Below are 100,968 nucleotides of genomic sequence, written 5' to 3' on the forward strand. Positions count from 1 at the left end.
GTGAATCGGGCGTCCTTCCCCAAGGAGGCCCGTAGGAGACCTTCCTGCTCCGAACCCGTCAGCTAACCCGGTAGGCGAGAGGGAAGGAAAGGACCAGCCCCTTCATGGCGTTCACCCGTGCCACCGGGAAGCACCGTCGTCCCAGCCGGATCACGCGTACCACCAAGAGTGCGGCAGGCGTGGCGGCTCTCACCACCACCGGTGTCATCGGAACCCTGGCCGCCCCCGCGTTCGCCGCGGACGCCGCCTCCGTCCAGCAGACCGGGCTGACCCAGGCCGTCACCATCGGCGACACGGTCGCCGAGCAGGTCGACGCGCAGGCCGCCGCCCAGCGGCACGCCGCCGACGAGGCCGCGGCGCTGAAGAAGGCCGAGGAGGCCGCGAAGCGGCGGGTCATGGCTGAGGCCAAGAAGGAGCGCGAGGTCAAGGCCCGTGCCGCCCGCGCCGCCGAGCGCAAGCTTCTCAACACCTTCGTCGCCCCGGTCGCCGGCTCCTACGTCTCCACCGGCTACAAGACCGGCGGCAGCCTCTGGTCCTCCGGCAGCCACACCGGCGTCGACTTCCACGCCGCGTCGGGCACCGTCGTCCAGGCCGTCGGCGCCGGCACCGTCGTCACGACCGGCTGGGCCGGCGCCTACGGCAACCAGGTCGTGATCAAGATGCACGACGGGACGTACACCATGTACGGCCACCTGGCGTCCGTCAACGTCTCCGAGGGACAGACCGTCACCCCGGGCCAGCCGATAGCCCTCTCCGGCTCGACCGGCAACTCTACGGGACCGCATCTCCACTTCGAGGCCCGTACGACGGCCGAGTACGGCTCGGACATCGACCCCGTCTCCTACCTCCGCTCGCACGGCGTCAGCCTCTGACACCCGGCGACTTCCGAAGGCCCCGGCTCGACGAGCCGGGGCCTTCGGCGTTTCGGACGCGCGTCCGTCCAAAAAATGCATATGGATTCCGGTCCGCCATCGGAAATTCCGTCCCGCTGCAATAGAGTCGCTGAACGAGCGTCAATCGACGGCGTTTCGCGAGGATTGAGGCGGAGGTCCGCTCATGCGCATTCCGGCGCACTCGGTATGCACGGCGATCCGTGACGACATCGTCGCGGGTGTCTACGAGCGCGGCAGCCGGCTCACCGAGGAACTGCTCGCCCGCCGCTACGGGGTCTCGCGCGTCCCCGTGCGCGAGGCGCTGCGCACGCTGGAGGCCGAGGGGTTCGTCGTCATCCGGCGGCACGCGGGCGCGTGCGTGGCGGAACCCACCGAACAGGAGGCGGCGGACCTCCTGGAGATGCGGATGCTGCTGGAGCCCCTGGGCGCGGCGCGGGCCGCCCAGCGCCGCACCGAGGCCCACCTCAAGGTTCTGCGGGGCCTGGTCAGGCTCGGGCAGGAGCGGGCCAGGAGAGGCCACAGCGAGGATCTGCGGTCCCTGGGGGCCTGGTTCCACGAGACGCTCGCCCAGGCGTCCGGGAGCCCCGCGCTGACCTCGACACTCGCCCAGCTGCGGCACAAGATCGCCTGGATGTACGCGGTGGAGGCGCCGGCCGACGCCGCGGAGGCCTGGGCGGAGCACGGCGGCATCGTGGACGCCGTCGCGCGCGGGGACAGTGAGCGGGCGCGCGCGATCACCGCGCTGCACGCCGAGCGCGCCGCCTCCGCGCACCGTTTCCGCTCCGCGCGGCGCGCCCGACCCGCGGACCGCGTGAGGACTTCGCAACCTCCCGTAAACATCTCCGGCCCACGGCATTAACAGAAGCACCGTATACAAAGAGGGATATTCGGAAGGCGGCTGTTTCCGCTGCCCTCTTTCCGTGCGCCGGGAATTCCCGTCGCGCCTTTTCGGGTGCCTGTCGCATTGTCCGGACGGCGTGCTGATATCGACCGGCCGCCGACCGGAGCCGAGCGACGGGATCCGGAAAGGCGCGAGAACGGCGAAGCCGCGTCGACCGGTCGGGCCGACGCGGCTTCGCCGCACAAGAGAGTGTCCGAGGAGTCAGACGGTCTCGGGAAGCTCGTCGAGGCCCTCGGAGACCAGCTTGGCCAGGCGGTCGAGGGCCGTGTCCGCGCCCTCCGCGTCGGAGGCGAGGACGACCTCCTCGCCGCCCTGGGCGCCGAGGCCGAGGACCGCGAGCATCGACGCGGCGTTGACGGGGTTGCCGTCCGCCTTGGCGATCGTCACGGGGACGCCGGAGGCCGTGGCCGCCCGGACGAAGATGGAGGCGGGGCGGGCGTGGAGGCCCTCGGCCCAGCCGACGTTGACGCGGCGCTCAGCCATGTGATGCTGCCCTTCCGGTGTTCCAAGGTTGTCTAGACCAGTGTCCCATACGGTGAAGCGTGCCCGGGCGGACCGCGGGCCCACCCCGGCGGGAGCCTCCGGGACGAGCCCCGGAGGAGTCACCCGGCACGCCCCCGGAGGCGGTGGCGGACCCCCAAGCCTGCCTCGCGACGTCGCCGGACGCGAGCCGTACGCTGGGGCCCATGCAGACCCCGTCGGACCGGCACGAGTACCCCGCCCACTGGGAAGCCGACGTGGTGCTGCGCGACGGCGGCACGGCGCGCGTCCGCCCCATCACCGTCGACGACGCCGAGCGCCTGGTCAGCTTCTACGAGCAGGTTTCGGACGAGTCGAAGTACTACCGCTTCTTCGCGCCCTACCCGCGGCTGTCCGCCAAGGACGTCCGCCGCTTCACGCACCACGACTTCGTGGACCGGGTGGGACTCGCGGCCACGATCGGCGGCGAGTTCATCGCGACCGTACGGTACGACCGCATCACCCCCGACGGCCTGCCCGCCTCCTCCCACCCCGCGCCCGGCGCGGCAGAGGGCGCACCCGTCTCCGACGAGGCCGAGGTGGCCTTCCTCGTGCAGGACGCCCACCAGGGACGCGGTGTCGCCTCTGCCCTGCTGGAGCACATCGCGGCGGTGGCCCGGGAGCGCGGCATCCGCCGCTTCGCCGCCGAGGTGCTGCCGGCCAACAGCAAGATGATCAAGGTGTTCACGGACGCGGGCTTCCGGCAGAAGCGCAGCTTCGAGGACGGGGTGGTCCGGCTCGAGTTCGGACTGGAGCCGACGGACCGCTCGCGTGCCGTCCAGTGGGCGCGGGAGCAGCGGGCCGAGGCACGGTCCGTGCAGCGGCTGCTCGCGCCCGGCTCGGTGGCCGTGATCGGCGCGGGCCGCTCGCCCGGCGGAGTGGGCCGCAGCGTCCTCGACAACCTCCGCGAGGCCGGCTTCACCGGCCGCCTGTACGCCGTGAACAGGGCGTTCGAGGAGAAGGAGCTGGAGGGCGTCCCGGCCCACCGCTCCGTCCGGGAGATCGCCGAGCCCGTCGACCTCGCGGTCGTCGCCGTCCCCGCGGAGCACGTGCCGGACACCGTCGCGGAGTGCGGGGAGCACGGCGTGCAGGGGCTCGTCGTGGTCTCCGCCGGATATGCCGAGAGCGGGCCCGAGGGCCGCGAGCGCCAGCGCGAGCTGGTCCGCCAGGCCCGCACGTACGGCATGCGGATCATCGGGCCCAACGCCTTCGGGGTCATCAACACCTCGCCCGGGGTGCGGCTCAACGCCTCGCTCGCCCCGGAGATGCCCCGCGCCGGGCGGATCGGCCTGTTCGCCCAGTCCGGCGCCATCGGCATCGCGCTGCTGTCCCGGCTGCACCGGCGCGGCGGCGGTGTCACGGGCGTGACCGGCGTGTCGACCTTCGTCTCCTCGGGCAACCGCGCGGACGTCTCCGGCAACGACGTGCTCCAGTACTGGTACGACGACCCGGACACCGACGTCGCCCTGATGTACCTCGAATCCATCGGCAACCCGCGCAAGTTCACCCGGCTCGCCCGGCGGACCGCGGCGGCCAAGCCCCTGGTCGTCGTCCAGGGCGCCCGGCACGGCGGAGCCGCCCCCCAGGGCCACGCCGTCCGGGCCACCCGGCTGCCGCACGCGACCGTCTCCGCGCTGCTGCGGCAGGCCGGCGTCATCCGCGTCGACACCATCACCGAGCTCGTCGACGCGGGTCTCCTGCTCGCGCGCCAGCCGCTCCCGCCCGGGCCCCGGGTGGCGATCCTCGGCAACTCGGAGTCGCTCGGGCTCCTCACCTACGACGCGTGCCTCGCCCAGGGGCTGCGGCCGCTGCCGCCGCTGGACCTGACGACGGCGGCCTCGGCGGACGACTTCCACGACGCGCTGGCCCACGCGCTGGCCGACGACACGTGCGACGCGGTGGTGGTGACCGCCATCCCGGCGGTGGGGGAGACGCCCGCGGCCGACGAGGCCCTCGCCGGGGCGCTGCGCTCCGCCGCCGCGGCGGCCCCCGCCAAGCCGGTGCTCGTCGTCCACGTCGAGCTGGGCGGGCTCGCCGAGGCGCTGTCCGCCGCCGCGAGCACCGCCCCCCAGCCGGCCGCCCCCGGTTCCCGGCCCCCGGCCGCCTCTGCCGCGCCCGGGCGGAGCGAGTCCCCTCGCCGGGCCGGGGCCACGGCCGCCGACGATCCCGCCGCGAGCCCCCGGCTCATCCCGGCCTACCCCGCCGCCGAGCGCGCCGTCCGGGCCCTGGCCGAAGCAGTGAAGTACGCCCAGTGGCGCCGCGACGCCGCCGAGCCCGGCAGGGTCCCCGAGTACGACGACATCGACGAGAAGGGCGCCGCCGAGCTGATCGACGGCCTGCTCGCGCGGAACGAGGGGCTCACGCTGGGCGCGGACGAGACGTGCGAGCTGCTCGGGCGCTACGGGATCGCGGTCCGCCGGGCACTGCCCGCGCCCACGCCCGAGGCCGCGGCACAGGCCGCCCGCACCCTCGGCTACCCCGTCGCCCTCAAGACCACCGCCCCGCACCTGCGTCACCGCGCCGACCTGGGCGGCGTCCGGCTCGACCTGGCGGACGAGGAGCAACTGCGCCGGGCGTACGCCGAGTTGACCGAGCTGTTCGGCGGCCCGGAGGAGCTGCGGCCGGTGGTGCAGGCGATGGCGCCGCGCGGGGTCGACACGGTCGTGCGGGCCGTCATCGACCCGGCGGCCGGCGCCGTCCTCTCCTTCGGTCTCGCCGGGGCCGCGTCCCAGCTGCTCGGCGACACGGCCCACCGGCTGATCCCGGTCACCGACCGGGAGGCGACCTCGCTGGTGCGGTCGATCCGGACGGCGCCGCTCCTGTTCGGCTGGCGCGGTTCGGCGCCGGTCGACACGGCGGCGCTCGAAGAGCTGATGCTGCGCCTGTCGCGGCTGGTCGACGACCACCCGGAGGTCGTCGCGGTCTCCCTGGAGCCGGTGGTCGTCGCTCCGCGCGGCCTGAGCGTCCTGGGGGCCACCGTGCGGCTCGCCCGCCCGCCCGCCCGCGACGACCTCGGCCCGCGCACACTGCCCGTCATCTGAGCGCCCGCGCCGTCGGCAGGCGCCCCGTCCCGCACGGACACCCGCGAGCGGTGCCGTGCAGTCGGCGCACCCCCGTAGGATGGACGTCATGGCCAAGACCAGTACGACGACCCAGGGGCTGCGAGCGGCGATCGAGCGCAGCGGCTACTACCCGGCTCTCGTGGCCGAGGCGGTGGAGGCCGCCGTCGGCGGTGATGCCGTCAAGTCGTTCCTGGTCCACCAGGAGACGACGTTCGACGCGAACGAGGTCCGCAGGCACGTCACGGTGCTGGTCCTCACCGCCAACCGTTTCGTCGTGAGCCACACCGACGAGCAGGCGGCGGACACCACCTCGCCGACGCCGTACGCCACGACGTCCACGGAGTCCGTCAAGCTCAGCCGGATCTCGTCGGTCGTGCTCAGCCGCGTGGTCGCCAACCCCGAGTCGTACGTCCCGGGCACGCTGCCGCGCGAGGTCGTCCTGACCATCGGCTGGGGCGCCGTCTCCCGCATCGACCTGGAGCCGGCGGCCTGCGGCGATCCCAACTGCGAGGCGGACCACGGCTACACGGGCAGCTCCACGGCGGACGACCTGAGCCTGCGCGTCAGCGAGGCAGGGGACGGCCCCGAGACGGTCCGCCAGGCCCTCGCCTTCGCGCAGTCCCTCTCCGAGGCGACCGCGGACATCGCGAGCTGATGGCTCTGCCCGCCTGGGACGACCCGGAACCTCTCGCCGTCGACTCCGCACCCGTCCCCGAGTACGGCACGGGTTCGCTGGCCGACCTGCTGCCCACGCTCGCCGCGGGCATGGGCGTACCGGGTGCGACCGCCGCCATCGCGGAACTGGCCGCGGCCGACCGCAACTGCGTCTTCCTGATCGACGGCCTCGGCTGGGAGCAGCTGAGGGCGCATCCGGACGAGGCCCCCTTCATGACGTCCCTGCTGGCGTCCTCCCGCGGCGGCACGGGCCGCCCGATCACCGCCGGCTACCCGGCGACCACCGCGACCTCCCTCGCCTCGGTCGGCACCGGTCTGCCGCCCGGCGCGCACGGCCTGCCGGGCTACACCGTCCGCAATCCGGACACGGACGCGCTCATGAACCAGCTGCGCTGGAATCCGTGGACGGAGCCGCGCGTCTGGCAGCCGTACCCGACCGTCTTCCAGCTGGCGGACGCGGCCGGCGTGCACACCGCCCAGGTCTCCTCGCCCGGCTTCCAGAACACGCCGCTGACGAAGGTCGCGCTGAGCGGCGGCACGTTCCACGGCCGGCTCACCGGCGAGGAGCGCATGGACTTCGCGGCCGAGCAACTGGCCGCGGGCGACCGCTCGTTGGTCTACACGTACTACGCCGAGGTGGACGGCAAGGGCCACCGCTTCGGTGTCGACTCCGACCCGTGGCGCGGCCAGCTCATGTACGTCGACCGCCTGGTCCAGCGGCTCGCGGAACAGCTCCCGCCGCGCACGGCCCTGTACGTCACCGCCGACCACGGCATGATCGACATCCCGTTCGACGAACAGCACCGCATCGACTTCGACGAGGACTGGGAGCTGCGCGCCGGGGTCGCCCTGCTCGGCGGCGAGGGCCGCGCGCGCCACGTCTACGCCGTGCGGGGCGCCGAGGCGGACGTCCTGACCTGCTGGCGCGAAGTGCTCGGCGAGCAGTTCTGGGTGGCGTCGCGCGACGAGGCGATCGACGCGGGCTGGTTCGGGCCGCGGATCGACGAGCGGGTGTACGGGCGGATCGGCGACGTGGTCGCGGCGGCCCGGGACGACGTCCTGCTCATCGCCTCCGAGCGCGAGCCGAAGGAGTCGGCCATGGTCGGCAACCACGGCTCGATGACCCCCGTTGAGCAGCTGGTCCCGCTCCTCCAAGTACGCTCCTGAGTCGTCCGCACAGATGCGCACGCCTTCGAATCCCAGCCGACCTCCCGCCGAAAGGTGCTCAACCCGCCATGCCCGAGCTGGTGTTCTTCTCCGGAACCATGGACTGCGGGAAGTCGACACTGGCTCTCCAGATCGAGCACAACCGCTCCGCGCGGGGGCTGCAGGGCCTGATCTTCACGCGTGACGACCGTGCGGGGGAGGGCAAGCTCTCCTCCCGGCTCGGCCTGGTCACGGACGCCGTGGAGGTGGCGGCCGGCCAGGACGTGTACGCGTACGTGGTCGACCACCTCTCGCAGGGCGGCCGCGCGGACTACGTCATCGCGGACGAGGCCCAGTTCCTCGCGGAGGACCAGATCGACCAGCTGGCCCGCATCGTGGACGACCTCGGCATCGACGTCTTCGCCTTCGGCATCACCACGGACTTCCGCTCCAAGCTCTTCCCCGGCTCGCAGCGACTGGTGGAACTGGCCGACCGGGTCGAGGTCCTCCAGGTCGAGGCCCTGTGCTGGTGCGGCGCCCGGGCCACGCACAACGCCCGCACCATAGGGGGCGAGATGGTCGTGGAAGGCGCCCAGGTGGTGGTCGGCGACGTCAACCAGTCGGACGCCGTCGGATACGAGGTGCTGTGCCGTCGCCACCACCGGCGCCGGATGACGGCCGCCACCGCCCGGGCGGGCGCCCTGTCCCCGGACGTCCTGCCCGTCGCCTCCGCCTGACGCCTGAGCCTGACGCCCGGGCCGCCCCGCCGCGGGTCCGGGCGGTTCAGCGCGCCGTGTGGAGCACCGAGAACACCGCGCCCTCCAGGTCCGCCACCGTGGCCATGCGCCCGTGCGCCGAGTCGTGCGGCGGCTTCAGGACCCGGCCGCCCAGCTCCACGACGCGGGTGACGGCGTCCTCGGCGTCGGCGACCTCGAAGTACGTCAGCCAGTGCGCACCCCGGTCCCGGGGCAGGGCGCGGCCCACGCCGTGAATGCCGGCCACCGGGTGGCCGCCGAGCAGGAGCGTGACGTAGTCCAGGTCGGCGGAGTCGACCGGTTCCAGCTCGAAGCCGAAGACGCCCTGGTAGAACTTGGCGACGCTCGCCGAGTCGCGGGTCAGCAGTTCGTTCCAGGCCGGTGTGCCGGGCACTCCGCTGATGCCCGTGCCCAGATGGGCCGCCGCCTGCCAGACGCCGAAGACGGCTCCCGTCGGGTCGGACGCGATGGCGAGCCGGCCGGCGTCGGCCGCGTCCAGCGGACCCACCCCGACGGTCCCGCCGGAGTGCCGCAGGGTCTCGGCCGTCACGTTCACGTCGTCCGAGGCGAAGTAGGGAGTCCAGGCGACGGGCAGCTGCCGGTCGGGCGGCAGGTGACCGATGCCGGCCACCTCGCGGCCGTCGAGGAGCGCCCTCGCGTACGGGCCGAGCTGCTCGGGACCCGGCTCGAACTCCCAGCCGAACAGCGCTCCGTAGAACTCCTGGGTCGCGGCCGTCCCGTGCACCATCAGGCTCACCCAACAGGGCGTGCCGGGTGTGCGCCGGGCGTGTGTGGTGCCGTTCAGGCCGGCCGACCCCCGTGCCTCGGTCATCGTCACTCTCTTCTCGGCCCTCGTGGGGGCCGGTTGACTTCCGCCTGTGCGTGGGCGTGCATCCGCCCCGGGCACGCACGCCCCGCGCCGATGCCGGCACCGCCGGTCGCTCCGCCGGGCGCCGTACTACCGCGAGAGGATGCCCGTTATGCGGGCACTCATCCGTTTCCGCGACATTGTCGACCGGTGGCCATCAGCTGTACAGCACGTGCCCGATCGCACACTCCTCGTGATCGGGGCTGTCCGGCGGAGCAGAGTAGCCGGACCTGGACGACGCGGCCACCCCGTGCGCGAGGATGGTGGCCATGAACGCCATCATCTCCGCCTCCGAACTCGCCGACGCTCTGGCAGGGCCGAACCCGCCGGTGCTTCTCGACGTCCGTTATCAGTTGGGCAGTCCGAACCTGCGGCCCGAGTACGAGAAAGCGCATCTGCCGGGGGCTGTTTTCGTCGATCTGGACTCCGAGCTCGCAGGTCCGCCCGGTGCCGGGGGCCGGCATCCGCTGCCGGACCTGGAGGTGTTCGGAGCCGCGATGCGGACCGCCGGGGTCCGGGCCGGCCGGGACGTCGTGGTGTACGACGGCGGCCTCGGCTGGGCCGCCGCACGCGCCTGGTGGCTGTTGCGCTGGACGGGGCATCCGGCGGTGCGTGTGCTTGACGGCGGCCTGGCCGTCTGGAGCGGGCCGTTGACGTCGGAGGTGCCGGATCCGGTCCCCGGGGACTTCGTGCCCGCGCCGGGTGGGCTGCCGCTGCTGGACGCGGACGGCGCCGCCGCGCTGGCCCGCACCGGGCTGCTCCTCGACGCGCGGGCCGGCGAGCGCTATCGCGGCGAGGTCGAGCCGATCGACCGGGTCGCCGGGCACATCCCGGGAGCGGTCTCGGCGCCGACCACGGAAAATCTGGCCGAAAGCGGATGCCTCCTGCCCGCCGAGGAGCTCGCCGAGCGCTTCAAGTCCCTCGGTGCGACGGGCGGGACGGAGGTCGGCGTGTACTGCGGTTCCGGGGTCTCGGCCGCCCAGCAGGTCCTCGCGCTCGCGGTCGCGGGCATCCCGGCGGCGCTCTACGTGGGTTCCTGGTCGGAATGGTCCCGGGACGCGGGCCGTCCGGTCGCCGTGGGCCCCGACCCCCAGTAGCGGGGCGCCCGTCGGCCCGCGGACACGGGAGAGGGGGGGGGCGGCCCGCCCGGGGGGGGGGCCCCCCCCCCCCCCGCCGCCGCGGCCGCGGCGGGGCGGGGAGGCGGGGGGAGGGCTGTGCGGCGCCGGAGAGGGCGGGGGTGGGGCGGGGGGGCGGGGGGGGCGGGGGCCCCCCCCCCCCCGGGGGGGGGGCCCCCGGGCCCCCGGGCCCGGGGGGGGGGGGGGGCGCCCCCGGGCGGCCCCCCCCCCCCCTCTCCCGTACGACGTGCCTCTCGTGCGCCGGTACACATGCCGGTACCTGACGTACGAGCGGCTACTCCTGCTTCTTCCGGCGGGTGCCGAAGACGATCTCGTCCCAGCTCGGCACCGCCGCGCGGCGGCCCGGCCGGACTCCGTCGGCCTCGGCCTGGCGGTCGGTGGAACCGACGAGACGGTCGCGGTGGCTGCCGACCGACCGCGGCATGAGGACGTCCGCGTAGGCCGAACCGGCACCTGCCGAGGCTGCGGGAGCCGGCGGCTCCTCCACCTCGGGCTCGGACTCCGGCGGTTCCTCCGCGGCGGGGAACTCCGTGCCGGCAGTGCGCTCGGGCACGACCATGTCGCCGCGGAAGCTGGGCACCGCCTCCAGCAGGCTGGTGAGCGAATCCCGCTCGCTCGCGGGTTCCTCGGCCGGTTCGGGCGACGCCGCAGGCAGGCTGGGCCGCTCCATCTGCCGGTCCAGGGCACGGTCCAGCGGGCGGTCCCGCGGCAGCCGGGCGATCCGCGGCACGAACGGGAAGCTGGGCTCGGGCGCCGCGAGGTCCTCGGACTCGCCGATCAGCGAGCGCGCCTCCTCGTCGACGGCCTGGACGAGCCGCCGGGGCGGGTCGTACGTCCAGCTCGCCGAGTGCGGTTCACCCGCGACCATGTAGACGAGCAGCACTTCCCAGGTGCCGTCGTCGCGCCGCCACGAGTCCCACTGGACGCTGTCCTTCTCGGCCCCGCGGATCAGCAGCCGCTCCTGCACGGCCTCGCCGAGCTGGGGGCCGGCGTTCTCACCGGGACGGCGGACCGGAGTCTTCCGGGCCCGCTCGGCCATGAAGGCACGCTCGGCGAGCACGGGACCCTCGAAGCGACGCACGCGGTCGACGGGGATGCCGGCGAACTGCGCGACCTCCTCGGCGGAGGCGCCGGCGCGTATACGCGCCTGAATGTCCCGGGGGCGGAGATGGCTCTCCACCTCGATCTCGATCTGGCCGAGGCGGGGACGGTCGCCGCGCACGGCGGCGCGGAGACGTTCGTCGATAGGAAGCGTGTACTCCGTGCTGTCCGCAGCCTTCAGCACCAGCCGTGTGCCGTCATTGGAGACGGCCACGACACGCAGTTCGGGCATGGGGACCTCCCGGGTGGTGCCTGCCGACGTCACGTGCGTCGCTGCTTCCGCTAGTCGAGTGTGGCCTGCCCGGGTGCAGCCTGCCACAACCTTGCCGAGTTGCCCGGCGTGTCGGGCACGGGCCCGTGATCGCCGTTATGGCACGGTTACCTGTTCGCAACGCTGGGTGACGACCTTCATCACCCTGTGCAACGATCCCCCTTCGGCGGTCCTGCAAGGCCCCGGACACCCTGGCGGGAGTCCGGACTCCAGGGCTCGCAACAGTACTCCATTCGGGCCACCTGCGTGGATCGGCACGCCGCGCGACTTCGCGTGGCGGCCCTGAGTCAACTGCCCGATGTGCGCCCTTCGCACCCCCGATCGTGGCGCACTTCACGAAACAACCAGAAACGGAACTATTGGTTTCGCCCATACGTCCCCATCTCGTGCAGTCAGTCGGCCAAGTACGGGAAAGGCAGGCAAGGTTCGGGAATGGGTGAAACGTCGGACACCTCACAGGAGCCGAAGAGGAAGCGGGTGGACCTGAGTGTCCCGCAGGTGGCGGGCAGCGCGGTGGCCGCGGTGGTGGCGGCCAGACTCGCCTCGTACTTCGGGGTGTACGGGACGATCCTCGGCGCCGGGGTGGTGAGCGCGATCGCGACGTGCGGGGGCACGGTCTTCCAGCACTTCTTCAGCCGCACCGGCGAGCAGATACGCGAGGTGAAGGTCCAGGGGCGGCCGAAGCGGGCGACGGGGTCCCGGCCGAGGAGGCCGGAGCCCGCGGAACCGACCGCTCCCGCGCACGAGTTCGGGGCGGGAACCGTCCATCGCGCGCGGGTCACCGGCTGGAAGCGGCCGCTGGTCGCCGCCGCGCTCGTCTTCGGCGTCACCATGGCGGGCATCACCACGTACGAGCTGGTGTCCGGTGACAACTTCAGCGGGAGCGCCGGCACCACGGTCGGTGACGCCCTGTCCGGCCACCACGGGAAGCCCTCGCCGGACCGCACTCCGTCGCCGGATCCCTCGCGGTCGCCGTCCCCGGCCGACAGCGGCACACCGGACGACGGCGTGCCCTCACCGGGCGGCGACGGTGACACGGGGTGGAGTCCCACGCCGACCCCCGCTCCCACGCGGAGCCCGGACCCCGGTGACGCCGCCACCGATGACGGCTCCGGCGCCGGCACCCCGGCCCCGGCTCCCTCGTCCGGCGCGACTACGGCCCCAGCACCCGGCGCAAGTAGTCGTTCCCGAACCGTCGTTCCGGGTCCAGACGGTCTCTCAGAGCGGTGAACTCGCCGAAGCGCGGGTAGACCCCGGCGAAGTAGCCGGCGTCACGGGTGTGCACCTTGCCCCAGTGCGGCCGCCCGTCGTGCGCCGTGAAAATCCGCTCGGCCGCCGTGAAGTACGCCTGATAGGGCGTCCCCTTGAACATGTGGACGGCGATGTACGCGCTCTCCCGGCCCGACGCAGTGGACAGCGTGATGTCGTCGGCGGGGGCGGTGCGGACCTCGACCGGGAAGCTCACCCGCAGTGGCGAGCGGTCGACCATGCTCTTCAGCTCCCGCAGCGTCTCGACGAGAGCCTCGCGCGGGACGGCGTACTCCATCTCCATGAAGCGCACCCGTCGGGGCGAGGTGAAGACCTTGTACGGGATGTCGGTGTACGTCCGGGCGGACAGGGCGCGGCTGGAGACCTTCGCGATGGCCGGGATGGTGGCGGGCACGGCGCGGCCGAGCAGATTGGCCGTTTGGAAGACGCCGTTGGAGAGGAACTCGTCCTCGATCCAGCCGCCGACCCGGCCGAGCGGCCTCTCGGGGCCCGCGCTGCGGTTGTTGCGCTTGGTGTTGCAGTTGCCGGTGTGCGGGAACCAGTAGAACTCGAAGTGCTCGTTCTCCGCGACGAGCGCGTCGAAGTCGGAGGTCACCCGGTCGAAACTCATCGGCTCCTCACGGGCGGTGAGCAGGAAGACGGGCTCCACGGCGAACGTGATCGCGGTGACGATGCCCAGCGCGCCGATCCCGATGCGGGCGGCGGCGAAGACCTCGGGGTTCTCCTTCTCGGAGCAGGTGAGGACCGAGCCGTCCGCCAGGACCAGTTCGAGGGCCTTGATCTGGGCGGCGATCGAGGCGGAGTCGCGGCCGGTGCCGTGGGTGCCGGTACTGGTCGCGCCCGAGACCGTCTGCTCCATGATGTCGCCCATGTTCGTGAGCGACAGTCCCTCGCGGGCGAGCGCCACGTTCAGACGCTTGAGCGGGGTGCCCGCCTCGACGGTGACGGTGCCGGCCGCACGGTCGATCCCGCGGATGCCCGTCAACAGGTGCGGGCGGACCAGTACCCCGTCGGTCGAGGCGACCGCCGTGAACGAGTGGCCGCTACCGACCGCCTTGACCCGCAGCCCGTCCTCGGCGGCTTTGCGCACGGCCGCGGACAGCTCCCCCACGGACGCCGGAGCGACCTCCCGGACGGGGCGGGCCGTGACGTTCCCGGCCCAGTTACGCCACGTTCCGCTCTTCCCGCTCGCTGTGCTGCTCATGGGTCCCTCCCCGCTGCGGAACCGGCCTGTTCAGCCGGCGGTAACCGAGAAGACCCACCGCGACCGCGACGGCCCCGGACACCGCCGGAACCCCGTACCCGGCCTTCGCGCCGGCGGCGTCGATCACCCAGCCGGACACGGAGGAGCCGAGCGCGACCCCGACCGCGAGCCCGGTGCTCACCCAGGTCATGCCCTCGGTCAGTTTCGCGCGTGGAACGTGCTGCTCGATGAGGGACATCGTCGTGATCATCGTCGGTGCGATGGACAGGCCCGCCAGGAACAGCGCCACGGCCAGAAACGGCAGGTTCCCGACCAGTAGGAGGGGGATCATACTCACGGCCATCGCACAGATGCCCAGCAGCCACCGGCGCTCCGGCGGGCCCGCGAACCGCAGCAGCCCGAAGACGGCCCCCGCCACACAGGAGCCGGCGGCGTACAGCGCGAGGACGACGCTCGCGGCACCCTTGTGGCCCCGCTCCTCCGCGAAGGCAACGGTGACCACGTCGACCGCCCCGAAGATGGCCCCCGTCGCCACGAAGGTGGCCACCAGGACCTGGAGTCCGGCCGAGCGCAGTGCCGAGCCGCGGGAGTGGTGCTCGCGCGGATGGGGCACCGGCTCGGTGGCGCGCTGGGCCGTCAGCCAGAAGACGCCGGCACCCAGGAAGCACGCGGCGAGCAGCGGACCCGCCTCGGGAAACCAGACCGTCGAGAGACCGATGGAGATGATCGGTCCGAAGATGAAGCAGATCTCGTCGACCACGGACTCGAAGGAGTACGCGGTGTGCAGGTGCGGGGTGTCCCGGTAGACGGCCGCCCAGCGCGCCCGGATCATCGCGCCGACGCTCGGGACGCAGCCGATGCCCGCCGAGCACAGGAACAGCACCCAGTCGGGCCACTCGTAGTGCGCCGCGCACAGCAGCCCGGCGGCCGCGGCCAGGGCGAACAGGGTCACCGGGCGCAGCACCCGGCGCTGCCCGTGGCGGTCCACCAGACGCGAGACCTGGGGTCCCATCACGGCGGCGGCCAGCGCCATGGTGGCCGACAGGGCGCCCGCGAGGCCGTACCGGCCGGTGAGCTGGGAGATCATCGTGACCACGCCGATGCCCATCATGGACAGGGGCATCCTGCCGAGGAAGCCCGCGGCGGAGAAGCCCTTGGAGCCTGGGGCGGCGAACAGGGCGACGTAGGGGCTGGGCACGGGGGACTCCGGGGGTCCGGGTAAGGCGTGAAGATGGCTGATACAGCTTACGGGTCCGGGCGGCCCTCACGCATGCGGGTTCCGCGGGCCGGGATCCCGGTTGTCGGTGGCGGGTGGCAGGATCGAGACATGCCAGACGCGCTCGATGCCACCCCCTACGACGCCCTGCTCCTGCTCTCGTTCGGCGGCCCCGAGGGCCCGGACGACGTGGTCCCGTTCCTGGAGAACGTGACGCGCGGACGGGGCATCCCCAAGGAACGGCTCAAGGAAGTGGGGCAGCACTACTTCCTGTTCGGCGGGGTCAGTCCGATCAACGAACAGAACCGCGCCCTGCTGGAGGCGCTCCGCGAGGACTTCGCCGAGCACGGCCTCGACCTGCCGGTGTACTGGGGCAACCGCAACTGGGCGCCCTACCTGACGGACACCCTGCGCGAGATGGTCACCGACGGCCACCGGCGCATCCTCGTCCTCGCCACCAGCGCGTACGCCTCGTACTCGGGCTGCCGGCAGTACCGCGAGAACCTGGCGGACGCCCTGGCCGCCCTGGAGGCCGAGGGGCTCGAACCGCCGCGGATCGACAAGCTGCGGCACTACTTCAACCACCCCGGCTTCGTGCGCCCCATGGTCGACGGCGTCCTGAAGTCCCTGGCCGAGCTGCCCGAGGACGTGCGCGGCGGCGCGCACCTCGCCTTCACCACCCACTCCATCCCGGACGCGGCCGCCGACACCTCGGGCCCCGTCGAGGGACACGGCGACGGCGGTGCCTACGTCCGGCAGCACCTGGACGTCGCGCGGCTGATCACCGACGCCGTGCGCGAGGAGACCGGCATCGAGCACCCCTGGCGGCTGGTCTACCAGTCGCGCTCCGGAGCCCCGCACATCCCGTGGCTCGAGCCGGACATCTGCGACCACCTGGAGGAGCTGCACGGCGCCGGGGTCCCGGCGGTCGTGATGGCGCCCATCGGGTTCGTCTCGGACCACATGGAGGTCCTCTACGACCTCGACACGGAGGCCATGGCCAAGGCCGGGGAGCTGGGTCTGCCGGTGCGCCGCTCGGCCGCCGTGGGCGCGGACCCCCGCTTCGCCGCGGCCGTCCGCGACCTCGTCCTGGAGCGCGCCGCCGCCGAGAACGGCCGGCAGGTGGCTCCCTGCGCCCTCGGCGCCCTCGGCGCGAGCCACGACCTGTGCCCGGTCGGCTGCTGCCCCGCCCGCGCCCCCCGCCCCGCCGCCGCGGGCGCCGACAGCCCCTACGCGTGAGGAACACCGTGACCGACACCGCACACGACCGCCTCAGGGCCGAGCTGCTGGAGCTCGCGCTGGAAGCCGCCCACCGGGCGGGTGACTTCCTGTGCCACGGCCGCCCCGACGACCTCGGGGTGGCGGCGACCAAGTCCAGCGCCGTCGACGTCGTCACCGAGATGGACATCGCGTCCGAGAAGCTGATCACCGCCCTGATCGCCGAGCGCAGGCCGGACGACGGAGTGCTGGGCGAGGAGGGCGCGAGCGTCGAGGGCACCAGTGGCGTCCAGTGGGTGATCGACCCGATCGACGGCACAGTCAACTACCTGTACGGCCTGCCCAGTTGGGCCGTCTCCATCGCGGCCCGCAAGGACGGCGAGACCCTCGTGGGCGTGGTCCACGCGCCGGTGCGGGGCGAGACCTGCCGCGCGGTGCTCGGCCGGGGCGCGTTCGTGAACGACCGGCCCGCGCGCGTGCGGCCGGCGCCGTCCTTCGGGCTGGCCCTGGTCGGCACCGGCTTCGGCTACCTCGCCGAGCGCCGGGCCAGGCAGGCGGAGGTCCTGCGGGAGCTGGTCCCCGAGGTGCGGGACATCCGCCGGGGCGGCTCGGCCGCGATCGACCTGTGCGACGTGGCGACGGGCCGCCTGGACGCGTACTACGAGCGCGGGCTGAACCCCTGGGACTACGCGGCGGGCGACCTGATCGCCCGCGAGGCGGGCGCGCTGACCGGCGGGCGCCCCGGGGAGCCCCTCTCGACCGAGCTGACCGTCGCGGCCCCGCCCGGCCTCTTCGAGACCCTCCAGACCCGCCTGGAGGACCTCGGCGCCTGGCACGACTAGCGGCGGAGCGCGGGAGGCGCTCGAGGCGCCTGTGGCGCCTGTGGCGCCTGAGGCATACGACGCGCAGGACCGCGTACGGCGCGAAGCGGGGCCCCGGCACTGGATCGATGCCGGGGCCCCGCTCCTCGTGCGATCCGGTCAGACGTGCGCGACGCCGACCTGCACGCCGTGCTCGGCCGCCAGGCGGCGCAGGTCGTCCAGCTCTCCCTGCTCGACCTCCACGAGGAAGTCGTCGCCTGTCTCGCGAGCCCGCGTCAGGTCGGACTCGGTCGCCTTTATGCGCTGCAGAAGCCCTGCGGTGAATGCGTCCATGCTGCGCCCCCTCGTCCTGGGTCGTGGGTCGGTGGCACGGGGGTGTGCCATTCGGAAGGGGCGATCACGTCTCCATACGGGTGCCCAGCGCTGCCCAGCCGGGCGGCGACGGTGCCGGACACCCACGCCCGCTCTGCGGAAGCGGTTGGACAACCACGAGACGGCGTGCCACAAGCAGAGCGTGATCGCGGGGTGTAAAGCCGTCCTCCCCGCGCTCTCTTCCGCGGAAACCTCAACCGCGGGAGAAAATCCCGCGCTCCCGGGCCCCACCCGCCTTACAGCCGACTTATGGCCGAAAAGGGCAGGATGGATGCCTCAGCCCCCGATCTCGGCTGCGCCCGGGCGGGGGACCCCCGTCAGACCCTGCCCTCGGGCGCCTGTACGGCGCTGCGCGGGCGGACAGAGGAAGGACAAGCGACGTGCGCGTACTCGTCGTCGAGGACGAGCAGCTGCTCGCCGATGCGGTGGCCACCGGACTGCGCCGGGAGGCCATGGCCGTCGACGTCGTGTACGACGGCGCGGCCGCCCTGGAGCGCATCGGCGTCAACGACTACGACGTGGTGGTCCTGGACCGCGACCTCCCGCTCGTGCACGGCGACGACGTCTGCCGCAAGATCGTCGAGCTCGGCATGCCCACGCGCGTGCTGATGCTCACCGCGTCCGGCGACGTCAGCGACCGGGTCGAGGGCCTGGAGATCGGCGCCGACGACTACCTCCCGAAGCCCTTCGCCTTCAGCGAGCTCACCGCGCGCGTGCGGGCCCTCGGACGGCGTACGAGCATGCCGCTGCCGCCCGTCCTGGAGCGCGCCGGCATCAAGCTGGACCCCAACCGCCGTGAGGTCTTCCGCGACGGCAAGGAGGTCCAGCTCGCGCCCAAGGAGTTCGCCGTCCTGGAGGTCCTGCTGCGCAGCGAGGGCGCCGTCGTCTCCGCCGAGCAGCTCCTGGAGAAGGCCTGGGACGAGAACACGGACCCGTTCACCAATGTCGTCCGGGTGACCGTGATGACGCTGCGGCGCAAGCTCGGCGAGCCCGCGGTGATCGTCACGGTCCCCGGCTCGGGCTACCGGATCTGATCCGCGTGAGCGCACCCGCGCCGCCGACGGCGCCACCCAAGCCCACCTGGGACCCCAGGAAGCCGCAGGCACCGTTCCCGTGGCTGCGGCCCACCATCCGCATACGGCTCACGCTGCTGTACGGCGGGATGTTCCTGATCGCCGGCATCCTGCTGCTGTCGATCATCTACCTCCTCGCGGCGCAGGCGCTGCACGAGGGCAGTGGCATGGACTTCAAGGTGTCCGGCACCAACCTCGAACTCGCCAGCGGCAACTGTCCGCAGCTGAGCGGTGCCGGCAGCATCGACGAGCTGAACGCGATGCTCAAGGAGTGCACCGCCGTCCGACGCCAGCACGCGCTCGACGGACTGCTCAGCCGCTCGCTGCTCGCCCTGCTCGGTCTCGCCGTGATCGCCTTCGCCTTCGGCTACGCCATGGCCGGGCGGGTCCTGTCGCCGCTCGGCCGGATCACCCGCACCGCGCGCGCGGTGGCGGGCTCGGACCTGTCCAGGCGCATCGAGCTGGACGGTCCGGACGACGAGCTGAAGGAGCTGGCCGACACCTTCGACGACATGCTGGAGCGGTTGCAGCGCGCCTTCACGGCCCAGCAGCGGTTCGTCGGCAACGCCTCGCACGAGCTGCGCACCCCTCTCGCGATCAACCGCACGCTCCTGGAGGTGCACCTGTCCGACCCGGGCGCGCCCGTGGAGCTGCAACAGCTGGGCAAGACCCTGCTCGCCACCAACGAACGCAGTGAGCTGCTCGTGGAGGGCCTGCTGCTGCTCGCCCGCAGCGACAACCAGATCGTCGAGCGCAAGCCGGTGAACCTGGCGGAGGTCGCCTCGCAGGCCACCGACCAGGTGCGGGGTGAGGCCGAGGCGAAGGGCGTGGAGATCCGGGGGGAGCGCGCCCCGGCGGTCGTCCAGGGCAACGGCGTACTGCTGGAGCGGATCGCCCTGAACCTCATCCAGAACGCCGTGCGGTACAACGTGCCCGAGGGCGGCTGGGTGGAGGTCACCACCGAGGTGCAGCACGGCCGGGCGGTCCTCGTCGTGACGAACACGGGGCCCGTGGTCCCCGCGTACGAGGTCGACAACCTCTTCGAGCCCTTCCGGCGGCTGCGCATGGAGCGCACCGGCAGCGACAAGGGCGTCGGCCTCGGTCTGTCCATCGCGCGTTCCGTGGCCCGCGCGCACGGCGGGCACATCTACGCCGAGCCCCGGGAGGGAGGTGGGCTCGTGATGCGGGTCACCCTGCCGATCTGAGACCATGTCGCCGACACACGACGTTGTTCGCTCTGCGCGGAATTCCCGGGCCGGCCGTCCGGGAGCGCCGTGTGTGATCGATCACAAGAGCGATTTTCTGGCCATATACTCTCCGTGATCGCGGAGACCGTCGGAAAGCCGGGATAATCCGGGTTTTCGGAGGTCGCGATCACGGGAAGTACACGGTGAGACCGCTTTGAAGTGCGCCATTCGGACCGTGTACGGTCCCCATCGCCATCCAAGCCGATCACTCCTGAGGAGTCCGGTTGGGTGTCGATTGAGTAACAGACCTTGATGTGAGGCAAAATCTCCGCCTCGGGTCGGGCACAAGTCCGGCCTCTCACGCGTTACGTGCGCTGGAGACACCGCAGACACCCAGAGGGGGAGAGCGACATGGCAACGGATTACGACACCCCACGCAAGACCGACGACGACGTCGACTCGGACAGTCTTGAAGAACTGAAGGCCAGGAGGAACGACAAGTCGACGTCCGCCGTGGACGTCGACGAGTTCGAGGCCGCCGAAGGCCTGGAGCTGCCCGGCGCGGACCTCTCGAACGAAGAGCTGGCCGTCCGGGTTCTGCCCAAGCAGCAGGACGAGTTCACTTGCATGAGCTGCTTCCTGGTGCACCACCGCAGTCAGCTGGCCCGCGAGAAGAACGGCCAGCCGATCTGCCGCGACTGCGACTGAGGCAGGGTCGGCCGTGACTGGCTCGACCCCACCTTGGAAGCGCCGCTTCCGCAGGACGGAAGCGGACGACGGGCCGTCCAGCGGCTCTGAGAGCGTGCGTGACGACGGGCGGGGCTCATCCGAAGCAGGATCAGCCTCGCTCGAACCGGCGCCCGCCCCAGGCGGACTGCCGACCCCCGTGGAGACCCCTGCGCCCGCCGCCAGGCGACGCGCCGCGGTCGTCCGGGACGGAGTGAGGGACGGCGTCCGCAAGGGCGGCAGCCGGGCCAGGGCGGGCCTGGCGTTCCTCGCCGACCGCATCATCGACATCGCCCCGCGAATCCCCGTACGGGACCTCGCGACCCTCCGCAGACAGTTCCTGGGCCTCGGGCCCGAGCAGCTCGCCGACAAGATCGTCGCGGGCGCCGCCGCCGCGACCTCCACCGTCGGGGCCGGCATCGGCGCGGCCGCCATGATGCCCGTACCCCCCGCGATGCCCACCGAACTGGCCGCCGAGATCACCGGCGTCGCCGCCATCGAGCTGAAGATGATCGCGGAACTGCACGAGGTCTACGGCCTGCGCCCGCCGGGGAACCTGAAGGAGCGCAGCACCGCGTACCTGAGCTCGTGGTCCGGGGAGCGCGGCATCGACGTGACCAAGCCGCTGACCGTCCAGACCGCCCTGGGCGGCCAGATGAAGCGCGAGCTGCGCCAGCAGATCATGAAGCGCATGGTCCGCGACCTGCCGAACCTGCTGCCCTTCATGGTGGGAGCCGCGGTCGGAGCGGCCATGAACCGCCGGGACACCAAGCGCGTCGCGGAGCGCATCCGCAAGGACCTGCGCAAGGCCCAGGTGCCGTGGGACGCCCTGCCGGAACTTCCACCGCTGGAACAGCCGGCGGAACCCCTGCTCCCGGGCGAGCTCCCCACGGAGCCGGGCCACTGAGAGCCCCGCGGACACGCGACGGGGCTCTGGGACGGGCGGCCGGGGCCGCGGGACCTACCGGGCCGTCGCCCGGGCCGCCTCCAGCGCCGCCTTGAGCCGTTCGGGCTCCCGCGTCGACAGGTACAGGTACGGGGTCGGGTCCTGCGGATCGGTCACCACCACCCGCAGCGCCCGCGGGATGTACGCCCGCAGGAGCATGAAGGCGCGGGTGTCCGCCTTGTGGGTGCGCCAGGCCCGGGTCTCCTCCGGGTCCAGCACCTCGGCCTCGCCGAGCGCCGCCACCGGGATCTTCGCCTCGCCCGCGATGAGGGAGTCGCCCACCACCCGGATGCGGACCGAGCCGTACGAGCTCGCCACGACCGCCGAGACCGCGGTGCCGCCGACCAGTCCGCCGAGCAGCGGCAGGGTGCCGAACGGAAGCAGGATCAGGGCCATCGCGACGCCGACCATCAGGCAGATCAGCCACCAGCTGCGGGGAGCGGTGAGGCGTTCTTCGTACGGCGGGGCGGAAGGCTGCATGAAACCAAGCTTGGCACGGTGTCGGCCGTGGCCCGACGCGCGGGTAAGGTCTGCGCCTGTGAGTGGTACTTCCGCAGCTCTGAGGCCCCCCGCCGACGCCGTCGCACCGGTGCGGCACCCCGACGCGCCCGCCCCCGGCGAGCTCCTCGGCGCGCACTACGGACACTGTTTCGGATGCGGTGAGAAGCAGGCCCACGGGCTGCATCTCGAAGCACGCGCGGGGGAGGGGGTGCGGATCACGGCGGAGTTCACCGTGCGCCCGGCCCACCAGGGCGCCCCGGGCCTCGCGCACGGCGGCGTACTGGCCACCGCGCTCGACGAGACGCTCGGTTCGCTGAACTGGCTGCTGCGCACCATCGCGGTCACGGGCCGGCTGGAGACCGACTTCGTGCGGCCCGTGCCCGTGGACACCGTCCTGCACCTGGAGGCCGAGGTCGTCGCCGTCGCGGGCCGCAAGATCTACTCGACCGCCACCGGACGGATCGGCGGGCCCGAGGGGCCGGTCGCCGTCCGTGCGGACGCCCTCTTCATCGAGGTGAAGGTCGACCACTTCATCGACCACGGCAGGCCCGAGGAGATCCGGGCGGCCATGGACGATCCCGACCAGGTCCGGCGCACCCGCGCCTTCGAGGTGAACCCGTGAACCGTGCACCCCGTCCAGAACTGGACGTGCTCATCCGGCGCGTCGACCCGGACGTACCGCTGCCCGCGTACGCGCAGCCCGGTGACGCGGGAGCGGATCTGCGGACCACCGAGAGTTGTGAGCTGAAGCCGGGGGAACGGGCCGTTCTGCCCACCGGGGTGTCTGTCGCGCTCCCGGAGGGGTACGCGGCCTTCGTGCACCCGCGTTCCGGCCTCGCCGCCCGCTGCGGTGTCGCCCTCGTGAATGCCCCGGGGACGGTTGATGCCGGGTACCGTGGGGAGATCAAGGTGATCGTGGTGAATCTCGACCCGTACGAGTCCGTGCGGTTCGAGCGCTTCGACCGGATTGCCCAACTGGTCGTCCAGCAGGTCGAGAAGGTCCGCTTCCGGGAGGTCGCGGAGCTTCCCGACTCGGAGCGGGCCGCAGGGGGCTTCGGGTCCACCGGCGGTCATGCCGCCGTGGGCGGCGGGGCGGGTGGGAATCGATACGCTTCGGTCGTATCCGACCGGGAAGGACAGTGACGTGTTCGGACGTCGCAAGAAGGGCAGTGCCGCCGAGGACGCGGCGGGCGAGGCCGAGCAGGTCGTCGACGCTGTCGACACTGAGGCGGACGAGGCGGAGCGGGAGCGCGTGAGGCTGGAGCCGGAACCGCGTCCCGACGGCCCGTGGGACGACTCCGAGGTGCGGGACCCGGCCGAGGGCCGGGTGGACCTGGGCGGTCTCTTTGTACCCGGGGTCGACGGCATGGAGCTGCGCGTCGAGGTCGCGGGCGACGCGATCGTCGCGGCCACCGTCGTCCTCAAGGACAGCGCGATCCAGCTGCAGGCCTTCGCCGCTCCCAAGCGGGAGGGCATCTGGGGCGAGGTCCGCGAGGAGATCGCCTCGGGCATCACGCAGCAGGGCGGTGTCATCGACGAGGTCGAGGGGCCGCTGGGCTGGGAGCTGCGGGCTCAGGTGCCGGTGCAGCTGCCCGACGGCACGGGCGGTTTCCAGGTCGTCCGGTTCGTCGGTGTGGACGGCCCCCGCTGGTTCCTGCGCGGAGTGATCTCCGGGCAGGGCGCGGTGCAGCCGCAGGCCGCGGGCCTGCTCGAGCAGATCTTCCGGGACACGGTGGTCGTCCGCGGTGAGGGCCCGATGGCTCCGCGCGACCCCATCGTCCTGAAGCTGCCGAACGACGCGCAGATGGTCCCCGAGGGTGTTCAGCAGGAGGACCAGGCAGGATCCCGCTTCTCGGGTGGCATGGGCCAGCTGCAGCGCGGACCGGAGATCACCGAGGTGCGCTGACCGCGCCGCGCACGCGTCCGGACGAGGATCGGGCCGTATCCCTGACGGGATGCGGCCCTTTCCCGTGTCCGGCTCCTTGCTCTCGTGTCCCCCTTGCTCTCGTGTCCGGCGGCTCCTTGTTCTCGGGTCGGGCGGCCCCTTGCTTTCGTGTCCGGTGTTCTCATGTCCGGCCTCTTGACGGGCAGTTGGTCCATACCTAGGGTCCCGGCCATCGGTTGCGTTCAATGACGCGCCCATCGTTCACATACAAGAACGGATGGCCCCCCACATGCCCGACACCCCCACCCCGCACCACCGCAGACGGCGTCCCGCCCTGCTCGCCACCGTCGCCGCCGTGACCACCGCCCTGGCCGGCGGCTTCCTCGCATGGCCGGCCGCGCGGACCGCCGAGGCCGCCCCGGCGGCCTTCGCGCACCCCGGAGTCACCGTCTCCCGCAGCCAGCTGGACTTCGCCCGCACCCAGGTCAACGCGGGTGCCCAGCCCTGGAAGAGCGCCTACGGCCAGATGATGGCGAGCAAGTACGCCTCGCTGACCCGCACCGCCAAGCCTCGCGCGACCGTCGAGTGCGGCTCCTACTCGAACCCCAACTACGGCTGCACCGACGAGCGCGAGGACGCGACAGCCGCTTACACGGACGCCCTCGCCTGGTACATCACCCGCGACGAGCGGTACGCGAAGAAGTCCATCGAGCTGATGGACGCCTGGTCGGCCACGATCAAGGACCACACCAACAGCAACGCGCCCCTGCAGACCGGCTGGGCGGGCTCCTCGTGGCCCAGGGCCGCCGAGATCATCAAGTACACGTACACCGGGACGTGGGCGAACTCCGGGCGCTTCGCGACGATGCTGCGCGACGTCTACCTGCCCGAGGTCATCAACGGCTCCAACTCCAACGGCAACTGGGAACTGTCGATGATGGAGGCCGCGGTCGGCATCTCCGTCTTCCTGGAGGACAGGACGTCCTACGACAAGGCCATGGCGAAGTTCCGGACCCGCACCGCCGCCTACGTCTACCTGGCCTCCGACGGTTCCGTGCCGAAGACCGTCCCCAGCCAGAACCTCGACACCACCGCCAAGATCGTCAATTACTGGCAGGGGCAGTCCACCTTCGTCACCGGCCTCACCCAGGAGACCTGCCGCGATTTCACGCACACCGGGTACGGCATCTCCGCCATCGCGCACATCGCCGAGACCAGCCGCATCCAGGGCGCCGACCTCTACTCCACCGACGTCGGCGAACGGCTGCGGCAGGCCCTCGGCTTCCAGTCCAGGTACCAGCTGGGCGAGGCGGCACCGAGCTGGCTGTGCGGCGGCTCCCTCACCCTCGGGCTCGGACCGGTCACCGAGGTCGGGTACAACGCCCTGCACAACCGGCTCGGCATCGCGATGACCAACACCCAGCGGCTGACCGAGCAGAACCGGCCGGCCGGCAGCAACAACCTCTTCGTGGCATGGGAGACGCTCACCCACGGGAACAACCCGAACTGACCCTCCCCCCGCCGGGCGTGCGGCGACCGCCGTACGCCCGGCCGTCAGGGTTGCGTCAACTCGTCCCGCACGGCGCCCACCACCCCGTTCGCCGGGCCCCGCGGCCGTGAGGTCGACGGGTACGTCCTGCCGACGCCCGGTGCCGCACCGAGGTGGATCACGTCCCCGGCTCGCACAACGTCAAGCGCCGGCAGGACGTCACCGGGTCTCGGCGATCTGGGGCTCGCGCGAGCGGATCGTGGCCGGGCTGACCGGCGGACCCGCGGGCCGGACGCTGATCCGCCGGGCGGCCCGCCTCGCGGAGAAGGGCGCGGGCGGCGAGGTGCTGGCCGTCCACATCGCCCGCAGCGACGGCCTGACCTCCGCCTCCCCGAAGGAGCTGGCGGCAGTACATCTTCGGACCCGACGAGAGCGACGTGATCGTCGAGACGGACGCCCTCACCGTCGACCTCGCGGTTGAGAAGGTGCGCCGCGCCGGCCGCGACGTACGCCTGACCCCCACCGAGTGGCACCTGCTGGAGGTCCTGGTGCGTCACCCCGGCCACCTGGTCGGGCAGAAACAGCTGCTCCAGGAGGTGTGGGGGCCGTCCTACGGCACCGAGACGAACTACCTGCGGGTCTACATGGCCCAGCTGCGGCGCAAGCTGGAGCCGGCCCCGCGCACCCGCGGCACTTCGTCACGGAACCGGGCATGGGCTACCGGTTCGAACGCTGACCCGTGCGGGTACGTGGCTCCCGGCGCCCCCCGGTACGCTTTCGGTATGAGTGCTGTTCCCCGTTCCGACAAGCCGGTGGGCCGGTTCCGGCGCATGCTCGACCGGCTCTCCTCCTCCCAGGAGGACCTGGAGTCCGAGGAGCTGCGGGAGGACACCGACACCACCGGATGTACGCGCATCGGCGACTGCCAGGACCGGCAGATCGTCACGGTTACTGGTACCTTGCGCACGGTCACGCTGCGGCCGCGGGCGGGCGTCCCGGCCCTGGAGGCCGAGCTGTTCGACGGCTCGGCCGCGCTGGACGTGGTGTGGCTCGGCCGGCGCTCCATCGTGGGCATAGAGCCGGGACGCAAACTCATCGCTTCGGGCCGGATCTCCCTGAGCCGGGGCCGTAGGGTGCTGTTCAACCCGAAGTACGAACTCAGACCGCTCGGACGGGAGTAGCCGGTGACGTCGCTCGACAAGCCGACCGAAGACGCCCAGCAGGATTCCAGGGCGGTGACCGAGGCCGCGCTCTTCGAGGCGTTCGGCGGCGTGCGTGGCATGGTCGAGACGGTCCTGCCCGGCCTGCTCTTCGTCACCATCTTCACGCTCACCAAGGACCTGCACTGGTCGGCGATCGCCGCCCTCGCGGTGTCCCTGCTGCTCGTCGTGGTCCGCCTGGTCACCAAGGACACGGTCAAGCACGCCTTCAGCGGCGTCTTCGGTGTCGCGTTCGGCGTGGTCTTCGCGATGATGACGGGCAACGCCAAGGACTTCTACCTGCCGGGCATGATCTACACGCTCGGCCTGGCGCTGGCGTACATCATCACGACCCTGTGCGGCGTCCCGCTGATCGGACTGATCCTCGGCCCGGTCTTCAAGGAGAACCTCTCCTGGCGCAAGCGCAACCCCGGCCGCAAGAAGGCGTACGCGAAGGCCAGCTGGGCGTGGGGTCTGATCCTGCTCGCCAAGTGCGCCGTGCTCTTCCCGCTGTACTGGTGGGCCGACACCACCCAGCTCGGCTGGGTCCTGGTCGCCCTGAAGATCCCGCCCTTCCTCCTCGCCGTCTGGCTCACCTGGGTCTTCCTGGCCAAGGCGCCCGCGCCGATCGACGTGTTCGCGGAGATGGAGGCGGAGGAGCAGGCGGAACGCGCCAGGGCCGCCGCCCGCTCTGCCGAGTAGGATCCCCAATCTGCCGAGCAGGACTCCTCGGCTCTCCCGAGCGGACCCCCGGCGAGGACGGTCCGCTCACCGCAACGGCCTGCGGCCCACTCCTCCCACGCCGGACGGACTGAAGGACTGGCACACGAAGGGGGCGCCCGGAATTCTCCGGGCGCCCCCTTCGTCGTGTCCCCGCTGACCGCGTCCTCGTCCGCCAAGGCCGGACGGACTGGAAGACCTCAGCTCGTCGCGTCCTCGCGGCGTACCGACAGCAGGTCCTCCAGCTGTTCCTCGCGGGCCTGGGCGGCCACGAACAGCAGCTCGTCGCCCGCCTCCAGGGAGTCCTCCCGGGACGGGGTCAGGACGCGGGTGCCCCGGATGATCGTGACCAGCGAGGTGTCCTCGGGCCACTCGACGTCACCGACCTGCGTACCGGCCAGGGCGGACTCCGGCGGCAGCGTCAGCTCCACGAGGTTGGCGTCGCCGTGGCTGAAGCGCAGCAGACGGACCAGGTCGCCGACGCTGACGGCCTCCTCGACGAGGGCCGACATCAGACGCGGGGTGGAGACGGCGACGTCCACGCCCCACGACTCGTTGAACAGCCACTCGTTCTTCGGGTTGTTGACGCGGGCCACGACCCGCGGGACGCCGTACTCGGTCTTCGCGAGGAGGGAGACGACCAGGTTGACCTTGTCGTCACCCGTGGCCGCGATGACCACGTTGCAGCGCTGGAGCGCGGCCTCGTCCAGGGAGGTGATCTCGCAGGCGTCGGCCAGCAGCCACTCCGCCTGCGGGACGCGCTCGACCGAGATGGCGGTCGGCGCCTTGTCGATCAGCAGGATCTCGTGACCGTTCTCCAGCAGCTCGCCCGCGATCGAGCGGCCCACGGCGCCGGCACCGGCGATGGCGACCCTCATCAGTGACCGCCCTCCTCTTCAGGGCCCTCGGCGAACGCCGCCTCGACCTTCTCGACGTCGTCCGTACGCATCATCACGTGCACCAGGTCGCCCTCCTGCAACACCGTCTGCGAGGACGGCAGCATCGCCTCGCCGAGCCGGGTGAGGAACGCGACGCGGACGCCGGTCTCGTCCTGGAGCCGACTGATCTTGTGGCCCACCCAGGCGGCGGAGGCGTGCACCTCGGCGAGCTGCACCCCGCCGGTGGGGTCGCGCCACAGCGGCTCCGCGCCCGAGGGCAGGAGCCGGCGCAGCATCTGGTCGGCCGTCCAGCGGACGGTCGCGACGGTCGGAATGCCGAGGCGCTGGTAGACCTCGGCGCGGCGGGGGTCGTAGATACGGGCCGCGACGTTCTCGATGCCGAACATCTCGCGGGCCACCCGGGCGGCGATGATGTTCGAGTTGTCACCGCTGGAGACGGCGGCGAAGGCGCCGGCCTCCTCGATGCCCGCTTCGCGCAGCGTGTCCTGATCGAAGCCGACCCCGGTGACCCGGCGTCCGCCGAACCCGGAGCCCAGTCGTCGGAAGGCGGTGGGGTCCTGGTCGATCACGGCGACCGTGTGCCCCTGTTGCTCCAGGGTCTGGGCAAGAGCGGATCCCACTCTTCCGCAGCCCATGATGACGATGTGCACGACCGTCCTTCCGAAGTCAATGGTCACGGCTCAGGTGGAAAGGGTCTCAGACCGCCGCCCAAGCTACACACGCGCGGTGCGCGGAAGGCAAGCCTGTGCACGTCGTCCGCGGTTTCACCGCTCAGCGGCGGCCGATGCTGCGCACGCTGACAACTGTGAGGATTCCGAGGCCGACCAGTCCGGCGGCGGCGCCGATGAGCTCCGCGGTCGTGTGCATGGAACCTCCAGAAGCAGACAGGGACGGGGTTTTGTCATATAGGCATGCGGATCTTGTGGACTGCGGAATCCGCAGCGGAAAACGTCCGCGATTTCACTCGTAGAGCAGATGCCGGGTGGCGGGTGGGCGGCCGCCCGTTCGAACGCTTACGATCCTCTGCGTGTCCAAACTGACCGACGTGCCCAAACGGATCTTGATCGGGCGCGCACTGCGCAGTGACCGGCTCGGAGAGACTCTCCTGCCGAAGCGCATCGCACTCCCCGTCTTCGCCTCCGACCCGCTCTCCTCCGTGGCGTACGCACCCGGAGAAGTCCTCCTGGTCCTGTCCATCGCGGGTGTGTCGGCCTACCACTTCAGCCCGTGGATCGCGGTCGCCGTCGTGGTGCTCATGTTCACGGTCGTGGCGTCCTACCGCCAGAACGTGCACGCCTATCCCAGCGGCGGCGGCGACTACGAGGTGGCCAACACCAACCTCGGTCCCCGGGCGGGCCTCACCGTCGCCAGCGCCCTCCTCGTCGACTACGTCCTCACCGTCGCCGTCTCCATCTCCTCCGGCATCGAGAACCTCGGCTCCGCCGTCCCCTTCGTGGTCGAGCACAAGGTGTTCTGCGCGGTCGCCGTCATCGTGCTGCTGACGCTGATGAACCTGCGCGGGGTGAAGGAGTCAGGCAAGCTCTTCGCGATCCCGACGTACGTCTTCGTGGCAGGCGTCTTCATCATGGTCGCGTGGGGCGCGTTCCGCGGGCTCGTCCTGGACGACACCATGCGCGCGCCCACCGCCGCCTTCCACATCAAGGCAGAGCACCAGGGCATCGCCGGCTTCGCCCTCGTCTTCCTGCTGCTGCGGGCCTTCTCCTCCGGCTGTGCCGCGCTCACCGGAGTCGAGGCGATCTCCAACGGCGTCCCGGCCTTCCGCAAGCCCAAGTCGAAGAACGCGGCGAGCACCCTCGCGGCGATGGGTCTGCTCGCCGTCACCATGTTCTGCGGGATCATCGCCCTGGCCATGGTCACCAAGGTCCGGATGGCCGAGAACCCGGCCGTCGACCTGCTGGACAACGGCGTCGCGGTCGGCTCCGACTATGTGCAGAACCCGGTGATCTCGCAGGTCGCCGAGGCCGTCTTCGGCAAGGGCAGCTTCCTGTTCATCGTGCTCGCGGCGGCCACCGCGCTGGTCCTCTTCCTCGCCGCCAACACCGCGTACAACGGCTTCCCGCTGCTCGGCTCGATCCTCGCGCAGGACCGCTACCTGCCCCGCCAGCTGCACACCCGCGGCGACCGCCTCGCCTTCTCGAACGGCATCGTGCTCCTCGCCGGCGCGGCCATGCTCCTCGTCGTCATCTACGGAGCCGACTCGACCCGGCTGATCCAGCTCTACATCGTCGGCGTCTTCGTCTCCTTCACGCTCAGCCAGACCGGCATGGTGCGGCACTGGAACAGGCACCTCGCCGCGGAGCGCGACCAGAACAAGCGCCGCCGCATGGTCAGGTCCCGGGCGATCAACGCCTTCGGTGCCTTCTTCACCGGGCTCGTGCTGGTGGTCGTCCTCGTCACCAAGTTCACGCACGGCGCCTGGGTCGCCCTGCTCGGCATGGTGATCTTCTACGCGACGATGAGCGCGATCCGGAAGCACTACGACCGGGTCGCCGAGGAGATCGCCGCTCCCGAGGGCCCCTCCGACGACAGCGTCCGCCCCTCCCGCGTCCACTCCGTCGTCCTGATCTCGAAGATCCACCGTCCGACCCTGCGCGCCCTGGCCTACGCCAAGCTGATGCGGTCCGACACCCTCGAGGCGCTCAGCGTCAACGTCGACCCCGCGGAGACGAAGACCCTGCGCGCGGAGTGGGAACGCCGCGGCATCACCGTCCCGCTGAAGATCCTCGACTCGCCCTACCGCGAGATCACGCGCCCCGTCATCGAGTACGTGAAGGGGCTGCGCCGCGAGTCCCCGCGTGACGCGGTCTCCGTGATCATCCCCGAGTACGTGGTCGGCCACTGGTACGAGCACCTGCTGCACAACCAGAGCGCCCTGCGCCTGAAGGGCCGGCTGCTGTTCACGCCGGGCGTCATGGTCACCTCCGTGCCCTACCAGCTGGAGTCCTCCGAGGCCGCGAAGAAGCGGGCCCGCAGGCGCCAGGACTGGAACGCGCCGGGCGCGGTGCGCCGTGGTCCCGCCGAGCAGCGGACGAAGGAACCCACCAAGCCGAAGGGCTGACGGGCCGGCGGGCCGGCGGGCCTGTCCGGGGGACCGGCGGGCTGCCTGGCCGACCTGTCAGGGAGGCCGGCGGGCCGGCGGGCTCCCGGGCTCGGAGGGCCGGCGGGCTCGTGGTGAGCGGCCGGGCGACGTCCACGTAGACTGGTGGGCTGTTGTCCGGCCGTTCCCCCTTTTCGCATCTGGAGTCACCCCGCCATGCAGGCAGAACCGAAGAAGTCACTGGTGGGGGAGGAGTACGAGGTCGAGATCGGCCCCGTCGCCCACGGCGGGCACTGCATCGCCCGTACCGCCGAGGGCCAGGTCCTCTTCGTCCGGCACACGCTGCCCGGCGAGCGGGTCCGTGCCCGGGTGACCGAGGGCGAGGAGGGCGCCCGCTTCCTGCGTGCCGACGCCGTCGAGATCCTCGAGGCGTCCAAGGACCGCGTCGAGGCGCCCTGCCCGTACGCGGGCCCCGGCCGCTGCGGCGGTTGCGACTGGCAGCACGCGAAGCCGGGCGCCCAGCGGCGGCTCAAGGGTGAGGTCGTCGCCGAGCAGGTGCAGCGGCTCGCGGGCCTCACGCCCGAGGAGGCCGGCTGGGACGGCACGGTGATGCCCGCCGAGGGCGACAAGCTGCCGCCCGGCGAGGTGCCCTCGTGGCGCACGCGCGTGCAGTACGCGGTGGACCCGGACGGTAACGCCGGGCTGCGCCGCCACCGCTCGCACGAGGTCGAGCCGATCGAGCACTGCATGATCGCCGCGGACGGCGTGAGCGAGCTGGGGATCGAACAGCGCGACTGGTCCGGCATGGAGTCCGTCGAGGCCATCGCCGCGACGGGGTCGCAGGACCGCATGGTGATCCTGGAGCCCCGGCCCGGCGCCCGGCTGCCCCTCGTGGAGCTCGACCGGCCCGTCTCGGTGATGCGGGTCGAGGAGCACGACGGCGGCATCCACCGGGTGCACGGCCGCGCCTTCGTGCGCGAGCGCGCGGATGACCGGACCTACCGGGTCGGCAGCGGCGGTTTCTGGCAGGTCCACCCGAAGGCCGCGGACACCCTCGTCAAGGCCGTCATGCAGGGCCTGCTGCCGCGCAAGGGCGACATGGCGCTCGACCTGTACTGCGGCGTCGGCCTCTTCGCGGGCGCGCTCGCCGACCGCCTCGGCGACAAGGGCGCGGTCCTCGGCATCGAGTCCGGCAAGCGCGCGGTGGAGGACGCCCGGCACAACCTCGCCGGCTTCGAACGGGTCCGCATCGAGCAGGGGAAGGTCGAATCGGTCCTCCCGCGTACGGGCATCACCGAGGTCGACCTGATCGTCCTCGACCCGCCCCGCGCGGGCGCGGGCAAGAAGACGGTGGAGCACCTGGCGTCCCTGGGCGCCCGCAAGATCGCGTACGTGGCCTGCGACCCGGCGGCACTGGCCCGGGACCTGGCGTACTTCCGCGACGGCGGCTACCGGGTGCGGACACTGCGGGCGTTCGATCTGTTTCCGATGACGCATCATGTGGAGTGCGTTGCCATCCTCGAACCGGTGGCGAAGGGCTCCTGACCTGCAGTTTTGTGTGTGCGCATTATGTGCAGTGTGGGCGTTACGGGCGATATCTTGACGCTGAAATGACGCTCGTGACGCTCATTTGACGCTCGTTCTGATGGAGCGTCAGGCAACTTGTCGGGCAGGTCAGAACCCCGCCAAGGTGGCGAGCATCGATGGGCCGCCGAAGGCAGGCGACGCAGAGCGCGGACCTACTGAGTCCTGCTGGTCAGATGTTCCGGAAGAGACCAGGCGGTCCCGTGACCTGTCGCAATGGGTAGCTGCGCCTTGCTGACCTGTGAAGATAGTCTTTCGGCTGCTTCACGGTCATGCCCGTTGATGCGGCCGGAAGTCCCAGAGGACTCCCACCTGTGATCGCCACTCTTGCAGCTCTATGCAGAGCGAGGGGGCGGGCGCAGCACGCCGCCATCGTCCATCACCGCGCGCTGGCACGATCGACCCGTGCCTGGCCGGAGTCGCCCGGCGACCTGCCGCAAACCCTCCGCCCGAGCGCGTAGAAGAGGACACGTGACAGCGGCCGGGCCCTCCGCCTGGTAGACGGCGGGCCCGATCGCTAGCTACTTCCTGCGATTCCAGAAGTTCTCCCACCACTTCACGCGATCCGACGAACTGCGCGGCATCACAGCACGGACCAGCCCAATCAGAAGGGCGAGCGTCAGCAGACCGACAACGGCCTGCCATGGAGTGTCGGGTGGCAGGAAGCCGACCACAGACATTTTGGATCTCCAAGGTACTCCCGAACCTGAACAGCGACTGCACTACTCGAAGCCCCTCCCCAGGGGCGTACACGGGCGGTTCAGGCAGCCAATGTGACAAGGGGAGTGCCCAGCGGTTGCGGTGCCCGCGGGACCGAGGTTGCAGCGAGTCGAAGCACCCCACAGGGGGCCGATTCGGTGACCGGCATCTCGCAGCTGATGCCATCGCCGCCGACATCACACAGCTCATCAAGACGTGCAGCCACGAGGAGCTGGAGAGCTGCGACCCGCGCCTCCTCGGCGGCGATCTCCTCCGTCGAGGGCAGTGCGTCGAAGCGTGCCCAGAGGGCGACGAGCCCAGCCGGCGCCCCGGCTGGGGCACCCCACACGATCTCGTCATTTGCGCGCGGAGCAGTGATCGAGGGTAGACGCGTCTCCTCCTCGACTGAGGCAAGTAGACGCCGAGTCAGCTCGGCGGAGTCGTAGTTCTCCCGCGCTTCCCTGACGAACTCAAGGGCCCGATCCAGGCGCAGAGCCTGATGGATCAGCCAGGCCATGGTCATCGATTTGCCTGAGCCGGTTGTATGCCAGACGATGCCCTGCGACTCCGGCCTCCTCCGCGCGGCCACGGGGGAACTCGTCTCAGGCATGTCGGAGCGCCAGTACCGCTTGAGCTCGACCATCAAGAGACGATCGTGGTCCCGCACGATGTAGTCCGGTACGAAATGGTCCGGTTCAGCGGGTGCACGGGTTGGCCGCGCCCGTCCGAAGGCATCGCTGCGAACCGCGCTACCTTCTGCTGCTTGATCGAACACGCTGACACTTTACTGGCTGGGTAGTCCGAATGGACGCGGGTCGCCAACAGAGATCGGTGGGATCATGAAGGGGGCGCGGGGTGCGCCCGACGGAGGACGTCCGTGGCCCGCCCCCCCATGGCGCAGCGCGCTGTCATCGCCAAGCGTCTGGCCCGAGTTGACGGGCTGACCTCGGCCGTGAGGTTCTCCGACATACAGGGGCACGGCCGCGTCAGGGCGGCAGCGTGGGGAGGCGGGGCGTATCCGCTTTGCGGAGGGTGCCAGTGACAGAACGGGGGAGGGGCCGGGCGCTCGATCCAGCTGCAGGTCGGCCCCAACCTCTCCAGGTTCGCGCCTCGGGGTCGGTCCGCGCCGCCGGTGCCAGCGCCCATAAGTGCTTTTCAGGGGCATCGGGTCATCTGTGTGTGCGATGGCGATCTGGGAAGAAGCCGGGCCGCCCCTGGCCGCGGGTGCCGAAGAAGACGACGTGGGCCTGCTCGATGACGTCGTCGGGTGGGACGGAGTTTTCCACGATGATCCGCTGCACGGGGAAGCGGAGGAAGTACCGATAGAAGTAGTCCTTGACATATAGAGGCACCCGTTCGTCGCCGGGCTCCAGCTGGCCGAAGGTGACCAGAGGGGAGTCCAGGACCAGGAAGCCCATGTGGGGCATGCGGTGTTCGCTGCAGTACTGGGCCAGGGCGGTGGAGAAAGCTGCGTGGAGGAGGGCGCGCAAGCCGCGTCCACGGGAGGAACGGTCGCTGCCGCCTGCCCTGACTTCCCCGCTGTAGGGGTCCCAAGTGGCGGCGTCGACGCCGGGGACGTGCCAATCGTCGAGGATGGCCTGCAGGTTGGCGTTAAACGTGTCCTGGATGTTGGCGGGGATGTAGGAGGGGGCGCGGCGGGCGGGGGCTGCCTCGCCGGCGAGTGCGACGCGGCGCTCGTCCAGCTCCTCGATGCGGGCCAGGAGTTCGAGGTCGCGCTGGACGACAGCGCGCTGCTCCAGGAGGCGCTCCAGGACTTCGTTAAGTGGTTCCAGGCGCCGGGCGATATCGGCGATGGTTGCCTCCATCGACGTGTCCTGGGCACGGATCTCGGCGATTTCACCCGCGAGTTCGGCGCGTTGCCCGTCCAGGTCTGTGATGGTCAGCCTCAGGTCGGCGAGGAGGGCGCGAGTCTTGTGGTCCTCGGCTTGGACGGCCTGTTGGAGCGGGGTGGTCTCGGTCAGACCGTGGTGGGGGTTTGGTGTCCTGGCTCTGCGCCACAGAAGACGCAGCGGCCGGTCTGGAAGTACCCCAGCAGGTTGCCGGCTTCGCTGACCATAGCCAGGCGGGCCAGGTCGGACTCGTACTGTTGCTGCAGAAGGTCGAAGCGGCCCAACAGGTCGCTGATCTCGCTGAGGCGTGCGGTCAGCCGGGCCGTGTCCTCGTTGAGGCGGGTGCGGGCCGCGATGGCTGCTGCCTGACGTTCGCTTTCCGCGTGGTGGGATCTGGTGGCCTCGCGGACGGACGTGTCCAGCGTCGTCAGGAGTCGCCGCAACGCTTCGGCGTTTCCCTGGGTGGTGATTTTGCTCGTCAGGTCGACGACGAGTTGGTCGATGAGGGTGATCTTGCCGCGCTGAACCCGGCGCTGGGCGGCATTGGACAGGTTCGCGGGCGGCTCGTCGTCCCCGGTCAGGCTCAGCCGCATTACCGAGCGTCCCGCAGTGCGCGAGGACTGCCCCCGTCCGCGTTGGCACGGTGGGGTTTCATCGTCGATCCGGCCGTCGGTGACCACAGCTAGGTGGGAGATGTCCGGCAGTTGCAGGGGGGTCGTGCTGCCCTGCTCGTTGGTGCGGATGTAGGTCGCGTCCAGGCCCAGCACCTCCAGCAGGTACTTGGAGATGTCGCGCTTGGCCCGCCGTGCGGAAACCACGGCATCCGGTATGGCGTGGGTCAGGTCCCGCAGGTCCGCTCGATGAACATGGATTTGGTTGGAACCGGGCTTGCGGACCAGGGTCAGGGGACTGTCATCGGGCAGCTTCATGCCGAGCAGAATCTGGCTGTAGCCGGCGGCGTGGGTGATTGAGGGAGTGCTGCGGCGGCCTGCGAGCATGTAGTCGATGAAGTTGACGATGAAGGTCTTGCCGGTGTCGGAGTTGCCGCAGATGATGGTCAGCTCGGGTCCGAAGGTGACCTGAGCGGTGGGCAGTCCGGAGCCGGCCCAGGTCAAATGGGTCAGGCCAAGGTCAGCCACTGGCCGCACCTCCCTCCCGCGGGTCTGCTAGGAAATCCACGTTCCAAGAGGTCACGAAGCTGCGCATGGCCTGACGGGCGTCGGTGCGGGGGGCGTACTCCCGAACCGCCCCAAGCGCCCGGTCCTGCAGCTGAGCGACGTAGGGAGCCTCCAGGATGCCGACAAAGCCGGATCCACGGCTGGTGGCTCGGTAGACCAAGCCCTGGTCGGTGCCCTCGACCTCGGCCAGTCCGGACCGGGTAAGCACAGCGAGCCCCTCGTGGAGGAGGCGCCGCCGCAGTCCCAGCTCTCCGGGCTGCGCGGGCAGGTGCGGGTGAAGGCTGGGGGGCCCGTGGAACTGGCCGCTGTGCAGCATTGCGTGGTCCAAGACGGTGAGCATCGACAGGTCGATCGGCTCGGGGTAAGAATTGGCAAGGATTACCAGGGCGCGCACGGCGACCTCGACGGGGCCGTTGAGGGGGTTCACTGTGCAGCTTCTTCCCGGCACCAGTTCAACTCGTCATCGTTGGCGAACTGGTGGCACATGCCGATGCGTTCGAGGTTCCTGAAGTATGGGTGGAGCATCGGGGAGTGGATCTGGACCAGTCCGGCTCGCTCCAGGACGCCTTGGAGGCGGTCGAAGCCGGTGGGGAACCGCCGCATCGCGACTTCGACGAGCATGACCAAGACGTCCGCCTGCAGTTCCTGGTAGACCTTGCCGGGGACACTGTCGCGTGCGAACATTCGCAGCGCTTCGGCTGCGTAGAATGCCTCACGCTGTCGGCCGAGATGGGGGCCTGTGTCAAGGTGGGCGAAGGCGTCGGCCAGCGTATGGATGCGGTCGTCGAAGTATTCCTGATAGACCTGCAGCAACTGTTCGAGGAACCGCGTCTCAAGCGCGGTGTCGGGCTGCTCCGGGGGCACCAGTTTGTCAGGCTTGCCCGTGGGCGGCAGGTTAAAGCGGGCGGGGAACATTGGCGTCTGGGCATACAGCTCTAGCATCGTGGCCAGGTTGACGGTCCAGAACATCGTGAAGTCTGTCGCCTCGGCCAGCTCCCGTGCCCTGGCCAGGGTGCCGGGCTTCAGTTCCCGCACGTGCTGCGGCCGCCTGTCCAGGTGGTCCAGGAAGCGCTGCATGAGGTCCATGGGCGTCAACGCGGCGTCCACCAGCCGCGGGGCGATCCTGGGGGCCACGAAGAAATACCGGGTGGGCAGAGTGCGGGAAGTTTCGACCGCGGCGACGAACGGCTTGAGCATCTCCGGAAGCGCCTGCGCCAGCTCCCGTTCGTACCGCTTGCACTGGTAGCAGTGCCAGGGGCCATTGAGCTTCTGTTCGGTCTGGAACGCGACAACGTCCGCACCGCGGTCGTTACTGCCGCCGATGATCTCAACGCCGAGGTATCCCCCCTCCTTCGCCCGTAGCCTGACCCACTCGCAGGTGAACTCCTCCCACTGGGTGGGACTCCAGAAGAACACCTGCTGTAGCGGAGTGCGGGTGTCGAACAGGTTTGGTGCCACGGCCTGGGCCGGGATGGTGTACGGCGAGACCATACCGGCAGAGGGAACCAACTGCTGTTCAGGCCATGGCAGTTCGGTCATTCGCCAACCCCCGTGTTGCGGCGCCCAGGCGGACACAAGGACGTTCTACCACCAGGATTCGATCACGAAAAGACCACATTTGGTGGGCGCGTACGGTTCCGGTCAGGCGGGTGGTCCACGTGGTCGGGGCGACGACTCGAAGAGCAGTACGGGTGCAATGATGTGAAATTGCGTCAATAGGGACCAGTCTGGAAGTCAGGGCCTCCGGTGCTTGGTCGCGCAGATCGATCAGGTGCTTAGAAGACGCCTGCTCTGTTCAGGCCGTTTCGCATGTTTAGAGGGCGCTCGTGAGGTGGTCCTCGGAGACTCCGGGGCATTGTGATGATTCGCCGACGGCAGACATATTGAGCCCAGAAGGGACTGGAATAGCGCGGCGAAGCAAGTGAACCTAGAGCAGCCCTCGGAAGATCGTCTGGGCGGCCCGCGGAACATAGCACGAGATCGCCGGTTACCGAAACCGGCGATTCTTCGGAGCATTGATGTTGCCCGGGGATGCCCACGCATCCCGACGCGCGTTGCTAGGAGTGGAATCTTGTCGCAGTACGCAATACCTGAGTCGTCCCTGCTTTCCGTGGAGCAGGTCCGTTCGCTGCTGGAATGGGTGCGCAATGATGCCGGCGAACAAGGCGCCGTGTACCCCTTCTTTGTCTCCATGGCCGCAGCGGCCCTCCTCCCCGGCGAGGCGATCCAGCTCCGGATGGACGGCGTGGCGCTGCCGGAGGACGGATGTGGCGAGTTCCTGGCCGATGGCGGTGGGTCACGCCGGGTGCCTGTCACCCCTGAGCTGGTCGGCGTGTTGCGGGAATGGATCAGTAGTGGCGGCCTGAAGCCGGGCGATCTGCTGTTCCCTGGTGAGGGTGGCGGGCCGTTGCCGTCGGCGGTGTACCGGCGGGTGTGGAAGCAGGCGCGAAAGGCCGTCCTCCGCCCTGACGAGGTGGAGGCGGGCTTCGCAGAGCACGTCACCAGCCTGCGTGATTCCACCCTGGAGAAGTGGCTCAAGGCCGGCGTTTCCGCTTGGGACGTTACCGAATGGGCTGGCGTGACCGCGAGTTGGCTGGCCATGCGCTACCCGCACTGCTTCCGCCTGGAGGATGTCGAGCTCGACTGGGCTCATCTGGCCAAGTTGATGGCCCTGCCGGAGGCGCTCAAGTCGTAGCTCTCCTCCCGCGCGCTGGTCGGCTATCAGTGCGCGGGCAGCACCACCCGCCTCTGAACATCGGCCGTCCCATTCCTCGAAAACGCCTTCACCTCATGACCCGTTCCCCTGTGGAGCCTCTCGGTGATGCGGTCCCACTGTCCCGACATGGCTGGTTGACCTCGTTCTGGAAATGGCCTGGCTCTCATCTCCGCCGGCCCCTCACCACCAAGGATCCGCCCATGCCTGCCCGCTTGCTCTCCATTCCCTCTGTCGCGGCCGCTTTGGACGTCGACCGCCGCACGGTCTACCGCTTCATCGCTGCCGGCGACCTGCCTGTCGTCGACCTCCGTACCGGATCAGGCCGGTCCCGTGTACGGGTCCCCGCGGTCGGCCTCGACGAGTTCATCAGTCGCCGCGCCGTCGTACCGCCGGCAGCCCGCCGCTGACCCTGGCCCATCCCGGCCCCCGTCACCGTTTAACAAGGAGTAGAGCCTCGTACCTTCGTAAGCTGAAGTCCGGCAAGTGGCAGGCGACCGTACGCAACCGGACAGGAGACCGGTTCAGCGAGTCGTTCCCCCTCAAGGCGCAGGCGCGCGCCTGGGGCATCGAGATGGAGACGCAGTTCGCCCGCGGAGGCATGCGCGACCCGCGGGCCGGTGAGATGTCGTTCCGCGAGTGGCACGACCGGTGGTGGAACGCCCGAATCGTTGAGCCCCACACGCTTCGCGGCGACGCATCCAACATCAAGAACCACGTCATGCCCTACTGGGCGGACTGGGAGATGCGGGCCATCACCCGCATGGACGTCCAGAGCTGGATCCGGACCCTGGTCGAGAAGGGGCGGGGGCCGCTGCGATCAAACGGGCTTACAACCTGACCTCCTCCATGATGCGCGCTGCCGTCGACGACGATGTCCTGGCGGTGACCCCGTGCCGCAACATCGACTTGCCTCAGATCGCGGTCAAGCCGCCGCAGTGGTTCACGCTTGACCAGGCGCAGAGCATCCTGGACGAACTCCCCGCTGCGTGGCGGACGATGTGCTTGCTCGGGTTCTACACCGGACTGCGCTGGGGAGAACTCTCTGGCCTGCATCGCCACCGCATCGACCAGCGCCGCTCGCGACTGTTTGTGGTGGAGGTCAACAGCAAGAGCGGCATCAAGGAGTACCCCAAGAGCTCCAAGAGCCGTAGAGAGGTCCCGCTCCCGCCTCACGTCCTGGAGGCCGTCGAACGCCACATCCACCGGCTCGACCGGGACGCGTTGGTGTTCACCACCATCACCAAGGGCCGTGCCGGACGGCTCCTCGCCGACAGCAACTGGCGCCGGCAGACCTGGTGGCCCACCGTCGAGGCCGCCTACTACTTCGACACCGACGGCGAGCAGCAACTCGTCCCGCACTACCCGCCGCACTCCATGCGCCACACTTGTGCCTCGTGGCTGGTCCAGAAGGGAGTCTCGCTCTACGAGGTCCAGCATCTCCTCGGCCACGAAAGCTTCCAGACCACCCAGCGCTACGCTCACCTTCAACCGGACGCGCACAAGGCCGTTCTTGGTGCCTGGGAGCGCTTGGACGTTTCCGCTCACCATCGCCGCATGAACGATCCTCCGCCCTGTCCCTTCACGGACAGGGCGGAGGCGCTTGCCTAATCAGGGGGGCCGTGCGACCTCCTCATCGGGTGGCGCCCAGCGCCCCGTGCTGTCGAACGGCCAGGGATGGGTGTAGAGATCGCTCTGAAGGAGTTCGCGCAGAGCCTCACGGCTGGCCGGGGGATCCGGCGGAGTCACCAGCGGCGCGCACAGTGGATCAATCCGGTCTGCGTACGCCTCAGCCCACTGCAGCCACTCCAGTTCCTCCGCCGCAGCGGACACGCCGTCGGCTCTCGTGCGGGCTGCGCGGCAGAAGGCGCGGATCTCGTCGGCCCGACGCCGTGCCCTCACCTGCTCGACCAGGACATTCGCTGGATGTCGCTCGACTTGCCGATCCCGTGCCTGCGCAACAGCCGCGTACCAGCGGCGTCGCTGCTCGGCCTTGCGGAGTTCCTCTTCCCGCAGCTGTCGTTCGGCCGCCTCGGCACGTTGTTCGAGATCGTGCAGAAGGTGCCCCAGGCGGGACTCCAGTGTCCACCGTGCGCTGTCCCTGTGGGTGTACGAATGCTGGTACCAGCTTTTGGCGGGCGCCCCGAATTCGAGGCGTCCGTTGAACTCGTGGTCGTACTTGGGGATACGAGTCCAGGGATTGCGTTGCTGTTGGCGGATCTCCTGAGCGGTCGGCTCGTGTGGCACCTTGGTCGTCTGCTCTGTGATCGCGAGCGGGAGCGCGTGTCCGCGGATGACGATAACCATCTGGTGTTCGGCCTGGCCGCGATGGAGATCGGTCCGGGTCTCCACCTGGTAGCCCCGGCTTTCCGCCTCGGTCAGGAGCGCGTGCATGATCCGCAGGGCACGGTCGGCCTGCTCCCGTGACACGTGCAGAGGGATGACCTTGGGCGTCCCGCGGTTGTCGACTACGGTCTTGGACCTGCCGAGGGCCTTGCGCGTGGCACGGACGAGCTGATGAGGACGGCCCAGCACGTCGGGGACGTCGATGGTCGGCACCGGCGGCGGTTGCGCAGCCTTCTCGGCTTCCTCGTCGACCAACGTGAAGACGCAGTCACCACGCTGCCGTCCGGTCCAGCGCAGCTTGAGCTCTCCTGGTACGTGATCGTGATGGAGCGCGTCGTAGAAGGCCGCCCGCCACCGCCCCCGGGTCTGCGGGCCCGGATCAGGGACGGTGAGCTTCCAGGTAGTCGCGGACTGCAGCCGAGCGATCAGCTCGGCTCCGTCGGCAGGAGCGCGCTCGGCCTGTTCGGCATCACCGGCCAAGCGCTCCTTCTCGGCTTGGACCTCCTTGGGATGCTTGCCGTGTTTGAGGAAGTAGCGGCCGTCCGACGTCACTACTGCGACGTGCCCGCTACCGCGCCAGCTCCGCTTGATCAGCCCACGCTGCTCAAGGGCCCAAGCCGTGTTCGAACTCTTGGGAGCGATGGGCACGGCACTGGACGCTGCAGCGATCTGGCGGAGCATGGCAGCCTGCTGTTCAGTCAGCGTGTACTTCACGAGCTTCGGCTCCACCTCGACGAGCTGCGGGCAGACCACCAAGGTAGGGCCGATGAATAGCCTCGGAGCGCTTCCTGTCGCCCGTTCGGGTTCCACCACCCGAACCTGGTCGTGTTGAGGTCAGTCAATGGTGTAGGTGGCTTGCCGGGCTCAACCCGTCGAACAGCGTGCCGGGGCTGCTCTTTGGGCTCGGATCGTACGGCGGCAGATCCTTGCGTTGGCATGCGCTGATTGCGCTGGGCTCATTACCCTGTGTCGTGGGGGAGCGCCGAGGTAAGCGGGGACAGGGATGAGCACGGGGGAAGCGGTGCGTCGAACGGCCGCGGAGGAGCGGGGAATTGCGTCCGCCGATGCGCTCTTCTCCATGGAGGGCATCCCAGAAGGAGCCGTCGTACCGGAGCCGGAGGGTGAGGCGGCGACTGAGGCGGCGGTCGAGCGACTCGGTAGCCGGTTCGCCGGACTGGACGGTCAAGTACAGCACGCGCTGAGACGTACCCGAGATCACGCAGGCAATCTGTCGAGCGACCGTCTCCAGGGACTCTCGGAGATCGTGCAGAACGCCGAGGACCTCGGCGCCACGGACGTACGCATTCTGACGAGGGGACGGGAACTCCTCGTCGCCCACAACGGCAGCCCCGTACGGTTGCCGGACGTTCTGGCCCTGGCGATGCCCTGGCTGACAAGCAAGGCGGACCAGGCGGAATCCACCGGCAGGTTCGGGATTGGTCTGATGACCCTCCAGTCCCTGTCCCCGCATCTGGAAGTTCACTGCGGGCATTACCGGTTCCGTGTCGGGGATCCGGACATCTCCGTGGCCAGGCCGTTCCCGTTGCCTGACTGGTTCGCGGGCGACACCTGGACGGTTCTACGGGTTCCTCTGGAGCCGGGCGTGCTCGGTGCGGACGAGGTGGACGTGTGGCTTGCCGAGTGGGGGGACAGCGCGCTGCTCTTCCTCGGCAGTGTCGGCAGTGTTACGCACCTGGACGAGCAAGGTCGTGTCCGGCACCGGCTGGCGCTCGACCGTGAGACCGGCGAGCCGTTCGAGGCCGTGGTGGGCGGGCGGAGCGCCGACGTGGAGACCGGCGAGGCGCGCGCCGGCGACGGGTCCCGATGGCTGGTCTGCCGTACGACCGTTCCCAGCCCCTCCGGGATCACCCGGTCTCACAAGGCGGTGGGGTCCACCACCGCAATCGCTGTGGCTCTTCCTCTCGGACGCGATGACGCCGGGCGGATCTACGCCGGTCTTCCGGTCGCGGACACTGCTCTGTCCCTCTGTATCAGCGCCCAATTCGATCCGATCGCCAGCCGTCAGGCGCTCGACGACACCCTGTGGAACCGCGCACTGAATGAACTGGTGGGCGACCTGTGGACGGCCGCCGCCCTGTGGCAGTTCCGGCGGAATCCGGCACGGGCCTGGCGCGCCGTGCCGCTCCCCGACGACATGCGCGACTCCCGCGACCCGGTCGCCGCGCTGGAGCGACTACTCCTCGACCGTGCCAGGGCGGGCGTGTCCCACGGTCTCGTCCTGGACGTCCCGGGGCAGGGGCTGCTCGGCTTGGATGATCTCGCGGTGGAGGACGAGACGCTGGTGGGCGTGGTCACCGAAGAAGAGATCTCCCGCGTCGCCGAGCGGACCGCCGTGCTGCCCAAGGTGGCGCGGGACGAGGACGGCCGATGGCGCGAGGTGCTGGCGGACTGGGAGAACCACGACAGTGCGGTTCCCGTGACGGTGGACCTCTACGACGCGCTACGCCTCCTCGACGACGAAACCCGGTCGCCGCAGGCGAACATCCGCCTCGCCGCGGCGGGAATTGCCTCAAATATCTACTCCTCCTTGCTGTCGAGCCGCTGGCTCGTGGACAGCTCAGGGGGCCGCCACCGCGTGCCCCGGCCCGCGGAACCAGCGGTGTTCACCGACGCCCCGCGGGGCCTCGGCGCCAGTCTCGGATTCTCCCGGGAAATCCATCCGGCATTCCTCGCCGACACCGACGAGGCGCGGTCGGTGAGGACATGGCTCCGTGAGCGGGAGGCGCTGCTGACCGACGTGGACGCGGTGGCCGTGATCCGGCGCCTCGCGGCCATCGGCGCGGCGGGGAGCGGCGGCCCGAATGTACTGCGGCTGACAGATGACCAGCTCATTGAACTACGCGACGGGTTCGCACGCGTGCCGGACCCCAAACGTGAGACCTTGGGGCGCGACGTGGGCCACGCAATCCGGCTGCAGGGGCATCGCTACGACCGGGCCGGAAAACGTGAAGACATCGACGTCGCTCCCGCCCGGGCGTACCTACCCGCCCGACTGGACAGTTCGGAACGCGAGGAGAGCTTCGCCTTCGCCGCCGGTCGCACGGCCGGGCTGGTGTGGCTACGGCCCCGGTACACCGAGGTCCTGCAGCGCGGCGGCGCCGGGATGGGCGCCCGTAAGTTCCTGAGGCTCCTGGGCGCGGAGACCGCGCCCAGGTTGCGCAGGCACCCGGGGGCGCGGGAACGCTTCACGCAGAGCCCGAAGGGGCTGCCGGCGGAAGTCATTTCGGGACCTCGAGCACGCACTGATGCCCTGCGCTTTCTGGAAGCGACCTTCACACTCGACGACTACGAAAGCCCCGACCTACGCGCCGTCGCCTCTGGCATAGCGTCGGAGCAGAACCCGCAGATCCGCAGGCGCAGGGCGGCAGCGCTGTTCCACGTCCTCGGGCGGGCATGGAGCCGCTTTTCCGACCACGACGAGGTGGATGCCGTCTATGACTACTACGCATGGCAGAACCGGGGCAGGACCGCAGCCTTCTGGCTCTGGCAGTTGCGCGACACCCCATGGCTGGACGACGGTAACGGCGCAACTTCTGCCCCGGTTCGACTCCGTATGCGGACCACCGGCACGGTCGCGGTGTACGGGGCGGACGACGAGCGATTCCTCCATCCCGAGATCCAGCAACTGGTCGGCAGACGCAGTGATGTGCTGCGCGCCCTGGGCATTTCTGCAGAGGCCCGCACCGAGGACCTCGTGGAATGTCTGCAGCGTCTGCGCCGACGGGAGGAAGAGGGCGGCGACAGGGATGTGCCCGCGGCACTGATCCTCTACCAAGCCCTGGCTGAGCGCGCCTTCGTCCGTGGCGCGGGAGCCTCGGGGGAGATTTCCCTGGGCTCTGTCCTCCGGGCATTCGGCGAGGGGAGCGGCCTCGTCCTTACGGACTCGGGTTGGCGCCGGCCGAGCCAGTGCCTGCGCGGAGCGCCGCTCTTCGGTCCGCTCCGTGCGTTCGCTCCCACATTTCCAGGCAGCGAGGAGTTCTGGCAGCGGCTGGCAGTGCGCCTGCCGAATGTGGACGACGCCACGGCCGTGATCAAGGAGCTGGCACAGCGGGACCGGAAGCAGGGTCGGGACGAGCCGGACGGGACGACCCAGTCCATCGTCCTGGAGACCCTGAAGATGCTCGCCGCTCTGGGCCGTACCCATCCCGGCGCGTTGACGGCCAAGCGCTTGGGACGCCTCCCTCTTTGGACGAGCCAGGGCTGGCGAAGCAAGCGGCCTGTGTACGCCGTTGAGGACCCGGTGGTAGCCGAGGCGCTGGGCCGGGAATGTGCGGTGTGGTGCCCGGGAGCCGAACTGGAGCAGTTCCGGCCGTTGATCGGAGCCCTGCGCATGAGCGAGCTCGCCGCAGAGCATGTCACCGTGTACAGCCCCGGCCCGGCTCCGGCGGACCCGGACGCCACAGCGCTGGTCCGGTCAGCCGTCACCCACCTCCGTGAGGATCTGCAGCGCAACGCCGCGAGCGTTGCCCAGTCCCTGGACTGCTCGTGGGACCAGCTGGCTGACCTGACCGTACGCATCGCCCCTCACCTGGCCTGCTGCCTCGATCTTCCGGACACAGGCGAGACGGTGCACGTACCCGTGGACGCCGGGATCGACTGGTCCTCGGGCACGTTGTACGTACGTGACACTGCCGCTCTGACACGCACATCCGGGGTGGGCCGGTCGATCGCCGCCCGGTTTCCGGGCAGCCGCCGCGAGGTGGCCCTCGCCTGGGGAGCAGCGTGTGACCAAGCCGAGAAGGGCCGTACGGCCGTACAACTGAGCCTTGCCGACGACCAGGTGCGGCGCGACCGGGAAGCGGCGGAGGCCGAACGCGAACGACGGCTTCGGGAACTCGGAAACGAAGTAAACCAACGCCGTACCGCGACCAAAGCGCAGGTCGGTACCGTGGCCGGTACCCCACGGACGGCAGTGATCCTGCCGCCTGCACCCAGCACACTACCGCCCGCCGGGCCGTCAGCCCCGCCTGTGCCCCCCGCCGCCCCACTGCGGAGGCTCGTCGACCCCGGCAGGCTCCGGCTCGTCGATCCGAGCGGCATCATCACGCCACCGACGCCCTCGGCTGCGGGCGCGCCCAGCGCACGGCCGAGCGGGTACACCTCGGGCACGTCCGGCCTGCCGCAGCCCCGCGCCGGATCGGCGATCCCCCAACAGCACACGCCACCGCGCCCCTACACGGGTACGGAGCAGGAAAAGGTGGCTCTGGACGTGGTACGCAAGGCACTCGCCACCGACGACGACTGGCTGCGTGACCTACGGGCCCAACGCGGCCTCGGCGCCGACGCGGTGGACGCACTGTCGCGATTCTACGAACTCAAGGCATATAAGGACGCCGAGCCGGACACGGTGATGCTGACGCCCGCCGAGTTCCAGCGAGCAGCGGAGAGCGACGATTTCTTCCTCGTCATCGTCTCGGGGCTGGAGGCCGGAACCGCCCCCGTCTCCGTACGCATCATCCCCCAGCCGCTCCAACAACTGACTTGCCGTCCGAGCAGCAGCGTGACGGTCACGGGAATCAGAGGGGCGCACAGCCGGGTGTACCAACTCGAGGAGGATAGATAGGTCAGCCAGCCGTGGCGTTCCGAGACGTGGCGCCCGAGGCGATCACATTCGCCAAGAGCCATGTGTGCAGCCCGGCGACGGCTCGAGAACTGGCATGTCGGCGCCCAGCCCTTGAATCGGAGGTGGTGCTGTTGAGCAGTCTTTGACGGGCGACGGTTGCGAGCCTCGCGGACAGCCTGTCCCAGCCGCCCTCGCCCTTCGGACTGCCCAGCTCTCTGACGCCGTGGGCACTCAGTTTCCGTACTCTCGTAGCACGCCTCTAAGCCCACCACTCCGTAGGCATCTCCCGCACGAGGTACCTCCACGGATCGTTCCGAAGAGCCGGTGGTGGGTCTTCCTCGTACAACAGGCGAGAGACCTCCTGGCAGACGAACTGCGTGAGGCCACGGAGGGTCACCCGCAGGTGCTCCCAGCCGTGCGTGTCCTCGACGACTTCCACGAACCGTTCTGGACGACGCGCAGCGTCCGCGACGTGTGACAGGGCGTTCCGGCGACCCCCGAAGCGGGTGAAGTGGTTGTTGAGCTGGGAGAAGACTGGCTGTGAGAGCAACGGCCGCGATTCCGCAAGCAGTTCCAGGAGCGCTCGGCCGCCATCCCCGGCCCCCGGTTTCAGTGCCTCTGCGATCCCGTAACCGCGCCAGTAAGTGGACGTCTGCATCATCTCGGGCCACGGCTCGGCCATGCCCTCCAGCGCGAGGACGTGGTTGACGAGCCCGAGGTACGCCGCGACGAGGTTTTCGTCGTCAGGCAGGCTTGCCGGAGCGACGGGGTCGACTGGTACGTCAGTAGAACTCAGGCTGACGACTTTACCGAGAGTCCACCCGTATATGACCGGGTTGAGGACCGATGCCAGAGGCATCTTTAGATCGGGAACCTCGCTGACCGCACGCCTATGGACGTTCGCCCTGAGAGCCGAACTCAGCGTGTTGTCGTCGCCTGTGTTGCGAAGGCCGGCCAGTACCCAGGTAGCCAGGAGGGCATGCTCGACACTCCCGACCGAGACGTTCCCGACGCCTTCCGCACCGGCCAGTTCCAGCTGCATCGCCCAGTACTCGTCGTAGGCGTCGGCAGCGGTACTCAGCCAGTCGGGGGCGTACCCAATCTCGCTCAGCCGCTCCTCGAGGTCGTCGTACCGCTGCTTGTCCGCGGCAAGCAACCGGTACAGCTCGGCGAAGACGAGGGGCGAAAGCGTGCAGCTCATGCGGTCCACAAGACCTGCTCCAATTGGTCCGCCAACCCCACGTCCGGCTCGACGTCTCCTTCGAACTCGAGGGCTTCTGCTGGGATCGGGAATCTCTCGATGTCCGTCCTCCGCAAGGACGGAACCGTCACGCCCCGCAAGAACATGCGCCTCCTGGTCTGCCCCTCGCGCCCGTTCAGGAAGTACGCGAGCGCAGGTCCTTGTGACTGGTCATGCAGCCGGAGGACGAAGACGCCCGGATCCGCGACGGCCGGGCGTTGCGCGACGGTGGCGTACGAGTACTCGCCCACGCGGGCGATCAGGAGGTCGCCCGGGGCGATGAGGGTGACGGTGGTGGACTGCGGCGCGGCCCATCGCCGGGTCGGACGGCCCCCCAGGACACTCACGTCCACGACCGGAAGCGTGCCCGGCAGTTCCGTCGGCACCTCGAAGCCGCGGGTTGAGCGGGACGGCTTCATCTCCCGTACGAAGGAACCGAGCGGTTCGCCGTCCTCCAGGAGCTCGGGACGAGGAGTGGCGAGCATGATCCCCCAGTCGTCTCGGAGCCGAAGGTCAGCCGTGACCCACCACGTCGACTCCGACGGCTCCTCCTCGCGATGCGTTCCCGCCTCGATCGAAGCCAGCACTCTGTCGAGCCGCTGGACCTCCACAAGGGGCGGCAGGGGCACGCCCATCTCCAGCAGATCCGGCGTCTTCACGGACGCCATAGTGGTACCTGTGGCCAGCGACGCCCGACGAGCCTGTCCCGCCCGCGAGTTCAACACGGCCCAGATCCACCGGGAAAACACCGGATCGAGAGGCCGGAGGGCTGTGAACCGGGATGAGAGGAGCGCACCGTTCAGCCGGTCGTCGACAAGAACGGCCGGCCCGGACGGCGAGGGCGGCACCAGGACATCACCACGCCGAAGCCCGCGCGTTCCGACGGTGAATGCCTTGCCTTGGTACTTGGTGCTCCGCCGCCGAATCGCCCCGGTCCGCGCCACCAGGCCGGCGGGCGTGATGACTGGGGAACCAGCGGTCGCGACACTCCCCGCCCGGACACTGGTAACGAGTTCACGCAATGGGACCACCGGCGCCGCTGTCGGCCAGGCGAAGGTGGAACCAACCAGGCGTCCTGGATCCCAGTCGGCCTCGCCCCGCAGATCAACTGTCAAGAAGCTGCTCATGACCGTCCTGCGGTACGTGGCCGGTCGTCTTCTGCGTCGACGAACTCCAGGACGGCATTCAGCCCGGGACCTTCCGGGCCGAGTTGCGTCTCCCAGTCCTCACCGAGATGGGCGACCAGCGTCTCCGCAGGCTCAGTGCGGTCGATGACGACGAGAACGGAACGGACACCGGTGCCTGTGATCGCTCCTGCCGGAAGCCCGATAAGAGCGGCTACGTGGAAGTTCTCGGCCAGGAACATCCTGTACGCCGCGTACCGGTCCGCGAAGGTGAACGAGTGAGCGATATGCAGGACAGCGCGTCCTCCGGGCTTCAGCGCCCGCACACACTTGTCCAGCGCTGCGACATTGCCGTCGGACGTGGTCGATCCGTCCAGGAGAGGGTGGCGGTCGGCCAGGGAGAGACCGACAGGCGGCGCCGTGACAACGACGTCGGCATCCGCGAGGTCCCTCTGGAAAGAGTCGCCCTTCTCGATCACCACGTGCCTCGGCGCGTCCCGACCGATCCCTGCCGCGAGTTCGGCGAGCTGTGCGTCGAACTCGTAGCCGATGAACTCCGCCGCGACGCCTTGCTCCGCAGCACGGTCCAAGGCCGTCCAGAGGAACGATCCGGTTCCGCAGAACGGATCCAAGACGGTGCCAGCCAGATGCTTCTCAACCAGCGCCGAAACGGCGGAGGCAACCACTCGGGGTGAGCTGAACTCTCGGTGTCTGCCACGAGAGGCGAACTCGGTCAACGCGTCCCGCTTCGCGCGCCAGAGTACGTCTGCCCGAACCGGCACGAACCCACCGTCGGGCAGTTCGATACCCGGCCTCCCATTTCGGGAAGACGTCAGGACGTCCCCGGAAGGAAAGTACCGGTCGGCTGAGACCCCGGAGTTGCGGAGACGGTCCGCCTCGAACCACAGACGTTGCACCAGGAGGGAGGTAGCCAGCGACCGGTCGGTGACCAAGCCTTGGGAGCCGTGCTCGGGCGGAGTCGGGCCGTCGACCGGCTGCAAGGAACGGACACCACGGTCGGCCTTGAACCACTGCCCATTGATCACCGCGTAGTGCTCGAGCGTACCCAGCAGGTCCCGGCTGCCCGCCAGGGAGGGAAGGACGAGCTCGGGCTGCCGGAGCTTCTTGTTCTTGTACTCGACAACCGCCCACGGCACGAGTTCCCCGTCGGCATTCGACGCCCACGCCAGTACATCCGGCCGAAGGTTCGACAAGTTTTCAAGCCGCGGCTCGACCTGCAGAATCGTGTAGCCGACGGCACGCATCGCGGCACGAACCTCAGCGATGTCGGACCTGTGATTCGGCATGGGGCTCCCCTCCCTTCTGCTGCCTTCCGCAACAAGGCAGCCCGGCAGGCTATCGCGTCTGATCATGCCCTGCCAACAGAGGCGCGACCGGTACGGAGGCCGGTCCGCGCCTTCGACTCGAGCACCGGTGTCGAGGCTGGGGCGCGATTGGCCCGTGCGGCCCCGGAGATACGAAGTGACACTGGCGTTCAACCTGCACCCTTCCGTCCGGTACATGATTCACGCGGTGGAACTCGTCTGGACGGTCCGGTCAGGGTGGTGTGCTCAGTAGGTCGACCGTCCGCTTCAGTCGCTGGCAGAAGAGGGCGTCGATCGCCAAGCCGGTTCGGACCTTGTCAAGCGTCAAACGAGAGCAGGCGGCGGCCGTGCCCGCTTGCTGTCGAAACGGCCTCAGGCAGCGGAGGGGTGGTGCGCGATCAGTGCCCGCGTGAGATGTTCGGCGACTTCCTCGGCTCCGGCCTGCAGGGCCGCCAGGGTGACGGACTCGTCGGGTTCGGTACGCAGGGCGAATGACCTGCCGAAGCCAGCCAGACTGGCTTTGCGCCGTGACTGACGTGGGTCGAAGGTATCGATGCTGGTCATAGCGGGCTCCGACACGCCAGCAGCCACCACGATGCGGTCCTGCCTGACGATGTTCAACGAGCCGGTGAACTTGAGCAGTTCGGCGATCTGCTTGGGCAGGGCATTGGGATCGAGGATCGGCCCCATACTGTCCTGGGGGAGCAGGGCCCGGGTGGAGAGCTGGCCCGTCTTGTACAGGCGGACCTCTACGAGCTGGCCCGGACGGGGCGTGTCCCACGAACGGGGGCGGCTGGCCGGGACGGAGACTGCCATATGGTCCTGCGATCGGGAAGAGCTGAGGGGGACATCGTCCTCGACCATACCGGTGAGGCGCACACGGCCCGGCAGCGAGCGGCCGAGCGCCTCCAGTTCCCTAGCCGAGTAGCCAGCAGAGTCCAGTGGTAGGACGTGCAGTTCCAGAAGGGTGGTCACGCCGGCGGTCTGCAGGCCGCCTGTACCCTCCTCGAGAGTCCAGTGCAGGGCGGGTGGCTGGGCCAGCTTGGCGAAGGCCAGGGGGGACGGGCCCGACTCCAGCTCCCGGATCTTCCCGGCGACCTTAGGGAGCAGGTCCGCGGCCGTGCGGAAGCTGTCGCGGAATACGCCGGTGGCGTACGCCTCCACTACGCGTACGAACTCGTGCTGGCTGGGCTCGAAGGTCACGTCCAGCTTGCGATAGACGAGGCGGGGCATACCTGCTTGCTGGGCTGCTACCCACTCGTCATGGGTTGCTGACTGCCCTGTCTCGGGGAACATGTGGCCGTAGTTCGGGCCTAGGAGGAAGAGGCATGCGTCGGCGGTCGACAGAGCTTTCAGGCAGGCTTCCCGGCTCGGCGTGGTCTGAGCTGAGAAGTCCTCGAACCGGACCGGGGTGTGACCGAGAGCGCGGACCAGCCCGTCAAGGGCGTCACGCTCCTCCTCCAGACCCTTGCGGGCACTGCTGATGAAGATCCTCACGCTACGGTGTCTCCACTGCTGAGGGTTCTGATGTGAGGCGAACCGGGTGGCTGGTGCCGGCATTCAACTGGGGGTTTGATGGCCGAGACGTCGGAAGAGGCGATACGCGCCTATTGGAAGGAGCACCGCGAGCAACTGCGGCAGTGTGAGACCCAGCGCTCCACATTGACGAACCTCCTGCTCATCGTCACGGCAGCCCTGAGCGGTCTGATCGTCCAGCAGAAGTTCACGCTGAACGTCATGCCTTTGTGCCTCTTCGTCGCGACGACTGGAGTCTACGGGGCTGTGGCGGTGGCCAAGTACTACGAGCGGGCCTCCTACCACCTCACCCAGGCACGGGCGTTGACCCGAGACCTGGCGGACCGGGGCGTGCTGGGGTCCGATGAAGGGCTCGCCCGAGCACGCGCGGCGCACTACCGCGAGTTTCCCCGGCTGCACCGCATTCGGCTTCACCGCCTGTGGGTAGGGCTGCACCTCGCTATAGCCCTGTACGGGCTCTCCCTCCTTCTCGTCTGTGTGATTGTCGCCTGACGACTCAGGGAGAAGGAGCACAACACATGTGCGGCGCTCTGGTGCGGTCAATTGCCGCCTGAGCAGAGGCTGTCGCCCTGCCTGCCTGGATCCTGTGGTCCGCTCCGCTCCTTCGCGGCACCGCCAGTATGTCTGCACAGCACTCCCCTGCTCTGAATCAGGGACCGCTCGCTAGTACGGCCATCAGCCGCCGCCCCTCCGCGGCGCTTAGACTCTCACCGTGGTAGGAGAGGACGCCCACTTAAAGGGAATCTCGGGAGCGAAGAGAGCCAAGCTCTACCTCGAGGGCACGATGCGGATCTGTGGGGCCTTCGCGAACACGGACTCGGACGCCTGGGCGAGGAAACTGACACTCGCCTGGCCGGAGGGCGGACAGACCTTCTCCTTCGACCTGGGCGGGTCGATGCGGGGCGCCCCGTACCATGGCGACCAGTTCTGCGCGGAGGTCAAGCACTATCAGGGGCCGGCGGACCAGGGCACTCACTTCGTCGAGTTCCTCGCCAAGTGCTACGTCGCGCACCAGGAGAAGTACCTCTTCGGTGATCACTACATGTGGATCACCTGGGCCCCCTTCAATGTGAACAGTTGGTCGCAACTACACGAGCCGCAAAGGATCGAGTCCGCTGTCGTCCAACACCGGCAACGCATCTTCGGTGACGTCTCCGAGGACGAGGCCAGGAAGAGGATCGACGCGAACGCGGTCCAGAGCGTGTCCGAGCGCGTGTGGCGCATCGTCCTGTCAAAGAAGCAGGAGGGTTTGCTGCCCCTCACCGAGTGGCGGGCCATCCTGGCGCACGAGCTGACCCTAAAGGGGGAGTGGTGAACGCCGTCGCATCGTCGATCGCCGAGGCACTCGAGGCGGACGACCCATACCGCTCGTTCGCCGAAATCAAACGACTCCTCGAACAGCACCTTCGGCAGATCAATCCGCAGATCCGGACCAGGAGCACCGGATACTACAACCACACCCACATGCCGGACCTGGTCATGCGATGGCCGCACGACGACGACCTCAGCGACCGATACGTCTACCTGCGCAGCACGACGGACGCGGACGAGCTCGGGTTCGACATCAGGCGCCTTGCTCGCCAGGACCGGCCCATTGTTCTGGCGCTCGGCGCTCTCCGCCCGTCCTTCGACGCCCGCACCCTGGATTCGCTCGCGATCGACCACCACACCCTGGTCTTGGACTTGGCGGCTTTCGCGGAGCTGACCGCTGGCGAGTCGGCCGACGCCGCGTTGAGGCGTCTGATCGCGAACACCGTCATTGAAGGCGGCCAGGGCCTCCTTGACGAGCGCTCCGTATCCCGGCTGGCCCGTGCCATGACGACCGGCGCGCAGGCAGCCCGCCGCGGTGAGCATGAGGGGACTGAGGACGCGCTTGCCTTTGCCTCGGACACGCTGTCCCCACCGATCGCGCGCCGCCTGACGGCCTTCTTGGGTACCTTATGGCGCGCTAGTGGTGCACCGGTAGCCGCACTCGAACGCGCTCCCAAATATCCGCAGCAACTGGACGAGTCGTCGCTCGATTACCTCCTCGAAGGCCAGGAGATCCCTGATGGCAACTTCTGGAGCCGTATCGCCCGTGAGATCACTCTGACCGATCTGCTGCGGCACGGAAGGATCACCGCCACCGACAATCTCCAGCACCTCATGCGCGCCGCGCTGAGCACATGGAACGCCCGGGTATGCGGCGTAGCCCCCTCCTCCGTCGCCGCTCGCCGTGGCGCAGCCCCCCTGCACTGGACTACGGGCGAGGGAGTCCTGAGCTTCGACGCGCCCGGCTTCGTTCTCACGCTCGCACAGAAGGTCGACCACCTGACATCGTCGGCGGCACGAGCGGTGTACGAACTGCCGGCCCTCGACGAGGTCGGCAATCGTCTGCCGCTCCTAGGGCTGAGCCTCAAGGCCATCACACTGGTCAACGGTGGCGGAAAGGTGGCGTACGAAGGAGAGGTGGGTGCCTTGCATGGGGACCGTCTCCGCCACCTCAGTGAATCTCTCGGACCTGGAACCCTGGTCAAGACACTCGAAGCAGCCCTGCCGCCAAGTGGCGTACCGGTGAGGTACAACTTCTCCACCCGGACCGCCTCGGTAAAACCACCCCGCGGCAGTGTCCCCCTACTGGAGCTCGTGAACACGTCCATTCGACTCTTCACGGACCTATCCCACGCGGAGGAGGAACGCCTCGTCGAGGTGATCCCGTCGGGCGGCCGCACCCTGCATGCTGGAATCGATCACGACATGCAGGGGACAGAGCCCCCCGCCGACTGACGCGCGGCGGGTCCACAGTGGGCGCACCGACACGACTCCACCGCGTGAGGCTCCGTACCGGGGGAGGTGCTGCCGTACTGCGGGTAGCCATGCCACGCCAGATTGTCCGTGCCGATCCGACGTACGGCCGTGACGCTCATTTGACGCTCCGGGCGCCCGCTGGCCCTCATTCGGGATCCGAAAGCCTATCTGACCTGCTGTTTTAACGCTTGCGTCCAGGCCGACATCTTTCCGATGACCCACCACGTGGAGTGCGTGGCGATCCTGAAGCCCATCGCAAAGGGCGCCTGACCTGCGGTTTGTGGCCCAGGTGGGTTGCTCGACCTGTTTTCCTCCGTACAGCGGGCCGGGTGACGCAGTGCTTGTTCAAACTCGCCTGACCTGGGGCCGGCAGGTTGCCCTCCAGCTGCTCCCGGGCCGTCCGGTCGCGGACGCCCAGGACGTCACCCCGCACGGACTCGGTGCGAATCGGTGCGCGGCACGTCCCGGGTGCTCCGATCCGCTTCAGCTGCCGATGGGCGCGACCCCTGAGGGAGCCGGGACCAGTCGGTACCCGCCGTCCTCGCGTCGCACGTGTCCGGCGGTCGGCGGCGGGAAGTGGCTCCCAAGCAGGAGGGTCGACGTACCGGCCAGTGAGCCGAGCACCTGGTTCCGGGTCCTGGCCGCGAGTTCGGGAGCGACGTCCACACAGCTGCAGAGCTCCGGATGCGCCATCTGGACCGGGTGGTGGATGCTGTCGCCGGTGACCAGCGCGGTCTCGCCACGGCTGCTCAGTTCCACCGCTACCTGCCCCGGTGTGTGGCCGGGGGTGGGCAGCAGACGGATGCCCGGCGCGACGTCCGTGCCCTCGTCCGCGACATCGATGAGGTCGAACAGACCTGCTTCCCGGACGGGATGGACCGAGTCCCGGAACATCTGCCGACGCGCCTCCTCCATGTCGACACCCGCCCAGTAGTCCCACTCGGTGCGTGAGGTGAGATAGCGCGCGTTCGGGAAGGTGGGCACCCAGGCGTCGCCCTCGGCACGCGTGTTCCACCCCACGTGGTCGGCGTGGAGGTGGGTCAGGACCACGACGTCAACGCTCTCCGGCGCGAAGCCCGCCGCCCGTAGCCGTGCTTCGTAGTCGCTGTTCAGGTTGTGCCAGGCGGGGTTGGAGCGCCGCTTCCCGTTTCCTATGCCGGTGTCCACCAGCAACCGCATGCCGTCCACCTCGACGGCGAAGCTGTGACTCGCCAGGCGCGGGACGCCTTGTTCGTCGGCGAATTCGGGGCTCAGCCAGGGGGTCCGGCTCACGAGGTCGGGGGTTGCCCCGGGCAGCAGCCACGGACCGGTCTGGGCGGGCAGGGCCACTTCGTCGATGCGTCGTACGGTGTGGTTGCCCACCGTCCAGGAGGAGGCGGGGGGAGTAGTGGACCTGGTCGTTTGCGATGAGGTGAACACGAAGACCTTCCTTACCTGTTGTGGGTCGTGAGGACGGAGATGTCTGGAGCGGGGATGTCCCGTGAGACGGATGTGTGGTTGCTCGTTGCCGGGCGGGAGTGGGCGTCCTCGGACGGTGTCCGGCGCCGACTGCGCAGCGGCGCGGTCAGCGTCGCGACTGCGACGGTCGCCAGTACGGCCACGCAGCCGGCGTGGGCCAGTGCTGCCGCACGCAGTCCGAAGCCGGCGGTGAGGGCGCCGGCGCCGATGGCGGGCAGACTCATCGCCAGGTAGCTGAGTACGTAATAGGAGGCGAGCGTGCCGCCCTTCTCCCGGGCCGGTACCGAGTCGACGACCGCGCGCAGCGCACCCTGGGAGACGGCTCCGAAGCCGAACCCGGCCAGCGCCGCGCCGGTGAAGACAAGTACGGGGTCGGCGAGAAAGAGGGCACCCAGGGTCAGGACGGCCGCCGGAATCACCGCGCAGCTCCCGAGAAGAGCGGAGACGTCGGCACGCATCCTGCGTGTGAAGTACACCGTCGGGGCGGCGACGGCCGTCAGCGTGAAGAAGACCAGGCCGCCGGCGTATTCGGGTCCGTCGGGGGAGATGAGCCGTGTGAAGCCCGGCCCCAGGGACGAGTAGAAGCCGCCGAGTGCCCAGACGGCGACGACGCCGGCGCCGTTGAGCAGGAGAGCGTGGGCGGCCACCGACGGCAGCGCCAGGTGGGGCCGCATCGAGCGCAGTGCTCCGGGACGGCGGCGGACGGTCTCGGACGTCGAGACCAGGGCGATGGCCTGCGCGGCGAACACGGCGATCAGGGCCGCGTACACCGTGATCGCCGGGACGGGGGCGAAGCGCACCATGAGGGTGGCTGCCAGGACGCCGGCCGCCATGCCCGTCACCGGCGCGATGCTGTTGGCCAGAGCGGGGCGCCCCGGCCGGGCAGGGTCTTCCAGGTCGAGGAGAGCCGCACCTGCTGCGCTGGTCGCCGCGCCGGTCGCAATGCCCTGCAGCACGCGGGCGCCGATCAGGGTGGTCAGGCCGTCGGCCGTCGCGAACAGGGCCATGGAGGCGACCTGGACCGCGAGCGCGCCCAGGAGCACGGGGCGGCGTCCGACATGGTCGGAAAGGGTTCCGCTCGTCAGCAGTGCGATCAGGAGTGCCAGGGCGTAGGCGCTGAAGACCACCGTGATGTCGAGGGCCGACAACTGCCACTGAGCCTGGTAGTGGGGGTACAGCGGGGTCGGCGCGCTGGATGCGGCGAGCAGCGCGATGAGGATCGAGGTGTGCAATGCGAACGGTAGGCGTCCGGATGGGGAGATGCGGGGAGGCGTGAGGCCCGCGGGGACGCTCTGCATGAGGGTCCTTCCCGTGCTAAAGCGATTCGTTTGCTTTAAGGCACCGTAGGTCCTACGATCGACTAAAGCAAATGATTCGCGTTTGTGGTGGCCGGAGGTCCTGTACAAGCCCCGGCCCGTCGCGCCGCACGGATCCGGAAGGAAGCCATGACCAGCGAACTCACCCCCCAAGAGGCAGCCCGAGGGGCGCTGCGGGCGGGGCTCCCCCTCGGGGACGGCCGACATGAAGAAGTGGCCATGACGGCCAACTACATCCACTCCGTGATCGGCACGTTGCGCGAGCTCGATTTCGGCGAGACCCCTCCCGCGTCCTCCTACCGAGCCGGACAGGGGAGCGCCGATGCAACCGTTTGAGCTGTCGCTGACCGAGGCCTCCCGTGCGGTGCGCGCACGGGAGCTGTCCCCCGTCGAACTCACCGAATCGGTGCTCGCCCGCATCGCCGCCGTCGAAGGACGGCTGGGCGCCTACGTCACCGTCGCCGCCGACGCGGCCCTGGCCGCAGCGGTCCGCGCCGAACGGGAGATCTCCGGAAGCGGACCGCGCGGGCCGCTGCACGGGATCCCCATGGCGCTCAAGGATCTGATCGACGCAGAGGGGATGCCCACCACGGCGAGTTCGCACGTCCGGGCAGGGCACGTGGCGGAACGCGACAGCCGGGTGGCCGAACGGCTCGGCGCCGCCGGGGCAGTCCTCCTGGGCAAGACGCACACGCACGAGTTCGCCTACGGCCTGACCACTCCGCAGACGAACAACGCCTGGGACCACAACCGGGTTGCGGGCGGCTCGAGCGGCGGCTCGGCGGTGGCTGTCGCCGCCGGCGGGGCGACGTTCGCCATGGGCACGGACACGGGCGGTTCCATCCGGGTCCCCGCGGCCCTGAACGGCGTCGTGGGCCTCAAGCCGACCTACGGCCTGGTCCCACGCACAGGCGTGACCTCGCTGTCCTGGTCCCTGGACCATGTGGGCCCTCTCACCCGCACCGTCCAGGACGTCGCGCTGGTGCTGTCGGCGACCGCCGGCCACGACCCGCGCGACCCCGCGAGCGTGTCCGGCCCCGTGCTGGACCGCTTCCCGGGAGGCGACCTGCGAGGACTGAGGGTCGGCGTACCGCGGAACCACTACTTCGACCGGGTCACGCCCGAGGTCGAGGAGTCCGTACGCGGCGCGATCGAGCGGCTGGCGGAGCTGGGGGCGGAGCTCGTCGACGTCGAGATCCCGATGGCGCGCTACATCCAAGCCGTTCAGTGGGGGCTGATGGTTCCCGAGGCCACCGCGTACCACGAGCGGTCGCTGCGGGCCACCCCCGACCTGTACGCGGCCGACGTTCGCATCCTGCTGGAGGCCGGCGAACTCACCTCTGCGGGCGACTACCTCCGCGCCCAGCGGGCCCGCACCATGATGCGAGACGCCTGGGCTCGCATGTTCGACGGAATCGACGTCCTCGCCGCGCCGACGGTGCCGATGACCGCCGCCGAGGCGGGGCAGGACGCCGTCGAGTGGGCCGATGGCACGACCGAGGCCGTGTCGGACAGCTACGTCCGCCTCTGTGCCCCCGCCAACATCACCGGCGTCCCGGCCCTCACCCTGCCGGTCGGTCACGACCGCGCCGGACTGCCGATCGGTATGCAGCTGATGGCGCGCCCCTTCCACGACGCGACGGTGCTCCGGGTGGGCCGGGTCTACGAGGAGTCTGTGGCCAGCGCGGGACGGCTTGCTCCCCTCGCTGCCTGAGGGAGGGCGGACGTTCCAGCCGACATGCGGTTGCGTCGCCGCAGGGCGTCCGCCGTGCTCGGGCGCCCGGATGCGTGGCCCTGCGGGTCGCCGACGCAGGCCACCGCCTAGAAGCGACAAATTCGCATTAAGGTGGATCGCATGAGTCCCAAGCCCATGGCCCGGCCCGGCGGGCGCAGCGCACGCGTACAGCAGTCCGTCCATGCGGCGGTACGTGAACTCGTAGGGGAGGTGGGCCGCGACGCGCTCACGGTCCCGATGGTGGCCACTCGGGCGGGCGTGACCCCCTCCACGATCTACCGTCGTTGGGGCGACCTGCAGGAACTCCTGTCCGACGTGGCCGTCGAACGACTGCGCCCGGAAACGGATCCGGCCGATCTCGGAAGCCTGCGGGCCGATCTCGACGCGTGGGCGGAACAGTTCCTCGACGAGATGGCCTCGCCGACCGGGCGTGCCTACATCCGGGACGCCCTGGTCGGCGACCCCGACGGCACCAATGCCGGTCGGTGTTCGGCGTATGCCGCAGAGCAGATCGACGCCGTGTTGGCCCGTGCGGTGCGGCGGGGGGAGCCGGTGCCCGAGACGGAACTGCTGATCGACCGTGTCGTGGCGCCGATCATGTACCGCATCCTCTTCCGCCCTGGCCGACTGGACGCCGCATACGCGCGCGAGCTCGTGACGAACGCCGTGTACGCCCTGCAGATCGAGGCCGGCGCTCGCCCCACCCAGGCCGCCGCCCCTCGACGCGCGTGCCGGCCCTCCGGGGCATGACCCGGATATCGGGGACCCCGCGTCCCGTGGCGAGGCGGATCCACCTCAGAGGTCGAGGAGCCGCCACGCGGTGAGCGCGATCCTGGCCCGTGTCAGTCCCGTGGGTTCGGTGAGCTCGATGTCCAGGGTCTTCGCGATCTGTTCGAGGCGGCGGGCGATGCTGCTGTGGTGCAGGTGGAGCAGGTCGGCGGCCCTGCGGAGGGAGCCGGTGGCGCAGTAGGTGTCCAGCGTCTCCAGGTCTTCCGGGTTGTCGGCGATGCGGGCGATGGCGGCCACGTCGGCGTTCTCCCGCGCAGTCTCCTGGGGCACCTCGGCCAGGAGCGCCAGCGCGCCCAGGTCGGCGTGGCGGATGACGGGTTCGCGCGGGGTCGTGAAGCGAAGGGCGATGCGCGCCTCCCGCCAGGACCTATCGGGGCTGTCGGCGGCGCCGATGCCCGCGCGTACGCCTGCCGGGAACCGCGCCGGGTCCACGGAGGTGGCCAGGATGACGCCGACGTCGGCGAGCGGCGCCGCCTTCACCTGGCGGCCCGGGCAGATCAGGCCGCCGATCCTGTCGAGTTGCAGCTGCGAGCGTACGGCGACGACGTGGAGGGGCAGTTCGGCAGCGAACCCCAGGAGCCGCAGGGCCCGGGCCCTGGCCGCGTCGTCGCCGTCCGAGCTGATCGCCAGTTCGGCGAGGGCGGGGTCGGCCATGGTGGTGCGGGCCGGGCCGTACCGCTCGGCGACGGCCGCGGCGGCGATGGCGAGCCTGTCGAGGAGCACTTCGTCGAGCGGGTTCGGCGGGCCGGGGCGTTCCAGCCACACCCTGCCCATCTCCTCCTCGTCGAGCGTGATCGGCGCTGTGGTGGACGCGGGGGCCGGCGGGGCGGACGCCGGCCTGCCGTCGGGCGAGACGCGGGTCGCCCGCCCCGTGCCGTGCAGCCGTATCCCGGCCACGCACTCGGCCAGGCCCGCCGAGGCCCGGGCGAGCGCCGGGAGATCCACCCGTCGGCGCATCAGCGTGTCGTAGAACGCGACGATGCGCATCGCCCCGTCGACGTACGGATCCAGTCCCGACAGCCGAACGGCCAGTGCCTCCATGGCAGAAGGATAGAAGGAGGGGGTGCGCCGATCGGTGCGTGATCGGGGCGGGACGCGCGACGGATGGCGGGTGACTCCCCGGGTTGACGACCGTGAGGATGGTCGTCATGGATCCCGAACTCGAAGCATTCATACCGTTTCTCCCGCAACTCGACATGAACGATCCGGTCACCGCACGCAAGGAGTTCGCCGAGCGTGCGGCTGTGGCGCCGGTACCGGACACCTCGGACATGGAGGTCGAGGACCGCACGGTGTCCGCCGATCCGGACGTGGCGGTCCGGGTCTACCGCCCGCACCGGGCACAGGGCGCCGTCGTATGGCTGCACGGCGGCGGCGGAGTCTTCGGCGACCTGGACACCGAGCATCCGTGGGCCGCCCGGATCGCGTCCCTTTCCGGGGCGGTGGTGATCTCGGTGGGCTATCGCCTGGCGCCCGAGGACCCGTTCCCGGCAGCCTTCGACGACGCCTACGCCGCACTGACCTGGACGGCCGAGCACGCGGACGAACTCGGCATCGACCCGGCGCGGATCGCGGTCGGCGGGCACAGCGCCGGAGCGAACCTCGCGGCCGCGGTGGCGTTGCGGGCGCGTGACGAGCAGGGACCGTCGATCCGCTTCCAACTGCTCAACCAGCCGGGGCTGGACGACCGGCAGGAGACGTGGTCGGCGCGGAACTTCACCTGCACCCCCTGGTTCGACCGCGACAAGCTCGCCGCGGCGTGGCGGCACTACCTGGGCTCCCGGCCCGCCACACCGTACGCCGCCCCCGCGCGGGCCGCCGATCTGTCCGGGCTGCCACCGGCCTACATCGCCACCGCGGAGTTCTGCCCGAACCGCGACGAGGGCATCGCCTACGCGCTGCGCCTGATGGAGGCGGGCGTGTCGGTCGAGCTCCACCAGTGGCCCGGCACCTTCCACGGATCGCAGGCTCTTCTGTTCGCCGGGGTCTCGCAGCGCCAGAACGCCGAACTCGGCGCCGCTCTGCGCCGCGCCCTGGCCCATTGATCCGTACACGTCGAGAGGCACGGGGAGCGTCCCCGTCGCCTGCACTCATTGATCACGAGAGGACGGCTGTCTTGAACATCCGACTGGCGATGTGTGGAAGTGTGGCCGCGCTGAGCGTCTGCGCGGGCACGGTGGCGGCGGCTCCCGCATCCGACGAGGCACATTCCGTGGCGGCCGGCGGCACGAGCCCGTCGTCCCCCTTCCGTCCCGCGGAGCTGAAGTCCGCCCTGGACGGTGTCCACCGTGCCGGGATACCGGGGGTGTACGCCGAGGTACGCGAGGGCGGCCGGACATGGCGCGGCGCTTCCGGGGTCGCCGATGTCACGACCGGCCGTCCCGTCACGCCCGGCATGCGGCAGCGCGTCGGGAGCATCACCAAGACCTTCACCGCCGCCGCGGTCATGCAGCAGGTCGAGCAGGGCCGGATCCGGCTCGATGCGCCGATCGGTGACTACCTGCCGCAGCTGGTGCCGGGAGAGCGCGGCCGGAAGATCACGGTGCGGATGCTGCTCAACAACACCAGCGGCATCCCCGATTACATCCGATACGCGTTCCCGTCCCTCCAGACCGGCTCGCCCGAGAGCCTGGACGACAACCGGTTCAGGCAGTTCCGCCCGGCCGAGCTGATCGAGCTGGGGCTCAACGCGCCTCCCACCGGCGAGCCCGGAGGCCCCACAGGGGTGTACTCCAACACCAACTACCTGCTCCTCGGCCAGCTCCTGGAGCACGTGACCGGTACCCCGGCCGAGGAGTACATCACCCGGAACGTCATCGAGCGCGCCGGCCTCCGGCACACCGGGTTCCCGACCGGGACGCGGATCCAGGGGCCGCACTCACGGATGTACGAGGCCCTGTGGGGACTGCTCGACCCGCCGCGCGACTACAGCGTCTACAACATGTCCTGGACGGGGACGGGGGCCGCCCTGGTGTCGACCACGGACGATCTCAACCGCTTCTTCGGCAAGCTGCTCGACGGCAAGATAGTCAACCGGTCGTCGCTGGCGGAGATGCAGCGCACGGTCCCGGTCATCGCCCTGGACGGATCGACGATCCAGTACGGCCTCGGTCTGCACAAGGTCGACATCCCGGACTGCGGCACCTTCTGGGGCCACGACGGCACCGTCTGGGGGGCCGGAACGATCTCCCTGACCCGGGCCGACGGCAAACGCCAGATGTCGGTCGCGGTCAACCTCCAGAGGTGGAACACGCCGGACTCCTCGGGGGAGCCGCAGCACCATCCCATCGACGAAGCGCTGAAGACGCTGTACGGGGAGTCGATGTGCGGCGACGGTCAGGCCCGCGCGGCCTGACCGTCCGCCCGGGGATCCCCTCACTCCACGTCGTCCGCCACCCAGTCCCTGATGAGCGACTGAGCCACCTCCATGAGCTGTCGATGGGCCAGTGGCTGGAGATGGGAGAGGAGATTGCGGGCGTCGCAGAGGATGTCCAGGCGGCGCCGCTGCTCGGTGGTGAGGGTGAGGAGGCGGGAGGCGCGCTGGAGGTCGGCCACCTCCAGCTCGACCAGAGGGGCGGCGGGGAGCTGCTTCTTGACCTGGTACTGGGAGCGGGCCTGCTCGCGGAAGTAGTCGAGGCTGATCTCCTTGCGCAGGAGGTCGGGCACCAGATCGATGAAGGCGGTGCGGGCCTCGTTCACCAGGGGCAGCAGGACGCGGTTCTGGGCGTGGCAGACGAGGGTGCGCAGCTCCGTGGAATCGGGGTCGAGAAGGTGGTGACCGAGGACAGGACGGACATGGCCGTCCCAGCTGTCGACGGTGCCGGTCGACCAGGCGTCACGTAGTTCCGCGGAAGGGGCGGAGGCGTGGGCGGTGGACATGCGGCGGGGCCAGGTCCGGTCCAAGACCGCCGCCTCGCCGGGGAGGATGCCGGCCAGGGCGCGGCGCAGGGAGTCCAGGTCGCCGCCCTTCCAGGTTTCCCGGAGGGCGAGTGCACTGTCGATGTCGGGGCCGCAGACCTCGGCGACGACAGCGTCGGTCACCCGGTGGAGCAGTGCCTCGGCGGCCCCCGCGTTCGGACGGGGCCGCCAGGCGAGCAGAACCTCACTGTCGAGGCGGGTCCAAACCCGCCACCACCAGTGCAGGGTGACGTGGTCGTGGCTCGGGCCGACGCCGAAGGCCCTGCTGGGCAGGTCGCCCGTGCGGGCGGCGATGAGGAAGCGGGGGCGGTGTCCCGCGTCGAGACCCTCGTCTCGGAAAGTGGCATGGGCGGTGCGGAGCAGTCGGCCCGTCTCCTCGGGGGAGTCCTCGTCCCAGCCGCGTACCACGATCAGCGGCGGCGCGCTTGGTAGGGCGTCGTGCTCCGGACCGTCGTCGCCGGGACCATCGTGCCGGAGCCGGTCCGCCCGCCTGATCAGCTCGCTCAACGGGTCACCGGTGACACCAAGTTCCTTGGCCAAGCGCTCGCCGAGCGACATTGAGGTGAGCGCTGCCCCGCCTGGGGCCGGGCCGTGGTGGCCGGAGGGCAGTGGAGGGCCGGCCGGGGCGGCGACGAGCGAGCCCAGCATCGCTCCGTAGGGGTCCTGGGCGTCGAAACCGTCGTCATCGTGCCAGAGCGTGAAGTGGTCGCCCGCCCCGCCGGACGCGGCCTCCGGTGTGGGCGCGGTGCCGCGCTGGGGCGGGATGACGACGGCGCTTCCCCGGTCGCCGGGGCGGTCGGCGAGCAAGGTGATCGCGCCCGGCACCGGTATGGGTTCCTCGAACCGGGTGTACAGCTCCCTCAGGAACAGTTCCGCCCGGCCGGAGTCGACCATCGGGTCCGGGAAGTACCAGACGCAGCTGCGGCCGGATCTCAGGTCCCTCTCCAACCGGTCCAGGTGGCGACGCGGGCCGGGAAGACGCACCAGGTCGCGCCCGGAAGCCGGCGGGACCGGGACAGCGGTACTGCTCTCCTGCGCCTGTGCCCCCCGCAGGCCACGCGCCCCGCCCGGCTCGTTTCCGTCCCGCAGGCCGGCAGTCACAGGTCGTCGCCGATCGCCTTGACCGACCGGAAGGTGACCGGGTCCAGGGTCTCGCCCTTGTCGATGACATCGAGGACGCCGAGGAGGTCGAGGCGTGCCAGGAGCCGCTCCACGGCGGGCAGCGCGCCCTCGGCGTCGCTCTCGTCGTACAGACGCGCCTCGTGGAAGGCAGCCTGAAGGTCGCCCGCGGCGGCGACGGCGACCCCGGCGCGGTGCTCCTCCTCGGTGTAGAACTGCGCCCAGGCGGCGAGTCGGCCGACGTCGTCGGAGCTCAGGCCCGCCAGTTCCAGGTGGGCCCTGGCACGCTTCGGTACGGTCATCTCGGCGCGCAGCTCGTCGAAGACCTCCTGCTGACGCATGCCGGAACGGACCTTGTGCATGGCCAGTTCCACCAGCATCGGCCAGCCGCCGGTCACCTCGATCAGGCTGCGCCGCTCACGCGGGGAGCCGAAGGGCGACTCGGACCATGCACGCACGCTGTCCACCGTCCACCGCTCGGGGCGCACCAGTCCGGCGGCCGACACCACGCCCGTGGCGGTGTCCGGGTCGCACAGGACGGCGGCGTAACGGCGGGGCACGGACGACGAGCTGTCGGAGCGAGGCTGGGTGATCCGGGTGTGGTCCAGAAGCCGGTCCGTGGCCTCCTGCAGCCGGGCCGTGTCCTGGCCTCTGAGGTCGACGAAGAGCAGCCGGGAGCCGCTCTTGCGGCGGGAGTTGGCCGTGATGAACTCGGTCAGGTCGTCGTCCGGTCCGATGTGCACGACGGTCAGGCCGTGGCCGTCGATGTGGAGCTGGATGCCGCGCTCCACCAGGTCGGCGCTGAGCGCCGGGGTGCAGGGCACCAGGGTGGTGCGGGTCGGGTGGGTGAGGATGTCGCTCAGCTGCCCGTCGGTCAGTGGGCTCATCCGCTGCACCCGGGTCCGCCGGTCGGTACCGAGAGAGCGGCGGGCGACGCTCGGGTTGTAGTCGTAGGGCAGGTCGAACTGGGTGTCGCGCAGCTCGTTCTCCAGCTCGGCCTGGGTGCCGAGCATGTTCACCACATTGGGGCTGCGCATGGCGTAGACACGCTCATCCCCGGGAAGCCGGATCAGCAGGCCGAGGTTGACCATCTCCTCGAGGTAGATGGTCAGCTGCCGCTCGGAGTTGAGTGGGAAGCCGTCCGGCCAGCGCTCGTGGGCGCGTTCGAGGAGTTCGGCGGGCCGGTACCCGTGCCCGTGGCCCTGCTCCAAGCTGCGCAGGGCAATGAGCAGGGCGAGAACGCGGTAGCGGTCCTCCAGGTTGATCGTGTAGCGAAGGCGCTCCGCGATCAGCCCGCGGACCTCCTCCATGCCGGCCACTTGCTGGACGTCCTCCCAGGTGATCGGAGAGTGTCGGCCTTGGGCGGGCATGGAGCGCTGCTGCATGTAGGCGACCAGGCGGTCGCAGAAGATCTGCAGCAGGTTGGCCTGGTAATTGGTCAGGCCGAGGATGTGCCAGACGAGGTCGCGGGTCTCGAAGGTGAGACCCACCGCCGCCATGGGCTCCTCCACCAACTCGACCGCGTCCTGCGGTTTCAGCGGGCCGACCGGTACGTCGCGGCCGCCGTGCGCGGTGACCACGTTGATCAGCCGGTTGAAGCGCTGGACCTGGTGGAGACCGGCGAACACCACCTTGAAGTCGCGCCCGGTGTCCTCCATCAGCCGCTGCAGACGCTTCACCGTGGGGAACGTGGACTGGCCACCGCCGGTGTAGACGGCTTGGGCGTCCGCCGTGAGAAAGGCGTCGGCCTCGTCGGCGAGCAGCAGCAGACGGCGCTCGGGCCGCTCCTCGATCCACTGCTGGACCTCATTGGCGATCACATTGCCCGGAGCACGGTCGGCGACGCTCTCACTGATCACGCCGCGCCTCTTCAACTCGGCCAGCAGCATCCGCCAGATGCCCTCCGGTGGTTCCGCGTGCCCGATATCGGCCTTCATCAGGTCGACGTACACGGCTACCCGGTTCTCCTGGTCGTCTTGCTGGAACACCTCCACGGCCTGCCTGAGCAGGGACGACTTGCCGAGCTGGCGTCCCCCGAAGAGGAAGATCGGCCCCTGCGGGTCGAGGACGGCCCGCATCTCGTCAGTGCGGCCCTTGAACACCTCGGGCGGCACCAGACCCGCGACATGCGGGGTGTACGGGGTGTAGCCCGTCCACGGCAGGGTGACTTGCTGGACGGCGCGGAATGAGCGTGGCGCGTGCGCGGCGACCCAGCCGACCACGGCCGGGTCTATGACCATCGCTTGGTGGCTCCGGCCTCGCGACTCCTGCGCGAGGCTGCGACGGCCTTCGACACCCAGCGGCTGCGTGTACAGGATGATGTTGGCTTCGATCGCCGATGCCGGCAGATGGCGCAGCGGGCCCTCACCCCGCAGCTCGTCGGTGATGACCACGACCTTGTACATGCGGCGGGCATACGAACCGAGGGCGGCGACGTAACCGGGCGTGCTCTCCGTGATGTCGGCCCGCACGCTCAGCCGGGTGACGCCCCATCTGGCCTCTTCCACATTGGGCTGGGAGGCGTTCAGGCCGAGCAGCCGTAGCACGCTGACCACCGCCTTGCCGACCTTCCGGGCGTCCCTCGACTGCCCCAGCCGGTCCCAGGCGTCGAGGCCGGAGACGGCGTTCTGCACCAGCGCCTCGCCCGAGGCGTAGTGGTCCGCCCACCAACGGGCGCTGCCGCCGGACGAATCGGGCCTGGGCGCGTCCGGGTGGGCCACACCCGCCAGGAAGCGGGAGAGAACTTCTCCGGCCGGCTCGGCCGGCTCCGGCAAGGGCTGGCCCCGACGGGCGAACGTCAGGAGCTCCTCCGCCGCCACCGTCTCACCGCGGTCCAGGAGATCGCGGATCCGGTTTGCGTCCTGCTCCGTCAGCTGCACCCGCCCGAGCTGGCCACGCAGGTCGTCGCTGCGCTCCTGCTCCAGGAGGCGCAGATCCTCGGCGACCTGCTCGACGGCGCGCAGGCGCTCCCCGAAGCTCCCGCCGTGGCCCTCGCCCTCCAAGTCCAGCAGACGGCCGGTGAACTCGCGCTCCACCTCGTGAGACAGCAGGTTCTGCGCGCGGACCCGGGCCAGCGCCAGTTGGGCGCTGCGGTGCTCCTTGGCGCATCGGTCCTTCCACTGGCCGGCCGCATCGGAGAGCGCCTGCCGCTGCTCGGCGAGCTGGACTGCCGTGAGCTCGGCGCCGGGCACCTCGCCCCGGGAGATCCTGTTCAGCAGACGTTCGACGAGGTGCAGGTCACCGTGGGCGCGGTGCCAGGCGAGGGCGCGGGCCGGGTCATGCGGGCTCAGCATCTCTGCGAGCACGGGGAACGCCTCCGGGGCGGCGACGTCGGGCAGGTACCTGCCGTTCTCCAAGCGCCAGGACAGGCCCGGCAGCATCAGCAGCGCGTCCGCCGGCGGTGGGAACAGGAGGTCCTCGTTCCTGGGCCCGGGCGTGTAGGAACGGTCGAGCCATCGCACCAGCAGGTCGAACAGCGCGCCGCCCACACCCGGGGGCCGCCCTGCCTCCCTGGCGGCGTCGAGCGCCGCCAGCAGCTCGGGGCCGATGGCGCCGCTGCCCGAAGTCGCCGGCGCCTCGGCGGCGCGCAGGGCCGCCTTCAGGAGGTCCTGGACGCTCTTGATGTGCGTGCGGAGCTGAAGGCGGGCGCCGGAGTGGATGTCGTTCCTGGCCTGCTTGGTGGTGCGCTTGACCCGGTCGGTGTCGTCGATCAGGCGGTCCGCGGCATCGATGCGTTGGAAGTGCTCCTCCATCAGCCCGGACAGCTTCTGTGCGCCGGACTTGCCGCCCCTACTGGCCCACTCCTCAATGGCGTGCAGGGTCGCGCCGAGTACCCCTTCGGGCCCGGCCAGCGTCTGCAGGACGACCGTGGCCCGCTGGTAGCGGATCTTCCGCTTAGGCAGGTCGACCGCGAGCTGGCGGGCCTGGTCGGCGATCTTCTCGAACCGGTTGGCCTCTGTGGCCGCGACGCCGGTGCGCAGACCCCCCGGCGTGATCTCCGCGCCCTTGCGGACGGCGAGCACCAGGCCGTCGAGAGCCCTTGCCCACGGGTCCGGAAGACCGGGGACGGACGTGTGGTCGCCGGTGAGGGCGCTGCTCGCCCAGTGGGCCGAGATACCGCTGCGTACGGCTGCCGTCAGTACCAGGAACTGGGCGTCGCGGTCGTCCTCCAGGGGACGGCTTCGCGTGGCGGCGTCCAGGAGTTCCTCGGCCTTCACCTGCAGGTCGGAGGCTGAGGCGGGCGAGACGTGGAACGCGGCGTCCGCGAAGGCGAGGGCGAGCGTGCGGTGTTCGGACACGTTGGCGGCACGGCTCACCCAGTACGCCTCGGCGAGTCGGCCCTCGGCGACCAGGGCTTCCACGGTGGCTTCGGCTCCGGCCCAGCCGTCGGCCGAGGTGGGGTTCGCTTCGTCGGCGTCGGCGTCGGCGTCGGCGTCGGCGTCGGCGTCGGCGTCGGGCTCGAGCTCGGGCTCGGGCTCGGTGCGGGACGGCGCATGGGGGCGGGGGGCGGTGGGGACAGTGGCCTCACTCTGTTTTCCACCGGTCCGGGCCTCGTCGTCGTGGTGTTCGCCGCGGCCCGGGGAGGTGGCCTCCCACCGGACTTGGGCGGCGCCGGTGTCCTGGGCCGCCACCGCCTCGGGTTGGTCGACGGCTTCGGTCTCAGGGCCGGGGAGGACGACCGCCGTCGTCCCTGCCGCGACCGGTTTCGGGGTGTTCCCGCTGCTGAGCGAGTCCCCGGTCCCCTCGTCCTGAGACGCAGGCGTGTCGCCTTGTCCGCGAACCCCGTCCTCCGCGCCGTGCGGAGTGATTTCGCCTTCCGGGCCGGGGAGGTCGTCCTGAGGGGCCGGGCCGGAGCCCTCTTCGCAGCTCCCTCCGCCCGGAGGGAGACCGTCCGTACCGGCGCTCGCCGCGGAGTCGCTCTTCGCCTCGGACGCCGCAGTGTCGGCCACCAGTTCGTTACGGAGCTCGCGGAGCTGCCGCTCGAACTCTGCGACCTGGTCGACGAGGGTCTGCCGCATCAGGTCACTGACGGCCTGCTCAAGCAACCCCACCGCCTCATCGTGCGCCTGCTCGACCTTGGCGATCTCCTCAGCGATCCGGCCCCGTTCCCGTTCTTCCTCGCGAAGCCGCTCGGTCAGTGCCGCGGCCTCGACCCAGCCGGCATCCGGACCCCAGGGGTCGGCGGGCTCCGCGCCTTCGGCTGCCGCGGGCACCACCTCCGCGAAAGCCTCGGCGAGGGACTGCCGTTCCCCCATCCAGGACGTCATGGCGCTCAGCAAAGCCCCGTGTCCGGCGGGCTGCCGTCCGTCCCTGATCGCAGCGGCGAACTCCTCCAGCCGGTTCGCGAGTTCAGCGGCTCCCTCGCGAAGCCCGGTGGTCCGCAGCGACAGGATGTCGGGGGTCGGCACAGTCGGCGCCTGGGCCTTCACCGTGGAGTCGGCGTCCTCGACGACCGCCGCTCCACCCTCCCTCTCATGACCCCACATCGCTGGGGCGCAAGAGGGGCGCTCCCAGATGTCGGCCGCCTCCGGTTCTCCCTCGACGTCCACCGCTCTCCGGAGTTCCTCGCCATGGCTCTCAGTGAACCGGTGAGTCGGCAAGTGCCTCGCGAACCCCAACCCGTACAGGACCAGTTGCGCCAGTTCAGGCGGCAGCATCTCGAGCATCCGGACGAACTGATCCAGATCCGGATCCTCGAGGAAATCCCCCTGGCCCAGCTCCACGAGCTGCGAGCAGCCGACACGCAGGCCGCAATAGCCCAGCGCGTGCAGGGTTTCCTCCGGAGCCCGGCTGATCCAGAGCCGTGCGCCCGACGGTCGCCGTCGAGCGGCGGGGGCGGGTGCACCGGGGTAGTTCAGGAGTACCGGACTGTGAGCCTTCTCGATGTGGCGCATGATCCGCGACACCAACTGCGGCCTCCCCAGCAGCCACTGCCGGAACTCAAAAACGGAATGCATCGCCCAGCCCCCTTGCGTCCCCGGTCGTCAGTCCGTGGCCAGCAGCCAACAGGCCTATGGACCCACCCCCCGTGGGTCACTCCGGCCGGGCCTCGTACCGAGAAGTGTGATGTGCAGCAGTCTTACCAGAGAACACCGACAGATGAGCACTCGTCAGCACGGAATGGAAACTCCTGGAGCCGCCACGACTCCCGTATGTCACACTTCCCCGGTTGCTCTCGCTGACTGCCTCGACGCGGTCCACCACGTAACCCGGAACGGGTCAGCCGAACAGGCTCCGTCGCGACCGGTCGTCCCACGGTGTGGGTGTCTCGCTCACCGCCGCGTACGCCCTGCGGCGCCGCCACGCACGACAGTCAGGGTCGGGACCGCAGGGTCGTCTGTGCCTCACACCGTCTTTCACCGGGCAGACCGGGTCAGCGGAAGGTCACGGGCTCAGCCCCCGGGGTGGATGAGGCCACGCTCGTACGCCTTCACCAGGCGCTGGGGGACCTGGTGGACGGAACCGTCGATCGTGAGCGGAACCAGCTGGGGCGTGGTCGCCTTCCACTGGGCGCGGCGGTGGCGGGTGTTGCTGCGGGACATCTTCCGCTTCGGAACTGCCATCGTGAACTCCTGAGTGATGTGCGGGGAGTGTGCGAGGGAGACGGTGGAGGGAAAGGGTGCCGTCATCGATTCATTGAGGCGCCCTCCCAACTGCGGGCGCCCGCAGCCGGAAGGGCCGGGTTCTCACCAGGAGGACTTGGTGACGCCCGGCAGGAACCCCGCGTGTGCCTGCTGTCGCATGCGCACCCGGGAGAGTCCGAACGCGCGCAGATAGCCGCGGGGTCGTCCGTCGATGCTGTCGCGGTTGCGTACGCGGGTTGCGCTGGCGTCCCGCGGCTGCCGGCAAAGCTCTGCCCGGGCGGCCGCGCGTTCCTCCGGGGCCGTCGATGAGCGCCGGATGATCTCCTTGAGCTCCGCTCGCCGGGAGGCGTACCGCTCGACGACCTCCATGCGCTGCGCGTTCCGCGCGATCTTGCTCTTCTTCGCCATCAGACCTTCCCCCCTCGCGCCCTGATCCGGGCCACGGTCGCCTCGACGCCGATCGTGTCCACCGTCTTGATCGCCCTGGCGCTCAGGGTCAGGCGGACGTGGCGGCCCTCGCTGGGCAGCCAGTAGCGCTTGTGCTGGATGTTCGGGTCGAAGCGGCGCGAGGTGCGCCGGTGGGAGTGGGAGATGGAGTTGCCGAATCCCGGCTTGGCACCGGTCAGTTGGCAGTGGGACGACATGGGGAAGCGGTACCTCTCTGGAGTGAGTGGCTATTGAGAATGAAAACCGTTCCCATATGGTAGCGCTCATGACCCGCAACGAGATCCGTCCCGTCGTCAAGCTCCGCTCGACCGCCGGCACCGGGTTCACCTACGTCACCCGCAAGAACCGGCGCAACGACCCCGAGCGGCTGGTGCTGCGCAAGTACGACCCCGTGGCCCGCCGCCACGTCGACTTCCGCGAAGAGCGCTGATCGCCCCGTAGCCCGCACCCCCACCGGACCGTCGAAAGGTTCCTCCCGTGAAACCCGGCATTCACCCCGCCTATGAGCCCGTCGTCTTCCGCGACTCCGCCTCCGGCACCGCGTTCCTCACCCGCTCCACGCTGACCAGCGACAAGACCGTCGAATGGGAGGACGGCAACACCTACCCCGTCGTCGACGTCGAGATCTCCTCGGCGAGCCACCCCTTCTACACGGGCACCGCTCGCGTCCTCGACACCGCCGGCCGCGTCGAACGGTTCGAGCGCCGTTACGGAGCCCGCTGATGGAGCGGGACCGCGGACTCTCCGTGGCGATCGTCGCCGGGCTCCACTCCGATGCCCGCAAGGAGGTCGTCGACCGCCTGCTCCGGGCCGTACCGGGGAGTGTGGCCCTGCACCACGACATGGCCTCGGCATCCGACGGCGCCGTTCTTCGCCTCGTGCGTGACGCGTCCGGTCCCGTCTCCAGCGCCGAGACGCCGCTGGTGAACGACTGCGCGTGCTGCGCGCTCCGCGAGGACCTCCTCCCCGAGCTGGAACGCCTGGCGGACGGCGGTCTCACCCGGCTCGCGGTGGTCGATCTGTGGGACTCGGTCGAGCCGAAGGCCGTGGCGGAGCTCATCGCGGGACACGGTGGAGACGGCATGGCAGTGACAAGCGTGATCACCGCCGTGGACCCCGCGCTCGTCCTGCCGTACCTCGCGAACGGCGACGACCTGGCCGAGGCCGGCCTCGCCGCAGCCCCCACCGACCGGCGGACCGTCGGGGACACCTGGGCCCGCCAGTTGGAGTACGCGTCCGTCCTCGCCGTCGTCGACAGCGATGAGGCCGACGACGAGGACCGTGCCCTGCTCACCCAACTGCACCCGACCGCACGGCGGGTGCCGGCCGCCTCCGCCGACCTCGCGCGAGCCGCTCTCGCAGGCTTCGACGTCGAGGGCGCTGCGGCCGCCCAGCACCCCGCGTGCGCGCTGCTGCCCCAGGACGCCGACGAGGCCGGCGTCACCACCTTCGTCTGGCACCGCCGGCGGCCGTTCCATCCGGAACGGCTCTACCAGGCCCTCGAGGACCTGTGCTGCGCCGCCGCCCGGAGCCGTGGCCGCTTCTGGCTCGCCGACCGTCCGGACACGCTGCTCGCCTGGGACGCCGCCGGCGGGGCGTTGTGCGTGGAGAGCGCCGGGCCGTGGCTGGCGTCGCTGCCGGACGCGGCCTGGGAGATGGTGCCGCCCGTGCGTAGGGCGGCGGCCGCGCTCGATTGGGACCCCGACCACGGCGACCGCTGCCAGCACCTCGTCTTCACCTCGCCCGGTCTGGACCGGGACGGGCTCGAACGTCTTCTCGAATCCTGCCTGCTGACCGACGCGGAGTACGCGTCGGGGCCGGAGGCATGGAAGAGCCTGCCCGCCGCCTTCGACTCCCTTCTCGACGCCGCCTGACCACCGCACCGTACGAAACGAACGACATGATCACGCAAGGAGAAGCCGTCATGGCACGACGCCCCGAGCTCCGTAAGCCCGACAAGTCCCGCCCCAACCCGCTCGACGCGGCCGAGATCACGTACATCGACTACAAGGACACCGACCTGCTGCGGAAGTTCATCTCCGATCGTGGCAAGATCCGCAGCCGGCGCGTCACCCGGGTGACCGCCCGGCAGCAGCGCGCACTCGCCACCGCCATCAAGAACGCACGCGAGATGGCCCTCCTGCCGTACGCGGGTCGCTGACCTTCCCCGGACGCGTCAAAAGGGCGCGCATCGCGCGTCGCCCCACTGGCGGCCATCCTCGGGGCGGTGCCACCCGGGCGTCGCTCCCGAGACGGAGCGAAGGTGGACGGATGTGCACGCACGGTGGCACGCCGGTGGTCGGCGATCGCGGCCGCGGCCCCCGACCGGGGTGACTTCGTCTCCGCCGGCGAATTGCGTACGCGCGTGGCCGGAACGGGCGTGCACATGGCCTGAGCGCTGTCTGCCGCGCGCTCCGGCAGCTCGAAGGCGCCGGTGGCCTCGACATTACCCACGAGCGGGCATGAAAGCTGCAGTTCCGCATGGCCGCCTCGGACGGTCACCGGCACGGTCTCATCAGCCGGCGCTGCCACGCGGGCATACCTGGATACCGAGGCGTGGAGCGGTGGGCGAAAGAGGTCACCACGCCGCTGCTCAGGGTTTCACGAACGTGGAGTACACGATCGAGCTCGGCGGAGTGTGGCGAGACTGCCGGCCCGCAGTCGGCCGTTGATGACCGAGACTCGCCGGCCGACCGCGTTCCCTCGATGCACAGGCTCTTGGTCCGTGATCCGTCAACGGCCCACGGGATCACCGTCCGCGCCGTCATTCCGGCTGAGGAGCATGACGTGGCCGCCGTGGTGCAGCGGCGTGCTCAACAGCAGACGGTTCGCCTCCTGGCCCGTCTCCGCGTCGACCAAGTGCACTTCACCGTGCCCGCCGCGGGTGACGGCCACCCAGTCAAAGCCCGGTGAGGCGGCCACCGCTCGGCGTTCCACACCCTCCCAGGGGGTGCCGCCGTGCCGTGGCGCGCCGTCCATGGCAGGGAGGGGAACGCGACGAAGGGTGTCGCCGGCGCCCAGAAGCACCAGTTCGTCGCCGTCGGGGTGGATGCGGGTGAAGGCGGTGTCGTTCCGGGCGAGCGCCAGCCGGAAGACCAGACCGGGGCCGAGCTCGGTGAGGAGCGTGAGACCCGTCTCCAGATCGTGACGCCATGCGTGATTCGTCCAGTCCGGCCACCGCAGCGGGTCCGGAGCGCCCCCGCGCAGCGTGGTCCACAGGGCCCGCCGGCGGGTGTCGAGGCGGAGGTACCAGCCCCGGGCGGGCGACTCCCAGGGAATCACCGTCTCGGCCACGAGCGTGTCGCCCTTCCTTCGGGCCGAGTGCACTCCCGCGCCGGTGGCCGCGAACACCTGCCCCGAGCCGGGGTCCTGTGCGTCACCGTGCCCGTCGTCAGGCAGGGGGAGGAGGGCGTGAGGCGTGACCACGGGGCAGCCGGGCGGAGCCGCGAGGAGATCCGCGAACCGGTGGACCGCCAGCGCACCCGGTTCCCGGTGCCGCAGTACGACGAGCGGATCGTCGCCGCCCAGTACTGTCGCGCCTGGTTCGCCTGTGCGTGTGCGTACGCGAGCGGCCTCTCCGCCGGCCAGGTCGACAACCGTCAGAAGGTCCGACCACGGTTCCGCGTTCTCGCCCAGGCCGGTTGTGACGGCCAGTCGGCGACCGGACGGATCGCACGCCAGGTGTTCGGCCGGGACGGCGACAGGCACCGCGAGTTCCACGAGCTCGTCGCCGAACGGGTCGAGCACCAGCAGTTCCCCCCGGCGGTCGTCGACGCAGGCCACCCGCCCTCCCGGCAGCGCCAAGAACCCGGCGTGCTCGGAGAGATGGCGCCCGGTGAGGTGTCCTGTGACGGTGCCGTCCGGCACGGTCAGCGCGTACACGGAGCCGGCCACGTGGTCGGAGACGAGCAGTACGGGAGCGGCAGCGGTCATGAGTCCTCCAGGAGTGCTAGTGAAAACGATTATCATGTATGTTCGGTGCGTTCCAGGTCCCTGAGGAAGAGGCGAGGGCATCGATGCTGCGCGCACCGTCCAGATTCGTCCGTAGTTGGCTCACCGCAGCTGTGGTGGGTTCCGTCCTGGTCGGCTGCGGCTCGACCCCCGACGACCCCACAAGCGGCAAGGCCGGGCCCACCGCGAAGACCGAGGTCACCGTCGAACCCATCAAGGCGGCGACCGAGTTGACCGACGCGAACGGCGTCAAGATCTCCCTGGAGAAGCAACCGGAGCGGATCGTCTGCCTGTTCGCGCTGTGCGACGACATCCTGACCGAACTCGGCATCGTCCCGACGGCCACCAACAGCGAACTGCTCGCCCACCCCGGCTTCCTCGGGGAGGACGAGGCCAAGAAGGTCGACGTCATCCCCGGCGGATTCATCGCCCCGGAGGTCGAGGCGATCCTCTCCCACAAGCCGGACCTCGTGATCGGCCTGGGGGACACCCACGGCAAGCTCGCCCCCGCGCTGAAGGGTGCCACCACGTTCTGGGCCATGCAGCCCGAGACGTGGGAGGACAGCGTCGGTTACCTGCGCGACACCGCAGCCCTCACCGGCCGCACCGCCGAGGGGGAGAAGGCCGAACGGGCCTTCCGGACCAAACTCGCGAGGGCCGAGAAGGCCCCGAGCGACAAGACGGCCCTCATCATCTACGGCAGTGACGAGAACTTCGGCGTCGCGACGCCGGAAGGTGATGTGACCGCCAGCCTGTTCCCCGAGATCGCCGAGTACCCGTGGAAGTCCCGCGGTGTGGAAGGCAGTTACAGCCTCGAAGAGATCCTCGCCGAGGGCGTCGATGTCCTGTTCGTCGAGACGATGAGCTTCGGCGACGCGGACGGCGAACTGTCGGAGAAGCTGGCCGAGAACCCTCTTTGGAGCAAGATCCCGGCAGTCGAGAACGGCGACGTCCACGAGGTGAACCCAGAGGTGTGGGCCAAGGGGCGCGGTACCCGTTCGATGGGCATCGTCCTCGACGAGGCCACGGCCGTGCTGCGGTGAGGGCGCCCACCCCGGCGCCCACTGCGGCAGATGGCTCGGCGGGCCGGTCCCGGCGGCTCTCACCGCGTGCACGGAGGTGGCAACCGCTCCTGGTGATCGGGGTGCTGATCGCCGCGTCGGCCTGCGCACTGTGCCTCGGTACCCCCTACGTTCCACCGCACCGGCTCGCCGGCGCGGTGCGGGACGGGGACACCACGCTCGCCGGGATCGTCGTCGCCGAACTCCGCTTCCCGCGACTGGTGTTGGCGCTGATCGCCGGAGCCTGTCTGGGCGCGGCGGGGCTCGTGCTGCAGGAGGCGCTCCGCAATCCCCTTGCCGTGCCGGAGATGCTCGGCGTCTCCTCCGGAGCGGCGCTGGGCGTGGCCGCGCCACTGGTGCTGACCCTGTCACTGCCCGCCGCGGTCCAGCCCGTGCTCGCCCTCGGCGGAGCGGCGCTCGGCGGCGGGCTGACCCTGCTCGCCGCCGGGCTGGGACGCAGCCCGTCCGCGGTGCTGCTGACCGGCGCTGCGGTCGCGGCCGCGTTGCAGGCCGCGCTGCTCGTCCTGATGGTCACGGCGGACCAGCTCGACCTCCAGCTCATCTACCGCTACCTGTTGGGATCCCTCTCCGCCCGGACCTGGGACGACGTCGCAGGGCTGTGGCCGTGGCTGCTCGTCGCGGTCCCCGCCCTCGTGCTCTGCGCGCCGGTGCTGTCGGTGATGCGGCTGGGCGACGAGGACGCCGAGGCGCTGGGCGTACGGGCCCAACGGGCCCGGCTGGCCGCGCTGGCCATCGCCGTCGTACTGATCGCGCCCGTCACGGCCGTGTGCGGGCCCGTCGCGTGGGTGGGATTCCTCGCCCCGCACCTGGCCCGGTGGTTCAACCCCACCTCGGAAGCCGTGCGTTGGCTCCCGTGGTCCGCCGTGTGGGGTGCGGTCGTCGTGACGGTCGCCGATCTCCCCGCCCGGCTGGCGCTGGCGCCCGTGGAGACGCCGGCCGGTGCCTGGACGGCCCTGCTGGGAGTCCCGGCCGGGGTCGCCCTGATGCGATCGGGCCGCCGTGGCCGGACCGGTGGTCGCAGGTCGGCCGGTTCGACGAGCGGGCCGTTGCCTCATGGCGAGCCCGGGGCCCGCGGCACCTCCCCACTCCCCAGGGAGAAGACCGGAACGGAGGACGCTCGTTGAGCCGGCGTTTCGCGGCCCTCGTGGCACTGGCCGTCGTGTGCGCCGGGGTGGAACTGGTGGCCGGACGCGGCATGTCCCCGGACGCCGTCCGGGACGTGCTGGGTGGCGGCGGTGACGCGACGGAACGGCACATTCTCTTGCAGCTGCGGCTGCCCAGACTGCTGGTGGCCCTGGGGGCGGGCGCGTCCCTCGCCGTGGCCGGGCTGATCCTGCAGTCCGCGTTGCGCAACCCCCTCGCCGGACCCGAAGTGACAGGTGTGACCCCGGGGGCGGTTCTCGGGGCCGTCACTGCGACGGCCCTGGGTCTCGCCGGCTGGGACTCACCGCTGGCGGTGGTACTCGCCGCGTACGCGGGCGGATGCGCCGGAGCGCTGCTGCTCTGGCTGCTCGCCGGCCGCGCGGGTGGAGACCCCGCCCAGACCGCCGTGCACGGAGTGCTGGTGTCGGCGGTGCTCGGCGGACTCACCGCCATGGTGCTGCTCGTGGAGCCGGGCGAACTCGGCAGCGTCGTGCAGTGGCTGGTGGGCACCACGGAGGGCCGGGTGTGGGAGCACTGGCACCTGCTGTGGCCATGGGCGCTGGTCTGGGGGGCCGCGGCCTCACTGCTTGCCGGGCCGTTGACCCTGTTGCGCTGCGGTGACGACATCGCCCTGGCCGCCGGGCTCTCCGCCCGGCGGGCCCGCACCCTCGCCCTGTTGTGCGCGGTGGCGTTGACGGCGGGTGCGGTGGCCGCCGTCGGCGCGCTGGGCTTCGTGGGACTGCTCGTCCCGCATCTGGCCGTGGCCGTCTTCGGCGCGGACCTGCGGGCGAGTCTTCCCGGCGCCGCCCTGATGGGGGCGGTCGTGGTGTGCGGGGCGGACGCCGCGGCGCAGCTGTCCTCGCGGCTGCTGGCCCAAACACTGGACGCCCAACGACTCACGCTGCCGGTCGGGGCGCTCACCGCCTGCCTGGGTGCCGCCCTGCTGCTGGTCGTCGTGCGCCGCACGCCGGGCCGTACGTTCTGAAGCCGACGGAGGACCGAGCATGACCATGAGCGAGTCCATGGGAATACACGTCGAGGGGATTCACTTCGGCTACCCCGCCCGACCCTTACTGCGGGGCGTCGACATGACCGTAAGGCCGGGCGAACTCACAGCACTCATCGGCCTCAACGGCTGCGGCAAGTCGACCCTGCTGCGGCTGGCCGCCGGGCTGCTTCGACCGGACCGGGGGCGCGTGCTGCTCGGCGGGGACGACCTCGCCGGGCTCTCCCGGCGCGCCACGGCCGCGAGAGTGGCGCTGCTGCACCAGTCCGCGCCCGCCGTACCGGGGATGACGGTCCGCCACCTGGTGCGGCAGGGGCGGTACGCGGCACGGGGCCCGCTGGGCATGCTGCGCGAGGGTGACGATCCCGTCGTACACCGGGCACTGCGCGACGTCGGCGTGGAGGAATGGGTCGACCGTGACGTCGACGCGCTCTCGGGCGGCGAGCGGCAGCGGGTGCGGCTGGCGATGGCCCTCGCCCAGGACACCCGCGTCCTGCTGCTCGACGAGCCGACCACCTATCTGGACCTGCATCACCAGCTCGACGTGCTGCAGACGGTGGTCCGCCTGCGCGAGGAGCGCGGGCTCACCGTGGTGATGGTGCTGCACGACCTGGCCCACGCCGCCCGGTTCGCCGAACGCGTCGTCGCCCTGCGCGAAGGCCGCGTGGTGGCCGACGGAGCGCCGAAGGCGGTCGTCACGCCGGGCTTGCTGGCCGACGTGCTGAAGGTGGCGGGCCGCGTCGGTACGGACCCCGAGGGCGGCTGGCCGGTGTGTTACCCAGATCACCCTCTTTCCGCACTGGAAAATGAAAATCAGTTCCATTAGTGTTCGAGTCGTGGCGCTCATCCGAACGCCTCATCTTCCTTACAAACAAGGAGAGTTCGTGGACAACGAGCAGATCTTCGCTCCGATCGCCGACCCGGGTCAGCTGGCCCACGCCTCGGCCACCCACTCCAACGCGCTCGTCGAGAACCCCTTCGAGGACACCGAGGAGTAAGCGAGGGCCTCACCGCCTCTGACCGTGGGCCCGCCCCGTTGCCTGACGGGCGGGCCCACGCCCATCCCAGCTTCTGTCGTCAGGAGATCGTCGTGTCCCGCAGCCGGCTCGTACCCGGGGTCGAAGTCGTCGCCGTGCCCGGGCGGGGTCTCGCCGTCCGCACCAGTGAAGGAGAGTTCCTCAGCGTCAGGACACGAGACGCGGACGAGAGCGCTCTGCTCTCCCTGCTCTCCGGTGTCGACACCGCCCCGCTGGACGAGGAACTGCACCGTGTGGTCCGGGCATTCGAGGAGGCCGGTTATCTGGCGGACGAGCCGCAGCTCCCGCAGTGGCCCGCCGACCGCCGGGACATCCGGCTCCTCGGCCACCCGGCACTGACCCGACCCCTGGCCGCGCACCTGGCCGCCCTGGGCGCCACGCCCCGGACCACACCGGCCGGAACCGATGCGGACACGTCGCCAGTGGGGATCGAGGACCTGCTCGACGGAGACCCTGCCGCCGTCGTGTGGTGCCTCGACGGTCCCGTACCCCACGGGCTGTGGGAGGCCGCCGACCGGCTGCCCGAGCACGGGGTCGCCTGGCTTCGCTGCCACCGCGAGGGCTGGCAGGCGTACGTCGAGCCCCTCGCCGCCGCCTCCGGCGACGTCACCGCGGCCCACGTACGGGCCCGTCGGCTCGCCGCCACCCCCGCCCACCGCGAACTGTCCGCCTACTGGAGCGGGCCTCGTACGTCGGGCGCACCGGTCCGGCTCACCGTTCCCGCCGCCGCGCTGCTCGCGGCTCTGTTGGCCGACGATCTCGGCCGGTGGGCCACCGACACCGCTTGCACGGCCGGCTTCCCGGCACGGCGCCGACTCCGGCAGGTGGACCTGCGCACGCTGACCGTCACCGAGCACCCGGTCCTGCCGGTGCCCGTCGTCGCATCGATGCCGGGGCAGGACGGATGACGTCCTTCCGCGCTGCTGTCGGAGGTCTCGCCACGGACGTGTGCCTCCCGGATGGCGCCGGCCCCTTTCCCGCCGTCCTCATCCGTACCCCGTACGACCGTGCCCGGCACCTGGCCGAGGCGCGCGGCTGGGCCCGTCGCGGGTTCGCCGCCGTCGTCCAGGACGTGAGGGGCCGGTTCGCCTCGGCGGGGGAGTGGCGCCCGTACGAGAACGAGGCCGCCGACGGTGCGATGACGGCGCGATGGATCCGGCGACAGCGGTGGAGCGACGGCCGGTACGTCGCCGTCGGCGCCTCCTACGCCGCCCACTGCGCCCTGGTCCTCGCCCTCGAAGCGCTCGGCGAGGCGGAGGCTCGGCCGGACGCCGTCATCGCCGCCGTGCCCGCGCTGGGCGCCGCCGAGACCGCGCGCGAACCCTCCGGCGTGGAACGGCTGCTGACCCGCGCCGGGTGGTGGGCCGCCCATGGCGACCGGCCGGACTCCGACGAGGGCGCGCTGGACATGGCCCTCGCCGCGGACCCCGGCCTGCTCACCCACCTGCCCCTCACCCGCCTTCCCGAGCGGCTGGGGCGAGACCTGCCCTCCTGGGCGGGCCTGTGGGGGCACCGTGAGCGCGGCCGACTCGCATCCCGGGCGGCGCGCGCCGACGTGCCCCTGCTCGCGGTCGGGGGCCACCACGATCACTTCACCGAGGACACCGTCGCCCTGTGGCGCACCTGGGGCGGACCCTCGGCGCGCCTGCTGCTCGGTCCTTGGGGCCACGGTCTCGTCTCCGCGCCCGGCCCCGACGCCGGCCCCGCCCACCGGGTGGTCCTCGGCGAGCTGTACACACGTTGGGCACGCCGCGCCCTGACCGGCGGCCTCGCCCCCGGCCGCAACGGCGCTCTGGCGCTGGGCGGTGGCGACCTGTGGCTGCCCGCGGGCACCGAAGGCGAACCGCGCACGCTGCGGTTGCGACTGCTGCGCGGCTCCGTCTTCACCGCCGACCCCGATAGCCCCGTCCGCTCCGACGAACTCACCGTGCCCACCGCGGGAGTCCCCGACCGTTGCCTGCTGGCCACCCCGCCACTCCCGCGTCCGCTCGACGCCGTCGGACCCGTGCGGATACGGCTGCGGGCCGCCGCCGACACCCCGTCCGCCGACTGGGCCGCCCGCCTCGTCGCCCTCACGCCGGAAGGGATCGCCGGGCGGCTCGCCGTCGGTGTCCTGCGGCGCGAGGAGCCGGGAGACCGGCTCGCCGAGTTCACCGTCGAGCTCGGTCGGCTCGCGCGTCGGCTGCGGGCCGGCACGCGGCTGAGGCTCGAGATCGCCGGACACCATTTCCCGGCTCACGCCCGTAACCCCCACACCGGGGACGACCCGGTCACGGCCGACCGGCTGCTCGCCTCCCGGCGAGAGGTCGACCCGACGAGCGTGACGCTGTCCCTGCACGTCCTCCCCTCCCGCCCCACCTCCACCGATCCCGCCAAGGAGATCCTGCGATGACGGCGCTGCCGCTGGAAGCACTCGTCGACCCCGTCTGCGGCATCGTCCGCGAGGTCAAGCCCGTCGAACACCCCGTGGGCGCCCCACCCCGCTACACCGCGTTCACCACCGAGATGTCCGACGCCCGCAGACTCGGTCTGTGGCCCGCCGACCGGGTCTCCCTCGGCACCACCTTCGGCGACCCCGAGCAAGCCCGTGTCGCCGCGATAGCCGAGGGGACAGAGCGCTACTGCGGCAACCGTGTGCCCCCACCCGGCCACCGCGACGCCCCCCTGCGGGCAACCGCCGCCGAACTCGCCGAGGAGGGCCTGCGGCTCTACGGCCCCGACGACCTGCCGGCCTACGCGCCGTGGCAGTACACCCGGGAGAAGTTCCCCTACCGCCCCCTCACCGCCGACACCCCCTCCTTGTGGACGCGCGGCACCGAGCGGCTCCCCGACGGACGCATGACGGAGGTGTGGGCGCCCGTCGCCCTCACCCACCTCAACTGGCGCCAGGGCGACCTGCGCGAGCTGCCCCGCACCCACCACCTCAACTACGCCGGCATAGCCACCGGGCAGGGCTTCGACGACGCCGTCGAACGCGGTCTGCTGGAGATCGTCGAACGCGACGCTCTCGAACTGTGGTGGCACCTCGACGGCCCCACCCGCGGCATCGACCCGGCCAGCGTGCCTGGCCTCATGGACAACCTCGCCGGATCCGCGCTCGACGTCCACCTCGTCGAGATGCCCTCGGAGTTCGCCCCGTGCATGGCCGCGCTCGTCCACGACCCGGCTCTCGGCCTGTACGCGGCCGGTTTCGCCTGCAAGTACGACCCGGCCGAGGCAGCCCGCAAGGCGGTACTCGAAGCGGTCCACACCTGGGTCTTCACGCAGGGCCTGACCGCCGCCGACGGCTGGGTCTTCCAGGCCGTCGAGGCCGGACTGCTCGCCCGCGGCCTCTACCTGGAGCATCGGGCCGACGGCCGGTATCTCGACGCGTGCGGCGAGCGGTTCGAGCACGTGCGGGACCTGGGCGCGCACGTGCAGGTCTGGCTGGATGAACGGATGGCGGCCGAGGCCAGGCGGTTCACCGAACCCGCCCACGGCACCGTCTCCGTCGACGCGGTCGAGCCCGGCAGCCGTGAGCGGCTGGAGAACGCGCTGCGCGCCGGCGGCCACCGCGTCATGACGTTCGACCTGACCACCGAGGACGTCGCCGAGACGTCCCTGCGGGTGGCCCGGGTGCTCGTCTCCGGGCTCCTCCCCAACGCCCCCGCCGCCTTCGGCTACTTCGGCTGCCCGCGGCTCGCCGAGGCCGCCGTGCGACGGGGCTGGCGTACGGCCGCGCCTGGCGCGCCCGAGGACTTCACGCTGGCGCCTCCGCCGCACATGTGAGGACCGCCGTGGAACATCCAGACCACGACAGACCGATGGACGGACATCACCACGCCGAGGACCGCCCGGAGGACACGGAACACTTCCGGGAGGGCCGTCCGGCGGACATCGAGCGCCTCGGTGACGGACGCCCGGGGGACACGGACCACCTGAGGGAGGGCCGTCCGATGGACCTCACCGCCGCTCTCGGGCGCGCCCGCTCCGCGCGGCGCCCCGACCCTGACACACCCGCGGGGCCGGCCGTCCCGGCCTGGCCGGGACCGCCGCGGCCGATCCCGGAAGCCGGCCCTGCTGAGCTCGATCTCCAGGCACTGCTGCGCCTCTCCCTGGCTGCATCGGACGGCTCGGGACGGTTGCGCCCGACCCCCTCCGCCGGTGCGCTGCACCCGGTGGACACCGAACTCATCGTCGGCGTCGGCTGTTCCCTGCCGCCCGGCCGCTACGGCTACGACCCGCTGCGCCACCGTGTCCACCGCCTCGGCCGGCAACCCGACGGCACGCCGCCGGGCGTGACCGCCGAATTCTCCGTCACCGCACGGCGTACGGTCTCCCACTACGGTCACCGTGCCTGGCCGCTGCTGCTCCTCGACACCGGACACGCCGCCGCCGCGCTGTTCCTCGCGGCCCGTGCGCTGGGCGCGGAGGTGCCCGAACTCCGTATGGACGGAGGCTCCGAGCGGCCCCTCGCCGCCGTACGCCTCCCCCCGCCCGACCCGGTGCACCGGCTCGACGGCCTCCTGTACTCCCGGCCGTCGGCGAGCGCGCCCACCCCCGAGGAGCTGCTGGCCCGCCGCAGCACTCCGCCGCCGCTGCCGGGCGCCCCGGCCCCGGACGCGCTGCGGGCGGTCCTCACCACCGCCGCCCGTGCGGGCGGCGGTGACCTGCGGTGGTGCGCCGCCGTCGGTCCCCCACGACCCGGCCTGGTGGAACTGGCCCCCGACGGCCCGACACTGCGCCGGTGTGCCGCGGGCGAGGCACGCCCGACGCTCGCGGCCTGGGCGGCGGGCCAGGCATGGATCGCGGACGCGGGCGCCGTCCTGCTCGCCCGCGGATGCCCCGCCGAAGCCGACGCGGCGCACATCCGCCGTACCCACCTGCGGGCCGGATTCTCCGTCCACCTCGCCCACGTCACTGCCCGCCGCCACGGTCTGACCGCCCGGCCCGTGGGGTCCTGGCAGCAGGCGGACCTCGGTGCCGCACTGGGCACCACACCCGGCCACGACTGGATCGTCCACGGACTGGCCCTCGGCACCCTCCACGCCGAAGAGGAGAACACCCCATGATCGTCCACCCCGAGCTGCGCCGCGCCGCACGGCGCGCACGGCGCCCCCTGCTCACCGCCACCCTGCTGCAAGTTGTTGTCACCCTCACCCACCTGGCACAGGCAGCTCTGCTGGCCCTCGCGCTCGCCGACCTGGCCCGCGACCACACGGGGCGACTCCCATGGCTGCTCATCGGAGTGCTCGCCGTCGTGGCCGCCCGCGCCGGGCTCGGCACGTGGCAGCGGCGGACCGCCACCCGAGCCGGAGCCGAGGTCAGGGTCGCACTGCGGGACGAACTCCTGGCGCACCTGGGGAAGCTGGGCCCCGCACACCTGACGACCGCGCGCGCCGGAGCCGTCCGCACCAACCTCGTCGACGGCGTGGAGGGCGTCGACGCCTATGTCTCCCGCTACCTGCCCCAGCTCCTGATCACCTTGATCGTGCCGCCCCTGGTCCTAGCCGCCCTGGCCGTGGTGGAACCGACGGCGCTGCTCGGTCTCGTCCCCGCCCTGCTGCTCGCCCTGTGCGGCCCCCGTGCCTGGGACCGCCTCCTCGCCGTTCGCGGCAAGGAGCACTGGGACACGTACGAAGGGTTGGGCGCCGATTATCTGGAAGCCCTGCAGGGCATGCCCGCTCTGCGTGCCGCGGGCGCGGTCGGCCGCACCCGCGAACGCCTGGAGAAGCGCTCGGCGGCGCTGCACCGGGCGACCGTCGCCAAGCTCCGCGTCTCCCTGGTCGACACCGGCATCACCGACCTCGCCATTCAGGGCGGCACAGCCGCCGCCGCGCTCCTCGCCTGCTGGTCGGCCGTCAGCGGATCCACCACGGCGACCGGCACCTACCTGGTACTGCTCCTTGCCTCCGAATGCTTCCGGCCGGTCCGCGACCTCGCTCGCGAGTGGCACGCCGGATACCTCGGCGTGTCGGCCGCGGATGGGATCGCGACGCTGCGCACCGCCGAACCCGCGGTCCGCGACAGCGGAACGACACCCGCGGACTGGCCGACACCCCCTGAACTCCGCTTCGAAAACGTCCGGTTCACGTATGACGGCGCCTCGGCTCCCGCCCTCCACGGCGTCTCCTTCACCGCACCGGCGGGACGCACCACCGCGATCGTCGGCCCGTCCGGCGCCGGCAAGTCCACCCTGCTCGCCCTGCTCCTGCGCCACCACGACCCGGACGAAGGCCGGATCACCCTCGACGGGCACAGCACCAGCCAGTACTCCCTCGACGCGCTACGGCAGGGCGTGGCCGTGGTGTCGCAGGACACGTACCTCTTCCACGCCACCATCGCCGACAACCTGCGCATGGCCCGGCCGGACGCAACGGACCACGACCTGACGGCGGCGGCGCGCAGCGCCGGCGTTCACGACGAGATCGCCGCATTCCCCGACGGCTATGCCACCGTGCTCGGGGAACGCGGCGCCACCCTGTCCGGCGGGCAGCGACAGCGGCTCGCGCTCGCCCGGGCCCTGTTGGCGGACGCCCCCGTGCTCGTCCTCGACGAGGCGACGAGCTCGGTCGACGAACGCCGCGAGGCGGGCATCGTCCGCGAACTGCTGAACGCCGCCGGCCACCGCACCGTCCTGGTGATCGCCCACCGGCTCGCCGCCGTCCAGCACGCCGACCACATCGTCGTTCTCGACGCGGGACGGGTGGAGGCCATCGGCGACCACGCCGGCCTGGTCGAGGCCGGCGGCGTCTACGCCCGACTTGTCGAGGCCGGACGTACCCACCGAGGAGAACTCGCCGCATGAGCTACGCACTCGACCCCGCCACGACCGAAGCGGGCGTGCCTGAACGGGGCTCGTTGCGTGCCCTGCTCCCCGCTCTCGCCGGGCACCGCGCCATGACGGTCCGCACCTGCGCCGCCGCACTCCTCGAACAAGGCTCCCTCGTCGCGCTGGTCACGCTGGCCGCCCACACCGTGGGCACAGCCGTCATCGACACGAAGGCCCCTTCGCCCGGCACCGTCATCGCACTCGTCGCCCTGGTCCTCGTGCGAGCGCTGATGACCTGGCGCGAGATGGACCTCTCGCACGACCTGGCGTACCGGGTACTCGCCGCGCTGCGTGTACGCGTCTTCGACGGGTTCGCCCGAAGCGCGCCCGCCCGAGTCGCGGGCCGACGCAGTGGGGACCTCGCCGCCACCGCCATGGCCGACGTGGAGGCACTGGAGTTCTTCTACGCCCACACCACCGCCCAACTCCTGGCGGCGGGGACGGTCTTCACCGGCGGTGCGGTGGTCCTCGCCACGGTGGAGCCGTGGCTGCTCGCGGCAGTGCTGCCGGTCGCGGCCCTGCTCACCGTGGCTCCCTTCGCCGACGCGCGCGGACGTGCGGTACGGGGCGCCCGCACCCGGGCGGCCATCGCCACGTTGTCGGCCGACACGGTGGAGATCGTCGACGGACTGCGGGAGCTGCTCGCCTTCGGCGCCCTTGCCGGACGCCGACGCAGGCTGGCGGAGCGCGGACGACAGGTGGGGGACGCCCAGCGCGCCGAAGCCACGTGGGAAGCCGTCGCCGCCGCGGTCCGCGATCTTCTCATCGTGGGGGCGGTCCTCGGCGTGGTGGCAGCGGCGGCACAGTCCATGGCCTCGGGACGGCTGCACGGCGCATGGGCGCCGGCGGCGATGAGCCTGGCCCTGGCCGTTCTCGGCCCCGTGGCGGAGTCGGCCCGGTCCCTGAGCCAGGCCGTGTCCCTGCGTGCCGCCGCCTCCCGCGTCGGCGCGGCAGTCAAGGTTCCCGCGCTCGCCCCGCCGCCTGCCGCGCCCCTCCCGCTACCTCCCGGCCCGTTGGGCGTCCGGCTGCGCCGGGTGAGGTTCGACTACGGAGGCAGTCCCGTCCTCGACGGCGTCGCGCTGACCGTCCGCGCGGGGCAGACGCTCGCCCTGGTCGGCGCCTCGGGCGCCGGCAAGTCCACCTGCGCCCACCTCCTGGCCCGCTTCTGGGACCCGTCAGAGGGCGAGATCCAGCTGGTACCCGCCGACGGCGTCCCCGTCGACCTGCGCGAGGTGGACGATGCCGAACTCCGCCGTACCGTGGCGGTGGTGGGTCAGGAGACGCCTCTCTTCCACGGCACCCTCGCCGAGAACCTGCGGCTCGCCGCCCCCGAGGCCGACGACGACCTCCTCGCCGAGACGGCCCGCCTGTGCGGCGTCGACCGGATAGCCCCGCTGACCACCCTGGTCGGCGAGCGCGGCTCCACCCTCTCCGGAGGCCAGCGGGCTCGCATCGCCCTCGCCCGCGCCCTCCTGGCCCAGCCGAGGGTCCTGATACTGGACGAGTCCACCGCCCACCTGGACAACGCGAGCGACGCCCAACTCGCCACCGCACTCCACCAGGAAGGCCGCACGACCGTCGTGATCGCCCACCGCCGCGCCACCATCCGCCGGGCCGACCGCATTGCCGTCCTCGAAGCCGGACGCATCGCCGAGGAGGGCACCTGGGAGGAGCTCACCGGCCGCCCCGGCAGCGCACTCAACCGCAGCCTCGGCGACATCGCCCCGTGAGGACCGGGCTCACTCGGTGGTGGGACGGCCTGGACGTTTGCGGCTGAGGGCAGCGGTCGGCCGATCCTGTCGGGGCTGCGTGAGTCAGATTTTCAAGGCTGCCGGGCGGGGGCGGTCGGTGGTGAGCGCCGCGGCGGGGGTGATCCCGGAAGGTCGGCGTGGCGATGCGCTGCCGGGGGTCAGCGGACGAGGACCGGTCTCGGTCCGGCCGTGATGGAGGAGGCCGGCTCCTCGTGCAGGATGGCCCGCAGCGTGTCCTTGAGGCGCCGGGAAGGCTCGATGCCGAGGTGGTCGGTGAGCTGCCGACGAGTGCTGTGGTAGGTCTCCAGCGCCTCCGCCCGGCGGCCGACCTGGTAGAGGGAGAGCATCAGCATCTCGGTGATCTTCTCCCGCCACGGGTGCACCACGCTGATCGCGCGCAGCTCGCCTATGGCCTCCTCGGTGCGGCCGCAGCGCAGTTTGAGTTCCAGCTTCGTCTCGTGAGCGGTCAGGTACTCCTCCTCCAGCTGCACGGCCATGCTGTGGCACAGCGGACTGTTGCCGACGTCCTGGAGCGGCTTTCCCCGCCACAGGGCAAGGGCGGAGTCGAGTAACTCGACGGCCCTCCCCGCGTTGTCCTCCGCGAGCCGCCTCGCCTCCGCGGTGCGACATCGGAAGGTGTGCATGTCGATGGTGCTCGGATCGGCCTTCAGCACGTAACCCGCCGAGTGGGTCACCAGAGGGGGGACCACGTCACCGGGCGCCGCCAGACGGCTCAGGGTACGGCGGAGTCTGGACACCTGCGCCTGGAGTGCGTTGTGGGCGGTGTGGGGCGGATCGTCACCCCACAGTTCACCGTAGAGCTGATCGTTGGTCAGGAGCCTTCGGTCCGCCAACAGCAGGGAGGCCAACAGGATTCGCTGCCTGTGGCCGGCGATCGGGAACAACTCATTGTTCGTGACGATGCCGACGGGACCCAGGATGGTGAAGTTCATGAGGGAAGCCTCACACGGACCAGGGAACAGGTGTTTGAGAGGTGTCTGATGCCTCTCTGGATTCTCGCTGGAGACGAGAACCAGCCAAAGCGATCACATCACTGGTTCACGACTGATTGGTGACCGGATCACTACTGGAGTCGGACCGCTCGTGCCAGCATCAACATGCTTACTGCTACGGGGAGGTTGGCTACGTGGAGATCAAGTTGCTGGGGACGTTGGCCGCGCATCTGGGGGAGACGGCCTGGACACCCAGCGCTGCCAAGCACCGGCAGGTGCTGGCCCTGCTGGCGCTGAGGGCGGGACACACCGTGCCGATGTGGGAACTGGTCGACGAACTCTGGGGGGATAATCCGCCACGCAGCGCACAGGCCACACTGCAGACCTACATGATGCAACTGCGCCGGGCGATCACCGCGGCCGGCGAGAAGGACGGGACGGAGTGCCGGGCGAAGGAGATCCTCGCCACGACACACGGCGGATACGTGCTCAACATCGACTCCGGGTGGGTGGACGCGCTGGAGCACGAGAGCCTCGCCTCCGCCGGGATGGCGGCGGCCCGCAGAGGGGACAACCAGCGTGCGTCCGAGCTGCTGAACCGTGCGATCGCACTGTGGCGGGGGGACGCGCTTGCGGACGTCTGTATGGGCTCACCGCTGAAGGTGGAGACGCTGCGGCTGGAGGAGTCGCGGCTCAGCGCTTTCGAGACCTGCGTGGCGGTGGACCTGACCTCGGGACACACCACGGAGGTGCTCAGCAGGCTGACCGAACTGACGGCGAGGTACCCGCTCCACGAGCGCTTCCACCTCCAGCTGATGATGGCCCAGTACCGGGCCGGACGAATATGGCAGGCACTGGAGACGTACCGCCGGCTGCACACCCGGCTGGTCACGGAACTGGGCCTGGAGCCCTCCGAGGCGGTGCGTGACGCACACCAGCGGATGCTCCGCCGGGACGCCGGCCTGATCCTCGACGCCACGGAGGTCGGCGGTCAGGGAGCGTACCTGGACCCCGCCTTCGGCCAACTGCGCAGCGCCTGAACCTCTGCCCCGCCCATCAGCGGGGCAGAGATTTGTCGTACGACTCCCGGTCAGGCCGGTGTCACTGTCCACTTCCCGCCGGGTCAGCGTGCGGTCAGCGACGTGTGAACGCCCTTGGATACGTTCCCCCGGCGGTGGATCCCGCCACCGCGCGCGGTCCCGCCGGGGACACGTGAACCCAAGGAGGTGCCGGATGACCGCCGGGCGCGCCCTCGCCACCCCGACCGTCCGGCCGACGGGTCCGTCGGCGACGACCCTGCTCCTGGTGGCGCACGGCAGCCGCGACCCGCGTCACTCCAGGACCCTGCGGGTTCTGGCCGAAAGGGTCCGGCTGCTCTCCGGCCACCGGACGGCGATCGCCTTCCTGGAGTTCGACGAGCCGGACGTGGCCGCCGCGGTGAGCGCCCTGGTGACCGTCGGCGCGGGGCGCGTCGTGGTGGTGCCGCTGCTGCTCTCCCGCGCCTATCACGCCACGACCGACCTGCCCGCGGCACTGGCCGGGGACTGGCCGGTGCCGGTCCGCCGCACGGATGTGCTGGGCGGCTCGCCCCTGCTCGTCACCGCGCTGGAGCGGCGCCTCTTCGAGGCCGGCATCGACGCCGCCGACCGCGGCACGACAGGTGTCGTGGTGGCGTCGACCGGCTCGAAGGACGCGCAGGCGCGCGACTCGGTCGCCGCCGTGGCGCGGCAGCTGCGCCGCGCCGGCTGGGGCGCCGCCCTCCCCGCGTACGTCACGGGCCCCCAGCGGCGTCCGGGGGACGCGGTGCGGGAACTGCGTGCGGGAGGCCTGTCCCGGGTGGCCGTCGCCCCGTACGTGCTGGCCCCCGGCCTGCTGCCCGACCGCATCGCCGCCGAGGCGAGGGAGGCCGGCGCGGACGTCCTGTCCGCACCGCTGGGCGACGCGCCCGAGCTGGTGCGGCTGGTCGTCGAACGCGGCCTGGGCGCCGTCGGCTGAGCAACGCGGAGAGCGGGCCGGTCACGTGGTGCGGGCCGACGCGCCCTTACCGGCCCGGTTCGGGCGTGCGGCTCGGTCCGCCGGTGTGGCTCTGGCGCCCGAACTGTCCGATCCCGTAGGCGGTTTGCTCCGCCCCCGGGTCTGCGGCCCAGCACCGACCGTGCGGCCGGCTCCACCTGAGCGGCTCTGGCCAGCTGAGCGGCTCGGTCCGCCGGTGCGGCCCGGTTCGCGCGTGCCGCCCGGTCCTCCTTCGGTGGCGGCCCGGTTCGGGCGTGCGGCTCGGTCCGACGGTGTGGCTCTGGCGCCCGAACTGTCCAGTCCCGTAGGCGGTTTGCTCCGCCCCCGGGTCTGCGGCCCTGCCCATGGGCTGATGGCCCGGTCCGCCGTGGCCCGCTCCGCCGGGGGACCGTTCCGCACGGGACCGGGACCACGCGGCCCCGGCTCCCCCGATGCCACCCGTCCCGCTGCTCTGCCGCACCGCCGCGGGTGCGTGGGGCTGGGCGCGCCGTTCCCCGCCCACCTTGGCGGGGCCCCGCTTCGTGCCGGCCTTCCGGGCGGGACCGGGGCGGATCCGTGCGGCCGTGACGCGGGCCGGCCTCTCAGGCCGCGCGGCCCACGTCGGTGAGCGGGGTTCCCAGCAGTGCGCGGGGCAGGTCCGACCGGGCGGTGATGCCCAGCTTCTCGTACACCCGGTAGAGATGGTTCTCCACCGTACGGACCGACACCACCAGACAGTCGGCGATGTCACGGTTGGACAGCCCCCCGGCGGCCAGCGCCGCCACCTCCCGCTCCCGGGTGGTCAACGGCGTGGGCGGTCCGGCCCGCCGGAGCTCCTCGGGCCCGACCCAGGGCGGCAGTGTCCCGGCACAGTCCGCCAGCAGTCGCGTGCTCGCCGCCCTGGCCAGCCGGCTCGCCCGCCGCCGGCCGGTCTTGCGGTACGCGACCGCCGCCTGCCCCGCGGCCTCGGCCGCCAGCACGATCGCGCCCATGGCCCGGAAACCGGCGGAGACCGACTCCAGCGCCGGCCCGTCGTCCGCCGCCAGGGCGAGGACGTGGTCGGCCTGCAGCCGCATCAGCCCGGAACCCGAGCCCGCCGCCAGCCGCGCCGCCCGAGCGGCCGCCCGCGCCGGGTTCGAGACCCGTGCCGCCAGGTGCAGCGCTGCGAGCGCGGCCGCCGGACGCGCGGTGGCACGCCGGGCGACGTCCCAGGCACGGCTGCTCGCGGCCGCCCGGTCACCGGCGTGGGCGAGGACCACGGCGTGCTCCAGCACGACGGAGTCGTCGGCCAGCGGGAAGCCGGGAGCCGACCTGAGCGCGGCCTGCGCCTCCACCAGTGCCTGGAGTGCCTCCGTGGGCCGTCCCGCCTCCGCCAGCGCACCGGCGAGCTGGGCGAGGACCCAGGCCGGGGTGGTCAGCCAGTCCCGCCGCACGCGCAGCGCGCTGGCCCGGCGTAACAGGGGGACCGCTTCGGCCGGGCGCCCGAACAGCCGCAACAGCCGGGCACGGAGCACGCAGATCTGCAGCTGCCGTAGCTCGTCGTCGGTGGTGGCGTGGTGGCCGATCGCGTCCAGCACGTCCGCGACCCGCCGGAGGTCCCCCTGGGCGAAGGCGCAGCGCGCCGCCACCACGAGGCACTGCAGGCGGGCGTCGGCGTGCCAGGCGTCCAGCGAGCGCACGTGGCGGTCCATCAGGCGCAACGCCACGTCGGGGTGGCCCAGTTCGCTGTGGGCGAGAGCGACCGGCGGCAGCAGGCTCTGCACCACGTCGGAATCCGGCTCCTCGCCGGGCAGGACCTTGTCCCCCATCTCCGCGGCGCGGTCCGGCCGGTCGGCCAGCAGGGCCAGTACGGCGCTGAACCCGTGCAGGGCGTCGATCTCCTCCGGCACGCCGTCCATGACGGCGGTGGCTTCGGCGATGCGTCCCAGTCCCCAGGCGGCGTTGCCGGCCCGGTCGCGTACCGCGGCGACCACCTCGTCGCGGGGAACGCCCTCGGCGTGCCAGGCGGCCCCGCCCGCGAACGCGCCGGCGAACACCTCCTCGGCCTCCTCGTGCCGGCCCTGCCCCGAGAGAGCCCGGCCCAGCAGCAGGGTGGCACGCAGCTCGTCACAGGAGAGCCGCGCGCCTGCCGCGGACATCCGCCCGTGCGGTACCGCCACGCCGCCCGGTGCCGCGGGACCGTCCCCCTGCGGGTCGCCGAGCGCCAGCCTGCAGAGCCGCTCGGCGAGCACGCAGTCCTGACGACGTACCGCCGTGCGGGCGCCGGCCAGCAGGGGACCGGGTTCCGGGACCGTGCCTGCCGCGACCCGCAGTTCGACGATCCGCAGAACGTCCTCCTCCTGCCGGGCACCGGTCTCCTCGATCGCGGCGGCGACCTGGAGACGCAGTCGCTGCGCGGTGAGGCCGGACATCCGGCCGGCCACCACCGAGCCGGTGAGGGAGAGGGCGAGCCGGATGCCGAGCCGGCGTCCGGCACCCTCGATCTGGACGACGCCGCGCTCGTCGAGCACCTCCGCGGCGCGGGCGAGTCCGAGCCGCTCGGCCAGCCGGTACTCCAGGTGCCCGACGACGGCGAGCGTGTTCACCAGCTCCTGCTCCTGCGGCGTCAGATCACGCAGTCCCAGGCACACGATGTCGGCCAGCCGCCGCGGTGGCGGGGCCATGAGTCCGTCCCAGCGCCAGTGGTCGCCGACGCGGCGCAACGACCCCTCGGCCAATGAGTGCTCCACCAGCTCGTGCAGAAGCAGCGCGTTGCCACCGGTGGCGTCCCAGAGCCGCTCCGGCGTACCGGAATCCACCGGCCCGCCGACTCGGCGGCGGACGATGGCGGCGATCGCGTCCCCGGCGAAGGGCTGCACCTCGATCCGTTCCGCCAGGCGTTCCACCCAGAGTTTGTCCATCCCCGTCGGGAGCGGGGCGTCCCTGCGCGCCGTGGTGGCGAGGGCCACCCGGCCGGACGCGCTCAACTGGTAGAGGCGGTGGGCGGCCGACTCGGGCAGCAGGTGGGCGTCGTCGAGCCCGACCACGGTCCGTCGTGCGGGGTCGCTGTTGCGGCGGGCCGACTCCAGACGGTCGAGGCACTCGGAGACCGAACCGAAGTTCTCCGCGCAGCCGTTGTCGGGGCCCCCGATCCCTCCCACGGCCAGCACCGTCCGGCCGCCGGCCGCCAGGCGTTCGAGAGCGGTGGCGAGCAGACGGGTCTTGCCCACGCCGGCGTTCCCCGTCAAAAGAATTCCGCCGCCTTTCGCCATGGCGGAATCGACGGCCCACAGCTCCCCTTGGCGAGCCGTGACCGCCCAGGCATCTTCTGTCTCGGTCGGCATTTCAGATCTTTCCCAACTGTCGGTGAGAAGACGTCGGCCGCGGGATGCGTGCGAGGCGGAGATTTACCTCCTGAATACTTACGTGTCACCGTTACGGCAATCGGGCGTACTGCGATGCTTATTTCCCGTGAACAATCCGAGCCGATATCACATCCACCACTGAGCGAGCGGCTCGGGACAAGTCGGGGCGGTGGGAAGCGGAATGAAATTCCGTGCGGCCGTCACTCACGATACGAGAGACTCCGGACGGCGCGCTGAGCCGCTTCTGACGTCTCGCTGACATTTCGCACGAGCTTCGGACCAGGCTTGACGGGGTGGCCAAGGCCGTGGTCAGCGGCTCGCAGCCGGAATCAGCCGCAAAGATCGAAAACTTCCGGACGGTTTCGAGACGTCCTTCCTGGTGAACCCCGATATGTGGCTCGTGGCCGCTCCCGGATCCACCGCGGATGACACCGTGTAAAGGGAAATCCCGTGGCCGCGGAGCGAGTTGCGCGATCGGTGAAGCTCTCCCTAAGCTTCCGATCTGCGAGCGGAGGCCTGACCGCTCATTGTTCTCTCACGCAGACCCGCCCACCCCGGCACCCTCATTTCGTGTGCGTCGGGGCGGCAGGCACGTGCAGGTTCGAGAAAGGAACAGGTAATGGTCAAGGTCACGGCCGGCGAGGTCCAGGAATGGCTTGTACAGAAGATCGCGGATCGTCTGGGTGAAGACCCCTCGAGTATTTCCCCCGGACAGTACTTCGACGAACTCGACCTCGACAGCACGGAGGCACTCATCATCGCCGGCGAGATGGAGAGCTGGCTGGGGTTCGAGCTGGGAACCACGGCGCTGTGGTACCACCCGACCATCGAGGCCCTGTCGGCGCACATAGCCGAGGAGAGTGCTCAGCGTGGCGCGGCGGCCTAGCAGGGCGGCCGCCGCGGAGCTGCTGACACGGCACAGGGACGCCCCGCCCGGCGGCCGTACCGTCTACGCGGTGCACCCGGGCGCACTGCCCGTCGGATCCTGGGCCAACCTGGCCGGTGCGCTGTCGCCGGAGACGGGTTTCGCCGTGCTCGACCTGGGAGCGATTCCCGCCTACCTGGAAGCCGCGCTGGAGCCCGGCGCATCCGATCTGACCGTCGACCGCCTGATCGACATCCTGGTCGGCGCCTACCGCACCGCCGCCCCCGCCCCGGGGGAAGGGCCGGTCACCTTCGTCGGCTGGTCCTTCGGAGGCGTGATCGCCCACGGCATGACGGAGCGTCTGGCCCCGGAGGAACGCCCGGACAGCGTGGTGCTGCTGGACAGCATCGCCCCGACGGACGCCTACAAGTACGCCGAGGACGACGGCATCGATCCCCATCTCGTCCTGCGCTGGTTCGCGATGTTCCTCGGCGCCAAGCGGGGCAGGGAGGTGCACACCCGGCCCCTGCCGGCCGGCACGGACGTCCGGGCCGGGCTGGAGCTGGTGCTCCAGGACGCCGTGGCGGCCGGCGCCCTGCCGCCGGGAACGCCTCCCCAGAGCATGTGGAAGCTTTTCGACGCCTACACGGCGGGTCTCCTGCGCAACAACAGGCTGACCCTCCCGTACCAGCCGGCCCGCGCCACCGTGCCCCTCGCGCAGCTCAAGGCGCAGCACAGTCTCATCCCGACGGACCCGACCCTCGGCTGGTCGGAACTGGCCGATCACGCAGTGTCCGCACACACCGTGCCCGGCGACCACTACACCATGCTGATCCGCCCGGACGCCTCGCGAGCCATAGCCGGACTGATCCCGGCTTCCCGGCCGGCGCAGCTCGTCAAGACCCGGAGGGACACGCCGTGAACCCATCCCAGCAACGGATACTCGACCGCAGACTCGCCCGGGACCCCATCGCCGTCGTCGGCCTGTCCGGGCTCTTCCCGAAGGCACACGACGTCCGGGAGTTCTGGGCCAACGTCGTGGCAGCGGCCGACTGCACCACGGAGGTGCCGGCCGGCCACTGGGACGTCGGCGAGTTCTACGACCCCGACCCCTCGGCGCCCGACAAGACCTACGCGAAGCGCGGCGGCTTCATCCCGGACGTGGCCTTCAACCCCCTCGAGTTCGGGCTGCCCCCGAACACGCTCGAAGTGACGGACGTACTCCAGCTGCTGAGCCTGACGGTCACCCGTGACCTGCTCAAGGACGCGGGAGCCGAGCAGGGGTGGTACGACCCGAAGCGCACCGGCGTGGTGCTCGGCATCACCGGGGCCAACCAGCTGACCCAGCCCCTCACCGCGCGTCTCCAGAGCCCGGTGCTCAAGGAAGTCGTACGGAGCTGCGGTCTGTCCGACCGCGACGCCGAGGAGATCGCCGCCAAGTTCCGGATGGCGTACGCCCCCTGGGAGGAGAACTCCTTCCCGGGGATGCTCGGCAACGTGGTCGCCGGCCGGATCGCCAACCGGTTCGACCTCGGCGGCATCAACATGACGATCGACGCCGCCTGCGCCAGCTCCCTCGGCGCGGTCCGCACGGCCGTCAGCGAACTCCTGGAGGGGCGCGCCGACACGATGCTGGCCGGCGGGTGCGACGCCGAGAACACCATCTTCATGTACCTCTGCTTCAGCAAGACCCCCGCGCTGTCCAAGTCGGGGCAGATCCGCCCCTTCGACAGCGAGGCCGACGGCACGCTGATCGGCGAGGGCATCGGCATGCTCGCCCTGCGCCGCCTGGCCGATGCCGAACGCGACGGCAACCGGGTGTACGCCGTCATCCGAGGTCTCGGCACCTCCAGCGACGGGCGGTTCAAGTCCATCTACGCCCCCCGCAAGGAAGGCCAGATGGAGGCGCTGCGCCGCGCCTATCAGGACGCCGACGCGGCGCCGGACAGCATCGAACTCTTCGAGGCCCACGGCACCGGGACCGCCGTCGGAGACGCCACCGAACTCAGCGCGCTCACCGAAGTGGTGGCGAAGGACGGGGGCGAGCGGGAGTACGCCGCCATCGGCAGCGTGAAGTCCCAGATCGGCCACACGAAGGCGGCGGCCGGCGCGGCCGCGATGATCAAGCTCGCGCTCGCGCTGCACCACAAGGTGCTGCCGCCCACCATCAACGTGAACCGGCCCAGCTCCGCCTTCGGCCCGGACAGCCCGTTCTACGTCAACACCAGGACCCGGCCCTGGATCCGTGACCCCAAGCGCCCGCAGCGCCGGGCGGCGCTCTCCGCGTTCGGTTTCGGCGGTACGAACTTCCACGCGGTGATGGAGGAACACGGGGACGGTGACGACCTGGAGGTGCGCTTCCCGGTCGCCCGGATCCGGCTCTGGCACGCCGCCGACCCCGGAGCCCTCGCCGACGCTCTGGCCGCGAAGACCCCGCCCACCGGCGGGCCGGTGCCCGCCGCCCACGCTCGTCTGGCCTTCGTGGCCCGCGACGACGCCGAGGCGGACGCGCTGCGCGAGATCGCGCTGGGCGAACTGCGCACCCGCACGGACCGCGACGAGTGGTCCCACCCCAAGGGCATCCACTACCGGCGGACCGCCGGCGACACGGGCAAGGTGGCCGCGCTCTTCGCCGGACAGGGCAGCCAGTACGTCGACCCCGGTCTGAGCGCCGTACTGGCCCTGCCGCCGCTGCGGTCCTCCTTCGACCGGGCCAACCAGCACTTCCGGGAGGACACGCCGCTGTCCCGGGTGGCGTTCCCGCCGCCCCTGGTCGACGACGCGGGCCGGGCGGAACAGGAAGCCGCCCTGAGGGCGACCGGCTACGCCCAGCCCGCCATCGGAGCACTCTCCGCGGGCCAGTTCCGCTACCTGACCGAACTCGGCTTCCGGGCTGAGGGCTTCCTCGGTCACAGCTTCGGTGAACTGACCGCGCTCTATGCGGCCGGGGCCTTCGACGAGGACACGCTCCACCAGCTGGCCAGAGCCCGCGGCCGGGCCATGTCACCCGCGCCCGGGCAGGCCGAGGACACCGGCGCGATGGCGGCCGTGTTCGCTCCCCAGGAGCAGGTGGAGGAACTGCTCGCCGAACGGGACGGGCTGCGCGTCTGCAACCGCAACGCGCCCGACCAGATCGTGGTGGGCGGCGCCACGGCGGAGGTGGATCTCCTGGTCGAGGCAGCCGGCCGCAAGGGCGTGCGCGCCCGCCGGCTGCCGGTGTCCGCCGCTTTCCACACCCCCTTCGTGGCCCACGCCGTGGACGACTTCCGGGCCGCCGTGGACGCCGTCCGCATCGCCGCACCGCGCGGGCGGGTCTACGCCAACACCTCCGGCGCCGCCTACGGCACGGACCTCGCGGGCAACCGCAGCGTCCTCGCGGAACAGCTCATCCACCCGGTGGAGTTCGCGGCACGCGTCGAGGAGATGTACGCCGACGGATTCCGGGTCTTCGTGGAGTTCGGCCCCGGCTCCGTGCTCACCGGGCTCGTGGGCCGCATCCTGGGCGACCGTCCGCACACCGCGCTGCCCCTCGACGGCGGCCCCGGCAAGGACTCCGAACGCACGCTGAAGCAGTCCGTGGCACGGCTCGCGGTGATCGGCGTCCCGGTCTCCGTCTCCGACCGGTACGCGGCCGAGGTCGAGCGGCCGGCTCCCACCAAGGGCATGACGGTGATGCTCAACGGCATCAACTACGTGTCCGCCGAGCGCCGCGCCGCCTACCAGGAGGCCCTGACCAGCGGATACCGGGTCTCCCTGCCCACCGCGCCGGCGGTGAGCGGGCTCCCGCCCACCGCACCGGCCGTCCCGCGGGACCCGGGCCCGCCCCCGGCACCGGCCCACCCCTCCGGGCCCGTACCCCAGGCAGCCCCCGCACAGGCGGCGGAGCGCCCCCTTCCCGAACGGGCCCGGTCCGTCCCGCTGGGCACCGGTACCGCGGAGGTGAACGTCCGCACCCTTCCGGATACCTCGCCCCCTGCCCAGGAGAACGAGCAGATGCCAAGCGATCGCTTCACCGAACTCCTCTCGGACCACCTCTCGCTGCACGACGAGTACCTCAACGGCCAGTTGCAGAGCGTCGAACGACTCACCAGGATCCTGGAACGCGCCGCCGGGCAGGGGAAGCTGGACCAGGTGCTGCCCGGTGTCAGCTCCGTCAAGGAGCACGGACTGGCGATCGGGCGCACCCACGCACACGCCAACGAGGTCCTGCGGCAACTGGCCGGACTGGAACTCGGAAGCGGGACCTCCGTGGCTCCCGCGGCTCCCGCGGCACCCGCGACCTTCGCCGCGGCGCCCCAGCCCGCCGTCCAGGCGCCGGCCCTGCCGGAGCCCCCCGTCGTCCCGGCACTGCCCCCGGGCTGGACCCCGCCCGCCCCGGCTCCCACCGTGACGCCCGCCCCCGTCCCTGCCCCCGCTCCGGCTCCGGCCTCGACTCCGAGCGCCGCGCCTGCTGTTGCTTCTGCCCCGGTACCGGTGGGTGTGGACGCGGCGACGGTGCAGTCGGTGCTGCTGGAGGTGGTGGCTCAGAAGACGGGTTATCCGGCTGAGATGTTGGAGCTGGACATGGGGGTGGAGTCGGATCTGGGGATCG

The 100,968-nt window shown here is 70.8% G+C and carries 85 protein-coding genes, 2 pseudogenes and 1 riboswitch (1 of these 88 cut by a window edge); of the genes and pseudogenes, 56 read left to right on the plus strand and 31 right to left on the minus strand.

Going from position 1 to position 100,968, the window contains the following annotated elements:
- Positions 1 to 92, plus strand: a riboswitch (cyclic di-AMP (ydaO/yuaA leader) (it extends 68 nt beyond the left edge of the window).
- 12 nt (positions 93 to 104) lie between these two features.
- Positions 105 to 872 carry a M23 family metallopeptidase gene (locus ACFYP4_RS00435; protein WP_388781325.1) on the plus strand — a complete coding sequence of 256 codons (768 nt, stop codon included), beginning with the start codon at positions 105 to 107 and terminating at the stop codon, positions 870 to 872.
- A 184-nt stretch (positions 873 to 1,056) separates the two neighbouring features.
- Positions 1,057 to 1,752: a GntR family transcriptional regulator gene (locus ACFYP4_RS00440; protein ID WP_358851490.1), complete on the plus strand. Its 696-nt coding sequence runs from the start codon at positions 1,057 to 1,059 to the stop codon at positions 1,750 to 1,752.
- A 243-nt stretch (positions 1,753 to 1,995) separates the two neighbouring features.
- Here the strand turns inward: ACFYP4_RS00440 and ACFYP4_RS00445 are convergent, their stop codons facing one another.
- Positions 1,996 to 2,277: an HPr family phosphocarrier protein gene (locus tag ACFYP4_RS00445; RefSeq protein WP_358851491.1), complete on the minus strand. Its 282-nt coding sequence runs from the start codon at positions 2,275 to 2,277 to the stop codon at positions 1,996 to 1,998.
- A gap of 203 nt (positions 2,278 to 2,480) precedes the next feature.
- On the opposite strand from ACFYP4_RS00445, the gene ACFYP4_RS00450 reads away from it, so the two are divergent.
- The 4 genes from ACFYP4_RS00450 to ACFYP4_RS00465 all read left to right on the plus strand — a co-directional run bounded on the left by ACFYP4_RS00450 (position 2,481) and on the right by ACFYP4_RS00465 (position 7,933).
- Complete coding sequence (locus ACFYP4_RS00450) at positions 2,481 to 5,354, plus strand: GNAT family N-acetyltransferase (RefSeq protein WP_388781329.1); 2,874 nt, start codon at positions 2,481 to 2,483, stop codon at positions 5,352 to 5,354.
- 88 nt (positions 5,355 to 5,442) lie between these two features.
- On the plus strand, positions 5,443 to 6,030 hold the full coding sequence (locus ACFYP4_RS00455) for a DUF5998 family protein (protein ID WP_358851493.1): 588 nt from the start codon (positions 5,443 to 5,445) through the stop codon (positions 6,028 to 6,030).
- On the plus strand, positions 6,030 to 7,217 hold the full coding sequence (locus tag ACFYP4_RS00460; RefSeq protein ID WP_388781332.1) for an alkaline phosphatase family protein: 1,188 nt from the start codon (positions 6,030 to 6,032) through the stop codon (positions 7,215 to 7,217). Before ACFYP4_RS00455 ends, ACFYP4_RS00460 begins: the two co-directional genes overlap by 1 nt.
- A 68-nt stretch (positions 7,218 to 7,285) precedes the next feature.
- Positions 7,286 to 7,933, plus strand: coding sequence for a thymidine kinase (locus ACFYP4_RS00465; RefSeq protein WP_358851495.1), 648 nt, complete (start codon positions 7,286 to 7,288; stop codon positions 7,931 to 7,933).
- 46 nt (positions 7,934 to 7,979) lie between these two features.
- Here the strand turns inward: ACFYP4_RS00465 and ACFYP4_RS00470 are convergent, their stop codons facing one another.
- Positions 7,980 to 8,783: a VOC family protein gene (locus ACFYP4_RS00470; RefSeq protein WP_358851496.1), complete on the minus strand. Its 804-nt coding sequence runs from the start codon at positions 8,781 to 8,783 to the stop codon at positions 7,980 to 7,982.
- A gap of 305 nt (positions 8,784 to 9,088) precedes the next feature.
- Between ACFYP4_RS00470 and ACFYP4_RS00475 the strand changes: the two genes are divergently transcribed.
- Complete coding sequence (locus ACFYP4_RS00475) at positions 9,089 to 9,916, plus strand: sulfurtransferase (protein WP_358851497.1); 828 nt, start codon at positions 9,089 to 9,091, stop codon at positions 9,914 to 9,916.
- A 313-nt stretch (positions 9,917 to 10,229) separates the two neighbouring features.
- On the opposite strand, the gene sepH is transcribed toward ACFYP4_RS00475, so the two are convergent.
- The 4 genes from sepH to ACFYP4_RS00495 form a co-directional block, all read right to left on the minus strand.
- On the minus strand, positions 10,230 to 11,288 hold the full coding sequence (sepH, locus tag ACFYP4_RS00480; protein ID WP_358853041.1) for a septation protein SepH: 1,059 nt from the start codon (positions 11,286 to 11,288) through the stop codon (positions 10,230 to 10,232).
- 431 nt (positions 11,289 to 11,719) lie between these two features.
- Entirely contained in the window at positions 11,720 to 12,379 is a 660-nt protein-coding gene (locus ACFYP4_RS00485; RefSeq protein WP_358853042.1) for a hypothetical protein, read from the minus strand.
- 101 nt (positions 12,380 to 12,480) lie between these two features.
- Positions 12,481 to 13,800, minus strand: coding sequence for a D-arabinono-1,4-lactone oxidase (locus ACFYP4_RS00490; protein ID WP_388781338.1), 1,320 nt, complete (start codon positions 13,798 to 13,800; stop codon positions 12,481 to 12,483).
- Positions 13,760 to 14,998, minus strand: coding sequence for an MFS transporter (locus ACFYP4_RS00495; RefSeq protein WP_358853044.1), 1,239 nt, complete (start codon positions 14,996 to 14,998; stop codon positions 13,760 to 13,762). The genes ACFYP4_RS00490 and ACFYP4_RS00495 overlap by 41 nt, the downstream gene beginning before the upstream one ends.
- 129 nt (positions 14,999 to 15,127) lie before the next feature.
- On the opposite strand from ACFYP4_RS00495, the gene ACFYP4_RS00500 reads away from it, so the two are divergent.
- Positions 15,128 to 16,255, plus strand: coding sequence for a ferrochelatase (locus tag ACFYP4_RS00500; protein WP_388781341.1), 1,128 nt, complete (start codon positions 15,128 to 15,130; stop codon positions 16,253 to 16,255).
- Between the two features lie 8 nt (positions 16,256 to 16,263).
- Positions 16,264 to 17,076, plus strand: coding sequence for an inositol monophosphatase family protein (locus ACFYP4_RS00505; RefSeq protein ID WP_358853046.1), 813 nt, complete (start codon positions 16,264 to 16,266; stop codon positions 17,074 to 17,076).
- A gap of 138 nt (positions 17,077 to 17,214) precedes the next feature.
- On the opposite strand, the gene ACFYP4_RS00510 is transcribed toward ACFYP4_RS00505, so the two are convergent.
- A complete protein-coding gene (locus tag ACFYP4_RS00510) occupies positions 17,215 to 17,388 on the minus strand; it encodes a hypothetical protein (RefSeq protein WP_358853047.1) in 174 nt (57 codons plus the stop codon).
- 419 nt (positions 17,389 to 17,807) lie between these two features.
- On the opposite strand from ACFYP4_RS00510, the gene ACFYP4_RS00515 reads away from it, so the two are divergent.
- The 4 genes from ACFYP4_RS00515 (at position 17,808) to ACFYP4_RS00530 (ending at position 21,320) form a co-directional block, all read left to right on the plus strand.
- A complete protein-coding gene (locus ACFYP4_RS00515; protein ID WP_358853048.1) occupies positions 17,808 to 18,461 on the plus strand; it encodes a response regulator transcription factor in 654 nt (217 codons plus the stop codon).
- A 5-nt stretch (positions 18,462 to 18,466) separates the two neighbouring features.
- Entirely contained in the window at positions 18,467 to 19,705 is a 1,239-nt protein-coding gene (locus ACFYP4_RS00520; RefSeq protein WP_358853049.1) for a HAMP domain-containing sensor histidine kinase, read from the plus strand.
- A gap of 393 nt (positions 19,706 to 20,098) precedes the next feature.
- Positions 20,099 to 20,395: a DUF4193 domain-containing protein gene (locus ACFYP4_RS00525; RefSeq protein WP_005481602.1), complete on the plus strand. Its 297-nt coding sequence runs from the start codon at positions 20,099 to 20,101 to the stop codon at positions 20,393 to 20,395.
- A 13-nt stretch (positions 20,396 to 20,408) separates the two neighbouring features.
- Positions 20,409 to 21,320: a hypothetical protein gene (locus ACFYP4_RS00530; protein WP_388781346.1), complete on the plus strand. Its 912-nt coding sequence runs from the start codon at positions 20,409 to 20,411 to the stop codon at positions 21,318 to 21,320.
- A gap of 54 nt (positions 21,321 to 21,374) precedes the next feature.
- Here the strand turns inward: ACFYP4_RS00530 and ACFYP4_RS00535 are convergent, their stop codons facing one another.
- The gene (locus ACFYP4_RS00535; RefSeq protein WP_358853051.1) at positions 21,375 to 21,839 is read right to left on the minus strand and encodes a DUF3093 domain-containing protein; all 465 of its coding nucleotides are present in this window, start codon (positions 21,837 to 21,839) and stop codon (positions 21,375 to 21,377) included.
- A gap of 58 nt (positions 21,840 to 21,897) precedes the next feature.
- On the opposite strand from ACFYP4_RS00535, the gene ACFYP4_RS00540 reads away from it, so the two are divergent.
- From ACFYP4_RS00540 to ACFYP4_RS00575, 8 genes and pseudogenes are all read left to right on the plus strand, one after another.
- Entirely contained in the window at positions 21,898 to 22,482 is a 585-nt protein-coding gene (locus ACFYP4_RS00540) for a PaaI family thioesterase (RefSeq protein WP_388781349.1), read from the plus strand.
- Positions 22,479 to 23,003 (plus strand): dUTP diphosphatase, encoded by a 525-nt coding sequence (gene dut, locus ACFYP4_RS00545; protein WP_388781352.1) that lies wholly within the window; start codon positions 22,479 to 22,481, stop codon positions 23,001 to 23,003. The genes ACFYP4_RS00540 and dut overlap by 4 nt, the downstream gene beginning before the upstream one ends.
- 1 nt (position 23,004) lies before the next feature.
- The gene (locus ACFYP4_RS00550; protein ID WP_358853054.1) at positions 23,005 to 23,766 is read left to right on the plus strand and encodes a DUF3710 domain-containing protein; all 762 of its coding nucleotides are present in this window, start codon (positions 23,005 to 23,007) and stop codon (positions 23,764 to 23,766) included.
- Positions 23,767 to 24,034: 268 nt separating this feature from the next.
- The gene (locus ACFYP4_RS00555) at positions 24,035 to 25,255 is read left to right on the plus strand and encodes an alginate lyase family protein (RefSeq protein WP_388781356.1); all 1,221 of its coding nucleotides are present in this window, start codon (positions 24,035 to 24,037) and stop codon (positions 25,253 to 25,255) included.
- A gap of 199 nt (positions 25,256 to 25,454) precedes the next feature.
- Positions 25,455 to 25,640 (plus strand): annotated as a pseudogene (locus ACFYP4_RS00560) (hypothetical protein); the annotation flags it as partial.
- A gap of 13 nt (positions 25,641 to 25,653) precedes the next feature.
- Positions 25,654 to 25,970, plus strand: a pseudogene (locus ACFYP4_RS00565) (winged helix-turn-helix domain-containing protein); the annotation flags it as partial.
- A 46-nt stretch (positions 25,971 to 26,016) separates the two neighbouring features.
- Entirely contained in the window at positions 26,017 to 26,415 is a 399-nt protein-coding gene (locus ACFYP4_RS00570; protein ID WP_358853056.1) for an OB-fold nucleic acid binding domain-containing protein, read from the plus strand.
- A gap of 3 nt (positions 26,416 to 26,418) precedes the next feature.
- Positions 26,419 to 27,135, plus strand: a complete 717-nt coding sequence (locus tag ACFYP4_RS00575) for a DUF3159 domain-containing protein (RefSeq protein WP_358853057.1) — start codon at positions 26,419 to 26,421, stop codon at positions 27,133 to 27,135.
- A gap of 218 nt (positions 27,136 to 27,353) precedes the next feature.
- On the opposite strand, the gene ACFYP4_RS00580 is transcribed toward ACFYP4_RS00575, so the two are convergent.
- A complete protein-coding gene (locus ACFYP4_RS00580; protein ID WP_358853058.1) occupies positions 27,354 to 28,031 on the minus strand; it encodes a TrkA family potassium uptake protein in 678 nt (225 codons plus the stop codon).
- The gene (locus ACFYP4_RS00585; RefSeq protein WP_358853091.1) at positions 28,031 to 28,702 is read right to left on the minus strand and encodes a TrkA family potassium uptake protein; all 672 of its coding nucleotides are present in this window, start codon (positions 28,700 to 28,702) and stop codon (positions 28,031 to 28,033) included. Before ACFYP4_RS00585 ends, ACFYP4_RS00580 begins: the two co-directional genes overlap by 1 nt.
- A gap of 377 nt (positions 28,703 to 29,079) precedes the next feature.
- On the opposite strand from ACFYP4_RS00585, the gene ACFYP4_RS00590 reads away from it, so the two are divergent.
- A complete protein-coding gene (locus ACFYP4_RS00590) occupies positions 29,080 to 31,131 on the plus strand; it encodes an APC family permease (RefSeq protein WP_388781361.1) in 2,052 nt (683 codons plus the stop codon).
- Between the two features lie 195 nt (positions 31,132 to 31,326).
- Positions 31,327 to 32,655 carry a class I SAM-dependent RNA methyltransferase gene (locus ACFYP4_RS00595; RefSeq protein WP_388781364.1) on the plus strand — a complete coding sequence of 443 codons (1,329 nt, stop codon included), beginning with the start codon at positions 31,327 to 31,329 and terminating at the stop codon, positions 32,653 to 32,655.
- A gap of 799 nt (positions 32,656 to 33,454) precedes the next feature.
- Here the strand turns inward: ACFYP4_RS00595 and ACFYP4_RS00600 are convergent.
- From ACFYP4_RS00600 to ACFYP4_RS00620, 5 genes are all read right to left on the minus strand, one after another.
- Positions 33,455 to 34,168, minus strand: coding sequence for a hypothetical protein (locus tag ACFYP4_RS00600; RefSeq protein ID WP_388781367.1), 714 nt, complete (start codon positions 34,166 to 34,168; stop codon positions 33,455 to 33,457).
- Positions 34,169 to 34,562: 394 nt separating this feature from the next.
- A complete protein-coding gene (locus ACFYP4_RS00605) occupies positions 34,563 to 35,219 on the minus strand; it encodes a hypothetical protein (protein ID WP_388781370.1) in 657 nt (218 codons plus the stop codon).
- 152 nt (positions 35,220 to 35,371) lie between these two features.
- On the minus strand, positions 35,372 to 36,382 hold the full coding sequence (locus ACFYP4_RS00610; RefSeq protein ID WP_388781374.1) for a hypothetical protein: 1,011 nt from the start codon (positions 36,380 to 36,382) through the stop codon (positions 35,372 to 35,374).
- Positions 36,375 to 36,848: an ABC-three component system middle component 2 gene (locus tag ACFYP4_RS00615; protein ID WP_388781377.1), complete on the minus strand. Its 474-nt coding sequence runs from the start codon at positions 36,846 to 36,848 to the stop codon at positions 36,375 to 36,377. Before ACFYP4_RS00615 ends, ACFYP4_RS00610 begins: the two co-directional genes overlap by 8 nt.
- Positions 36,845 to 37,960, minus strand: a complete 1,116-nt coding sequence (locus ACFYP4_RS00620; protein WP_388781380.1) for an ABC-three component system protein — start codon at positions 37,958 to 37,960, stop codon at positions 36,845 to 36,847. Before ACFYP4_RS00620 ends, ACFYP4_RS00615 begins: the two co-directional genes overlap by 4 nt.
- Positions 37,961 to 38,492: 532 nt before the next feature.
- On the opposite strand from ACFYP4_RS00620, the gene ACFYP4_RS00625 reads away from it, so the two are divergent.
- The 4 genes from ACFYP4_RS00625 to ACFYP4_RS00640 all read left to right on the plus strand — a co-directional run bounded on the left by ACFYP4_RS00625 (position 38,493) and on the right by ACFYP4_RS00640 (position 40,745).
- Positions 38,493 to 39,116: a hypothetical protein gene (locus tag ACFYP4_RS00625; protein WP_388781384.1), complete on the plus strand. Its 624-nt coding sequence runs from the start codon at positions 38,493 to 38,495 to the stop codon at positions 39,114 to 39,116.
- Positions 39,117 to 39,337: 221 nt separating this feature from the next.
- Complete coding sequence (locus tag ACFYP4_RS00630) at positions 39,338 to 39,544, plus strand: helix-turn-helix domain-containing protein (protein WP_388781387.1); 207 nt, start codon at positions 39,338 to 39,340, stop codon at positions 39,542 to 39,544.
- 164 nt (positions 39,545 to 39,708) lie between these two features.
- Positions 39,709 to 39,975 carry a hypothetical protein gene (locus tag ACFYP4_RS00635; protein WP_388781390.1) on the plus strand — a complete coding sequence of 89 codons (267 nt, stop codon included), beginning with the start codon at positions 39,709 to 39,711 and terminating at the stop codon, positions 39,973 to 39,975.
- An 8-nt stretch (positions 39,976 to 39,983) separates the two neighbouring features.
- The gene (locus ACFYP4_RS00640; RefSeq protein ID WP_388781393.1) at positions 39,984 to 40,745 is read left to right on the plus strand and encodes a tyrosine-type recombinase/integrase; all 762 of its coding nucleotides are present in this window, start codon (positions 39,984 to 39,986) and stop codon (positions 40,743 to 40,745) included.
- On the opposite strand, the gene ACFYP4_RS00645 is transcribed toward ACFYP4_RS00640, so the two are convergent.
- The gene (locus ACFYP4_RS00645) at positions 40,746 to 42,194 is read right to left on the minus strand and encodes a hypothetical protein (protein WP_388781396.1); all 1,449 of its coding nucleotides are present in this window, start codon (positions 42,192 to 42,194) and stop codon (positions 40,746 to 40,748) included.
- Between the two features lie 289 nt (positions 42,195 to 42,483).
- On the opposite strand from ACFYP4_RS00645, the gene ACFYP4_RS00650 reads away from it, so the two are divergent.
- Positions 42,484 to 47,064 carry a sacsin N-terminal ATP-binding-like domain-containing protein gene (locus ACFYP4_RS00650; RefSeq protein ID WP_388781399.1) on the plus strand — a complete coding sequence of 1,527 codons (4,581 nt, stop codon included), beginning with the start codon at positions 42,484 to 42,486 and terminating at the stop codon, positions 47,062 to 47,064.
- Between the two features lie 259 nt (positions 47,065 to 47,323).
- Here the strand turns inward: ACFYP4_RS00650 and ACFYP4_RS00655 are convergent, their stop codons facing one another.
- The 4 genes from ACFYP4_RS00655 to ACFYP4_RS00670 form a co-directional block, all read right to left on the minus strand.
- Positions 47,324 to 48,274, minus strand: a complete 951-nt coding sequence (locus tag ACFYP4_RS00655; protein WP_388781402.1) for a hypothetical protein — start codon at positions 48,272 to 48,274, stop codon at positions 47,324 to 47,326.
- Positions 48,262 to 49,431 carry a hypothetical protein gene (locus ACFYP4_RS00660; protein WP_388781405.1) on the minus strand — a complete coding sequence of 390 codons (1,170 nt, stop codon included), beginning with the start codon at positions 49,429 to 49,431 and terminating at the stop codon, positions 48,262 to 48,264. Before ACFYP4_RS00660 ends, ACFYP4_RS00655 begins: the two co-directional genes overlap by 13 nt.
- Entirely contained in the window at positions 49,428 to 50,735 is a 1,308-nt protein-coding gene (locus ACFYP4_RS00665; RefSeq protein WP_388781408.1) for a class I SAM-dependent DNA methyltransferase, read from the minus strand. The genes ACFYP4_RS00660 and ACFYP4_RS00665 overlap by 4 nt, the downstream gene beginning before the upstream one ends.
- A 390-nt stretch (positions 50,736 to 51,125) precedes the next feature.
- Entirely contained in the window at positions 51,126 to 52,250 is a 1,125-nt protein-coding gene (locus ACFYP4_RS00670; RefSeq protein WP_388781411.1) for a DUF4062 domain-containing protein, read from the minus strand.
- Between the two features lie 78 nt (positions 52,251 to 52,328).
- Here ACFYP4_RS00670 and ACFYP4_RS00675 point away from each other — a divergent pair, with 78 nt between their 5' ends.
- The 3 genes from ACFYP4_RS00675 to ACFYP4_RS00685 all read left to right on the plus strand — a co-directional run bounded on the left by ACFYP4_RS00675 (position 52,329) and on the right by ACFYP4_RS00685 (position 55,055).
- Positions 52,329 to 52,781: a hypothetical protein gene (locus ACFYP4_RS00675; protein ID WP_189596003.1), complete on the plus strand. Its 453-nt coding sequence runs from the start codon at positions 52,329 to 52,331 to the stop codon at positions 52,779 to 52,781.
- A gap of 220 nt (positions 52,782 to 53,001) precedes the next feature.
- Complete coding sequence (locus ACFYP4_RS00680; RefSeq protein WP_366730334.1) at positions 53,002 to 53,604, plus strand: hypothetical protein; 603 nt, start codon at positions 53,002 to 53,004, stop codon at positions 53,602 to 53,604.
- Positions 53,601 to 55,055, plus strand: a complete 1,455-nt coding sequence (locus ACFYP4_RS00685) for a hypothetical protein (RefSeq protein WP_388781415.1) — start codon at positions 53,601 to 53,603, stop codon at positions 55,053 to 55,055. The genes ACFYP4_RS00680 and ACFYP4_RS00685 overlap by 4 nt, the downstream gene beginning before the upstream one ends.
- Positions 55,056 to 55,559: 504 nt before the next feature.
- On the opposite strand, the gene ACFYP4_RS00690 is transcribed toward ACFYP4_RS00685, so the two are convergent.
- Together ACFYP4_RS00690 and ACFYP4_RS00695 are read right to left on the minus strand one after the other, a co-directional pair.
- Positions 55,560 to 56,495 (minus strand): MBL fold metallo-hydrolase, encoded by a 936-nt coding sequence (locus ACFYP4_RS00690; RefSeq protein ID WP_388781418.1) that lies wholly within the window; start codon positions 56,493 to 56,495, stop codon positions 55,560 to 55,562.
- Between the two features lie 11 nt (positions 56,496 to 56,506).
- The gene (locus ACFYP4_RS00695; RefSeq protein WP_388781421.1) at positions 56,507 to 57,766 is read right to left on the minus strand and encodes an MFS transporter; all 1,260 of its coding nucleotides are present in this window, start codon (positions 57,764 to 57,766) and stop codon (positions 56,507 to 56,509) included.
- A gap of 213 nt (positions 57,767 to 57,979) precedes the next feature.
- Between ACFYP4_RS00695 and ACFYP4_RS00700 the strand changes: the two genes are divergently transcribed.
- The 3 genes from ACFYP4_RS00700 to ACFYP4_RS00710 all read left to right on the plus strand — a co-directional run bounded on the left by ACFYP4_RS00700 (position 57,980) and on the right by ACFYP4_RS00710 (position 60,335).
- Positions 57,980 to 58,186, plus strand: coding sequence for a hypothetical protein (locus ACFYP4_RS00700; protein WP_358853064.1), 207 nt, complete (start codon positions 57,980 to 57,982; stop codon positions 58,184 to 58,186).
- The gene (locus ACFYP4_RS00705; protein WP_388781425.1) at positions 58,173 to 59,564 is read left to right on the plus strand and encodes an amidase; all 1,392 of its coding nucleotides are present in this window, start codon (positions 58,173 to 58,175) and stop codon (positions 59,562 to 59,564) included. The genes ACFYP4_RS00700 and ACFYP4_RS00705 overlap by 14 nt, the downstream gene beginning before the upstream one ends.
- Positions 59,565 to 59,705: 141 nt before the next feature.
- Positions 59,706 to 60,335, plus strand: a complete 630-nt coding sequence (locus ACFYP4_RS00710; protein WP_358853066.1) for a TetR/AcrR family transcriptional regulator — start codon at positions 59,706 to 59,708, stop codon at positions 60,333 to 60,335.
- A 45-nt stretch (positions 60,336 to 60,380) separates the two neighbouring features.
- On the opposite strand, the gene ACFYP4_RS00715 is transcribed toward ACFYP4_RS00710, so the two are convergent.
- On the minus strand, positions 60,381 to 61,415 hold the full coding sequence (locus ACFYP4_RS00715; RefSeq protein ID WP_358853067.1) for a helix-turn-helix domain-containing protein: 1,035 nt from the start codon (positions 61,413 to 61,415) through the stop codon (positions 60,381 to 60,383).
- 107 nt (positions 61,416 to 61,522) lie between these two features.
- On the opposite strand from ACFYP4_RS00715, the gene ACFYP4_RS00720 reads away from it, so the two are divergent.
- Positions 61,523 to 62,419, plus strand: a complete 897-nt coding sequence (locus ACFYP4_RS00720; protein ID WP_358853068.1) for an alpha/beta hydrolase — start codon at positions 61,523 to 61,525, stop codon at positions 62,417 to 62,419.
- A gap of 71 nt (positions 62,420 to 62,490) precedes the next feature.
- Complete coding sequence (locus ACFYP4_RS00725; RefSeq protein WP_358853069.1) at positions 62,491 to 63,729, plus strand: serine hydrolase domain-containing protein; 1,239 nt, start codon at positions 62,491 to 62,493, stop codon at positions 63,727 to 63,729.
- Between the two features lie 20 nt (positions 63,730 to 63,749).
- Here the strand turns inward: ACFYP4_RS00725 and ACFYP4_RS00730 are convergent, their stop codons facing one another.
- From ACFYP4_RS00730 to rpmB, 5 genes are all read right to left on the minus strand, one after another.
- Positions 63,750 to 65,240, minus strand: a complete 1,491-nt coding sequence (locus tag ACFYP4_RS00730; protein WP_358853070.1) for a hypothetical protein — start codon at positions 65,238 to 65,240, stop codon at positions 63,750 to 63,752.
- Between the two features lie 149 nt (positions 65,241 to 65,389).
- Positions 65,390 to 71,368: a hypothetical protein gene (locus tag ACFYP4_RS00735; RefSeq protein WP_388781430.1), complete on the minus strand. Its 5,979-nt coding sequence runs from the start codon at positions 71,366 to 71,368 to the stop codon at positions 65,390 to 65,392.
- A 435-nt stretch (positions 71,369 to 71,803) separates the two neighbouring features.
- Positions 71,804 to 71,974: a 50S ribosomal protein L32 gene (gene rpmF / locus ACFYP4_RS00740; protein ID WP_388781433.1), complete on the minus strand. Its 171-nt coding sequence runs from the start codon at positions 71,972 to 71,974 to the stop codon at positions 71,804 to 71,806.
- A 123-nt stretch (positions 71,975 to 72,097) separates the two neighbouring features.
- The gene (gene rpsN, locus ACFYP4_RS00745) at positions 72,098 to 72,403 is read right to left on the minus strand and encodes a 30S ribosomal protein S14 (protein WP_388781436.1); all 306 of its coding nucleotides are present in this window, start codon (positions 72,401 to 72,403) and stop codon (positions 72,098 to 72,100) included.
- Positions 72,403 to 72,639, minus strand: coding sequence for a 50S ribosomal protein L28 (gene rpmB, locus ACFYP4_RS00750; RefSeq protein WP_358853074.1), 237 nt, complete (start codon positions 72,637 to 72,639; stop codon positions 72,403 to 72,405). The genes rpsN and rpmB overlap by 1 nt, the downstream gene beginning before the upstream one ends.
- A gap of 68 nt (positions 72,640 to 72,707) precedes the next feature.
- Between rpmB and rpmG the strand changes: the two genes are divergently transcribed.
- The 4 genes from rpmG to rpsR are packed head-to-tail and all read left to right on the plus strand — an operon-like array spanning position 72,708 to position 74,603.
- On the plus strand, positions 72,708 to 72,872 hold the full coding sequence (gene rpmG / locus ACFYP4_RS00755; protein WP_358853075.1) for a 50S ribosomal protein L33: 165 nt from the start codon (positions 72,708 to 72,710) through the stop codon (positions 72,870 to 72,872).
- Between the two features lie 47 nt (positions 72,873 to 72,919).
- Positions 72,920 to 73,165 carry a type B 50S ribosomal protein L31 gene (locus ACFYP4_RS00760; protein WP_358853076.1) on the plus strand — a complete coding sequence of 82 codons (246 nt, stop codon included), beginning with the start codon at positions 72,920 to 72,922 and terminating at the stop codon, positions 73,163 to 73,165.
- Positions 73,165 to 74,316 carry a CobW family GTP-binding protein gene (locus ACFYP4_RS00765; protein WP_388781442.1) on the plus strand — a complete coding sequence of 384 codons (1,152 nt, stop codon included), beginning with the start codon at positions 73,165 to 73,167 and terminating at the stop codon, positions 74,314 to 74,316. Before ACFYP4_RS00760 ends, ACFYP4_RS00765 begins: the two co-directional genes overlap by 1 nt.
- A 50-nt stretch (positions 74,317 to 74,366) precedes the next feature.
- Positions 74,367 to 74,603: a 30S ribosomal protein S18 gene (rpsR, locus tag ACFYP4_RS00770; protein WP_358853078.1), complete on the plus strand. Its 237-nt coding sequence runs from the start codon at positions 74,367 to 74,369 to the stop codon at positions 74,601 to 74,603.
- A gap of 572 nt (positions 74,604 to 75,175) precedes the next feature.
- On the opposite strand, the gene ACFYP4_RS00775 is transcribed toward rpsR, so the two are convergent.
- The gene (locus tag ACFYP4_RS00775) at positions 75,176 to 76,375 is read right to left on the minus strand and encodes a hypothetical protein (protein ID WP_388781445.1); all 1,200 of its coding nucleotides are present in this window, start codon (positions 76,373 to 76,375) and stop codon (positions 75,176 to 75,178) included.
- 83 nt (positions 76,376 to 76,458) lie between these two features.
- Here ACFYP4_RS00775 and ACFYP4_RS00780 point away from each other — a divergent pair, with 83 nt between their 5' ends.
- The 11 genes from ACFYP4_RS00780 (at position 76,459) to ACFYP4_RS00830 (ending at position 89,202) form a co-directional block, all read left to right on the plus strand.
- On the plus strand, positions 76,459 to 77,436 hold the full coding sequence (locus tag ACFYP4_RS00780; RefSeq protein ID WP_388781448.1) for an ABC transporter substrate-binding protein: 978 nt from the start codon (positions 76,459 to 76,461) through the stop codon (positions 77,434 to 77,436).
- 95 nt (positions 77,437 to 77,531) lie between these two features.
- Complete coding sequence (locus ACFYP4_RS00785; RefSeq protein ID WP_388782636.1) at positions 77,532 to 78,599, plus strand: FecCD family ABC transporter permease; 1,068 nt, start codon at positions 77,532 to 77,534, stop codon at positions 78,597 to 78,599.
- A complete protein-coding gene (locus ACFYP4_RS00790) occupies positions 78,596 to 79,603 on the plus strand; it encodes an iron ABC transporter permease (RefSeq protein WP_358853081.1) in 1,008 nt (335 codons plus the stop codon). The genes ACFYP4_RS00785 and ACFYP4_RS00790 overlap by 4 nt, the downstream gene beginning before the upstream one ends.
- A 25-nt stretch (positions 79,604 to 79,628) precedes the next feature.
- Positions 79,629 to 80,450 (plus strand): ABC transporter ATP-binding protein, encoded by an 822-nt coding sequence (locus ACFYP4_RS00795; protein WP_388782639.1) that lies wholly within the window; start codon positions 79,629 to 79,631, stop codon positions 80,448 to 80,450.
- 58 nt (positions 80,451 to 80,508) lie between these two features.
- Positions 80,509 to 80,622, plus strand: a complete 114-nt coding sequence (amiA, locus tag ACFYP4_RS00800; RefSeq protein ID WP_240449975.1) for a streptamidine family RiPP — start codon at positions 80,509 to 80,511, stop codon at positions 80,620 to 80,622.
- Positions 80,623 to 80,714: 92 nt separating this feature from the next.
- Entirely contained in the window at positions 80,715 to 81,569 is an 855-nt protein-coding gene (locus tag ACFYP4_RS00805; RefSeq protein ID WP_358853082.1) for a hypothetical protein, read from the plus strand.
- Positions 81,566 to 83,053 carry a CocE/NonD family hydrolase gene (locus ACFYP4_RS00810; protein WP_358853083.1) on the plus strand — a complete coding sequence of 496 codons (1,488 nt, stop codon included), beginning with the start codon at positions 81,566 to 81,568 and terminating at the stop codon, positions 83,051 to 83,053. The genes ACFYP4_RS00805 and ACFYP4_RS00810 overlap by 4 nt, the downstream gene beginning before the upstream one ends.
- The gene (locus ACFYP4_RS00815; protein ID WP_388781453.1) at positions 83,050 to 84,429 is read left to right on the plus strand and encodes a YcaO-like family protein; all 1,380 of its coding nucleotides are present in this window, start codon (positions 83,050 to 83,052) and stop codon (positions 84,427 to 84,429) included. Before ACFYP4_RS00810 ends, ACFYP4_RS00815 begins: the two co-directional genes overlap by 4 nt.
- A gap of 35 nt (positions 84,430 to 84,464) precedes the next feature.
- Entirely contained in the window at positions 84,465 to 85,712 is a 1,248-nt protein-coding gene (locus tag ACFYP4_RS00820; RefSeq protein WP_358853085.1) for a SagB/ThcOx family dehydrogenase, read from the plus strand.
- Positions 85,709 to 87,448 (plus strand): ABC transporter ATP-binding protein/permease, encoded by a 1,740-nt coding sequence (locus ACFYP4_RS00825; RefSeq protein ID WP_388781456.1) that lies wholly within the window; start codon positions 85,709 to 85,711, stop codon positions 87,446 to 87,448. The genes ACFYP4_RS00820 and ACFYP4_RS00825 overlap by 4 nt, the downstream gene beginning before the upstream one ends.
- Entirely contained in the window at positions 87,445 to 89,202 is a 1,758-nt protein-coding gene (locus tag ACFYP4_RS00830) for an ABC transporter ATP-binding protein (RefSeq protein WP_388781459.1), read from the plus strand. The genes ACFYP4_RS00825 and ACFYP4_RS00830 overlap by 4 nt, the downstream gene beginning before the upstream one ends.
- Before the next feature lie 179 nt (positions 89,203 to 89,381).
- Here the strand turns inward: ACFYP4_RS00830 and ACFYP4_RS00835 are convergent, their stop codons facing one another.
- Positions 89,382 to 90,176 (minus strand): BTAD domain-containing putative transcriptional regulator, encoded by a 795-nt coding sequence (locus ACFYP4_RS00835; protein WP_358853088.1) that lies wholly within the window; start codon positions 90,174 to 90,176, stop codon positions 89,382 to 89,384.
- 194 nt (positions 90,177 to 90,370) lie between these two features.
- Between ACFYP4_RS00835 and ACFYP4_RS00840 the strand changes: the two genes are divergently transcribed.
- Together ACFYP4_RS00840 and ACFYP4_RS00845 are read left to right on the plus strand one after the other, a co-directional pair.
- Positions 90,371 to 91,216 (plus strand): AfsR/SARP family transcriptional regulator, encoded by an 846-nt coding sequence (locus tag ACFYP4_RS00840; RefSeq protein WP_358853089.1) that lies wholly within the window; start codon positions 90,371 to 90,373, stop codon positions 91,214 to 91,216.
- A gap of 193 nt (positions 91,217 to 91,409) precedes the next feature.
- Complete coding sequence (locus ACFYP4_RS00845) at positions 91,410 to 92,171, plus strand: sirohydrochlorin chelatase (protein WP_358853090.1); 762 nt, start codon at positions 91,410 to 91,412, stop codon at positions 92,169 to 92,171.
- 599 nt (positions 92,172 to 92,770) lie between these two features.
- On the opposite strand, the gene ACFYP4_RS00850 is transcribed toward ACFYP4_RS00845, so the two are convergent.
- A complete protein-coding gene (locus ACFYP4_RS00850; RefSeq protein ID WP_358855455.1) occupies positions 92,771 to 95,377 on the minus strand; it encodes a helix-turn-helix transcriptional regulator in 2,607 nt (868 codons plus the stop codon).
- A gap of 754 nt (positions 95,378 to 96,131) precedes the next feature.
- Between ACFYP4_RS00850 and ACFYP4_RS00855 the strand changes: the two genes are divergently transcribed.
- The 3 genes from ACFYP4_RS00855 to ACFYP4_RS00865 all read left to right on the plus strand — a co-directional run.
- Positions 96,132 to 96,398 carry an acyl carrier protein gene (locus tag ACFYP4_RS00855; protein WP_358855456.1) on the plus strand — a complete coding sequence of 89 codons (267 nt, stop codon included), beginning with the start codon at positions 96,132 to 96,134 and terminating at the stop codon, positions 96,396 to 96,398.
- Complete coding sequence (locus ACFYP4_RS00860) at positions 96,382 to 97,299, plus strand: thioesterase domain-containing protein (protein ID WP_358855457.1); 918 nt, start codon at positions 96,382 to 96,384, stop codon at positions 97,297 to 97,299. Before ACFYP4_RS00855 ends, ACFYP4_RS00860 begins: the two co-directional genes overlap by 17 nt.
- Positions 97,296 to 100,968, plus strand: a 3,673-nt coding sequence (locus tag ACFYP4_RS00865) for a beta-ketoacyl synthase N-terminal-like domain-containing protein (protein WP_388782641.1), incomplete at its 3' end; no start/stop codon positions are given. The genes ACFYP4_RS00860 and ACFYP4_RS00865, both read left to right, overlap by 4 nt.

Source organism: Streptomyces sp. NPDC005551, assembly GCF_042871785.1.
Taxonomy (GTDB): domain Bacteria; phylum Actinomycetota; class Actinomycetes; order Streptomycetales; family Streptomycetaceae; genus Streptomyces.

What these genes read in the sequence shown, in the direction of transcription:
- ACFYP4_RS00705 (WP_388781425.1), top strand. Translation starts at nt 58,173, where the DNA reads ATGCAACCGTTTGAGCTGTCGCTGACCGAGGCCTCCCGTGCGGTGCGC.
- ACFYP4_RS00605 (WP_388781370.1), bottom strand. Translation starts at nt 35,219, where the DNA reads ATGGAGGCAACCATCGCCGATATCGCCCGGCGCCTGGAACCACTTAAC.
- ACFYP4_RS00780 (WP_388781448.1), top strand. Translation starts at nt 76,459, where the DNA reads ATGCTGCGCGCACCGTCCAGATTCGTCCGTAGTTGGCTCACCGCAGCT.
- ACFYP4_RS00835 (WP_358853088.1), bottom strand. Translation starts at nt 90,176, where the DNA reads ATGAACTTCACCATCCTGGGTCCCGTCGGCATCGTCACGAACAATGAG.
- rpsN (WP_388781436.1), bottom strand. Translation starts at nt 72,403, where the DNA reads ATGGCGAAGAAGAGCAAGATCGCGCGGAACGCGCAGCGCATGGAGGTC.
- ACFYP4_RS00580 (WP_358853058.1), bottom strand. Translation starts at nt 28,031, where the DNA reads ATGAGGGTCGCCATCGCCGGTGCCGGCGCCGTGGGCCGCTCGATCGCG.
- rpmB (WP_358853074.1), bottom strand. Translation starts at nt 72,639, where the DNA reads ATGTCGTCCCACTGCCAACTGACCGGTGCCAAGCCGGGATTCGGCAAC.
- ACFYP4_RS00765 (WP_388781442.1), top strand. Translation starts at nt 73,165, where the DNA reads ATGGAGCGGGACCGCGGACTCTCCGTGGCGATCGTCGCCGGGCTCCAC.
- ACFYP4_RS00445 (WP_358851491.1), bottom strand. Translation starts at nt 2,277, where the DNA reads ATGGCTGAGCGCCGCGTCAACGTCGGCTGGGCCGAGGGCCTCCACGCC.
- ACFYP4_RS00660 (WP_388781405.1), bottom strand. Translation starts at nt 49,431, where the DNA reads ATGAGCAGCTTCTTGACAGTTGATCTGCGGGGCGAGGCCGACTGGGAT.
- ACFYP4_RS00435 (WP_388781325.1), top strand. Translation starts at nt 105, where the DNA reads ATGGCGTTCACCCGTGCCACCGGGAAGCACCGTCGTCCCAGCCGGATC.
- ACFYP4_RS00715 (WP_358853067.1), bottom strand. Translation starts at nt 61,415, where the DNA reads ATGGAGGCACTGGCCGTTCGGCTGTCGGGACTGGATCCGTACGTCGAC.
- rpmG (WP_358853075.1), top strand. Translation starts at nt 72,708, where the DNA reads ATGACCCGCAACGAGATCCGTCCCGTCGTCAAGCTCCGCTCGACCGCC.
- ACFYP4_RS00460 (WP_388781332.1), top strand. Translation starts at nt 6,030, where the DNA reads ATGGCTCTGCCCGCCTGGGACGACCCGGAACCTCTCGCCGTCGACTCC.
- ACFYP4_RS00535 (WP_358853051.1), bottom strand. Translation starts at nt 21,839, where the DNA reads ATGCAGCCTTCCGCCCCGCCGTACGAAGAACGCCTCACCGCTCCCCGC.
- ACFYP4_RS00775 (WP_388781445.1), bottom strand. Translation starts at nt 76,375, where the DNA reads ATGACCGCTGCCGCTCCCGTACTGCTCGTCTCCGACCACGTGGCCGGC.
- ACFYP4_RS00855 (WP_358855456.1), top strand. Translation starts at nt 96,132, where the DNA reads ATGGTCAAGGTCACGGCCGGCGAGGTCCAGGAATGGCTTGTACAGAAG.
- ACFYP4_RS00845 (WP_358853090.1), top strand. Translation starts at nt 91,410, where the DNA reads ATGACCGCCGGGCGCGCCCTCGCCACCCCGACCGTCCGGCCGACGGGT.
- ACFYP4_RS00490 (WP_388781338.1), bottom strand. Translation starts at nt 13,800, where the DNA reads ATGAGCAGCACAGCGAGCGGGAAGAGCGGAACGTGGCGTAACTGGGCC.
- ACFYP4_RS00630 (WP_388781387.1), top strand. Translation starts at nt 39,338, where the DNA reads ATGCCTGCCCGCTTGCTCTCCATTCCCTCTGTCGCGGCCGCTTTGGAC.
- ACFYP4_RS00510 (WP_358853047.1), bottom strand. Translation starts at nt 17,388, where the DNA reads ATGGACGCATTCACCGCAGGGCTTCTGCAGCGCATAAAGGCGACCGAG.
- ACFYP4_RS00440 (WP_358851490.1), top strand. Translation starts at nt 1,057, where the DNA reads ATGCGCATTCCGGCGCACTCGGTATGCACGGCGATCCGTGACGACATC.
- ACFYP4_RS00815 (WP_388781453.1), top strand. Translation starts at nt 83,050, where the DNA reads ATGACGGCGCTGCCGCTGGAAGCACTCGTCGACCCCGTCTGCGGCATC.
- ACFYP4_RS00810 (WP_358853083.1), top strand. Translation starts at nt 81,566, where the DNA reads ATGACGTCCTTCCGCGCTGCTGTCGGAGGTCTCGCCACGGACGTGTGC.
- ACFYP4_RS00525 (WP_005481602.1), top strand. Translation starts at nt 20,099, where the DNA reads ATGGCAACGGATTACGACACCCCACGCAAGACCGACGACGACGTCGAC.
- ACFYP4_RS00555 (WP_388781356.1), top strand. Translation starts at nt 24,035, where the DNA reads ATGCCCGACACCCCCACCCCGCACCACCGCAGACGGCGTCCCGCCCTG.
- ACFYP4_RS00475 (WP_358851497.1), top strand. Translation starts at nt 9,089, where the DNA reads ATGAACGCCATCATCTCCGCCTCCGAACTCGCCGACGCTCTGGCAGGG.
- ACFYP4_RS00620 (WP_388781380.1), bottom strand. Translation starts at nt 37,960, where the DNA reads ATGACCGAACTGCCATGGCCTGAACAGCAGTTGGTTCCCTCTGCCGGT.
- ACFYP4_RS00675 (WP_189596003.1), top strand. Translation starts at nt 52,329, where the DNA reads ATGGCCGAGACGTCGGAAGAGGCGATACGCGCCTATTGGAAGGAGCAC.
- rpmF (WP_388781433.1), bottom strand. Translation starts at nt 71,974, where the DNA reads ATGGCAGTTCCGAAGCGGAAGATGTCCCGCAGCAACACCCGCCACCGC.
- ACFYP4_RS00665 (WP_388781408.1), bottom strand. Translation starts at nt 50,735, where the DNA reads ATGCCGAATCACAGGTCCGACATCGCTGAGGTTCGTGCCGCGATGCGT.
- ACFYP4_RS00650 (WP_388781399.1), top strand. Translation starts at nt 42,484, where the DNA reads ATGAGCACGGGGGAAGCGGTGCGTCGAACGGCCGCGGAGGAGCGGGGA.
- ACFYP4_RS00500 (WP_388781341.1), top strand. Translation starts at nt 15,128, where the DNA reads ATGCCAGACGCGCTCGATGCCACCCCCTACGACGCCCTGCTCCTGCTC.
- ACFYP4_RS00640 (WP_388781393.1), top strand. Translation starts at nt 39,984, where the DNA reads ATGATGCGCGCTGCCGTCGACGACGATGTCCTGGCGGTGACCCCGTGC.
- sepH (WP_358853041.1), bottom strand. Translation starts at nt 11,288, where the DNA reads ATGCCCGAACTGCGTGTCGTGGCCGTCTCCAATGACGGCACACGGCTG.
- ACFYP4_RS00470 (WP_358851496.1), bottom strand. Translation starts at nt 8,783, where the DNA reads ATGACCGAGGCACGGGGGTCGGCCGGCCTGAACGGCACCACACACGCC.
- ACFYP4_RS00700 (WP_358853064.1), top strand. Translation starts at nt 57,980, where the DNA reads ATGACCAGCGAACTCACCCCCCAAGAGGCAGCCCGAGGGGCGCTGCGG.
- ACFYP4_RS00710 (WP_358853066.1), top strand. Translation starts at nt 59,706, where the DNA reads ATGAGTCCCAAGCCCATGGCCCGGCCCGGCGGGCGCAGCGCACGCGTA.
- ACFYP4_RS00455 (WP_358851493.1), top strand. Translation starts at nt 5,443, where the DNA reads ATGGCCAAGACCAGTACGACGACCCAGGGGCTGCGAGCGGCGATCGAG.
- ACFYP4_RS00795 (WP_388782639.1), top strand. Translation starts at nt 79,629, where the DNA reads ATGAGCGAGTCCATGGGAATACACGTCGAGGGGATTCACTTCGGCTAC.
- ACFYP4_RS00570 (WP_358853056.1), top strand. Translation starts at nt 26,017, where the DNA reads ATGAGTGCTGTTCCCCGTTCCGACAAGCCGGTGGGCCGGTTCCGGCGC.
- ACFYP4_RS00635 (WP_388781390.1), top strand. Translation starts at nt 39,709, where the DNA reads ATGGAGACGCAGTTCGCCCGCGGAGGCATGCGCGACCCGCGGGCCGGT.
- ACFYP4_RS00735 (WP_388781430.1), bottom strand. Translation starts at nt 71,368, where the DNA reads ATGCATTCCGTTTTTGAGTTCCGGCAGTGGCTGCTGGGGAGGCCGCAG.
- ACFYP4_RS00450 (WP_388781329.1), top strand. Translation starts at nt 2,481, where the DNA reads ATGCAGACCCCGTCGGACCGGCACGAGTACCCCGCCCACTGGGAAGCC.
- ACFYP4_RS00465 (WP_358851495.1), top strand. Translation starts at nt 7,286, where the DNA reads ATGCCCGAGCTGGTGTTCTTCTCCGGAACCATGGACTGCGGGAAGTCG.
- ACFYP4_RS00820 (WP_358853085.1), top strand. Translation starts at nt 84,465, where the DNA reads ATGGACGGACATCACCACGCCGAGGACCGCCCGGAGGACACGGAACAC.
- ACFYP4_RS00595 (WP_388781364.1), top strand. Translation starts at nt 31,327, where the DNA reads ATGCAGGCAGAACCGAAGAAGTCACTGGTGGGGGAGGAGTACGAGGTC.
- ACFYP4_RS00720 (WP_358853068.1), top strand. Translation starts at nt 61,523, where the DNA reads ATGGATCCCGAACTCGAAGCATTCATACCGTTTCTCCCGCAACTCGAC.
- ACFYP4_RS00830 (WP_388781459.1), top strand. Translation starts at nt 87,445, where the DNA reads ATGAGCTACGCACTCGACCCCGCCACGACCGAAGCGGGCGTGCCTGAA.
- ACFYP4_RS00825 (WP_388781456.1), top strand. Translation starts at nt 85,709, where the DNA reads ATGATCGTCCACCCCGAGCTGCGCCGCGCCGCACGGCGCGCACGGCGC.
- rpsR (WP_358853078.1), top strand. Translation starts at nt 74,367, where the DNA reads ATGGCACGACGCCCCGAGCTCCGTAAGCCCGACAAGTCCCGCCCCAAC.